The sequence below is a fragment of the Pseudomonas sp. AK-TSAG1-1 genome, assembly GCF_056821665.1.
Window position 1 is genome coordinate 4155870 of sequence record NZ_CM165965.1, and the last position, 99131, is coordinate 4255000.

The following is a 99131-nucleotide window of genomic DNA, read 5'->3' on the forward strand; positions in this document are numbered from 1 at the left end:
TGGACATGCAAGCCATGAGCACCGCGCCCAAACTCGATGACCCAGGCCTGGGGCTGCGCAACAACGGTCGCCGCGTGCTGACCTACGCCGACCTGCGCAGCACCTTCGAAGACCCGGATGGCCGCGACCCCGGCCGCACGGTCGAGCTGCACCTGACCGGGCACATGGAGAAGTTCGCCTGGTCGTTCAACGGCATCAAGTTCTCCGACGCCGAGCCGCTGCGCCTCACGTACGGCGAGCGCATTCGCCTGGTGCTGGTCAACGACACGATGATGACTCACCCCATCCACCTGCACGGCATGTGGAGCGATCTGGAAGACCAAAACGGCGACTTCCAGGTGCGCAAACACACCATCGACATGCCCCCCGGCACCCGCCGCAGTTACCGGGTGACGGCCGATGCGCTGGGCCGCTGGGCCTATCACTGCCATCTGCTGTATCACATGGAAACGGGCATGTTCCGCGAAGTGCGGGTGGAAGAATGAAGGGGCCGATCATGACTCCAATCGCAGCGCTCTGCGTGTTGCTCATCGGCACTGGCGCCATGGCGGCCAACGACATGCCGGGCATGGATCACAGCCAGATGTCCGGCATGGATCACTCGATGCAAAGCATGGACGACGGCATGATGCAGCCCGCCGCGCCGACTGAAAGCCGCACGCCGATCCCGGTGCTGACCGACGCCGACCGCGCCGCGGTGTTCACCGGCCCCGGCGGCCATCAGGTACACGACAGCGCAATCAACGGCTACTTCCTCGCCGACAAACTCGAATGGCAGGACGCCGCTGACGGCAGCGCGCTGGCCTGGGATTTGTCTGGCTGGATCGGCGGCGACATCGATCGCCTGTGGCTGCGTTCCGAAGGCGAACGCAGCAACGGCAAGACCGAGGACGCCGAGATCCAGGCCTTGTGGGGCCACGCCATTTCACCGTGGTGGGACGTGGTCAGCGGCGTGCGCCAGGACTTCAAACCCGGCGCGCCGCAAACCTGGGCCGCGTTCGGTTTGCAGGGCATGGCGCTGTACAACTTCGAGGCCGAGGCCACCGCGTTTCTCGGTGAGGGCGGGCAAAGCGCGCTGCGGCTGGAGGGCGACTACGACATTCTGTTGACCAACCGGTTGATCCTGCAGCCCACCGCCGAACTCAACGTCTACGGCAAAAACGACCCGCAAAGGGGTCTCGGCTCCGGTCTGTCGAACACCGAAGCCGGCCTGCGCCTGCGCTATGAAATCCGCCGCGAATTTGCGCCGTACATCGGCGTGACGTGGCACCGCACCTACGGCAACACCGCCGATTACGCTCGCGAAGAAGGCGAGGATCGCAGCGAAGCGCGCCTCGTGCTTGGCGTGCGGATGTGGTTCTGAATCCCATTAGAAAACAACCCAGAGGTCTTGCATGCGCACATCGAATATCACCCTTGTACTCGCCAGCGGATTGCTCTTGAGCACCCTCGCCCAGGCCCACCCGAAACTGCTGTCGTCGACCCCGGCCGAAGGCGCCGATGGCGCGGCGCCCGGCAAGATCGAACTGCACTTTTCCGAGAATCTGCTGGCCCGGTTTTCCGGCGCCAAACTGGTGATGACCGAGATGCCCGGAATGGCCCATTCGCCGATGCCGATGAAGGCCAGGGTCAGCGCCGGCAGCGACCCGAAAACCATGCTCGTCACCCCGCTTGACCCACTGCCCGCCGGCACCTACAAGGTCGAGTGGCGCGCGGTGTCGTCTGACACACACCCGATCACCGGCAACGTCACGTTCAAAGTGCAGTGAGCGATGATCGAGCTGAGCAACATCATCCTGCGTCTGGCGTTGTATGTGGATTTGCTGCTGTTGTTCGGAGTCGCTTCGTTTGCGCTGTACAGCAGTAATGCCGTCCTGCGGTTTGGCCGGATGTTGCGTGGGCTGGCGTTGCTCGGGGGGCTGCTGTCAGTGGGCGGATTGCTGCTGATGACTAGCGCCATGAGCGGCGAAATCGAACTCGCCGCGCTGTGGCCGCACCTGCAGATGATGCTGCTGGAAACGGATGTCGGGGCGGCGTGGGTGGTGCGCCTGGTGGCGCTGATCGTGGTGCTGATCCGGCCGGTTTTCTGGATCACGTCGATTGCCGGAGCGATCGCCCTCGCCTCCCTCGCGTGGAGCGGACACGGGGCGATGGATGAGGGGCTGCTGCGGGCCTGGCATTTCCTCAGCGACATCCTCCATCTGCTGGCGGCGGGTGCATGGTTGGGGGGCATGTTGGCGCTGGTGTTGCTGGCGCACGGGCGCGTGGACGAAATACGTATTCGCGTGCTGATTGATGCCGTGAAACGCTTCGAATGGGTCGGCGCGGCGATAGTGCTGACGCTCTCGATAACCGGCGTGGTGAATTACCTGTTCATCGTCGGCCCGAGGCTGGATGACTTGCTGCCCGGCACCTACGGAATATTGCTGGCGATCAAGGTTCTGCTGTTTGCCGGGATGCTGGTGCTGGCCGCGCTGAACCGCTTTCATCTAGGGCCTGCGCTGGAGCGGTCAGTACGCGATGGGCAGCACCTCGTCGCGGCGAATGCGCTCAGACGCAGCGTGCTGCTGGAGCTGGGCATGGCCCTGCTGATCGTCGCCCTGGTGGCGTGGCTCGGCACGTTGAGTCCGGACGCGGGATGACACACGCGAAGGCCTTTCACTACACTGGCTCACCGTCCTCTGCAGAAGCCCGATTTCGATGACAACTCTAAAAAGCACGATGATCCTTTGCGCCGCGCTGAGCTTGGCCGCGGGCGTGCAGGCCCAGGAAACGCCTTCGCACCTCGACAGCATCCCGCAACAAGGCCAACTGCGCGTCTGCACCACCGGCGACTACAAGCCCTACACCTTCAAGCGCACCGACGGCGACTTCGAAGGCATCGACATCGCCATGGCGCGCTCGCTGGCCGCCAGCCTCGGGGTCAAAGTCGAATGGGTGCAGACCACCTGGAAAACCCTGATGCCGGACATGCAGGCCGGCAAGTGCGACATCGGCATGGGCGGCATCTCGGTCACGCTGGAGCGGCAGAAAAAAGCCTACTTCAGCAACACCCTCGACAGCGATGGCAAGATCCCTTTGGTACGCTGCGCCGATCAGGCCAAATACCAGACCATTGAGCAGATCAACCAGCCCAACGTGCGCCTCGTTGAACCAGCCGGCGGCACCAACGAAGCCTTCGTCCACGCCTTTCTGCCCAAGGCACAACTGGCGCTGCACGACAACGTGACGATCTTCCAGCAACTGCTCGACAACAAGGCTGACGTGATGATTACCGACGCCTCCGAAGCGCTGTACCAGCAGAAACTCAAACCCGGTTTGTGCGCGGTGAATCCGCACCAGTACATGCAGTACGGCGAGAAGGCTTACCTGCTGCCGCGCGATGACATCAGCTGGAAACTGTATGTCGATCAGTGGCTGCACCTGAGCAAAGTCACCGGCACGTATCAGAAGGTCATTGGCGAGTGGTTGGCTGTGCCGCAGTAAGCGCTTTCAGCGCTGCACTGGCCTCGCTGTCCGGCGCGGCGGTCCGGACGATAGCGCCAGTTCTGAAGCCGACACCCGTTACTTCAGAAAGAAAATGATGGGGTTCTTCAAGCACTACCAGTAACGCGGCAGGCACAAAAAAGGCGTCCGAGATGGGCTAACGCCGATCAGTTAAGCGCAGATCCCCTGTGGGAGCGGGCTTGCTCGCGAAAGCGATGTGGCAGTCAAGATCAATGTTTGCGGGGCCGACGTCTTCGCGAGCAAGCCCGCTCCCACCATTGATCTTCGTTGCTTGAGCATTGAGTTCGCTTGACTGATCGGCATTCAGTCGTCATGCAACATCCCGGAGCTGTATTGGTTCAAGCTGCTACCAATACTGTTGCCACCAAACTTGAGGGTCGTTGCATTAGTGCGCCCCTCCGGCGATTGGCAATCCGAGGAAAAACAACTGGTGGTGGTCAGTCCACCGGAGCCCGAACAGGCACTCAATACCGAGACAGCTGCAGCGATCAACAGCACTTTGACGACATTGGTGCGCATGGTACGGCTCCCCTTGGGATGATCTTGTGCAAGCATCGTAGGCCTTCGCCGCGCGCGGCAAGATGAAACTTTGACGTTCGACAGCACGGGTTCAGGTTCGACGACCCGCCCCCGTCAAATCGGCTGCCACGCCTGCGCAGGAATCTGCGCCATCGCCTCAAACGCCGGTTGGGCGAACCAGAAACCCTGCATCAGATAAATCCCGCAATCGGCGAGAAAGTCCCGCTCCTCCGGGTGCTCGATGCCCTCGGCAATCACCTCGACGCCTAACTCGGCACACATACCCACCACGCCCCGCACAATCGCCTGACGCACGCGATCACGGTGGATATCGCGAATCAGCGCCATGTCCAGCTTGATCAGGTCCGGCTGAAAGTCCGCCAACAGGTTCAGCCCGGAGTAGCCGGCGCCAAAATCATCGATGGCGGTCTTGAAGCCAAACTCACGGTACTCGCGCAGGATGTTCATCAGGTGCTTGTTGCTTTCGACGTGCTCGCCCTCGACCGCCTCGAAGATCAGCCGATCGAGCGGGAACGCGTGCGCGCGCGCCGCCTCCAGCGTGCTGCGAATACACATGTCCGGACGATAAACGGCGTTCGGCAGGAAGTTGATCGAAAGAAACCCGGTGAGCCCCAACTGCGCCGCCGTGGAGATCGCCCGCACGCGGCACAGTTGATCGAAGCGATAGCGGTTCTGGTCATCGACCTGCTGCAAAACCGACAGCGCACCTTCGCCCTGCACGCCCCTGACCAGCGCCTCGTGGGCGAAGGTCGATTGATCACGCACATCGACAATCGGCTGGAAAGCAAAGGAGAACGCCATATCGGCCTCGCCTTTTTGCCGGCATCCTTGGCACCCCCCGCTGGGCTGGGGGAAAATGGGTGTATTAGTCATGACGCCCCCTGAGAGCGGGTTGCAACCATCCATGGCCCAGAAAAAATGACTGCACGGACCGGGTGGCGCCGCTTGGCGGCCCCCGCTTATACAGGCTGACCGGACAATTGCGGCCAAGTTCATTGCGAAGTGCCATCAGGTACGGAAATGCGCCGTCATACGTTGCAGGTCCTGTCCCAGCGACGCCAGCTCAATGGTCGCGGCGGCGCTTTCTTCGCTGGCGACGGCCGACTGATCCGCCACATCGCGCACACTGACGATGCTGCGATTGATCTCATCGGCCACCGCACTTTGCTGCTCGGCGGCGGCGGAAATCTGCAGGCTCATCTGCTGGATCGTGCCGATCGAATGGTTGATCTCGGTGATCGCCTGTTCGGCCTTCTGCGCCAGCACCACGGTGTCCAACGTGCGTTCGCGGCTGGAGGTCATCAGCGCCGAAGCCGCGTGCGTGCCCAGTTGCAGGGTGACGATCAGCGCTTCGATCTCCTTGGTCGAATCCTGTGTGCGCTGCGCCAGCGAGCGCACTTCATCGGCAACCACCGCAAAACCACGGCCCTGCTCACCTGCCCGCGCCGCTTCAATCGCCGCGTTCAGCGCCAGCAAATTGGTCTGCTCGGCGACAGCCTTGATCACGTCGATAACCTTGCCGATCTGCTCACTGTCCTGGGACAGCACGTTCATCGCCGCGCCCAAATCCTCGATCGCCACCGACAGTTCGCTGATCTGCACGGTCGCCTGCTTGACCACCGCACTACCGTGACGTGCTTGCTGATCGGCCAGTGTTGCGGCGGCGGATGCGTCGGTGGTGTTGCGCGCCACCTCCTGCACCGTCGAGGCCATTTCGTGCATCGCCGTGGCGACCTGATCCACCTCGACTTTCTGCTGGCGCACACCGGCGCTGGTCTGCTCGCTCATCGCCGAGAGCTTCTCGGCCGACGTCGAAATATGCGTCACGCCGTTACCGATCCCCTGCACCAGCGTATTCAGGCTTTGCGCCATGTCCTGCATCGCATTCTGCAGATCGCCCAACTCATCCTTGCGGCTGGATTTGGCTTGCACCGTCAGATCGCCCTTGGCAATCCGTCGCGCCAGTTCCACCGTCAGCGCCAGCGGCCCGGTGATCTGTCGCGAGATCAACACCGACGCCACCAAACCCACTACCAGTGCCAACATCGTCAACACCGCAATCTGAATAAACGCCCGATGTTGATCATCCCGCGCCAGACGCTGCTGAGTGTCCATCAGGCCGGTCATGATGCTGTCCATCGCCTGGCTTTGCTGATCCACTTGCTGACGCAGGCTGTCCTTCTGCTCGAACAGCGCGGCTACCTGCACCAGCACGTCGCGATAACGACGGATGCCAACCTGCGCCTCCTCCAACTTACTCGACAGGCCTGCCGGCAAACTGCGTTGCGCCTTGCTGATGTCACTGAGAAACGCATCGGTGGTGTCCAACAGCACCTTTTTGTTCGCCTCGTTTGGCACCGCGATGTAACGACGCAACATCAAACGAAACATCGTCATGCCGTTGCGCAAATCTGCCACCGTGCGCAAGTCCGCCACGCGCGCGACATCGGCCGACGCGAGCGCACTGGCCGTGGTGCTCTCGAACATCCGGGTGAACGTTTCGGCGTACTTGTCCGACATCGCCCCCAACGGTTTCAGCGCATCGGTGGTCGCCTTGTCAGCCTCGACCAAACGCTTGACCTGCTGATCGTAGGCCACCGTAGTGTCCTGCAAGCGCTTCAAAGCCTGTTGATTTTCCGCCCGAGTCAGGGTCTGCAACGCCTTGGCGATCAGCCCCTGCAACACCGTCAGCTGCGACTGATAAGACTCGGCAAACGCCGCATCCGCCGCCGCTTCGTACTGCTTCTCCGACAGCCGCATGTCCTGCGACGCGTCGTTGAGCGTGCCGATCAAACGCGTGGTATCCAGTCGATCCACCAGCACATTGCTGCTGCTATAGCCAATGAAGGCCACCGCCACCATCGCCACAATCAGAACGCCAAAACCGGCCCCCAACTTTCGGGACACCTTGATGTTGCCCAGGAAACTCGATGCTTCTGCCATGTTCAGCCTCTAACGCCCTGACGCCGTTCAACGCCAGGCAAAAAAATTCATCTCAGGCAACCGAGGTTGCCGCGCATATTCGGGGGGGCGTCATCCTGAGCAAGTGGCGGACAGCTCCAACTGTCCCGGCTGCAACAGGCTGATGCGAAAAGCCGCAACGACGGCGCAGGCATCAGCGGCCAAATCCAGATTTCACGCTGGATTTATCGTTTCAGCAAAGGTGTTGGAACAGATGCTATAAATTTTGGGAAAAGTTGTACAACTTTATATTTTTGTACAATCAGTGAACTTTTTCGCGTGCGTGATGACGCATTGCCATCATCTTTTGTGGCACATCGCTACTGGCGACGAAAGCCTTGAAAAACCGCCGTCTTGAGCGGTTGTTTCGAGAATCGACACAGCGCCCTCCGCAGCCACGACCTCGCCGCTCGCCACGGAGGGCAACGATCTACGCCTTGAGCTCGACGTTATCCAACGCCTGATTCACCGCCAACTCCCCCAACATCACCACCTGCGCAATGCCCAGCGGCGTCTTGCGGTGCGAGACATCCAGCAACGCGGCGAAATCGTTGAGCATGGTGGTGGCGGAACCCAGGGACTCGCTGGCGTTAGCGAGCAGGGATTCGGTGTCGTAGGCCGGGTTGGCGAGGAACATCGGTTTGGATTGATCACCGCTGGCCATGATCTGGCTGGCCGGGGTGAGGTAGTGATCGAGGGCGCGCTCGGCGGCTTCGTGGAGCTTGCGGGAATCGAGGGATTCGTAGGGGATGCGGGGTCGGTTTCGGGTGGGTTGGGCGTTACTTTAGAAAACTTGAAAGCTGAGATATAGAAAAAGCTAAAAATTCGAAAAAAGACTTATATCCACCACCGAAGAGACAAAATATTAATTCGCTAGCCAGCACTCACATATAGCTATATCTGGAAAGAAGCCCGAAAACAACACACAAAATAAATCGCAAAATCAACATATTACAGGGGTAGCTGATAGCGCTGAGTTTTGGGCGACGACGGGGTGTACTTATTTACCGACTAACACCCTTCCCTCTAAATAAATTCGCAATCTTTTTTACAAGGACCCAGTCGAACACGCAGGACGCCAATTCTTACGCTCCTTCAACCCGTAACATCCAATCATTAACATTACGGAAGAAACCCAACAACCGAGAAAACCAGTTGCTTAACTTACACAAAAACAACTTCAAACTTCCTCATCAAACACAAAACCATTCAACATCTCTATGCGATTAAAAATCGTATCTAGTGGCACCTTATTATTTACGCGAGTATACTGCTCAACCAATTCAACAACATTATCATAGTGCCTGCGAAGCGCATCAGGCGTAGTACTAACCTCACTCAACTTAGTAATCTTCACCAAATACTCTTTTGCCCATTTATTTTCAGAATTTAGACTACCCGCAATTATAGATGCTTCAACATGCTGCTTTAGAAATACAGCACCGGCATCATTACTATCAAGAACCTGATCTATAACACCAACCAAGCGCTCAACCTTTCCGCGCAAACTTGAGAACTCCTCATATATATCAGGGTGATTATCTTTCACAAAAATCAGGAAAACGACCAGTTCCGGATACAGGAAGTTTTTCTGGGAGACACTTAATAATACTATCTTAACCTTAGCAAAAAACTGCTCTAACGTTCTAAGAGGCATCCTCTGACTGGAAGCAATTATCCTCAGTGACTCGACTAAATCGCTCCCGTCTTTTGCGGTATCTGCGTAAGAATTAGCAGTAAAATATTTTTTGAATTCAAAAAGCTTGTATAAATGCTCCACAAAAGCTTCATACTTTACTGGCGGAAGATTAAACTCAACATCAATGAATCGTCTTAAATAGCCTACAGCATCAAATTCCGCCCCATACACTGCCCTAACGCTATGAGCCAGTTGCTTTTTATCTAACGCCAAAACAAACACCAAACCTTCAATATCAAGCAGGTGCTTGACCCGTTCAAGCAGCTCTATAGCGTAAGTAGGACGACACCTATCCAACTCATCGACAAATATATAAAGCTTTTCTATTTCCCCTTCATCACCATCCAAGACGCTTTTCACGCTGGCTTTAAACTCAGCAATTGCCTCTTTGTTCTTTGAGTACGCGTCGATAACATCCTTGGATAATGCCTCAGCAAGTTTCCCAGATTCATCCTCTATTATTTTATCCGCATCCAGAAGCCCTGCAGTTGCCACCTTAACAGCGACTGGAACTCCTCGCCGCAAGATATGCGCACCAGCTTTTTTAGCCTTTTCCCATGCTTTATTTTTCCGAGGACTTTCACCTAGGTATTCTTTCAAACCAATATTGATTTCACCCAAAAACGCCAACAATGGATCAGATGCAAAATCTGTTTCCCACGCACTAAAATAAATAGTTTTCCGACCCTGAGATTTCAAGTTCAAATATAACATACGAAGATATGTTGTTTTTCCGGCTCCCCATGGAGCATTCACAGAAAAAACCAAAGGAGAAACAATGTTTTCAAGTAGCCTAGTAAGCTCTTCAACGCTTTTTTTACGCTGGAGCTTGTCATTTAGGAAAATATCGTTACCTGTGACTTCAAGAGCAGTATTTTTTAACTTCACTGAAAAATCCTTTTAATAAACATCACTTTTATATGAAACAGTAGAGATGGAGTTATTTACCGCCCCCTAGCAAATAAATCCGCCATTTTTTTCATCCACGATGAATGATTGAATCATTTATCGCGCCAACGACTCTGGAAATCCAAGAAAGATCCGCATCTTGCAGAGCTTGCTGCTCTCCAGAAGACGTAGTAAGTACGATTGTATATATCGTCTTCTGCATAAAGAACCAAGCAAGACCAGCAAAAAACAAGACGACGGAAGCGGTATTGATACCTTTGTTATACCCTATAATCGCCCCGACGATCATCAGCAGTACGGGCCAAGTACGGTTAGGATTTATTTGAGAGGTTTTCACTGCCGTGACTCCGCTCATCGCGAACGTCTTTTGCCCCGGAAGAATGAATCGGCTGTTGGTAACCTTCACTTCACGTTCGTCAAAAAAGACTTTTTCTTGCTGAGCGTCCATTGCATCTCCCTGCACAGGCTTGGTTTTATTGGTTTAGAAAATAGAGATTTAGCCATCAAATCGCCACCCCATGCTAGTCGGTTGATTGAAAAAAGCACTCTCAAATGTCATGACTGTTGCGGAAGAGCATCTGCAAGCCCACCACTCTCATTCCTGATAAACTCCCCCACCTCCCAGCCCCACCCAATCCAGAACCGCCAATGTCCCCTATCTCCGCCACACCCGCCCCACTCTCCCGCCGCTTCTCCGTCGCCCCGATGATGGATTGGACCGACCGCCATTGCCGTTTCTTCCTACGCCTCCTGTCGAAGAACGCCCTGCTCTACACCGAAATGGTCACCACCGGCGCCCTCCTCAACGGCGATCACGAACGTTTCCTCCGTCACAACGAAGCCGAGCACCCGCTGGCGCTGCAACTGGGCGGTAGTGTTCCCCTAGATCTGGCCGCCTGCACGCGCATGGCTCAGGCGCATGGTTACGACGAGGTGAACCTCAATGTCGGCTGCCCGAGTGATCGGGTGCAGAACAATATGATCGGTGCGTGCCTGATGGGGCATCCGCAGTTGGTGGCGGATTGTGTGAAGGCGATGCGCGATGCGGTGTCGATTCCGGTGACGGTGAAACATCGGATCGGGATCAATGGGCGGGACAGTTACGCCGAGTTGTGTGATTTCGTCGGTACGGTGCGGGATGCCGGGTGTACCAGTTTTACTGTGCATGCGCGGATTGCGATTCTGGAGGGGTTGTCGCCGAAGGAGAATCGCGACATTCCGCCGTTGCGCTATGACGTGGCGGCGCAGTTGAAGGCGGATTTTCCGGAGCTGGAGATTGTGCTGAACGGCGGGATCAAGACGATGGAGGCCTGCCATGAGCATTTGCAGACTTTTGACGGTGTGATGCTCGGGCGTGAGGCTTATCACAATCCGTATTTGCTGGCGGAGGTGGATCAGCAGTTGTTCGGCAGCAGCGCGCCGGTGATCAGCCGTGCCGAAGCGCTGGCACAGTTGCGGCCTTATATTGCCGAGCATTTGCAGGCCGGTGGTGCGATGCATCACATCACCCGGCACGTGCTGGGGTTGGGTACCGGGTTCCCGGGGGCGCGTAAATTCCGTCAGTTGTTGTCGGTGGATATTCACAAGGCCACGGATCCGCTGGCGTTGCTGGATCAGGCTGGCGAGTTGCTGCAAGGGCGTTGAGCCCTCCCCTCCGTAAAACGCGCCAGGCGGGTTGATCCGCCTGGCGTGCGCATCACCCCGCCGCCGCTTCCGTCCAGTTCACCCAGCCAAACACCCACGTCGCCAGAATCAACAAGCCAAACGCGATCCGATACCAGGCGAACGCGGCGTAGCTGTGGTTAGCGATGAATTTGAGCAGGCCGCGCACGGCGATCATGGCGAAGATGAAGGCGATGACGAAACCGAGGGCGAATACCGGCAGATCGCTGGCCTGGAACAGGTCGCGGTATTTGTAGCCGGAGTACACCGCCGCGCCGACCATGGTCGGCATGGCGAGGAAGAACGAGAACTCTGTGGCGGCTTTCCGGGACAAGCCGAACAATAAACCGCCGATGATGGTCGAGCCGGAGCGCGAAGTGCCCGGAATCATCGCCAGGCATTGCACGAAGCCGATTTTCAACGCGTCTGACCAGCGCATGTCGTCGACATGTTCGACGCTCACCACGTGGCGGCGTTGTTCGGCCCACAACATGACGATGCCGCCCACCACCAGTGCAACTGCCACGGTGATCGGGTTAAACAGGTATTGATGGATTTTGTCAGCGAACAACACGCCAAGTACCACCGCCGGAAGAAAGGCGATCAGCAGATTGAGGGTGAAACGTTGCGCATTGCGTTGGGTCGGCAGGCCTTTGACGATGTCGAAGATCTTCGGTCGAAACTCCCAGACCACGGCCAGAATCGCCCCCAGCTGGATAATGATGTTGAACGCCATGGCGCGTTCGCCGCCGAAGTCCAGCAGGTCGGCGACGATGATCTGGTGGCCGGTACTGGAGATCGGCAAGAACTCGGTCAGGCCTTCTACCGCGCCCAAAATCAACACCTGGATAAAGGTCCAGAAATCCATTAATCCTCCGTCAGAGCGCTCTTGATGAGCGACCGGTCAACTGCATTCAGGAATTGAGTATCTGAAGTTAAACAATCGGTATAAGGACACCCATTGCCCGATCAGGCGACGGAGAATATGTCTTATCAAAAGACACACTCAAGCCATGTTAATAAACGTCCGCCTACGAACCTTTGTGAAAATATTCAGGCATTTAGTAGCAAAAAGTTCGACCAGCCAATAAAGTGTGATCAAGCTCACACTATCTCGTAAACGCGGACAGTGGCAATTGGACATGAACAAAGCCGTGGCCACAGATTCAAAATAGTGGCACAATTCCACATTGCCATCATGTAACGGCTAGTTCACAGCCCCGAGAAAATCAACTAAAAGCTTGAAATGCTTAATTATTGTTAGAAAACTCGGGAGCCACGTCTAAAAATCGCGTGAATGTTACCAATTGTCAGTCACAGATGAGAACCGGTGCTTTAACATCCCGATGTCAGCACCTAATTCGAGTCAATGCATGATGCTCTCAGGGAACTTGGCGACTAGAAGTCCGCGCCCGACAAACGACGAACCCGGTGTTCTCACTCTGGGCCGTACCCGTGGCGTGGCTGAACATTTTAGGACGCTGGTCGCACAGCACGTACGCACTGATATGGCACTTGAGGCCGGTTCGTACACTAGTTCATATAAGCACAATGAACTTTCTGGTTCGTATCGGGCCATCTTTCTCGTTATCGACAGTCCGCAAGCGCTGGAAGACAATCTTGCGCTGATCGAGAACCTGCGCACCGACAACTTGAAGCCGATAATCTGCGCGGTCATCACCGGTCGCGGCGCCTTCAACAAGATCAAGTACTTTCTGGCCGGTGCCGACTTCTGTATCAAGCTCAATACTCTTTCCGACGAGGGCGCAGAGTTGCTTGGTGAGTTCTTCAACAGCGAAGAATGGCAGCGGGATATCAATCTGACGCTCGACCCGACGCGTATCTGCCTGCTGGGCACCAGCCAGAAACTCGACATCTCGTTTGCCGAGATGAAGATCCTGGAAGCCTTTGCGCAGACCAGCAACCACATCCTCAGCCATGATGAAATCGCCAGCATCATGGGGCTCAATACCAATTTCTACGACCCGAGAGCGCTGGAAAAATCGATCAGCCGCTTGCGTGGAAAAATCAAGGACATGTATGGTACAAACGCGATTCAGAGTATCCGCGGCTATGGCTATCGCCTGATGCGGGGTCTGATATCGACTGCCTGACTCTCGGGCAGCCATCCTCTTTGCATACTTACGAAGGATCGTCATATGCAACCATACAGCTCTAGTTGTACTTCAAATCTACTAATAATCAAGCAATTGAATGAGCGCGGCTACACCGAACCATAACAATAAACTTAACAACATAGCAGCAGAACGAGTGGAACTTATCGAGGGCCATTTTGGGCCCAGACCCTGCCTGTCGATTACTTCCAAGGAAGTCATTGCTCGCCTGCCGATTTATCTTTTCGCCCATTTTGGTGCACATTTTAGGAGAGAGACATGGAAACGAGTACAACCCTCCCGAGAAAATATTTTGTCGTCGTGACTCACAGTACAACGTCGCAGCGTGAACTTGAGAGCATTCTGTCCAGCGAGCGTTTCAATTCGTTTGGCACGTCTCAGGCACAAATGTTTATTGAAGGTGCTACTTCGCCCTCTTCCGCCCCCCTGCTGATGGAGTTCTCTTACCCAAGCGGCACCCGGAAAAACGTCGCCCGCACAATTGAACACGATACTCAGCGCATACTGGCCACCCTCGAGTCGGAATGGCTGGCCGCGCAATCGGCAAATCCGTTTCACAAAGTCCCGGCGATGAACGCGGACGCCATCCACCGGACTTCAGCCAATGAAGACGGCGCACCGTGCAGCGAGACCTGGCACCTGGACAACGATCAAGGCGCACTGGTCAAGGAAGGCGTCGAGATCAGCCTTACCGGGCTTGAGACCGCGCTGGTCAGGAAGATGCTCAATCACGAAGAACGCGTGGTCAGTCGAGATGACCTGATCCTCAGCATCGGCCGCGAGCCGGAACAGTATCGTGGCCTTGAGATGTGCCTGAGTCGCCTGCAGGACAAGTTCAAAAGTGCCAGTAATGGTGAGCGCTTGTTTCGTGCCGTAAGAAACCGCGGTTATTGCCTCATCCAGGACATCGTGGCGTAAACACCGACGATATCAACGAACAAGACAAACAGAACAGTGCGATTACAAAAACAACAAGAGCACTCTGTTTGACTTCACCTCCCCTGGTAAAATAAAGCTCCCTGCCTCCACCCCTCCTACAGTAACAAACACAACATAATTTATTCACCCTCCGTTCTGCGACCTTTTCTAACAGCCTTGTATTTGATTATTAAAAAGTTGGCATTGTGCCATCTTGTTAGAACTCGTCAGACACCCTCTCCGGCAATAACTTAGTCTATTGATTGACGACAGTTCGGCCTATCGACGTTGTTGCCTCAGGACACTCGTCCAATAACAACAACAAGCCTACTAGCAACTCGGACTTCAACTGTCGAAACCTGAATGGACGTATTTCTGGGGATATCTCATGGAACTTTCTCTACGGATCAATCGAAATAACGGCCTCAAGGGACTTACCTTCTGGGGCCAATGGGCGCTGGCGCAGAGTTTCATTGTTGCACTGTTGTTCATGCTGGCTGAACAACACACAGGAACGGTCGAGTTCTATTACCGCATGTGCGCGACACTGGCGGTACTGGCTTCGGTGCCGGCGTATACGTTCAGCGGCGTGTATCGCAAGCAGGACAATTACCTGACCGGGCTCGGGCGTTTGTTCATGGGCTGGTCGATGACCATGGTGGCGCTGGCTTGTATCGCGTTCGTGTGCAAGGCCGACGAGGTGTTCTCCCGTGAAGTGACGCTGAGTTGGGCGGTGTACGGCTTCCTCGGTCAGGCGCTGTTGTACGCGCCGCTGCATGCATTTTCCAAGTACTACCAGCGTTCCCGCACCAGCGCGCAGAAGACCCTGATCGTCGGAACGGGTGAGTTGGCACTGGGCCTGGCGAAGAAGATCAGTCAGGTGGAAAACCTGCCGCTGGTCGGTTTGGTCAGCAATGGTGCGACGGCAAATCTGGATGCGGACGCACCACGTGTGGTCGGTGATCAGGAAGATCTGCTGCAACTGATCAAGGACCATGACATCCGCCGTTTGTACATCACCCTGCCACTGGCGGAAGCCGCGAAAATCGAAGCGATGTATGTCGATTTGCTGGGTGCCAACGTTGATGTGGTCTGGGTACCGGACTTGAACAGCCTGACCCTGCTCAACCACTCAGTGAAGGTGGTGGACGGTCTGCCGGCGATCTGCCTCAACGAGAGCCCGCTGACCAGCCGCCCTACCGCTGCCCTGAGCAAAAGTCTGGTGGAAAAAGGCGTGGCGTTGCTGGCGATCATCCTGTTGAGCCCGCTGCTGCTGCTGATTGCGCTGGCGGTGAAGATCAGCTCTCCCGGCCCGGTGTTCTTCAAGCAGGATCGCCACGGCTGGAACGGCAAGGTGATTCAGGTCTGGAAGTACCGCTCAATGCGCGTTCACGATGACCGCGAGGTGATCCAGGCCAGCCGCAATGACTCGCGCATCACTGCGGTCGGGCGCTTCATCCGCCGCACGTCGCTGGACGAACTGCCGCAGTTGTTCAACGTGCTGCAGGGACAGATGGCCCTTGTCGGTCCGCGTCCGCACGCGGTGGCGCACAACAACTACTACTCGGGGAAAATCCTCGCGTACATGGCCCGTCACCGAATCAAACCGGGTATCACCGGCCTGGCGCAAATCAGCGGCTGCCGTGGCGAGACCGACACCATCGACAAGATGCAGCGTCGCGTCGAGATGGACCTGCATTACATCAACAACTGGTCGTTGTGGCTGGATCTGAAGATTCTGGTGAAGACGCCGTTTACGTTGCTGTCGAAAGACATTTATTGATGGGCTGGTGCTAGGCCAGGCAATACCGCAAGGGGACGAAAGTCCCCTTTTTTGTGGGCGGGATTTAGAGGGAACGGGTATTGATGCTGGATGGACTGACGCCATCGCTAGCAGGCTAGCTCCCACAGGGGATCTCGGTATGGCTCGGGATTTGTGGCCTGCCGCAGAACTCATTGTGGGAGCTTGCCTGCAAGCGAATGCGGTGGGTCAGGTGGCATTGATGTTGAATGGGCCGACGCCTTCGCGAGCAAGCCCGCTCCCACCGGGGATTGGGCGTTGGATCGGGATGGGTGGCTGCCGCAGGTCCCTTTGTGGGAGCGGGCTTGCTCGCGAAAGCGGTGGGTCAGGTGGCATTGATGTCGAATGCGCTGACGCCTTCGCGAGCAAGCCCGCTCCCACAGGGGATTGGGCGTTGGATCGGGATGGGTGGCTGCCGCAGGTCCCTTTGTGGGAGCGGGCTTGCTCGCGAAAGCGGTGGGTCAGGCGACATTGATGTCGAATGCGCTGACGCCTTCGCGAGCAGGCTCACGCCTACAGGTTCCGGGGGTTACTCGGTAATCTTCGAGAAGTTGCGGTAGAACATGTCGCCCTCGCGGCTGTCGGTCATCGAGTGCAGCTGGAAGCTGCGATTGAGCCTTGCGCCGCCGTCACGGGTCAGTGGGGCCCAGACGAGGTTGGCGCGGCGCATGGTCGACATGCTCATCATTTCGTCGAACGGGATCGACAGATAGATACCCTTGTCGAAACTACCCTCTCCGTACTCCGCACTGCCGGCGGTGGTGATCGTGGCCCAGGCGCCGAAGCGCACGCCGTTGAAGAACTCGCGGGAAATGTCGAGCGTGCCGCCCCAGTCACCTGCCAGATAGCGACCGACGCTGACCGCAGCCAGCGTGTCGTACGGCAGGTCGGTGTAACCGGTGATGTGGCCGGTCCAGATCGAGTAGTCGCGCAGGCCGAAACCCTGGTCGAATTCACGCTGGCGTACATAGTTCAGATCGGCGCCTACCGACCAGCGCTCGCCGGTCGGACGAAACAGCACCTCACCGCCGACACCGGCAAACATCGACTCCAGATACCCGCCGTAGACCATGCCATACAGGTCTTTGTCCAACTGCTCGGCATGGCTGACCTGGAACAACGGCATGGTCACTTCCGAGGTGGTCAGGTACTGACGCAAATCGGTGCGCACCCGCGGCAGACCGCTCGGCGCATCGTAGCTGAACTTGTCAAAGTTGTTCGCCAGGTTGGCACTGAGCAGCCCGCTCCACCAGGTGTTGCGGTTGAAGCGGTACTCGGCATCCGCGTCGGCACTGAACTGATAGAGCAAGCCATCAGGGCCGCCGACGTTTTGCTTGAAGCCCAGGCCGACACCATAACTGAAATGCTGCGGCGCTTCGGTATAGAGGGTTTTCTCGTTGTGCGGCATCGCCGGATTGATCTCGGTGGTGCGGTGCAACGACTCCAGCGGCTCCTCGTTGTTGATCACTTCACGGAAGGTCTGGCGTGGCACGCTGGTCTCTTCCAGCGGCAAGTCGTAGCGCTTGTTGACCACGGTGAACCAGTTGATGTCGTCGTTCACACTGTTGTCGAGAATCCGGCTCGCGCGGCCAACTGCCTTGGACGAATGGAAGTAGCGCTGCTGCTCGCCGTACACGATCAACTCGGAATCGCGCTGGCTGATGCGCTCGACCTTGTACCCGGCATTTTGCTGCAGGCGTTGCGACACATCGGCCCAGTTGACCTGATCGAGCGGCGTGGTCGGCACCTTCGCCGGCAACGGTTCGGGCGCCGGGTCGTAGGTCTTGGCCGGCGCCTTGCGGCTGACGAAATTGGTGTGAAAAGTCACGCCGAACATCGCCGTGTTGCCACGCTCCCACGCCGCGCTGACGTCAACCGAATCGGTGACCTTGAACACTGCGCCGAGGTTGATCGGCGAGTCCTGCACGATCACGTTGTCCTTCGGTTCGTGCTTGTAGTCGTTGCCTTCGTATTCGAGTTTCAGGCTGAGCCGATCCCACGGCGTCTGATAGCTCACGCCGCCGAAGAACGAAGGCTTGCCGCGAAAGTACGAACCGGCGTTGACGTCGCCGGTGCCTTCCATCGCGGGCCGGGTCTTGAAGCGATCATCGAGGTAGCCCAGCGGGTTGTCGATGTCGCCGCGATTGCCCAGGTACCCCCAGGCAATGCCGGCACTGAAATCGAAATTGTCATAGCGCTTGTTGGCGACGAAATATTCACTGGCGAACAGGCCGGTACCGCCGATGTCCCGGAAGCCGATGGCGAAGTCGGGCGCCCAGTGGCTCTCCTCCCACAACCGGACTTTGACATCGACCGCCTTATCCTTATAGCTCTGGCTGCCGCTCATCGACTCCGGCCCGTACGGGCGGTTAGTGATGGCGGTGTAGCGGAACGAGCCTTCGAGCCAGTCCAGCGGCTGCAGCGACACGCTGTAGCGGCTGTAAGGCTCGGTGCGGTTGGCGTTGACACTCAGTTCGCCGGCCGGGGCCATGCGCGCCGTCGGCGTCTGCAACAGCCCCGTGCCACCGAAATCATTTTGAGTAATGCGCGGCTCGGCATGCACCAGACCGAACGGCAATAACAACACAGCTGCAACACGTAACTTCAACGAACCACCTCAGCCAGCTGCGTGGCAATCAATTCGGCCAACTGCTGATTCAGTTCAGGAACAGGCGGATCAAGATCATCGTTTTTCACCGGCACCAGAATCTTGCTGCCGGCCACTGGGAAGTGCCCACTCTCGCGATTCCAGTGCGCAATGCCCACGCGCCGGACCGCACCATTGGGCTGGATCAGCCACAGATAATCGGCCTCGGCATCGTCTAGCGGCGTGCAACTTTGCAGGTACTCGCGCGCCTCCAGCAGCGGCTGATAAGGCACGTGGCAAGTGTCGGCAACCGCGCCCAGCACTTGCACCTCATCGACCCGCTTCGGGTAGATCAGACGATCGCCGTCATCCAGGCGAATGTTGCGCGCGAAACCGACTTCCACCGCGACCGGATCGAGATCCGCGACCTGCCGGCCAGTGACCGCCATCTGCTGCACCTGCCCGGCCAGGCGCAACGCCAGTGCCGCCCGACCGGGGCGGTCGAACAGCGCAGCCATGCGTTGCAGCACATCCAGATCGAACAGCACCCCAGCCTTGAGCCGGGCCTGCTCGTCCAGCAACGACTGACGCAGCAACTCCCCCGCCAGCCAGTAACCTTCGGCATTCGGTTGCGCCACGCTGATCACGTCAAGCAAGCGCCCGCCTGGTGGCAATTCGACCGGTCCCGGATTGGCGACGTCGCCGCTGACGGTGACCGCTGCCTGACCGACGCCGCTGATCAACAACAGGCAAGCCGATAACATCCGCAAGCGCTTCACGGCAGATGCCTGCGATCAGGCGTCAATTGCACGATGCGCACGCGCAATTGCGAGGTCAGTTGCTGCTCGCTCTGCACAATGAAACCGTCCACCGGATCAACCCAATAATGGTTGGTCGCACGCAGGCCGATGGCCGGGACGTCGATTTGCTCGTCGACACGCAGCACGGTGTATTCCTTGTCGAGAATGTCCAGGGTTTGCGTGGACCGGCGCAAAAAGCGGCTGTTGACGATCAAGCCGACCTCCTGCCCCTTGTAAAGGTCGATCCAGCGCTGGGTGGTGAAGCCATCGGCAACGCGGTGCAGGCCTTGTTTGAACGGCGCGTCGTCGGACAGCCGCGTGCCGTCCAGATCACCCTCCACGCCAAGGCCGATGGTGCGCACGGCGAGGCCGTCACGCAGCAGCAATACCTGCTTGCCGGAGGCAACCCAGAACTGCAGGTCTTCACGCTCGCGCACCAGCGCCAGCACCCCGGAGCCGGACGGCGTAGTCAGTTTGATTTGCGGGTACTTGACCTCGGCCACCTGAGCCGCCGTCACATCCAGATCATCCGGGCCGAGCACCGCTGACTTCAGGTTGCGCACCGAGGCGGTCATCAGCGGGTTACAGCCACACAGCAACAAGGCCGCCATCAGGCAGACGCCAACTTTCAAGGTTTTCACAGTCGGGCCTATTTGGCGTTGTTGTTACTGAATTCGCTCCAGTTCTTCGCAGCGGAAGCGCCGGTGCCGACAATCGATGCCGATGGCACCAACTGGCTGATCAGGCGGTTCCAGCGCGTCACGTTGGCAGGCCCGACATACACCACGTCCTGGGGACGTACTTGAAAGTGCGAAGCGAGGGCCATAGCCGTTGGCGACTCGGCTTCCAGCTGATAGATCTTCGCCGGCTCGACATCGAGATTCTCCACCCCGCGAATGACGTACACCGCATTGCCGTTGGAGGTGGTCTGACTCAAGCCGCCGACCGAACCAAGTACGTCAGACAGGTTCATCGTTGCAGTCTTGAAGCTCAGCGCACGGGGCTGATTGACTTCGCCCATGACGTAGATGCGCTTGTTGTCGTTGTACGGCAGATACAGCTGATCACCCCCCTTGAGGTAGACGTTCTGCAACTCGGAATCGTGCTGATTGAGTGCGTCGAGATTGAGCGGATACACCCGACCATTGCGGGTCAGCAGCAGGCCCGACAAATCGGCATTGTTGGTATCGATGCCGGCGGAACCGAGGGCCTCGACCACGCTCAACGGGTTGGTGGAAATCGGCTGTGGACCGGCCTTGGCCACGGCGCCCGAGACCACCACTTTCTGACTGGCGAAACGCAGCACCGCAACATCCACTTGCGGCTCGGCGATGAACGCCGACAGTCGGGTTTCGATGTCCGCACGCAGTTGCTGGATGGTTTTGCCAGCCGCCTGCACTTCCTTGATGAACGGGTAGTACAGCGTGCCATCGGAGCGCACCAGACGCCCGTTGGCGTCGATCTGCTGTTGTGCCCCCGATGGCGCGGTCAGCTCCGGGTGATCCCACACCGTGATGTACAACACGTCGTTGCTGCCGATGCGGTATTCGGCAGGCGTTGCCAGCAGTTCCGCAGGCACCGATTCACGCTTTTGCGTGGCGCGCGTCATCGAGATCAGCTTGGGCGTGATCGGGATCAGTTCGACCCGACTGCTCTCGCTGGCGCCCTGGCGGGTGATGTCACTGGTGCTGAGGTATTGGCCAGGGGAAAACATGCAACCTTGCAAAGCGAAACTTGCCAACATCAAGAGAGAAAAACTACGAGTCATAATGGCACTACGCTATTCAAGGCAAATCTAAAAATAAAGTCACCCGACTTGCGTCGGGCGACCCTGTACTGCACTAACAAATGTTCCTGTTAGTTGTGCGTGCCGGTGGTGCCGGTAGTACCGGTGGTGCCAGTGGTACCGCCGTTGGCACTTCCGCCGCTGTTGGACGCTGCGACTGCACTGGCAACCATTGCCGTACTGGCAGCAGGCGCTGTAGAAGCCGCGACACTGCCAGATACATTGGTTACCGCAGTAAGCGGCGCTTCAGCGGCGGACGCCCAGTTGCTCAACATCGTCAACAGGGCAATCGCCATCACTTTCTTCATATCAACTCCTTTCTAACAGTCGGCCTGTTAAAAACCGGCCGGTGTTAGAGGTGGTAGAGTTCAAGTCCGCGAAAAGTGCGAACAAGATCCGTCGTTCTTTCACAGTCTTACCCAACTGATAAAAGTCGAACGGCAGGTTTATATCTACGGACTTGCAAAAGGCATTTCCAGCGTATTTTCCCGACGATATCTAACACCTGACCGAAACTAACATTCAGTATTAGAACGACATCATTCGAGATAACCGCGAGGATGGTTCGATTGCCAGCGCCAGGTATCGGTGACCATGTCCTGCAAATTGCGCGTGGCTTTCCAGCCGAGTTCCTTTGCCGCTTTCGAGGCATCGGCCCAACTCTCGGCGATGTCACCGCTGCGACGCGGCATCACCCGGTATGGCACCGGCTGCCCGCTGGCCTGCTCGAAGGCGCGCAGCACTTGCATCACGCTGTAGCCGTCGCCGGTACCGAGGTTCCAGGTGTGAATGCCCGGGCGACCGGCAATCGACTGCAACGCCTTCAGGTGGCCATCCGCAAGGTCGACGACGTGGATGTAGTCACGCACGCCGGTGCCGTCGATCGTCGGGTAATCGTCGCCGAAGATCGACAACTCCTGCAGGCTGCCGACTGCCACCTGGCTGATGTAAGGCAGCAGGTTGTTGGGGATGCCGTTGGGGTCTTCGCCCATGTGCCCGCTATCATGGGCGCCGATCGGGTTGAAGTAGCGCAGCAAGGCGATGCTCCAGCGCGGCTCGGCCTGACTCAGGTCGCGCAGCACGTTCTCGACGATCAGTTTGGACTGGCCATAAGGGTTGGTCGGAACGCCGGTGGGGAAATCCTCGCGGATCGGCATCTGCGCAGGCTCGCCATACACTGTGGCCGACGAGCTGAACACCAGGCGGAACACCCCTGCCGCGGCCATCGCCTGGCACAGCGTGACGCTGCCGCCGACGTTGTTCTCGTAGTACTCCAGCGGCTTGCGCACGCTCTCGCCCACGGCCTTCAGCCCGGCAAAATGCAGGACCGCTTCGATGTGGTGCTCGCGAAAAATCCGGTCCAGCAACGCCCGGTCGCAGACATCGCCGCGAATCATCAACGCACGTTTTCCGCAAATGCCTTCCACCGCGTGCAGTGCCGCGTCGCTGCTGTTGCAAAGATTATCCAGTACAACAACTTCATAACCTGCTTCCAGCAGCGCAAGTGTGGTGTGCGAGCCGATATAGCCGGCGCCACCCGTTACCAGAATCTTCATAGCGCGGTCCGTCATTGGATAAGTGACTAGTAGCCTGTCAAGTCCCTTTTATTCATTCTGTGGCGCACCACACAAAGAAGGACGACAACAGCCTCAAACAAAATTAGTTCAACCACTGGCAATAAATATTTTTGCAGGTCAAACTGTATTGCCGGGTACTTATTAGCACCCCAAGTACACTCGTCACTATCAACAGATACCGACTAAAAATAACTAATAACGCTGTTACCGACATCTCATAACATTGTCATGTTTTACCGCGCTTGCTAATTGCCACTCAGCACCTGACTCAGGTATTAAAGCAGTCTTTCAATATTCATTGAAACTTGCACACCTTCGTTAGTGCGCGCACCCGTTGACGGTGTTCCATGACTGTTCAGGATATTTTTATGATTCGTAAATGTTTGTTCCCCGCCGCCGGTTACGGCACGCGTTTCTTGCCAGCCACCAAAGCCATGCCCAAGGAAATGCTGCCGATCGTCAACAAGCCGTTGATCGAATACGCCGTCGAAGAAGCACGGGACGCTGGCCTGCAGCACATGGCAATCGTCACCGGTCGGGGCAAGCGTGCGCTGGAAGACCACTTCGACATCAGCTACGAACTCGAACACCAGATCCGCGGCACCGAGAAAGAAAAATTCCTCGCCGGCACCCGCGAGCTGATCGACACCTGCACCTTCTCCTACACCCGTCAGGTGGAAATGAAAGGCCTGGGCCACGCGATTCTCAGCGGCCGCCCGCTGATCGGCGATGAACCCTTCGCTGTGGTACTGGCCGATGACCTGTGCCTGAACCTGGAAGGTGACGGCGTACTCACGCAAATGATCCAGCTGTACAAGAAATTCCGCTGCTCGATCGTCGCCATCCAGGAAGTCCCGGCCGATCAGACTCACAAATACGGAGTGATCGCCGGCGAACTGATTTCCGAAGGTATTTACCGGGTCAACCACATGGTGGAAAAACCGGCGCCGCAGGACGCTCCGTCAAACCTGGCGATCATCGGCCGCTACATCCTGACCCCGGACATCTTCGACCTGATCGCCGACACCCAACCCGGCAAGGGTGGCGAGATCCAGATCACCGACGCGCTGATGAAACAGGCGCAGAACGGTTGCGTGCTGGCCTACAAGTTCAAGGGCCTGCGCTTCGACTGCGGCGACGCCGAGGGTTACTTGCAGGCGACCAATTTCTGCTACGACAACGTTTATCTCAAGGGCCGCTGAGACGGTTCCCCGCCCACTTCTCTTTCAGGAGACCAGCATGAACATCGCACAACATTCAGCGGACATTGAGCGGGAGGTGGGCAACCTCGGGGTGGTGAGCTGGTTGTCACGCCATCAGCCATTGCCCAGCGCCAACGAGTCGTGGCTGGGCAGCATTCTGCTGGTGGAGCGTATCGGCATGTTCCCCGCGTCCGGCGATATTCGTCGCACGCTGGCAGATCCCTATCCCCTGCTCGCCCATCTGAAGAAACGCTACGCCGGGCAGGCGCTGGAAATGGATGACCGTGATGGTCTGAAAGTGATCTTCAGCGACTGGCGATTCCGCGTGCGTCTGTGCTGCAACGAGCCGGCAATCATCATCAATGTCGAGACTCGTTGTGCCACGCAGCTGATGCCGCAGAAGCTCTCGGAGTTGCTGAGTCAAGTCGATGCCTTTCAGCAGGACTCCTGATCGACCTCACGCAGAGCGTAGGGAACGATCATCGTGGCGACACGTCGCAACGATCCTTGGTGCCGGTGATCCAGCCATAGAAATAATCGGCAATCACCTTCCCGCCCGTGGCCGGCTGCGGATGAATCTTGTCCGGGCCGATCATCGCGGCGGCATACCGTTTGACGTCAGGCCCAAAGGCGCATTGCAGATTGGCGAAACCCAGATGCTGCTCATGCGCCCACGGCTGCAAGACCTGTGCGTACGCTGACATCGGATAGGCGCTGGAACGCGTGGTGTCCTGGCGCAGGATCAGGTTGATGCTCGCCGCCGGTTGAATCTCGCGGATCATTGCCACCAGCCCCTGAACGTTCTGCAGATACTGTTCGGGTTTGACCCCAAAGCCCTGATCGTTGCCGCCGAGCATGATCAGGTAAATGTCGGCGGGGATCTTCGACACGGCGGCTTTCCACTGCACCTGCCATTGCGGATCCTGGTGATAGAAGTCCGCGGAAGCTGCGCCCGATGCAGCCAGTTTCGACACGCGTACGCCGTCGTGATCATTGCTCATCCACAGCCCAAACAAGGTCGGCGCGCCCTTCACCACTTCCAGTCTGAACGACCAGTCTGCCGCTGCCGCAAGACCGGCCAGCGGTACTTCCTGTACGCCTGAGCCATCAAGTTTCAGCGGCTGCCAGTCTTGCGACGGCGTCCAGCGATAGCGCAGCTCTGCGGACTCGCCAGTGCCCAGGTAGAGCAATTTCGCCTGAGTAACGGCGGTGTTGATCGCCGGTGTCGCACTGGCGTCAATCTCAAGCCAGGCACCGGGCTTGCCGGTCACCGTGCGGCTGTCGGGGCTGGCCTGACCGAGTCCGGACACCTGCCAGCCACCGCCGAAGTACTTCTCACTGCTGCGGGTGTATTTGAAATGTGTACCGCCCAGCGCCGCGCCATGGTTGAAGCCGACATAACCGGGACCGGCAAAACCGACCTCCCCGGCCACGCGCTGCACCAGTTTGTTCAGGTAGAAATCCTGCCCGGCGCTGTAGCTGTCGCCGATCACCGAGACCGACAGCACCTTCCCCGCCTTGCCTTCGCGCCACTGCGCAAAGCGCTCGCGGGCATCGCCTGCTTCGACTACCGACGCTGCAACGGGCTGAGCGTCATCCACTGCCAACATGCGTTATTTCCTTCAGTCTGGAATGGACCCTTCGCGAGCAAGCCCGCTCCCACAGGGGTTGCGTGAATTGCCGAAAACCCTGCTCGCGATGGCGTTGGTTCAGACGCTGTCACTCTGACTGACAGACCGCTATCGCGAGCAGGCTCACTCCTACAGGTGTTGCGGGCGTCTGCTTAATCTGTGTCCAACCTGAACCCTGTGGGAGCGGGCTTGCTCGCGAAGCTTTTCAGCTATTGGCTGGCACCACCGGAGCAATGCTCGCCGCCGGTTTCTTCTTCGCCGCACGCTCACCCAGGAACAGTACCGACGTGACATTGAAGCGACTGAAAATCATCGACAACAGCACCGGCCCCAACAGGCCAGACAGCAGTCCGCTGAGCACCAGAATACTTTCGTCTTTCACGCCCAGTCGCCCCATGACAAACCGCGAAGTCGCCGCAAACAGCACATGGAACAGGAAGATCGCGTAAGAATACCCACCCAGCCAGGTCAGCCACTTCGAGCGCATGTCACTGGACAGCAAAGCGATGCAGGACACACAGCCCACGGTCAACCCGATCAGACTGCGACGATCGACAATCAACTCGCGATCAATCGCCGCGACATACAGCAGCGTCAACGAGATCAGCACAAACCCCAGCGGCCCGATCACCTTGAACCGCTGCTTCAGCGCCTCGACATTTTCCTGCCCGATCATCCCCGCCACGAAAAACGGCAGCAGGTAAATCGCGCCATTGATGCCGAACGCATCGAGCTTGAACGGTGGCAACAGAAACACCGCCGCCGCAAATGCAAACAGCCCATACAAGCGCGTCATCGAGCGCAGCATCCAGCGCCATTCCAGCAGGCCGACGAACATGAAAATGATGAACACCGCCTGCAAGAACCAGAAGTGGTTGACCGGAACCCAGAACGACAACAACGCGTCGATTACCCCGACGTCCTTGTTCACGCCCGGCCCCACCGCCTGCAACACCGAGAACGGCACACCGACGCAAAACAGCGGCACGATCAGTCGTCGCACCTTGCCGTTGAAGAATGCGGAAAAGTCATTGCCGCGAATTTTGTAGATCGAATAGATGTAGCCGGAAATGAAGGTGAACAGCGGCATGCGCACGTACACCATGGAGTCGGCGATGACCCGGAACGGCGAGCCGATATCGATTTTCAGCCCCCCGCCCAACGGGCCGATGACGTGATAGAGCACCAGCAGCAGGCACGCCAGGCCGCGCAGGGTTTCGATCTCCAGGGACTTTTTCTTGCTCGACATACAGCACCCGCCTCAATTCAGAACTCTTGATTCAACCCGTACCGGTTTGTTCGCGCGCAACATCAGGCCCAGCCCGACAAACAGCACCGGCACCACCATGGAAAAGTGCCGGGCGAAGGAGCCGAAGTCCGGTTCGAACAAACCCTGAACCAGCAGAAACGCCAGCGGAATCGCGATCAGTTCCTTGGGTTTGGTCTCGATCGGCGCGCCTTTGTAATCGGTGGAGGTGATGACTTTGAACAGCAGCAGAGCAGTCATGATCATCAGCGCGACGAAGATCACCTGCCCCGGCCCCGACAGCAGAATCAGCTCCACCGGGAACGACAACCGGAAGAAGATGATCATCGAATCCAGCGCCTGCGAGACGAAATCACTGCCGGTGAGCCACGACACAATCAGCGATTTGGAGCCCTCCTCGCCTGCGGTGCGCAACTCGTTGTTGCTCGCGCGAATCGACGACACCGGAAACCCCAGCGCCAACTGGATAGCCATGGCCACCGCCAGATAAAACAGGAACAACATCAGGAAGAAGGTGAAACGCGACACGTACTTTTTCATTACGCAGACGCCAAACCACGACAGCGAAAACAGAATCCAGTAAGGCCGGATCAGCACACCGTAAATCACCGCCGAGAGGAAAAAACCGCTGCGGTATTTACGCGTTAACGAGCTGAACAAAATGCTCAACACCGCCACCGACACAATGATTTCCTTGGTCAGGTTTTCCAGAAAGAACGACCGCACCACGCCCCACAGGCACAGGGTGCCGAAGATCGCCAGCGGCATGCGCCGGAACACCACCACCGGGATCGCCGTAAGGAAAAAATTGCAGAACATCCCGTAGGCCCAGGCGTTGGTCAGGTTGATCCCGGTGGGCCGCAGCAGGAACGCCGAACATTCGTAGGAAGAGCGGTCCGGCGAGAACGGGTTCCAAAAGTTGCAGTTGTCGGCGCGCGCGTAGGACGACCACAACGTCATCGCATCCGGGCCCGGGTCACGCGGGATCAGCAGCGGCATCGCCACCGACAGAAACAATCCGGTGAACAGAATCAGGAACGACAGCGAGGAATCGAGTCTGCGTCCGCGAAACTCGATGCACGGCAGCTTCAACCCCATGCCAGCGCCCCTTTTGCACGGGTCGCACGGGTCAATAGCGCAATCACGCCGAGCTGCACGATGATCGCGAAGACATTGCCCCACGCCGCGCCATAAATCGAATAGTGCTTGATCAGCCCATAGCTGACCGGCACCGACACCAGCAGGCAGATTGCCGCGCTGGCGAATGACACCCGACTGTTTTTCGAGGCGATCAGACCGCCCCAGACGATGTCGCCGATGGCCCGCAGGGCGAAGGAAAAAATCAGCACGCCGAGGATCGCGTTATCCGGACGCGGCACGCTGGTGGCGACATAATCGAGCACCACGTTGAAGAACAGATAAATCAGCACCGCCACTGCCGCCGACACCACCAGCGAGCGCATTACCCATTTGTTGACGAACAATTGCCGGACCGTGAACGCCTGTTGATCGGCCTGAAATCGCTTGGCCAGCACCGGAATGCCGACCACCGCCACCACCGCGTAAGACAGCGCCTGCAAGGTGTTCGCCGCCGACCACGCGTACACGTATTTACCGAGGCTGGCGTAGGGTTCGAGGTCGGCGATCAGAAAGCGCTCGGCGTACTGACTCAAGGCGATCAACCCCGTACCGAAATAAAACGGCAACCCGGCTTTCCATACGGTCGCGGTCGTCAGCGCCGCGCTGACCCGGCCTTTGTGCACATTCACCACGATCAGGTAACCGGCGATGATCACCAGCACGTTCGCCGCCACCCATAGCCACAGCACACTGGCGATGCCGGACACCCGGTCGAGCATCATCCCGCCCACCGCCAGCAGCGCCCAGAGGCCGGTCTTGATGAAAAACAGCAGCGCGCCCGCCGTGGCTTTCTGCGCGGAAAACACGAACGAGTTGATTTCGAACGACAGGTGTTCAGTGAGCAGCACCAGCGTCACGCAGAGGATCAGCGCAGTGCTCGCCTCGACCTGCTGAAACAGCGAGTAGATCCCCACCGTCAGCAGCGACAGCAGCAGCCCTACCGCCAGGTACAGCAACAGGACTTTGTCGACCACCCGCCGCGAACTGCCGCCGACGCTGATCAACCGATTGATCTCGGAACTGAACCCGACGCTGTAAAACTTTGAGGCGATCAGCGAAGCCGCGACCACCACCCCATAAAAACCCAGCGCTTCGTAACCCAGGTAATGGGTGATGGCCAACACCAGCAGAAACTTCGCGCCTAACGCTCCACCGCGCAGCAGCAGGCGAAATATCATCGAACGATCCCTTTGATGATCTCGTCCATGGCCACGGTTTTTGCCTCGATTTCGCGGCAGGTGTCGGTCAGGCGCTTGCCGAAATTCGACAGTGCGTTGGGCGCGTAAACGGTGTCGATGATGGTGTCGACATTGATGTCGCCACCATTGATCACCCAATCCTCCACGCCCATGTCCTGATAGGCGCCGAAGCCCTTGCGCTCATAGCTGATGTGGTACGCCGGAACACCGGACAGCAGCGACTCGATGGCGCCGTGCAGGCGCACCGAGATCACCAGGTCGGGCTGATATTGGGCAATTGTGGCCTTCAGCGACAGCAGGTCTTCGGTGATACCCAACTCGCGATAGAACGCCCCGTCATCATTGCCGCGAACGGCGCTCTGTACTGCGCAGACCACTTTGCTTTTGTTCTTCAGGCGCTGCAGCAGCAGCTTCAGGTTGGCGACGTAGGCGACCTTCTTGTCCTTGCTCCACTCCGGCGGCTTGCGCAGGACCACGCAGACAGTGGCCGGCGATGCGGCGCAGCGGGTGAACTTGGGTTGCATAAGGATCTTGCTCGCCAGTGACTGCACCGCCAGGTCCGGCGCGCGGTAGACGTTTTCACAGGCATCGAACATCGCCGAGGAGCGGTTATCGCGCACGAACACCGCATCAGCACTTGCGTAGTGCTCGACGATCTTGCGGCTCTCGCCATGGAACGGGCCGATGCTTTGCGGCAGGTACACCGAGGGCACTTTGCTGAGGATCGCCGTTTCCAGTTGCTTGGCGTGGCCAAGCTTCAACTTGATGTGTTCGAAGGCGCTTTTGGAGCGCATGTAACCGCCACCCACACCGACGATCAGATCAGTCTTCTGCAACAGCTCCGCAAGGCCGGCATACGACTGATTGAGGAACACCGCCTGCTTGACTCGGCCCAGGCCCTTGGCCGCCATCACCGGCGCGTCAAAACGCGGGTGCGGCAAATAGTCGAAAGACTGCGGATCGGACGCCACGACATTGATCGCGGTGTCTTCGCCAAAGTTGCGCTGCACCAGCGCAATGGCCAGATCGACGAGCAGGCCGTCACCGGAGTTGGAGGCACTGTAGCCATGCAAAATCGTTACGTTCATAAGCTGAGTTCTACTTAATAAGTGGGAGCGCAATACACGTCGTAGGTCTGGCGGATCATCAGCGCGGCGCTGAAGCGTTCGCGCACGATGTTGCGGCCTTCGCTGCCGAGGTCGAGCAACCGCGGCTTCTGGATTCGCACCAGCACATCGGCCAGCGCCTGGTGGTCACCGGTGGGGAAGACATAACCGGACACCTCATGGGTGACCAGTTCGGGCAACGATGTGCAATTGCTGGCGATCACCGGCAACCCCATGGCCATGCCTTCGAGCGGCACCATGGCGAATCCTTCCCAGCGACTCGGGACGATCAGCGCGTCGGCCTGTTGATACAGCGCGTGCACCTCGGCCGGCGTGACCCACGGCAGGTACTCGACAGCGTCCATCTCGGGACACTCGACCGTGTCTTCGTTGACCGCACTGCCAACCACGGTCAGTTTCAGATCGCTGCGCTGCACCTTGGCGAAGGCCTTGAGCAACACATCGAAGCCTTTCTGGTAGTCGAGACGACCGACGAACAGCAGATGAATCGGCTCGGGGCTCTGAGCCCTCGGCGCCTCGTCACGCTGATGAATGCCGTTGTAGATCAGCTTCATGCGCTTGCGCTGAATGCCGAAACGCGCCGCCTTGTCCATTTCGTAGCGGCTGACGCAGATGATCACGTCGGTGACTCGCTGCAGGACCCGTTCGATCCACGCGTAGATCTTTTGCTTGGTCGGCGAGCTTTCCATCAGGAACGAAAACGCGTGCGGGCAGTAAACGATTTTCGGTTTGCGCCACGGCCGCAGAAGCACGCAGACCACCCGGCCGATCACCCCGGAAAAGGTGCTGTGCAAATGCACCACATCGGGTTTTTCCTTGATCATCACCCGGGTCAACTGCCAGGCAAAACGCAGCAGTGAACGCACATCGCGGCCGCTGCGTTCGAACGTGCGAATCTGTCGTTCGTCGATGCCGTGCAGCTCTTTTTTCTGGTCAAGCGGCACCAGATAGACCAGCTCGTAGTTCGACTCCTGATCCTCGGGGGAAGCCGAGATGGTACGAATAACGGTGGCGACCCCACCTTTTATCGTTTCAGCCACGTGCAGTATTTTTTTCACAACCCACCCACTTTCATGCCTGTTGGAACGCCCCTGAAACTCAGGATTTGTCCGACGCGTATTCGTAGTTGTAATAACCGTAGTTGCCGTTGCCGTAGTAGCTGGCCGCGCGCTTCTCGACGCCGTTGAACACCGCGCCCTTGAGCTCGATGCCGTTCTGGGCGAAGCGCCGAATGGTCATTTCAATTTCTTTGGCCGGGTTCACCGCAAAACGGGTGACAATCAGGCTGATCCCTGCTTCGCGCCCGACAATCGCTGCGTCGGTCACCGCCAGCAGCGGCGGCGTATCGATGATCACCACGTCGTAGCGCGCACTGAGTTCGGTCAGCAGGTCGCGGAAGTTGGCGTGCATCAACAGCTCCGAAGGATTGGGTGGAACCTGCCCACGGCTGATGAAGTGCAGGTTGTCGATTTCCACGGTGTTGATGGCCTGCTCGATGCTGCAACGCTTGACCAACAGGTCCGACAGGCCATTGGCGATCGGCACGTTCAGCGACTTGTGCAGGTGGCCCTTGCGCATGTCGGCGTCGATCAGCAACACGCGTTGACCGCTTTGCGCCATGACCGCTGCGAGGTTGGACGAGACGAACGTCTTGCCGACCTGCGGGCTGGGACCGGAGATCATGATCCGGTTGTTGGTCGAATCCAGCGCGGCAAAATGCAGGCAGGTGCGCAGGCTGCGAATCGACTCGATGGACAGGTCGGTCGGATTGCGCAGGGCCAGCAGATAGGCCGGCGTTTCAGCCGTGCTTTTGACCCGCACTTTTTTACTGTCCTCTTCGCGCTGCAATGCGCTGTAGGGAATCGAGGCGTACACCGGCAGCCCGAGCTGCTCAATGGCTTCCGGTCCTTCCAGGCCTTTGCTCAGGGATTTGCGCAGCAGCACCAGCGCTACGCCGACAAAAGCGCCGAGGAACGTTGCGATCAATACAATCAGGGCTTTTTTCGGCTTGACCGGGCTGGTCAGGTCGACATCTGCCGGGTCGATCAAACGCACGTTGCCCACCGCACCAGCGCGGACGATGTCCAGTTCCTGCGACTTGTTCAGCAACTGCGTGTAGATCTGCGAAGCCACTTCCACATCGCGGGTCAGGTTGAGCAGCTCCTGTTGCGTGGCTGGCAGATCCCCGACCTTGCCTTCCAGCGACTTCTGCTGCTGGGTCAACTCACCGATCTGCGACATCAGGGCGCGATACGCCGGATGCTGTTTGGTGAACTTGCGATCCATCTCGGCCTGCTGCATTTTCAGCTCGGAAATCCGCGTTTCGAGCGCAACGGACTGACCGAGCACCGACTGGGTTTCCAGGGAGATGTTCACGGTCTTGCCGTGGGTCTGGTAGGCGTTAAGCGCATCGCTGGCCTTGGCCAGATCGCGCTTGACCTGCGGCAACTGGCTTTGCAGGAACGCCAGGCTCTGCGCTGCTTCTGCCGAAGTGCGACGCACGTTTTGATCGACGTACAGCGCAGCGATCTTGTTGAGGATCTTCACCGCCTCGGGGGCATCGGCGCTGGCCAGTGCCAGACGGATAATCCCAGACTCTTTACCTTGCTCGGAAATATCCAGCGCATCCTGGTAAGCCTGAATGGTCACGATTCGCGGATTGCGCACCACTTCAAAACGCGTGCCCGGGTTGGCCGACAATTGCGCGACCTGCCCCTCTACGCCGTCCTGCGCGAAGGTTTCACCCGCGACGCCCTCGACCAGCACGTTGCCGTTGTCATCGAGCAACTGGAAGCGCTGCTGTTCGCCCGCCACCAGTGTCAGTTTCTTGCCCAACAGTTCTTTGGGCAGATTGAGCCGGGCGAACTCCAGACGCTCGCCACCCCAGGCGTAACTGTTAAAGCCAAAACGCGGCGGCGCCACGCTGAACTCGGTTTCGCCGCGATAGCGCCTGGCGAGAAAACCGCCGATGACCGGGAAGGTGTTGGGGGTGACGTCGATATCCAGGCGCAGGTCATCGACAGTTTTGCCGATCACCGCGCGAGACTTGATGATGCCGATTTCGGTCACCGACGGCGATTGGCCGCCGAGCATGCTGCTGAGGTCGGAAAACCCGAGCATGTCGTTCTTTTTCGGTTCGACCTGCACCAGCGCGTTCGCCAGGTACACCGGCGTCGCCAATACCGCATAGGCAACACCCGCGGCCATGAAGGCACCGGTGAATGCACCAATCAGCCATTTCTGGTCGATCAAACTGCCAAATATGCCGAGAAGATCAATACTGTCCTGATCGTTATCACGGTTGGCGATTACTGACGGTAACTGCATAAGTCTGTTCTTACCATTCACTGATCTGAAGAATATTCATCAATGTCCGAGGCGCTGCGCCCACGAGCTAACAGCATCTTCAATCAATGCATGGGCATGAATAAAAGCGGCCTTACCTTGACGATAGGGATCCTGTATTTCGCGTTCGCTCTGCCACTTGCCAAGAAGGAACACTTTGCCTCTGGCGTGCGAGGCAATCTTCAGTACCTGATTCATATGTTGTTTTTCCATGACCAGAATCAGGTCCGATTGATTGACGATATCGGCGGTCAATTGCCGGGCGGTGAAGCCCTCGGCGCTATGCCCGTGATCTTCCAGAACCTGGCGCGCCGAAGCTTCCATGCCTTCGCCAACCCGGGCCGCGAGGCCTGCGGAGGTCACCGAGATCGTTGAGGGGGTCAGCGCGTTACGCAGCAGAAGCTCTGCTGTCGGACTTCGGCAAATATTGCCAACGCACACGACAAGGATATTTCTGAACAAGGTTTACTTTCCTGTGTAATATCATTCTGCCAACATCTAGTGCGGATCTTAATGAACCCACTAGATCATCCTGCACTCAGAAATAGATTCGCCCTGTTAGTACCAGCGTATTAAGTACCACAGCGCCAAAAGTCGCCCAAACGGAATTACCGGACTAAAAATAACTGTGATTTTCAGGTCTTGGTTTCCTGACAAAAAATAACATTTGCGCACTTAGTGACACTGTTAGTTTCGAATGAGGTATCACGAGATACCTATTCGCCGTTGTCACTTCTCACCCGGAGAGCCGACATGAAGTCAGCACATCTCAAACGATTGAGCCTTTTGACCTTGCTGCTGCTCAGTACAGCCAGCCAAGTCAACGCCAGCGAGCTGTTCCCGGCATTGCCCACCCATAAAACCATTGGCGTGCAGGTCAAGGTCCAGAACTTCTCTGCCGCAGACGCCCAACTGATCAAGACCACCGGCTTCAGTTTCGTGCGCTTTGGCGTTTGGACCGACAGCCTGAGCACCCAGGCCTATCAACAGCAGGTCAGCGACGCCTTCGCCGTGGCACAAGCCGCTGGCCTGCCGGTATTGATGACCCTGCGCACGACTCAGCCATTAAATACCAGTGATCTGGCAGCCGCAGGCGTCGCGTACGCCAACGCGTTGGCCAGCCTGGCGACAACCTACGGCTCGCAACTGGTTGCCATTGAACTGTGGAATGAGCCGGATCTCGACGCCTACTGGCCGACCGGGAATTTCGACACGACCTTCGTGCCATTCATGAGCGCAGCGTGCAAGACACTGCAAGACAAGCCTCAGGCCACGCCGGTGATCGGCTTCGGTTTCGCCCGGCCGCCGACTGCCGGCTCGGCGTCCACGGTGGCCCTCAACCGAATCGTCAGCCAGTACCCTAAATGCCTCAACGCGATTTCCTATCATCCCTATGGCATGACGGGCACGCAGATCAGTAACGCCCAGGCGTTTATCCAGCAAAACTTCCATCTGCCGGGGGTGATCAGCGAATGGGGCATCTCGGCGCTCAGCTCCAACGGCGGGACAGAAGGTCAGGCCAGTAAAATCAGTGCGTTTGTCGCCGATATCAAAACCCGCAACATTGCGCTGACCTCCATCTATGAATGGAAAAACAGCGACACCGGCAGCAACGACCGCGAGAAGAATTTCGGCCTGCTGACCTCCGACGGTCAGCCGAAACCGGCGGAAACCGCCGTCAGAACCCAACTGACTCAGCAATAAGCTCCTCCATGTGCTCAAGGGGCGCTGACCGTCAGATGCGTTGAACCTGCGGCCGATTTTGGCATCGTATTCATCGATACCGCGCCCCACCTTTCAAACAGCCGTTCTCAGGTTGTTGCCACCGGGGAACCCGATACGCCTTGATGCCCTTGAGTGGCTGTCAGCGCTCGGGTAATGTCGTCAAACCCACAGGACAGAGCACACCCATGACTTCCAAGCTGGAACAACTCAAACAGATGACCACCGTGGTTGCCGACACCGGCGACTTCGAAGCGATTGCCCGGGTCAAGCCGGTCGACGCCACTACCAACCCTTCCCTGCTGCTCAAAGCAGCGGCCATTCCGGCTTACGCCGAACTGCTGAACGCTTGCGTCAGCGACTGCAAGGGCGATGTGGGCCTGGCCAGCGACCGCTTTGGCGTCGCCGTGGGCCAGGAAATCCTCAAAGTGATCCCGGGCCGTATTTCCACCGAAGTGGATGCGCGCCTGTCGTTCGACCAGGACGCCGTGCTCAAGCGTGCGCATCGCCTGATCGAGCTGTACGACAAGGCCGGCATCGGCCGTGACCGCGTGCTGATCAAGATCGCTTCGACCTGGGAAGGCATCCGCGCTGCCGAGATTCTCGAAAAAGAAGGCATCCAGACCAACCTGACCCTGCTGTTCTCCTTTGCCCAGGCCGCTGCCTGCGCCGACGCCGGGGTGTTCCTGATCTCGCCGTTCGTGGGCCGCATCTACGACTGGTACAAAAAGGCCAACGGCAACGACTACACCGGCGCCGATGATCCGGGCGTGCAGTCGGTCACCCGCATCTACAACTACTACAAGGCCAATGACTACAAGACCGTGGTCATGGGCGCCAGCTTCCGCAATCTGAACCAGATCGAGCAGTTGGCCGGTTGCGACCGCCTGACCATCAGCCCGGACCTGATCGACAAGCTGGCGGCAGACACCGGCAAACTGGAGCGCAAACTCGCCCCGGGCCATGCTGGCGAAGCCCGCCTGAGCCTGAACGAAGCGCAATTCCGCTGGCTGTCCAACGAAGACGCGATGGCCACCGAGAAACTGGCCGAGGGTATTCGTCAGTTTGCCCGTGACCAGGAGAAGCTTGAGGCGCTGCTGCAGGCCAAGCTGTGATCTGAGCCACTGGAATGCAAAAAGGGCGAACCTTCACGGGTTCGCCCTTTTTTTTCGCTCGCGCTGGAAGACGCATCGTCCGAACTCTCGCCTTCGCGAGCAAGCCCGCTCCCACAGAGGGAATGCATTTCAAATGTGGGAGCGGGCTTGCTCGCGAAGGGGCCGGCCCAGACAACATCACTTCACCAGATCAATGCCGCTCGAGCGCATTCACCAGGTCGTGGAAGGCTTCGCGATTGGAATCGTTCAGCCCCATGAGGATCTTGTGCGCTTCCAGCACCTTGATCCGCACCACTTCTTCGGACTGGTCCTGATCCGGCAAGTCGTCCAGGCACTCGGGGCACGGCACCGGGTGGTTGACGATGTTGAACACCTGCTCGAAGCCCATCGACTGCAGCAGACGCGTGATGTCTTCGTGGGTGGTGACGACGGTCGGCAGCAGGCCGACCTTTTGCCGCGACAGGATCGACAGCTTGGCCAACAGGCCCAGGGTGGTGCTGTCGATGCTGCGGGTTTCGGTCAAATCGATCACGATCGCGTTGAAATTCAACGCGGTGAAGATTTTCTCAATAGTCGCATCCAACGCCGAACACAGGGTCAGGCGAACTTCACCGACGAACTTCAGGACGAAGGTGCCGTCCTGCTCGGCGAACTGGATTCTACCGGTACTCATTGAAGGTTCCTGCTCAACACCAACAGGGCGATATCATCCGGCATCTCCCCTAGCGTGGCCAATCCAAACACTTGCCGCAGACCATCCAGGCTGCCGCCCGCCGACTTCACCCGTTGAGGCAAAGCAGCTTCTTTTTCTTTGAGCGTAGGTTCTGGCAATAGATCCAGAATGCCGTCGGACATCAGCGTCAGGCTGAAGGTCGCAGGCAGCTCAAGCACGTGATCTTCGTAGGTGGCCTCATTGAACAGGCCCACCGGCAAACCACGGCCTTCGAGGTAACGAACACTGTCAGGCGTGTACAACACAGGCAACGGCAGATGGCCGCCGATGCTATAGGTCAACAAACCGGTCTCCTCGTCGATGACTCCACCGACCATTGTGACGTGTTTGCCCAGCTTACAACTGATCAGCCCCCGGTTGATATGACCAAGAACTTCCGAAGGCTTGAATTCCGGCAACGTACCGTTGCGTTTGGACTCGAACAGCAGGCGCGTGGTCATGAACTTCAGCAGCACGGTGACGAACGCCGAAGAGGCGCCATGGCCTGACACGTCGGCCAGATAAAACGCGACCCGACGCTCGTCGACCCGGAAATAGTCGACAAAATCACCCGACAGGTACAGCGACGGGATGATCTGGTGGGCAAACTGGAACTCGTCGATGCGCCACGGACTTTCCGGCAGCATGTTCATCTGCACCTGGCGACCGGCGTTCTGGTCTTCCTGGAGCAGGTTCAGGCTGGCTTCGAGTTCGCGGTTGGCCTTCTCCAGCTTCTCGCGGTAGCGCTGGTTCTCCAGCAGCAGGCGCGCACGATCCAGCGCCCGACGCACAGAGTGCTCGAGCACGGCCAGGTCTTCGAGAGGCTTGATCAGGTAGTCCGCCGCACCCAGGCGCAGCGCCTCGACCGCGTCGTTCATCACGCCGGCACCCGAAACGACGATCATCGGCGTTTGCGGTGACCGCTCGGTGACCTGACGGATGAGTTCGAGACCGCCCATCTGCGGCATGCGCAGATCGCAGATGACCAAGTCGGGCTTGTCTTGCTCGAATACCTGAAGACCCTGTTGGCCGTTGCTGGCCTGCAGGACGCTGAAACCACTGTCTTCCAAATAGGCCGCGAGGCTCGCGCGCACTACTTCGTCATCATCGATTATCAGCAGCGTGGCACTGGTTTTTGGCATGTGGGCAAACGGCGCCAGAATTAGGTTGGCGTAGCAGGCGGGGCATTGGCCCGGCTCAGACTACTGGATTCGCTTTCTAGCCTCTCTGCTGCACCGCTTTCGAGCATTGGCCCGGAACGCGATTGCACCAGAGGTGCCCTTCTAAGGCGCAGACGGTACTCCCATCCGCGGGGCGTTTCAAGCATGCGCCGATGGTCGCTTGACGACTTTACTTGTCAAATCACCGAGAGTTATAAGAACAGCTCAAACCGTAACCCAATGGAAGGACAAAGCCATGAGTCAAACCGGTCGAGACTACAGCGAAAAGCGCGATTTCATCCGTATGCGGGTCGATGCCGATGTCGTGTTGATTCATGAAGGGGACGAGGTGTCGGGCGTGTGCATTGACCTCTCCAGCAGTGGCATGCAGGTTGAAGCGCCGCGCCAGTTCGCGGTTGGCGACCGCTTGAGCGTGCGCATCGATTCCGATCACGCAGCACTCAGCGGGCTGGAAGCGGAGACCGAGGTGGTCTGGGTCAAGGCCCAGGAAGGCGACAGCCAGAAGCTTGGCCTGACCATTCTGAAGATGAAATAAGCGCACACAAAAAAGGCGGCCCCAAGGGCCGCCCTCTCTTTATCGGTCGAGATTAAAAATCGTCTTCGACCTGACCATCCTTGACCTTGAACTCGCGGTTCTGCAGGTACGCATTGCGGATGAAGGTGTACTTGTCGCCGCTGATCAGCTTCTCGCTCGACAGCAGGCTGGCGCGGGTGTCGACGATGTTCAGGCCGAATGTCGAGTTACGCACCGGGATGTCGTTGATGTAGCGGTACGGGGCAGTGTAGCTGTCGACATACTTCGAAGGCGCATCACGCAGGGTGCTTGGACCGAGCAACGGCAGCATCACGTACGGACCGCTGCTGACGCCCCAATAGCCGAGGGTCTGGCCGAAATCTTCGTCGCTGCGATGCAGGCCCATCTTGGTGCCGACGTCGAAGAAGCCCAGCAGGCCGAAGGTGGTGTTGAAAATGATTCGTGCGGTATCGACGCCGGCCGCTGCAGGTTTGGCCTGCAGAATGTTGTTCGCCAGGTTGGTGACATCACCGACGTTGCGGAACATGTTGTGAATGCCGTCTTCGAGGAACTGCGGCGTCACGTATTCGTAGCCCTGCGCAATCGGCTTGAGTGCGTAGGTGTCGACGAAGTCGTTGAACTGGAAGATCGGGCGGTTGACGCTTTCCCAAGGGTCTTCTTCCGTTGCGGCGTTGGCGGCAAACGGAACCAGCAAGACGCTGGCACATACACATAGCTGAGCGAGAGGGTTGCTCCAGCGCATAGAAAAGCTCCTTGGATTTTTACTGGCGCGGGCACCGTCGGCCCAAGCATCAAGACCGCTAGTATAAGCGCAAAAGCTATTTTAGGCAGTCCACCCGTGAGCAGTAATGTAGGACGTTTCCTGAAGCCCCTTTCATACGCTTGTCATCCAACTGTCACCGACGCCCCCTAGCCTCATGACTATTTCAGGGACGTTTTCATGACACACGCTGAAGCCTTGCCTGTCGCCGCACCCGGCCTGACCGCCGTGCTGTTCGGACTCAGCGGATGTCTGGTGGATTTCGGTGCCCGTGCCCATCAACACGCCAGCGCGCTGCCCGAGCACGCCGACGCCACACCCGGCGCCCTCGACAGCCTGCTCAGTTTGCAGCGCCAGCAGATTCCCTGTGCGTGGATCGATGAGTTGCCCCCTGCCCTCGCGCAACCGCTGTCGGCCCTGCTGCCGGCGTGGATCAAACCGACGCAATATTCAGCAACAATCAATCCATGGCCGGCGCCGAACGCCTGTTGGCAAGCACTGATGGGGCTGAACGTGGGTCGTCTGGATGGCTGCGTGCTGGTCAGCGGCGAGCCGCGATTGCTGCAATCGGGCCTCAACGCCGGGTTGTGGACCATTGGCCTGGCGTCCTGCGGCTCGCTGTGCGGCCTGTCGCCGAGCGAGTGGCAAGCCCTGAGCCAGAAGGAACGCGAACAGCGCCGCGCCAAGGCGACCCTGCAGTTGTTTGGTCTGGGCGTGCATTCGGTGATCGATCATCTGGGCGAACTCGATACCTGTCTGGCCGACATCAGCCTGCGCCGCCTCAAAGGCGAAAAGCCCTGATCGGGATCATGCAGGCTGGAGCAGAGTGGATTAATCTAAAGGTCAGCCATAGACCTTTGGCGCGCGGCTGCGGTCAATGCCAGTGCCTCTTGATAAAAGGAACCACACCATGCCCGCCCAAGAACTGCAAAAACAACTCGACACCCTGCGCGAGCAATTGGAGCAGAATCCGCCGCTGTCCGAAGCCGAGCGTGAAGATCTGCATGCGCTGATGGCGCAGATCGAATCGGAAATCAAACTGGAGAGTGCCACGCAGGACGCCAGCATCGCCGACGGCGTAAACCTGGCGGTCGACCGCTTCGAACTCGAACACCCGGCCATCGCCGGCACCCTGCGCAACATCGTCAATGCGCTGGGCAGCATGGGGATCTGATCGCCCTGCGCTGAAATGCAAAAAGCCCTGCCATCACTGGCAGGGCTTTTTCATTTCTACGATTTGCAACACCGCCTCCTGTGGGAGCGAGTCTGCTCGCGAAGGCGTCGTGTCAGTCGACATCATCGTTGAATGACAGACCGCATTCGCGAGCAGTCTCACTCCCACATTGGAGCGTCCAGACTCGGGTATTTTATTGACGCACCAGACGGTGGTTCGGCAGCTGCACGGATTCAGTGCTGCGATACGGGTTGATGTCCAGGCCGCCACGCCGCACATACCGTGCAAATACCGTGAGCTTCTGCGGCTTCAGCAAGCGCTGCAGATCGAGGAAAATCCGCTCCACACATTGTTCATGGAAATCCGAATGCTGGCGGAAGCTGACGATGTACTCCAGCAGGCTGGCGTGATCCAGCGCCGCGCCGCGATATTCCACCACCACGCTGCCCCAGTCCGGCTGACTGGTCACCGGACAGTTGGATTTGAGCAGATGGCTGTGCACGCTCTCTTCGACAATCTTCGAATCATCGCAACGCAGCAGTTCCGGACGCGGATGCTCATAGTTGCTGACGCTGATGTCCAGGTCATCGATGCACACGCCCGGCAATGCCACGACGCCTTCGGCTTCGACATCCTTCAGGCTGCGCACCCGCACGCCCACTGGCTTGCCGGCCGCGGCAGACAGGTCCTTGACCAGCGTCGCTTCCAGGCTGGCGATGTCGGCAAACGGCGTCTGGTTCAGCGAGTTCAGGTACAGTTTGAACGACTTCGATTCGATGATGTTTGGCGAATCGGCCGGAATACTGAATTCACCAATCGCTACCACCGGTTTACCCGACGGCAGCAGCCACGACAGTTCGAAGCAGTTCCAGAAATCCACGCCTTGGTACGGCAGGGTTTCGGCGGTCAGGCCCAGTTCGGCCCACTTCGCGGTGCGCGGGATCGGGAACAACAGGGACGGCGTGTACGTGGCGATGTATTCGCTGGATTTGCCCAGCGGCGAATGTTCGGCTGCGGGATGCATGGCGGAAACCTGACTGAAGAATCAGCGGATTCTACCAGCCTTTGCTCACGCCTTTGAGTGCTTACTGACTGACAGTCAGTTTGCCAACCATGCCTGCCTGGTAATGCCCGGGAATATTGCAGGCAAACTCAAGGCTGGTGGCCTTGCTGAAGGTCCAGGTCAGTTCAGCGGTCTTGCCCGGCTCGACCAGCACGCTGTTCGGGTCGTCGTGCTTCATGCCGTGCCCCATGGCCGAGTGATCCATGCCCGTCATGTCGTGGGACATTTCTTTCATCGCGGTAGGCGTGAGCATGCCGCTTTGCTGCATCTGCAGCATTTCCTGCTGGTGTTGAGCATGCATCGCCGCATCACCGAGGTTGAATTCATGCAACAACTGGCCTTTATTCACCAACACAAAGCGAACGGTCTCACCGGCCTTGACTTGAATCGCCTTCGGGTCGAACGACATGTCGTTCAGCACCACCTCAATGCTACGGGTGGCCTTGGCCGCCGGTGCCGGTTGACCGAAGTCATAAGTGTGCGCGGACGCCGCCCAGACAGGTGAACTCAGCGCCAGCAAACAGGCGGCGACGGCCAGAGGGTTGCGCAAAAACATAGTCATACTCCAACAAGATAAGGTTCAGCCTGTGGGAAACTCTAGCCCGCCTGCGCTGGCAGCTACCTGACAGGCAGATTACAACTTTGTCAGGTTGGCGCCCGTCGCCCTCTCTCACGGTATAAAGCTTTCGTTTGCAAAACACCGAATCACCGCGAAAACCCGAGCCGCCCATGAAACTGCTGATCGTCGAAGACCAACCGAAAACCGGCCACTACCTGCGCCAGGGCCTGACCGAGGCCGGGTTCAACACAGAACTGGTGGCCGACGGCAACAGCGGCCAGCAATTGGCCCTGAGCGGTGATTATGCGCTGCTGATCCTCGACGTGATGCTGCCCGGACGCAGTGGCTGGCAAATCCTGCAAGCGGTGCGCAGCGCCGGTCTCGACACGCCGGTGCTGTTTCTGACCGCCAGGGATGCCGTGGAAGACCGGGTCCATGGCCTCGAACTTGGCGCCGACGACTACCTGGTCAAACCGTTCGCCTTCTCCGAACTGCTGGCCCGGGTGCGCAGCCTGTTGCGTCGGGGCAGCGTTACGCCACAGGAAACCAGCCTGCAACTGGCCGATCTGCGCCTGGACCTGATTCGCCGTCGCGTCGAACGCAGTGGCCAGCGCATCGACCTGACCGCCAAGGAGTTCGCCTTGCTGGAAATGCTCCTGCGCCGTCAGGGTGAAGTGCTGCCAAAATCACTGATTGCCTCGCAAGTCTGGGACATGAACTTCGACAGTGACACCAACGTGATCGAAGTGGCGATCCGCCGTTTACGCCTGAAGATCGACGATGATTTCCCCGACAAACTGATTCACACCGTACGCGGAATGGGCTACGTGCTTGAAGAGCGTCCTGCCTGATGCGTCACCTGTCCTTGAGTTCGCGTCTGGCCTTGCTGTTCGCCGCCTGCACCGCCGTGGTCTCGTTGTTTGCCGGGGTGCTGTTCAGCCGCGCCAGCGAAGCGCACTTCGTTGAGCTCGACCAGCAACTGCTGGACGGCAAGCTGATCGGCCTGCGCCGGGCCTTGCAGGATGTGCAACCCGGTCAACGCGAGGCACGGCTGGCGGATGAATTGAGCCGCCAGGCCGATCTGGCACTGCGCATTACTGGCAGTGACGGCCAGCGCTGGTACGACAGTTCGACGCAGATCCCCACGGCGCTGCCGAAACAGTCCGGCCTGGCGACCGTGAGTCAGGAAGGCACTGATTATCGGGTGCTCAACGCCCCGCTCTACCCGGACAAGACCGACTCGCCACAACTGACGCTATTGCTGGACATCACCCACCACCAGCATTTCCTGCAGCGCATGCAGCATCTGATCTGGCTGACCGTCGGACTGTCGGCGCTGGCCACCGCGCTACTCGGCGCCTGGGCTGCGCGCAGCGGTCTGCGTCCACTAAGACGCATGAGCGCCGTCGCCCGTGGGATTTCCGCACAATCGCTGAATGCCCGACTGCCGGAAGCGCGAATGCCGCCAGAGCTTGCGGAAATGGCCCACAGCTTCAACGCCATGCTCGGACGCCTCGACGACTCGTTTCAGCGACTGTCGGCATTCTCGGCCGACATCGCCCATGAACTGCGCACGCCGCTGTCGAACCTGCTGACTCACACCCAGGTCACCCTCACCCGCCCGCGCCCGCTCGAAGATTACCGCGAGGCGCTGCACAGCAACCTCGAAGAGTTGCAGTGGATGGCGCAACTGGTCAACGACATGCTGTACCTGGCCAAGGCAGACCACGGCTTGCTGATGCCCAAACGTGAAGCGCTGGAACTGGCGGATGAGAGCGATGTGCTGCTGGAGTTTTTCGCGCCATTGGCCGAGGACGCCGGCGTGACGCTCAGTCGCGAAGGTCACGCACGTATAGAGGGTGATCGCAGCATGCTGCGTCGGGCCTTGTCGAATCTGCTGGATAACGCGCTGCGCTTTACCCCGGCGGCGGGCAGCGTGCGGCTGTCCATCGTCGATCAACCGGATGCCGTGCAGGTGTTGGTCGAGAACAGTGGCGAAGGGATTTCAGCCGAACTGTTGCCGCGGTTGTTTGACCGGTTTTATCGGGCGGATCCGGCGCGGCAGGAAGGCAGCAGCGAGCATGCGGGGTTGGGCTTGGCGATTACGCAATCGATCGTCCGGGCCCATGGTGGGCGGATTCGTTGCGAATCAGAGGCGGGATGGACGCGGTTTGTGATCGAGTTGCCCAAGGGGGATTGAGGCCAGCAGTTCCGGCCTCTTCGCGAGCAAGCCCGCTCCCACAGTGGATTGAGTTGAATTGCAGATCCATTGTGGGAGCGGGCTTGCTCGCGAAAGCGGTGTATCCGCTTACGAATATCTCAGCGCGTGAGCCGGCTCGATCTTCGCCGCCCGCAACGCCGGGTACACCGTTGCCAGGAAGCTCAGAATAAAGCCCGCCGAGCAGATCAACAGCACATCCCCACCCTGCAACTCCGAAGGCAGGTTACTGACGAAATACACGTCGGAACTGAAGATGTGCTGCCCGGTGACGCGCTCGACCCAGCCGACCATCTCACTGACGTTCAGCGCCGCGATCACGCCGAGCACGCCGCCGATGATGGTGCCGACAATCCCGATCACCGTGCCCTGCACCATGAAGATCGCCATGATCTGCCGTGGCGTGGCACCGATGGTGCGCAGAATCGCGATGTCCGCGCCCTTGTCATTCACCACCATGATCAGCGTGGCGATGATGTTGAACGCCGCCACCGCGACGATCATCAGCAACAGCAAGCCGATCATGGTTTTTTCCATTTTCATCGCACTGAACAGGCTGCCCTGGGTGTGGGTCCAGTCGTCAGCCTTGAACTCGGCACCCAGGCCTGCGGCGATGTCCGAAGAAACCTTCGGCGCGGCGTACAAATCCCTGACCGCCAGACGCACGCTCTGCACCTGATTCGGCTCCCAGTGCTGCATGGTTGCCGCGTCGGCCACGTGGATCAGACCCATGGAGCCGTCCAGTTCGGCACCGACCTTGAACACACCAACCACGTTGAGGCGCTGCATGCGCGGGGTGATGCCACCCGGCGCGGTGCTGACTTCCGGCACGATCAGGGTGATCTTGTCGCCGACATTGAGGCGGAAGCGGCGCGCGGTGATTTCACCGATCACCACGCCGAATTCGCCCGGCTTCAAGTCATCGAGACGGCCCTGCACGATGTGCTGGGCGACGATCGATACCTTGCCTTCCTGGGCCGGGTCGACGCCACTGATCTGGATCGGCTGCATCAAGCCCTTGTAGGACAGCATGCCTTCCATTTCGGTGAACGGCACGGCGGCGGTCACTTCAGGATTCTTCAGCGCGGCGGCGGCTACCGGCTGCCAGTCATCAATCGGCTTTACGCCGACGATGGTCGCGTGCGGCACCATGCCAAGGATGCGCGAGCTCATTTCGCGCTGGAAGCCGTTCATCACCGACAGCACCACGATCATCGCCAGCACGCCGAGGGCGAGACCGATCATCGAGGTCATCGAGATGAACGAAACAAAGCGATTGCGGCGCTTGGCGCGGGTATAGCGCGTGCCGATAAAGATCGATAACGGTCTGAACATTCGCTGGGGCACCGTATAAAAATAAAAGACCCGATGCCTTCACAGGCAGCGGGTTTCGGTCGGTCAGATGGGCGTCAGGCAGCCTTCCTGCAATTGCAGGACGCGGTCCATTTGGCGGGCCAGGTTCATGTCGTGAGTCACCACCAGGAACGCAGTGCGCATCGAGGTGCTGAGTTCCAGCATCAGATCCTGAATGCCTTCGGCGGTGTGCGAGTCTAGGTTGCCGGTCGGCTCGTCGAGCATCACCAGGCCAGGATTGTTAACCAGTGCCCGGGCAATGGCCACACGTTGGCGCTCGCCACCGGACAGTTCCGCCGGTTTGTGTTCCAGGCGATGGCCCAGCCCTACTCGCTCGAGCAACGCCGTGGCACGCTGACGCGCTTCAGGGATCGCGGTCTTGCCGATCAACAGCGGCATGCAGACGTTTTCCAGTGCGGTGAACTCCGGCAGCAAGTGGTGGAACTGGTACACGAACCCGAGAGCACGGTTACGCAGCAGGCCACGCTTCTTCTCGCTCAGCGCCGACAGTTCTTCGCCGTCGAGCCAGACGCTGCCCTCGGTCGGCGTGTCGAGACCGCCCAGCAGGTTGAGCAAAGTACTTTTGCCCGAACCGGATTTGCCGACGATCGCGACACGCTCGCCCGGGTGCAACTCCAGTTGCAGACCGGCCAACACTTGCACCGACTCCGGGCCTTCCTCGTAGGATTTGCCCAGGTTGCGGCAGCTCAAGATTGCTTTATCACTCATGCCCGACTCACTCATAACGTAGCGCCTCCGCCGGCTGGGTGCGCGCAGCACGCCAGGCGGGATACAGGGTGGCGAGGAAACTCAGGACCAACGCGGCGGCGCAGACCATGACCACGTCCTGGCTCTGCACCTGCGACGGCAGGTAATCGATGAAGTACACGTCGGCGTTGAGGAACTTGTGGCCGATCAGCCCTTCCAGCGCCGAAATCGCGGCGCTGACGTTCAACGCGGCAAAAATCCCGACCACGGCGCCGATGGCCGTACCGACCACGCCAATCACCGTGCCCTGCACCATGAACGTGCGCATGATCGTCCCTGGCGTGGCGCCAAGGGTACGCAGAATGGCGATGTCGCCCTTCTTGTCATTCACCACCATCACCAGCGTGGAAATGATGTTGAACGCGGCCACCGCGACGATCAGCAGCAACAGCAGGCCGATCATGGCTTTTTCCATGCGGATCGCCTGATACAGGTTGCCGTGGGTGCGGGTCCAGTCGCGGGCGTAGTAATGGTCTTCGCCCAGCTGCTGGGCGATGGTCCAGGCCACGCGTGGCGCCTGGAACAAGTCATCGAACTTCATCCGGATGCCCTGCACCTGATCAGGCTTCCAGCGGTGCATCTTCGCCAGATCCTGCAGGTTGGTGACGCCCAGGTAGCCGTCCAGCTCACCGGCGCCGACATGGAAAATGCCGACCACGGTAAAGCGCTTCATGCGCGGGAACATCCCGGCCGGGGTCACGCTGACCTCCGGCGCGACGAAGGTGACCTTGTCACCGAGGCCCACGCCCAGCTTGGTCGCGGCCTTGTCGCCGATGACGATGCCGAAGCTGCCCGGCGTCAGGTCGTCGAGTTTGCCCTGCTTCATGAAGTTGTCGATGATCGACACGTTGCGCTCAAGCGCAGGGTCGATGGCGTTGAGCAACACCTTGGACACCTGGCCGTTGTTGGTCAGCAAACCCTGCATCTGGGTGAACGGCGCAACGGCCGTCACCTCCGGGTTGCGTTTGACCTTGGCGGCCAGGCTTTGCCAATCGTTGATCGGCTCGCCAGATTCAAGGGTCGCGTGGGGCACCATGCCCAGCACGCGGGTGCGCATCTCATGATCGAAGCCGTTCATCACCGATAGCACCACGATCATCACGATCACGCCAAGGGCGAGCCCGATCATCGAAGTCAGGGAAATGAATGACACAAAATGATTGCGACGCTTTGCACGGGTATAACGCGTGCCGATAAATACGAAGAGAGGTCTGAACATGTCGGGGCTTGTTCGGAGGGAAAAGGAACGTCCTTGTGGCGGGGGTCGATAACCAGCTTTACACTCAGACCACCGCCGCTACCATGGGTTCGCCATGTCGACATTAGATGAAGAAGATCGCCGCGAATACTACCGTATCGAGGACACGATCGCACTGGAAATTCGGCCCCTGTCCGCTCCCGAAGCCGCAGGCCAGGAAGTGTTGCAGGATGCTTCCCCGCTGTTCAACCTGCTCAGCGAACTGCACCTGAGCGAATTCGAGTCGCAGCACCTGTTGCGCCAGATCAGCGAGCGTGATCGGGCCATTGCCGCGTTCCTCAAATCCCAGAACAAGCGCATCGACCTGCTCAGCCAGGTGGTCGCCCTGACCGTGCTCGGCCACATAGGCGAGCCGCAACCGGTGATCATTTCCGAAGGCGGGATCGACTTTCAGCACCCCACAGCGCTCGCCACCGGCGCGCACCTGTCGGTCAAACTGGTGCTGATGCCCCAGGCGCTCGGCCTGCTGCTGCGCGCCCGTGTCACCCATTGCGACCGCAAGGGCGACGGCTACGACGTTGGCACCGAGTTCGAACACTTGACCGACGCCCAGCGCCAGTTGCTCGCCCGTTATATCTTGCAGAAGCAGGCCCAGGAACGACGCCTGGCTCGCGAACAGAACGAATCCGGCATTTAAATTAAGGAAGCACCGTGACCCTCATCTACGGCCACCGCGGCGCCAAGGGCGAAGCACCGGAAAATACCCTGAGCAGTTTTCAGGAATGTCTCAAACACGGCGTGCGCCGTTGCGAACTGGATCTGCACCTGTCCAAGGACGGCGAGTTGATGGTGATCCACGACCCGACCCTCAAGCGCACCACTGACCGTCGCGGCAAAGTCGTCGAGCACACCGCTGCCGAGCTGGTGACCTACGACGCGCGCAAGGGCGGCCCGGGCTGGATCAAGCCATGCCCGATTCCGACGCTGGAAGAATTGTTCGAGAAGTGCGATTTCGAGCACTGGCAACTGGAAGTCAAAAGTGCTTCGCGCACCCGCGCAGCGACCACCGTGCTGGCGATTCGCGAAATGGCTCAGCGTCATGGCCTGCTGGACAAGGTGACGATCACCTCGAGTTCACGGGAAGTGCTGAAAGCGGCGCTGGATCTGGTACCGGACGTATCACGGGGATTGGTAGCCGAATACGCCTGGCTCGACCCGCTGAAGGTCGCGGCCAGCTATGGCTGTGAGATTCTGGCTTTGAACTGGACGCTGTGTACGCCGGAACGCCTGCAGAAGGCGCAGCGTCAGGGGCTGCATGTGTCGGTATGGACCGTCAACGAGCCTGCGCTGATGCGCAGACTCGCCGACTTCGGCGTTGACAGCCTGATTACAGACTTTCCCGGTTTGGCCACTGCCACCCTCGAGAATTGCTGAAATCGGTCTCCCCGGCCGGCTCAGGCCACCGGCCGGAGCCCGTCAAAAAAGCCGGTTGAGGCCGTCGTACGCCGCTACCCGATAGGCTTCGGCCATGGTCGGGTAGTTGAACGTGGTGTTGACGAAGTACTTCAACGTGTTCAGTTCGCCCGGCTGGTTCATGATCGCCTGACCGATGTGCACGATCTCCGAGGCCTGATAACCAAAGCAGTGAACGCCCAGCACTTCCAGGGTTTCACGGTGGAACAGGATCTTCAGCATGCCTTGCGGCTCGCCGGCGATCTGTGCCCGCGCCATGCTCTTGAAGAACGCCTTGCCCACTTCGTACGGCACTTTGGCCTGGGTCAGTTCCTGCTCGTTCTTGCCGATCGAGCTGATCTCCGGAATGGTGTAGATGCCGGTCGGCACGTCATTCACAAAGCGCCAGCTACCGTTATCGACGATGCTGCCGGCTGCCGAACGACCCTGGTCGTGGGCGGCACTGGCCAGGCTCGGCCAGCCGATCACGTCGCCTGCACCGTAGATGTTCGGCACGCAGGTGCGGTAGGCCTCGTCGACTTCGATCTGACCACGGCTGTTGACCTTGACGCCGATGTTTTCCAGACCGAGCTGATCGGTATTACCGGTACGGCCGTTGCACCAGAGCAAGGCGTCGGCCTTGATCTTCTTGCCGGACTTGAGGTGCAGGATCACGCCGTTGTCCACGCCTTCGACACGGTCGTAGTCTTCGTTGTGGCGCACGGTGATGTTGTTGTTGCTGAAGTGGTAGCTCAGCGCCTGGGAGATTTCCGAGTCGAGGAAGCTCAGCAACTGACCGCGGTTGTCCACCAGCTCAACCAGTACACCCAGACCGCTGAAGATCGAGGCGTATTCACAGCCGATCACGCCGGCGCCGTAAACAATCAGTTTGCGCGGGGTGTGGCCGAGGCTGAGGATGGTGTCGCTATCGTAGATACGCGGGTGGTGGAAATCGATGTCCGCCGGGCGATACGGACGCGAACCGGTGGCGATGATGATGTGCTTGGCCACCAGTTTCTCGACCACGCCGTTGGCGCAGACCACTTCGATGGTTTGTTCGTCGGCGAAGCTGCCGGTGCCGAAGAACACGTCGACGCGGTTACGGGCGTAGTAGCCGGTACGCGAAGCGACTTGTTTGGAAATGACTTTCTCGGCGCTTTTCAACACGTCCGGGAAGGAGAACCAGCGCGGCTCGCCGATCGCCCGGAACATCGGGTTGGTGTTGAACTGCATGATCTGCCGGACCGAGTGACGCAGGGCCTTGGACGGGATGGTTCCCAGGTGGGTGCAGTTACCGCCGACCTGGCGACGGCTGTCGACCATCGCCACCTTGCGCCCTGCTTTGGCGGCGTTCATTGCCGCGCCTTCTCCCGCCGGGCCGGAACCCAACACCACCACGTCGTAGTTGTAGACAGCCATGCGTACTCCTCAGAACAGGCCGCGGTGCCAGCAGCACCGACGGCTAAATCACGCCGAATCGCGGCGCGAAGGAACAATTGGGGGCCAGTAAAGAACCCGGACACAGTCTATAGAAGCGTCAACGCCGCGCACATTAACCCTTGGTCGCGTCGTAGGCTACTTTTGCCTGCACTACAACGCCAGCTTTCGTACTGTTCTCAGTCAACTTTTGCGCCACTGAGGCGCTCGAAAGCCTGACTGGTGCGGATGACGAAACCTGTATCGGCACGAATCACGAAGAATGCACCAATGTCATGTTTTTCGGCATAGTCCCAGGCCCTTTCCGGCCCGAGAATCAGCAACAACGTCGATAGTCCATCGGCCATCAGCGCTGAAGGATGAATCACCGTGACCGACGCCAGGTTGTGTAGGACCGGCGCCCCACTATGCGCATCGAAAGTGTGGGAATAGCGCCGACCGCCCTGCAGGAAATAATTGCGGTAATCACCGGAAGTGGAAACGCCGTAGCCGTCGACATTGATAACGCGCTCGGCCACCTGCTGGTCATCGCGCGGTTCCTCCAGCGCGATGCGCCATGCCGAGCCGTCAGGCTTTTTGCCTCTGGCCTTCAACTCGCCAGTGGCTTCGGCCAGATAGTCGCGGATGCCCATGGACTCGAGGCGAGCGGCAATGGTGTCCACCGCGTAACCGGCAGCGATGCTGTTGAAGTCGACTTCGACCGGCGCATCCTTGCACAAGCGGTCAGCGTCGATATGCAAATGGCGGTAGCCGACCCGCTGCAGGGCTTCGGCCACGGCGGCGGCGCTGGGGACTTTTTCTTCCCGACCTTGCGGGCCGAACCCCCACAGATTCATCAGCGGTTCGACGGTCAGGTCGTAGGAGCCTTCGCTTTGCACTGACAGTTGTTCGCCAACCCGGACCAGTTCGAGCACGGAGGCCGGCATCGTCTGACAGCTGTTTGCCGGCAAAGCGTTGAAGCGCTCGATGTCGGAGTCACTGCGATAGGTCGACATCTGGAGGTCGACGTCGGTGAGGATTTTTTCCACTTCACGCTGAACCTGCGCGGGTTCTGGAAGGCCGGCGTGGCGCACATACTTGATCGAATAAGTGCTGCCCATGGTCGGGCCACCGATGCTTTCCAGCGAATCGCCATTGCCGCAGCCGGACAAAGCGCCCACCAGCAGCAACAGGCCAATCAGCCGCTCTTTAGACAAATCCCCTACTCCCCACAACGAACCCTCTGACACAGCACCAGGCTGAAGATTATGCGCGAAACCCTGTAGGAGTGAGCCTGCTCGCGATAGCGGTAGCCCAACAAAAGATCTATTGGCTGATACGACGCTATCGCGAGCAGGCTCACTCCTACAGATTTTTCATTCACTTGATAGCGTCATGCTGGCCTTCGTAATGGCTATATCGTTTAAGCAGTGACCTAACCAGTTGTTGCCTAACGATCTTTATACACATATGGTTACAAAACTGTTCACGGGTACTGCCTGAGTTTGCCGCGTGACGGCGAGGACGTGTCTAGATCAGGGATATCCAATAAGACAGCCAACAGAGAGTACGAACCAATGTCCTCCACCACGGGCAAAGGCAAAGCGATTTTTCGCGTTGTCAGCGGCAATTTTCTCGAGATGTTCGACTTCATGGTCTACGGCTTCTATGCCACGGCCATCGCCAAAACCTTCTTCCCGGCCGACAGCGCCTTCGCCTCCCTGATGCTCTCCCTGGCAACGTTCGGTGCCGGCTTCCTGATGCGTCCGCTGGGGGCAATTTTCCTCGGCGCCTACATTGACCGGCATGGTCGTCGCAAGGGCTTGATCATCACGCTGGCGCTGATGGCTGCCGGTACGGTGTTGATCGCCTGCGTCCCCGGTTATGCCACCCTTGGCGTTGCCGCCCCACTGATCGTGCTGTTCGGCCGCTTGCTGCAAGGCTTCTCGGCCGGCGTCGAGCTGGGCGGGGTCTCGGTGTACCTGGCGGAAATCGCCACGCCGGGCCGCAAGGGCTTCTTCGTCAGTTGGCAGTCCGCCAGCCAGCAGGCAGCAGTGGTGTTTGCCGGCCTGCTCGGTGTTGGCCTCAACCACTGGCTGAGCCCGGAGCAGATGGGTGACTGGGGCTGGCGCGTGCCGTTCCTGATCGGCTGCATGATCGTTCCGGTGATCTTCGTCATTCGTCGTTCGCTGGAGGAAACTCCGGAATTCCAGGCGCGCAAACATCGCCCTACCCTGCGGGAAATCGTTCGCTCGATCGGTCAGAACTTTGGCATCGTCATCGCCGGCATGGCGCTGGTGGTGATGACCACGGTGTCGTTCTACCTGATCACCGCCTACACCCCGACCTTCGGCAAGGCTGAACTGCATTTGTCAGATTTCGACGCGTTGCTGGTGACGGTGTGCATCGGTCTGTCGAACTTCTTCTGGCTGCCGGTGATGGGCTCGCTGTCGGACAAGATCGGTCGCAAACCCCTGCTGCTGGCAGCGACCATTCTGGCGATCCTGACCGCTTACCCTGCCCTGTCGTGGCTGGTGGCGAATCCGAGCTTCAGCCATCTGCTGATCGTCGAACTCTGGCTGTCGTTCCTGTACGGCTCGTACAACGGCGCGATGGTGGTGGCACTGACCGAAATCATGCCGGTGGACGTACGAACCACCGGGTTCTCGCTGGCCTATAGCCTGGCGACTGCGACCTTCGGTGGCTTCACGCCGGCGGCGTGTACTTACCTGATTCATGTGCTGGACAACAAGGCTGCGCCGGGGATCTGGCTCAGCGGTGCGGCGGTGCTGGGGTTGATTGCGACGCTGGTGCTGTTCCGGGGCAACAAGCATGAACTGCGCACCGCGCAAGCTTCGATAGCCGGCGGCGCCCGCTAGGACGCCTTCGGGAGCAAGCCCCCTTCCACAGGGTTTTGTGTCGCACAAGAAACCTGTGAATACCACGAAAACCTGTGGGAGGGGACTTGCTCCCGAAGAGGCCGGTACAGGCAATAAAGATTTACCAGCCACACAAACAAAAACGCCCCGACCTAAGTCGGGGCGTTTTCATTTGCAGCGAGTGCTTAGCGCGGGAACGCTGGCGGGTTTACACCGGCCATGTCTTCCATCACGCGAACGACCTGGCAGCTGTAGCCGAACTCGTTGTCGTACCAGACGTACAGAACAACGCGGTTGTCCTGAACGATGGTCGCTTCAGCATCGACCACACCGGCGTGACGCGAACCCACGAAGTCAGTGGAAACCACTTCCTGCGAGTTGACGAAGTCGATTTGCTTGTGCAGATCGGAGTGCAGCGCCATGTAGCGCAGGTACTCGTTCATCTCTTCACGGGTGGCGGCTTTCTCAAGGTTCAGGTTGAGAATGGCCATCGACACGTTTGGCGTCGGAACACGGATCGCGTTACCGGTCAGCTTGCCAGCCAGCTCAGGCAGGGCCTTGGCAGCAGCGGTGGCAGCACCGGTCTCGGTGATTACCATGTTCAGCGCGGCGCTACGACCACGACGATCACCCTTGTGGAAGTTGTCGATCAGGTTCTGGTCGTTGGTGTACGAGTGAACGGTTTCGACGTGACCGTTGATGATCCCGAACTTGTCATTCACAGCCTTGAGCACCGGCACGATGGCGTTGGTGGTGCAGGAAGCGGCGGACACGATCTTGTCGTCAGCGGTGATTTCGTTGTGGTTGATACCGTGAACGATGTTCTTCAGTTTGCCTTTGCCAGGCGCGGTCAGAACAACGCGGGAGACACCCGGGCATTGCAGGTGCTGGCCCAGACCATCGGCGTCACGCCATACACCGGTGTTGTCCACCAGCAGCGCGTCTTTGATGCCGTACTGGGTGTAATCCACCTCGGTCGGGTTCTTCGCGTAGATCACCTGAATCAGGTTACCGTTGGCGGTGATGGTGTTGTTTTCTTCGTCGATGACGATGGTGCCGTTGAACGGACCGTGTACCGAATCGCGACGCAGCAGGCTGGCGCGCTTGGTCAGGTCGTTGTCGGCGCCTTTGCGCACGACGATGGCACGCAGACGCAGACCGTCGCCACCACCGGTTTTCTCGATCAGGATGCGCGCCAGCAGACGGCCGATACGACCGAAGCCGTACAGGACAACGTCAGTGCCTTTACGGGCCGATGCGTTTTGCTGGCCAACCACGTCAGCCAGTTCTTCGCGAACGAACTGCTCGGCACTGCGGCCATTGCCTTCGCTGCGGAATTTGAACGCCAACTTGCCCAGGTCTACCGAAGCCGCGCCGAGCTTGAGCTCGCTCATGGCCTTGAGCAGTGGGAATGTTTCGTGGACGGAGAGTTCGCTGTCGTCGGAAGAACGGTGGCGAGCAAAGCGGTGGGCTTTGAGAATCGCGATGACAGACTGGTTGATCAGGCTGCGGCCATAGATCGAGCTCACCACGTTGTTATTGCGGTAGAGCTGACCGATAAGCGGAATCATCGCTTCTGCGAGAGCTTCACGGTCGATCCATTCACCAAGACACTGGTCGGGCTTCTGAGTCACGGTAACCTTCCACATGTAGGGGCAGAAAAAAGGGGCTACATTATGCCGCCGAGAACCTCGCGTAGCAATGCGCGCTTGTCGCGCAATCGGTAACAAAATTCCGTTCAAAAAAATTACGCCCCGCGCAAGCCCAGTAAAACCGGGGCTTTCAGCGCAGTCAATTTTTCGACGACTGTTAGACGATGTCTGTAACCCTCCGTAACACCAGTCGATTTCGGCACTACATAACCGCAAAAAAGTGCTCGTTTTTATGGTTACCACTACATTTCGCGCAAACAGCGAAGATAGACGCAGTCTGCAACTGACAGGCGGCACCGGACGCCGCTACAATTACCGACTTTGTCGCAAAGCCTGGAGCTCAACCTTCCGTGCCCGTTCTGCGTCTACCGCTTCTCCCTGCCGCGGCAGGTAAACAGCATTGGGGCAACCTGCCCGGTGCTGCCCTCAGCCTCGCGATTGCCGAGGCTGCCAGCGCTGCCAAGCGCTTCACCTTGCTACTGACCGCCGACAGCCAGAGTGCCGAACGGCTGGAACAGGAGCTGAGCTTCTTCGCCCCGGATTTGCCCGTCCTGCATTTTCCCGACTGGGAAACCCTGCCCTACGACCTGTTCTCGCCGCACCAGGACATCATTTCCCAGCGTATTGCCAGCCTGTATAGATTGCCGGAGCTGGCACACGGCGTACTGGTGGTGCCGATCACCACCGCGCTGCACCGTCTGGCGCCGACCAAATTCCTGCTCGGCAGCAGTCTGGTGCTGGATGTCGGGCAGAAGCTCGACGTCGAACAGATGCGCTCGCGGCTTGAAGCCAGTGGCTATCGCTACGTCGACACGGTCTATGAGCACGGCGAGTTCACCGTTCGCGGCGCACTGATCGACCTGTTCCCGATGGGCAGCAAGCTGCCGTATCGCATCGACCTGTTCGACGACGAAATCGAAACCCTGCGCACCTTCGATCCGGAAAACCAGCGTTCCATCGACAAGGTCGATTCGGTCAAGCTGCTGCCGGCCCGCGAATTCCCGCTGCAGAAAGATGCGGTCACCCGCTTCAAGGCGCGCTTTCGCGAGCGCTTCGACGTCGACTTCCGTCGCTGCCCGATCTTCCAGGACCTGAGCAGCGGCATTACCCCGGCCGGCATCGAGTACTACCTGCCGCTGTTCTTCGACGAAACCTCGACCCTCTTCGACTACCTGCCGCAGGACACCCAGGTCTTCTCGCTGCCGGGCATCGAACAAGCGGCGGAAAATTTCTGGAACGACGTGCGCAATCGTTATGAAGAACGCCGCGTCGATCCTTCGCGTCCTTTATTGCCACCCGCAGAATTGTTCCTGCCGGTGGAAGACTGCTTTGCCCGCCTCAAGAGCTGGCCACGCGTGGTCGCCAGCCAACAGGATGTGGAACCCGGCGCCGGCCGTGAGCGTTTCCCGGCGCAGGCTCTGCCAAATCTGGCAATCGAAGCCAAGGCCACGCAGCCGCTGGCGGCGCTTTCGGCATTCCTCGACGAATTCCCCGGGCGCGTGCTGTTCACTGCCGAATCGGCGGGCCGTCGCGAAGTCTTGCTGGAGCTGCTGGAACGCCTGAAGCTACGACCGAAAACCGTCGAGAGCTGGCCGGACTTCGTCAGCAGCAAAGATCGCCTGGCGATCACCATTGCGCCGCTCGACGAAGGCCTGATGCTCGACGACCCGGCGTTGGCGCTGGTGGCCGAGAGCCCGCTGTTCGGGCAGCGCGTGATGCAGCGTCGGCGTCGCGAGAAGCGTGCAGACGGCAACAACGACGCAGTGATCAAAAACCTCACCGAGCTGCGCGAAGGCGCGCCAGTGGTGCATATCGATCACGGTGTCGGACGTTATCTGGGCCTGACGATTCTGGAGATCGACAGCCAGGCCGCCGAGTTCCTCACCCTGGAATACGCCGAGAACGCCAAGCTGTACGTGCCGGTGGCCAACCTGCATTTGATCGCACGCTACACCGGCAGCGATGACGCGTTGGCGCCACTGCACCGCCTCGGCTCCGAAACCTGGCAGAAAGCCAAGCGCAAAGCGGCCGAGCAGGTTCGCGACGTCGCCGCCGAACTGCTCGACATCTACGCCCGTCGCGCCGCCCGCGAAGGCTACGCGTTCGCCGACCCGAAGGCCGATTACGCCACGTTCAGCGCCGGCTTCCCGTTCGAAGAAACCCCGGACCAGCAGTCGACCATCGAAGCGGTGCGCGAAGACATGCTCGCGCCAAAACCGATGGACCGCCTGGTCTGCGGCGACGTCGGTTTCGGCAAGACCGAAGTGGCGATGCGCGCAGCGTTCATCGCCGTGCACGGCGGTCGTCAGGTGGCAATTCTGGTGCCGACCACCCTGCTCGCCCAACAACACTACAACAGCTTCCGCGACCGCTTCGCCGACTGGCCGGTGACCGTGGAAGTGATGAGCCGCTTCAAATCGGCCAAGGAAGTCAACGCGGCAATCGCCGACTTGGCGGAAGGCAAGATCGACATCGTCATCGGCACGCACAAGTTGCTGTCCGACGACGTGAAGATCAAAAACCTTGGCCTTGTGATCATCGACGAAGAACACCGCTTCGGTGTCCGTCAGAAAGAACAACTCAAGGCCCTGCGCAGCGAAGTCGACATTCTTACGCTGACCGCCACGCCGATTCCGCGCACGCTGAACATGGCAGTGTCGGGCATGCGCGACCTGTCGATCATCGCCACGCCACCGGCGCGACGCCTGTCGGTACGCACCTTCGTCATGGAGCAGAACAAGAGCACGGTCAAAGAGGCCCTGCTACGTGAACTGCTGCGCGGTGGTCAGGTTTACTACTTGCACAACGACGTGAAGACCATTGAGAAGTGCGCGGCGGATCTCGCCGAACTGGTGCCGGAAGCACGGATCGGCATCGGCCACGGGCAGATGCGCGAGCGCGAACTCGAACAGGTGATGAGCGACTTCTACCACAAGCGCTTCAACGTGCTGATTGCCTCGACCATCATCGAGACCGGCATCGACGTGCCGAGCGCCAACACCATCATCATCGAGCGCGCCGACAAGTTCGGGCTGGCGCAACTGCACCAGTTGCGTGGTCGCGTCGGCCGCAGTCACCACCAGGCTTACGCCTACCTGCTGACCCCGCCGCGCCAGCAAATCACCTCGGACGCCGAAAAACGTCTTGAAGCGATTGCCAATACTCAGGACCTCGGCGCCGGTTTTGTACTGGCAACCAACGACCTGGAGATCCGCGGCGCTGGCGAACTGCTCGGCGACGGTCAGAGCGGGCAGATTCAGGCCGTGGGTTTCACGCTGTACATGGAAATGCTCGAGCGCGCGGTGAAATCGATACGCAAGGGCGAGCAACCGAACCTCGATCAACCGCTCGGCGGTGGCCCTGAGGTCAACCTGCGCGTGCCGGCGCTGATTCCGGAAGACTATCTGCCGGATGTGCATGCACGCCTGATTCTGTACAAGCGCATCGCTTCGGCCACCGACGAGGAAGGCCTGAAGGATCTGCAAGTCGAGATGATCGACCGTTTCGGCCTGCTGCCGGAGCCTACGAAGAACCTGGTGCGCATCACTGCGCTCAAGTTGCAGGCCGAGCAATTGGGTATCAAAAAGGTCGATGGCGGCCCGCAAGGCGGACGCATCGAGTTCGCCGCCCAAACGCCGGTCGACCCGATGACCTTGATCAAACTGATCCAGACTCAGCCAAAACGCTACAAATTCGAAGGCGCCACGATGTTCAAGTTCCAGGTGCCGATGGAGCGCCCGGAAGAGCGCTTTAATACTGTAGAGGCGCTGTTCGAGCGTCTCCTCCCGAAAACTGTTTGAAGGACGCCGCATGCGCCTGTTTCGCTCACTGACTTTGCTACTGACCTTCGTAGCACCGATGGCGTTTGCCGATGACCTGTATCAGGTCGAAATGATTCTGGTCCGGCAGAACGCTGTACCGGCGATCGTCAGCCGTGCCGCCCCGGAAGACTGGGCCGCCGGCGCTCAGCGACTGGACGCTGCCAGCCAGCGCACGCCTGCACTGGGTGAGGTTGCCAGCAAACTCACCGCCAGCGGCGACTACAGCGTACTGCTGCACAAGGCTTGGCAGCAGACCCTCGGCGAGGCGCCGACCAAGGTGGCGGTCAGCGACGGCAAGGAACAGTTCGGCCAATTCCCGATCGAGGGCACCCTGGAACTGAAACTGGGACGCTTCACCGATGTGAACGCCGACTTCTGGGTCAACCAGATCGACACCAACGGCATGGTCACCGCCAGCGAACGCCTGAAGCAGGACAGCCACACCAAAAACGGCCAACTCAACTATCTCGACAACGGCCACCTGGCCCTGCTGATCAAGATCACTTCCCTGACGGCGCCTGCGCCACGGGAAGCGCCTGAAGCCATTCCGGACTGATCGAAGTCCTTATGTCCCCGCCCCTGAGTAAACCGTTGGCACCCTCCTGGGTCAGCCGATTCAAGGAACAGAGCCTGGAGCGTGGCCGCCGCTACGCCCTGGAGAATCGAGTACGCATAGCCGAAGTGGGCGATGCCACCATCACCGCCAGCTGCGAAGGCTCTGGCGGCAATGTCTACCGTCAGACCATTCACCTGCGCGAGTCAGCCAAAGGCACCCTGCTGCTGGTTGACGCCGCTTGCACCTGCCCGGTGCGCAGCAACTGCAAACATTGCGCAGCGGTGCTGCTGCAAGTGCAGGAAACCCTCGAGTACCCTGCCGCCGCGAAAGACGCCGAACTGCTGGAAAAGCTCCAGGCCGTCCTCGAAAACCGCAGCCCCAAGGCGCCGCCGCAAGTGCTGGTGGACAATGTGCAACCGGTGCCGCGCCTGTGGCTGGCAAGCGTCGAATTCAGCGCGTTCGAGCCGCGCAACGGCAAGATGCAGCGGTACATCCAGCATCGGGCGGCGCTGTCGTTCAGCTATCTGGATGAATACGTCAGCGGACAGAAAAACAGCGACATCCTGATCCGCCAGGAAGCACAGACCCTGCGGATAAAACGCCACCCCGAAGTGGAACAGTCCTACCGCGAACAGTTACGCATCCTCGGCTTTCGTATCGCCACCCGCCAGAGCAAAGCCCTGCCGGAAAGCGCCGGCGAGCTGTACGAGATGGTCAACGACAGCGCCTGGCTGACGTTCACCCTCAACGAACTGCCGAAGCTGCGCACCCAAGGCTGGGAATTGCAGATCGATGAGGAATTCGGCTTCGATCTGACTGCTGTCGACGATTGGTACGCCACGGTCGAACAGACACCGGAACGCGACTGGTTCGATCTGGAACTGGGGATCATCGTCAATGGCGAACGCCTGAGCCTGCTGCCGATCCTGCTCAATCTGATGCGTTCGCACACGGAAATCCTCAACCCGGAACGTCTGGCGCGCCGCCGCGATGACGAGCTGATTCTGGTCAATATTCCGCAACGCAACAGTGAACATGGACCGCTGCAAGTGGCCCTGCCCCTTGGCCGACTGAAACCGGTACTGGCGACGCTGGGCGAGTTTTACTTGCAGGAGCCGGGCGAAACCACCCTGCGCCTGAGCAAGGCCGACGCCACACGGCTCAACTCGCTGGAAGGCATTCCACTGCTGTGGGAGGGTGGCGAACAGATCCGCAGCTTCGCCCAACGCCTGCGCGACATCCGTGATTACACAGCCAAGGCACCGAAGGGCTTGAATGCGACGCTGCGCCCTTATCAGCTCGAAGGGTTGAGCTGGATGCAGTCCTTGCGTCAGCTTGAGGTAGGCGGGATTCTTGCGGACGACATGGGTCTGGGTAAAACCCTGCAGACCCTGGCGCACATTCTCAGCGAGAAAAACGCCGGACGCCTGGATCGACCATGCATGGTGGTCATGCCCACCAGCCTGATCCCGAACTGGCTCGATGAGGCTGCACACTTCACGCCGCAACTGAAAGTGGTCGCGCTGTATGGCGCCAACCGGAAAAAGCATTTCGATAATCTGGCTGACTTCGACCTGATCCTGACCACCTACGCACTGCTGCCCAAGGACGTCGAGCGTCTGGCGCAACAGCCGCTGCACGTGCTGGTGCTGGATGAAGCGCAGTACATCAAGAATCCCAATAGCAAAGCAGCGCAGGCCGCCCGCGAACTCAACGCGCGCCAACGCCTGTGCCTGAGCGGTACACCGCTGGAAAACCACCTCGGTGAGTTGTGGTCGCTGTTCCACTTTCTGCTGCCCGGCTGGCTCGGCGATATAAAAAGCTTCAATGCCGACTACCGCGTGCCCATCGAAAAGCGCGCCAGCGAAGTCAGACTTCAGCACCTCAATGGTCGGATAAAACCGTTTCTGCTGCGCCGTACCAAGGAACAGGTGGCCACCGAGCTGCCGCCCAAGACCGAGATCATCCACTGGGTCGAACTCAACGAAGCCCAGCGTGATGTCTACGAGACCATGCGCCTGGCGATGGACAAGAAAGTCCGTGACGAAATCACCCGCAAGGGTGTCGCGCGCAGCCAGATCATCATTCTGGAAGCATTGCTCAAGCTGCGTCAGGTGTGCTGCGACTTGCGCCTGGTCAACGACGCCACCCTGCCCGCTCGTGGCAGCAGCTCAGGCAAGCTCGACAGCCTGATGGAAATGCTCGAGGAGCTGTTCGAGGAAGGTCGACGGATTTTGCTGTTTTCGCAGTTCACCTCGATGCTGACGCTGATCGAAGACGAACTGAAAAAGCGCAATGTCGCCTACGCACTGCTGACCGGGCAGACCCGTGATCGACGCACGCCAGTGAAGGAATTTCAGAGCGGCAAGCGTCAGATCTTTCTGATCAGCCTGAAGGCCGGCGGCGTCGGCTTGAACCTGACCGAAGCGGATACGGTGATTCATTACGATCCGTGGTGGAACCCGGCAACCGAGAATCAGGCGACTGATCGCGCGTATCGGATCGGCCAGGAAAAACCGGTGTTCGTCTACAAGATGATTGCCCGGGGCACAGTGGAAGAGAAGATTCAGCACCTGCAGAAGGAAAAATCCGACTTGGCAGCGGGCGTGCTGGATGGGCGCAAGGCCGGGGACTGGAAACTGCAGAGTGATGATATTGAAGCGCTGTTTGCGCCGCTGCCGGACAAGTTCGACAAGCGTTGAGCGCTGCAGTGTTGGTCAGAAAGCTTTCGCGAGCAGGCTCGCTCCCACAGGGGATTTGTGATTGCCACAGATCCAGTGTGGGAGCGAGCCTGCTCGCGAATGGGTCGACTCGGTCCGAAGCCAGACTCAGCCCTTGAGCACCCGCGCCAACGTCGACTTCACCTGGCCCATCCCGTCATGCAGCGCCTGCTCGATCTCGGCCATGGTGATCACCGCCGTGGTCTTGCCCGCTGCCGGGTTCACCACCAGCGACAGGCAGGCGTAATCAAGGTCCAGCTCACGGGCCAATGCCGCTTCCGGCATGCCGGTCATGCCAACGATGTCGCAGCCGTCGCGCTCCAGACGCACGATCTCCGCCACCGTTTCCAGGCGCGGGCCCTGGGTGCAGGCATACACGCCTTGATCGCTGTACTCGCAGCCTTCAGCAGCCAGCGCGGCGATCAATTGCTGACGCAACGGCTCGCTGTAGGGGAAGCTGAAGTCGATGTGAGTGACGTGTTCCAGATCATCGGCGAAAAACGTGTGCTCGCGACCGCTGGTGTAGTCGACGATCTGATGCGGCACGCAGAAGTGTCCAGTGCCCATGGCGGGATGAATCCCACCCACCGCGTTGACCGCGATGATCGCCTCGGCGCCGGCCTGCTTCAGGGCCCACAGGTTGGCGCGGTAGTTGACCTTGTGTGGCGGGAAGCGGTGCGGATGGCCGTGACGGGCGAGGAACAGCACTTCCTTGCCAGCGTACTCGCCGACCTGCACTTCAGCCGACGGCGCACCATAAGGCGTATCCACCGCCAACGACTGACGAATGCTCAAGCCTTCAAGCTGAGTCAGGCCGGTGCCACCGATGATTGCGTAAACCGTCATAACGAATGAGTCCTTAATCGATCAATTGAGCGTCTTTGAGCGCGCCGATGGCAGTGAGCCAACGCGGATCCTGACGATAGTCGGTGCTGGCAAACGCCTGTCCGCGCATCCGCGCAATGCGCGCGGACGGTTTGACCTTCATCCGTTGTGCAGCGCTCAGGGCCAGTTCGGCCGCAGCACGGTCGTTGCACACCAGGCCCATGTCGCAACCAGCGCTGAGCGCGGCCTCGATACGGCTGGCGGCGTCACCGACCACGTGGGCGCCGGCCATCGACAGGTCGTCGCTGAAGATCACACCGTCAAATTGCAACTCGCCGCGCAGGATGTCCTGCAACCAGCGGCGGGAGAAACCGGCAGGCTGCGAATCGACTTGCGGATAAATCACATGCGCCGGCATCACCGCCGCCAGTTGCTTGCTGAGCCTGGCGAACGGCACGAGGTCGTTGGCGCGGATTTCGTCGAGACTGCGCTCGTCGTTCGGGATGGCCACGTGGGAGTCGGCTTCAGCCCAGCCATGACCGGGGAAATGCTTTCCGGTGGCAGCCATGCCGGCGCTGTTCATGCCGCGGATAAACGCTCCGGCAAGCAATGCGGCGCGCTCGGGGTCACCCTCGAACGACCGGGTGCCGACCACGGCGCTGCGCTGGTAGTCCAGGTCCAGCACCGGGGCGAAACTCAGGTCGAGGCCGACCGCCAGCACCTCGGTGGCCATGATCCAGCCGCATTGCTCGGCGAGGTATTCGGCATTCGGATTGTCAGCAATGGCGCGCATCGCCGGCAAGCGCACAAAGCCCTGACGCAAGCGCTGCACACGACCACCCTCCTGGTCCACCGCCAGCAACAGGTCCGGGCGAATGGCGCGAATCGCGGCGCTCAACTCCCGCACCTGGCGCGGATGCTCGATATTACGGGCAAAAATGATCAGGCCGCCCACTTCGGGCTGGCGCAACAATTGGCGATCCTCGGCCGTCAGCCAAGTACCGGCGACGTCCACCATCAACGAGCCTTGCAGGCCAGCAGTCATAGAGATTCCTTGAAAACGAAAAACCCGTCCCGCACGACATCGCCACCGAGGGCAGTGCCCGGCAGGTTGGCGATGGTCATGGGAAACGGGTTCAGAACGAGAGTCGACATGGGCGGCTAGCTTAGCGGATGTAAACTGCCGCGCCCACCCGTGCGCGGTTAAACCTTGGCGGCCACCGGGGTCGATTTGCTGCGGGGGCGAAGTTGCGCTGTCGCCATCGCCGGGTCGGTGACACCGGTTTCGGCGCGCATGCCGGCAGCGAGGAACGGCACCATCAGGCGCATCACCTGCTCGATCGAGGTATTGACGCCGAAATCGGTCTCGGCAATCGCACGCAAGGCCTTGATCCCCGACATGCTGAACGCCGCCGCACCAAGCATGAAGTGCACGCGCCAGAACAGCTCGATAGGCGGAATCCGTGGGGCTGCCTCATTGACCAGCAGCATGTAGCGGCGGAACACCTTGCCGTACATGTCTTCCAGATAACGACGCAGGTGGCCCTGGCTCTGACTGAACGCCAGGCCCAGCAAGCGCATGAAGATCGACAGGTCATTACCGCTGCGTGGCTGCACCACCAGCGCCTGCTCAACGAGGATCTCCAGCAGCTCTTCAAGCGTCGGCTTGTTTTCAGGCTTGGCCTGACGCCGCTCCAGCTCTTTATCGAGGCTGATGCAGAACGGCCCGAGGAAGCGCGAGAACACTGCCTGGATCAGGGCTTTCTTGGAGCCGAAATGATAATTCACCGCAGCCAGGTTGACGCCGGCCTTGCTGGTGATCAAACGCAATGAGGTTTCCGCGAAACCTTTCTCCGCGAACAACTGTTCGGCAGCATCAAGAATGCGTTCAACGGTTTCCGACTGGGCCATGGCTACTCCGCCTGACAAACACTTGTTTGAAACATACGTTTCAACCTGTGCCTTGTCAAGCCTGCCAGTTCGTTTTGGGAATGGTCGGTCAGCTATTTAACCACACTCACCCGCGCCATTAATAAGCGTGGCCGCCGACCGTCCGGCGGCCTGCAAAAAAACGGGCATTGCCAAGACCGCTTCACTGTATATAATCCCAGTCACTGTATAAAAAGACAGAGCGATCAATATGCTAAAGCTGACGCCACGCCAAGCCGAGATTCTGGCCTTTATCAAACGTTGCCTTGAAGACAACGGCTACCCGCCAACCCGCGCGGAAATCGCTCAGGAGCTGGGCTTCAAATCGCCGAACGCGGCTGAAGAACACCTCAAGGCGCTCGCCCGCAAAGGCGCCATCGAGATGACCCCGGGCGCCTCGCGCGGCATTCGCATCCCGGGCTTCGAAGCCAAGGCTGACGACTCCACCCTGCCGATCATTGGCCGGGTCGCCGCCGGCGCACCGATCCTCGCCCAGCAGCACATCGAAGAATCCTGCAACATCAACCCGGCCTTCTTCCATCCCCGCGCCGACTATCTGCTGCGCGTGCACGGCATGAGCATGAAGGACATCGGCATTTTCGACGGTGACCTGCTGGCGGTACATACCACCCGCGAGGCACGTAATGGCCAGGTCGTGGTTGCACGTATCGGTGACGAAGTGACCGTCAAGCGCTTCAAGCGTGAAGGCAGCAAGGTCTGGCTGATTGCCGAAAACCCCGAGTTCGCCCCTATCGAAGTGGACCTGAAAGATCAGGAACTGGTGATCGAAGGCTTGAGTGTCGGCGTAATCCGCCGCTAAAGGAGGCTTTATGCAGTTCCCACACACACCTCAGCAAACACAACTGCCTCTATTCGAAGCGTTTCTGGCACAACCGATGGCGCCGACCCTGAAAGACGTGGTCGAGCGCCCCTGGATTGCCGAACCGGAAGTATTCAGTGAGCTGTCACTGCGCGGTGCAGCAGGGAACTGCCTGAACCTGCTCGCCCCGATCCTTCGCGAACTGAGCGAGGATCAGGATGCACGCTGGCTGACACTGATTGCCCCGCCTGCCAGCCTGACCCAGACCTGGCTGCGCGAGGCCGGCCTGAACCGCGAACGCATCCTGCTGTTGCAGCCACGGGGCGCGCAAAGCGCACAGCAACTGGCGTGTGAAGCACTGCGCCTGGGTCGCAGCCACACGGTCGTGACCTGGCTCAACCCGCTGAACACCGGCTCACGGCAACAACTGATCAGCGCTGCCCGCATAGGCGACGCGCAGAGCTTGAACATTCGATTGGGTTGATTCACTTGTAACTCGCGCTGTGTGAAGCGCATGGCTTCTCCAGGGACAGAGAAGCCGACTTGATACAGTACCGGCTAACGCCGAAAGGCAGGGGATCAGTGAAGAACCCGCGGCCCCTCTTCCTTATCAAATTCGCCTTCAACCATACGACCGGCCATCTGCACGCCGACGCTCAACATCGCCTTGGCGATTTCCACGTGCTGGCCTTGCAGGAACGCCTTGGCATCCTCGGAGAAATCCAGCGTCACCAGAGAACCCTCGTCCTCAGCCCTGCGCAGTTCGATTCGGCCGTCTGGTAACTCGACAATTTCTAGAAAGGACGTTGGCATATAGGTCTGTTCTCCACGAAAGGCAGGGATTATATAGACATCATTCGGGCTTCGCTCGGGATCTTGACCAGCAGCATGTTTCAGATTGCCACCGTGTCAATTGTCCTCAGCATTCGTTCAAGCCTTCGCGAAAACGAATGGCCAGCCCCTTGAGATTCTGCCGCCAGCTCTCCAGCTCTTCGCGACTCAACTCCTGCGGCGCCTCCTCTTCATCCAGATTAACGGCCTGAATCAATGGCTGTGTCACATCACCCTTTGGCTTGTGTGGCACCCGTGGTGGCTGGAACAGCGCCGAATGTGCCGCCAACAGTTTCGCCAGCCAGGTTTCAGGATTGCCGGCCAGCTCAACCATCTCCGCCAACTCAGGGATCGCAATCGATTCCAGAACCTCACGAGTCAGAAGCGTTTCTGCCCGCGGCGCATTAGCCTGAGGCAAACGGTAGAAACCGGCGATCTCATGACACAGCCCCAAAAGCGCTCCGTAAAGGTGGAACAACGCCGATTCACGCCCTGCCTGAATCAACGCCAACGAGTTCATCGCACGGCCTTCTTCGGCGCGAGCCAGGGCTTCCAGCGACAGGCCGGCAAAATAGATCTTCTGATTGGTGCGGGTATAGAGTTCGTGCGCCATGCCGGCAGTCTCCACAACGAAATAATTGCGTCACACAGGCCGGACAGTGTCATGGATCAGCCGATCCCACCGCAAGCACAAAACAAAAAGGCCGCATGAAAACCCGAGGGTCATCATGCGGCCTTGTGTGTATCGGACTAGCGCTTACTCAGCCTTGGCTTTCGTGCGCTTGTCTTCAACGGTCCACTTGCCACCGTCGTAGTAAGCTTTCCAGCCGGTAGGCTTGCCGTCGACCTCGGTCTGCACGTATTGCTCCTTGGTCTTGCGGCTGTAGCGGATAACGGCTGGCAGACCATCAGGATCCTTCTGCGGCGCTTCGCACAGGAAGTGATACTTCGGATCGATCTCGTCCTTGTGCGGCAGAATTTCGATCACCAGCGGAGCACGGGTCTCACGATTTTTCGGGAACTGGCTGGCTGCCAGGAACAGACCGGACGCACCGTCGCGCAGGATGTAGGTGTCGTTGACCTTTTCGCATTTCAGCTCAGGCATCTTCACCGGGTCCATCTTCGGCGGCGCCGCATCACCGCTCTTGAGCAGTTTGCGGGTGTTTTTGCACGTCGGGTTGGTGCACCCGAAGAACTTGCCGAAACGGCCAGTCTTGAGCTGCATCTCGCTGCCGCACTTGTCGCATTCCAGGCTCGGGCCTTCGTAGCCCTTGATGCGATAGCTGCCTTCTTCGATTTCGTAGCCAGCGCAATCCGGGTTGTTACCGCAGATGTGCAGCTTGCGCTTCTCGTCGAGCAGGTAAGCGTCCATCGCCGTGCTGCAGATAGGGCAGCGATGCTTGCCACGCAGTACCAACGATTCCGACTCGCCTTCGTCGTCTGCGGCAATCTCGTCGCCCGGCACCAGATTGACAGTGGCCTTGCAGCGCTCTTTCGGCGGCAGGCTGTAGCCCGAGCAACCGAGGAACACACCGGTCGATGCGGTACGGATCTGCATCGGGCGGCCGCACGTGGTGCAAGGGATATCGGTCATGACCGGCTGGTTGGCACGCATGCCGCTATCCGGGTTTTCGGCTACTTCGAGTTTCTTTTTGAAATCGCCGTAGAACTCGTCCAGCACGTTTTTCCAGTCGCGCTCGCCCTGGGCCACGTCATCGAGGTTCTCTTCCATGCCGGCAGTGAAGCCGTAGTCCATCAGGTTCGAGAAGCTCTCCGACAGACGCTCGGTGACGATGTCACCCATCTTTTCCGAATAAAAACGACGGTTGTGCAGGGTCACATAGCCGCGATCCTGAATGGTCGAAATGATCGCAGCGTAGGTCGAAGGACGACCGATACCGCGCTTTTCCATTTCCTTGACCAGGCTGGCTTCGGAGTAGCGTGCCGGCGGCTTGGTGAAGTGCTGGGACGGATCAAGCTTGATCAGCTTCATCACGTCGCCCTGCGCCATGTCCGGCAGAACGTCGTCATCGCCAGGCTTGGCGATCTGCGGCATCACGCGGGTGTAACCGTCGAACTTCAGAATACGGCCCTTGGCACGCAGCTCGAAGTCGCCAGCACCTACGCTGACAGTGGTCGACAGGTATTGCGCCGGCAGCATCTGGCAAGCGAGGAACTGGCGCCAGATCAGCTCGTAGAGGCGCTCGGCATCACGCTCCATGCCTGCAAGCTTGCTCGGTGTGGTGTTGGCGTCGGAAGGACGAATCGCTTCGTGAGCCTCCTGTGCGCCTTCTTTGCTGCTGTAGACGTTTGGCGTTTCCGGCAGGTACTTCTTGCCGAACTCGTCTTCGATGTAGGTACGCGCCATCGCCACGGCATCGGCCGAGAGGTTGGTCGAGTCGGTACGCATATAAGTGATGTAGCCGGCTTCGTACAGACGCTGGGCCATCATCATGGTTTTCTTCACGCCGAAGCCCAGGCGGTTACTCGCGGCCTGCTGCAGGGTGGACGTGATGAACGGCGCCGAAGGCTTGCTGCTTGTCGGCTTGTCTTCGCGCTTGACGATGCTGTAGCTGGAAGACTTGAGCTTCTCCAGCGCGGCCATGGCCTGAGCTTCGTTGAGCGGCTTGAAGGCTTCGCCTTTCTCGCGAGCTACTTCGAAACGCACGGTCGAGCCTTTGGCGGTGCCGAGGTCAGCGTGAACTTCCCAGTACTCTTCCGGGTTGAACGCACGGATTTCACGCTCACGCTCGACTACCAGCTTCACGGCAACCGATTGCACGCGGCCGGCGGACAGGCCACGGGCGATTTTCGACCACAGCAGTGGCGAAACCATGTAACCCACGACGCGGTCAAGGAAGCGACGCGCCTGCTGAGCGTTTACACGATCGATGTCCAGTTCGCCAGGCTCGGAGAAGGCTTCCTGAATCGCCTTCTTGGTGATTTCGTTGAACACCACGCGCTTGTAGCGGCTGTCGTCACCACCGATGGCTTCGCGCAGGTGCCAGGCAATGGCTTCCCCCTCGCGATCCAAGTCGGTTGCGAGATAGATGGTGTCAGCATCTTTGGCGAGCCGGCGCAGCTCTTCGATGACCTTCTCCTTGCCCGGGAGGATCTCGTACTTGGCTTTCCAGCCATGATCGGGATCGACACCCATGCGCGAGACCAGCTGCTTGCGCGCCTTCTCTTTAGGGGAGAGCACCGGACCTTCGCCCGCGGCAGCCTTGCCGCGCTTGGCGGCTGGCTCTTTGCTGGCGCTAGCCGAACCGCTGGTGGGCAGGTCTCGGATATGGCCGATACTCGACTTCACCACGTATTGGTTACCCAGATACTTGTTGATGGTCTTGGCCTTAGCCGGGGATTCCACAATGACCAGCGATTTGCCCATGGATCAGAAAATTCCTGAATTCTAGAAGTGAAAGGCGGTTGGCGCCTGACGCGGCACCGCTATATATAGTTGATACAAGGTGAGGTCAAGCACAGGGTTCTGTGCGCACTCGCCTTATGCCCTGGAAAAAAGGCTCGGTTCGGCTTGCACCAAAGCAAAGCGTGGCACCTGCTCGCCGTCAACCTCGACCGACTCGACAAACATGCTCAAAGGGCGCACCCAAAAGCCGTAATCCCCATACAGGGCTTGGTAAAAGACCACTTCTTCTTCGGTCTCGGAATGCCGCGCGACACTGAATACGCGGTACTGCGGACCTTTGTAATGTTGGTAGAGCCCAGGTTGTATCGGCATGTTTTGGCCCTCACTCAATTTTTTTCAAAATAAATACAAAAATAAATCCACAAAAACAAAAACCGGGGCACTTGGCCCCGGCTTCCATCGACGAGACGCTTAAACGCGTTCGAAGACGGTGGAGATGCCTTGGCCGAGACCAATGCACATAGTGGCCACCCCGAAGGTGCCGCTATTCTGCTTCATCACGTTCAGCAAGGTGCCGGAGATACGGGCACCGGAGCAACCGAACGGGTGACCCAGGGCGATCGCGCCGCCGTGCAGGTTAACCTTCTCGTTCATCTTGTCGAGTACTTTCAGATCTTTCAGCACCGGCAGGGCCTGTGCGGCGAAAGCTTCGTTGAGCTCGAAGAAGTCGATATCGTTGATGCCAAGGCCCGCACGCTTCAGGGCTTTTTGTGTAGCCGGCACTGGACCATAGCCCATGATCGCCGGATCCACACCCGCCACTGCCATCGAACGGATCACGGCCATCGGCTGGATCCCCAGGTCCTGCGCACGCTGCGCCGACATCACGATCATGCACGAAGCACCATCGGTGATTTGCGATGAAGTACCGGCTGTCACGGTGCCGCCCTTTGGATTGAAGGCAGGCTTGAGGGCCGCCAGACTTTCCAGGGTGGTTTCCGGACGAATGGTTTCGTCGTAGTCGAACAGCTTCAGGAAGCCGTTTTCGTCGTAGCCCTGCATCGGGATGATTTCGTCTTTGAACTTGCCTTCCACAGTCGCTTTGTGGGCGAGTTGGTGGGAGCGCACGCCAAAGGCATCCTGCTGCTCACGGGTGATGCCGTGCATCTTGCCCAGCATTTCTGCGGTCAGGCCCATCATGCCCGAAGCTTTCGCCGCGTACAGCGACATGTGCGGGTTCGGATCGACGCCGTGCATCATGCTGACGTGACCCATATGCTCGACGCCGCCAACCACGAACACGTCACCGTTACCGGTCATGATCGCTTGCGCAGCAGTGTGCAGCGCACTCATCGACGAGCCGCACAGGCGGCTGACAGTCTGGCCGGCCGAAGTGTGTGGGATCTGGGTCATCAGCGACGCCATGCGCGCGATGTTCCAGCCCTGCTCCAGGGTCTGGTTGACGCAGCCCCAGATCACGTCCTCGACTTCAGCAGGATCGACCTTGGTGTTGCGTTCCAGCAATTTGCTGATCAGGTGCGCCGACATGTCTTCGGCGCGGGTGTTGCGGTGCATGCCGCCCTTGGAGCGGCCCATCGGAGTACGACCGAAGTCGACAATCACGACGTCTCTAGGATTCAAGCTCATAAGTTCACTCTCACTCTAGTTGGGGGCGCTTAACCGAAGAAGCTCTGGCCGTTTTTGGCCATCTCACGCAGCTTCGCGGTCGGGTGGTACAGCGCGCCCAAATCAGCGTACTGGTCAGCCAGGGCAACGAACTCGGCAACACCGATCGAATCGATGTAGCGCAGCGCACCGCCACGGAATGGAGGGAAACCGATACCGTAGACCAGACCCATGTCGGCTTCGGCGGCGGTTTCAACGATGCCGTCTTCCAGGCAGCGCACGGTTTCCAGGCACAGCGGGATCATCATCCAGTTGATGATGTCTTCGTCAGTGACTTCGCGCTGCTCGTAAACGATCGGCTTGAGCACTTCCAGCACCGACGGATCGGCGACTTTCTTCTGCTTGCCTTTCTTGTCGGCCTCGTAGGCGTAAAAGCCCTTGCCGTTCTTCTGGCCCAGGCGCTTGGCTTCGTAAAGCACGTCGATGGCCGAACGACGGTCATCCTTCATACGATCCGGGAAGCCTTCAGCCATTACGTCACGACCATGGTGGCCGGTGTCGATGCCGACCACGTCCATCAGGTACGCCGGGCCCATCGGCCAGCCAAATTTCTCCATGACCTTATCGATACGGACGAAGTCCACACCGGCGCTGACCAGTTTGGCGAAACCGCCAAAGTACGGGAACAGCACACGGTTGACCAGGAAGCCCGGGCAGTCGTTGACGACGATCGGGTTCTTGCCCATTTTCTTGGCGTAGGCAACGGTGGTGGCAACAGCCAGCTCGCTGGACTTCTCGCCACGGATCACTTCCACCAGTGGCATCATGTGCACCGGGTTGAAGAAGTGCATGCCGACGAAGTTTTCCGGACGCTTGAGGGCCTTGGCCAGCAGGCTGATGGAAATGGTCGAGGTGTTGGACGCGAGGATTGTGTCCTCTTTGACCTGACCTTCGACTTCAGCCAGCACGGCTTGCTTGACCTTCGGGTTCTCGACCACAGCTTCGACAACCAGATCGACGTGACCGAAGTCGCCGTAGGACAGGGTCGGACGAATACCGTTGAGCACTTCAGCCATTTTCGCGGCGGTCATGCGGCCCTTGTCAACGCGGCCAACCAGCAGTTTGGCGGCTTCGGCCAGACCCTGCTCGATACCGTGCTCGTTGATGTCCTTCATCAGGATCGGCGTACCTTTGGAGGCCGACTGATAAGCGATACCGCCCCCCATGATGCCAGCGCCCAATACAGCGGCCTGTTTCACGTCTTTGGCGATTTCGTCGTAGGCCTTGGCCTTTTTCTTCAATTCCTGATCGTTCAGGAACAAACCGATCAAGCTCTGCGCGGCAGAGGTCTTGGCCAGTTTGACGAAACCGGCGGCTTCGACTTCCAGCGCTTTGTCACGACCGAAGTTCGCGGCTTTCTGGATGGTTTTGATCGCTTCAACCGGCGCCGGGTAGTTCGGGCCAGCCTGGCCTGCCACGAAACCTTTGGCGGTTTCGAAAGCCATCATTTGTTCAATGGCGTTCAGCTTGAGTTTTTCAAGTTTCGGCTGACGCTTGGCCTTGAAGTCGAACTCGCCGGAGATGGCGCGTTTGATCAGTTCAAGGGCAGCTTCCTGCAGCTTCTCTGGAGCAACCACGGCGTCGACGGCGCTGACTTTCAGGGCGTCTTCAGGGCGGTTTTCCTTGCCGGCGGCAATCCATTCGATGGCGTTGTCGACACCGATCAGACGTGGCAGACGCACAGTACCGCCGAAGCCTGGGTAGATGCCCAGTTTGACTTCCGGCAGACCGATCTTGGCCTTGGTCGACATGACGCGATAGTCAGCTGCCAGGCACATTTCCAGACCGCCACCCAGGGCGATGCCGTTGATCGCGGCCACGGTCGGAACGTTGAGGTCTTCGAAATCGCTGAAGATCTTGTTGGCTTCGAGATTGCCAGCAACCAGCTCGGCATCCGGCAGCTTGAAGTTGTCGACAAATTCGGTGATGTCGGCGCCGACGATGAATACGTCCTTGCCACTGCTGACGATCACGCCCTTGATCGAAGCATCTGCCTTGATGGTGTCTACGGCCTGACGCAGTTCGTTCAGGGTAAGACGGTTGAACTTGTTGACGGACTCACCCTTGAGGTCGAATTTCAATTCGACGATGCCACTTTCAAGAGCTTTAACCGTGATGGCTTTACCTTCGTAAATCATCAACTGATCTCCACGATATGGAAGCTGAACAGTACACGTCGGACGCAGGTAAATGGCTCGGCAGGACGCTTTTTCGTCGATGCTGACGCCAATCCACCCGGCACACCCGCCAACGCGATAGTCGGGATTCTGTAGGAGCAGTCTGTAAGACAAACGCTCAATTCATACGCCCGTTTGATTTGGGTACGTCACCTTCACGGAATTTCCAGCAATTGTCAATCGCCCAAAATACGGGTTGAAATGCGACTTTGCGGTCACTTCCGTCGCATACAGAGCTGCAACACGGCGCTGCATGCAAAGCCATTCATAGAATCAATAGTTAGAAAAGTCGCCCTAATTCACCGAGGGCCTTGTTTAACAGGCTACGCTGGCTGGACTACAGGGAGATTCGCTGACCGCTTACAATCGAGTCAGCGATAAAAACAGTTACCGGCCTGCCTGGCCACCCCGCCCGATGAATCATGTCGGGCTTTTTATTGCTCGTCTGCCGGACGCTCCCCACCCTTGCAGTGGGAAAAGTCCGTGAGTCATGCCAGCGCTTTCAGAGTCGCGTCGATATCCTGCAAGACCGTGGCCTCACCCTTCTCGCCCCAGTACAAGGCGATCATTTGCTTGTCGGCCTCGACCTTGAAGACATTGCCTGGCAATTTTTCGAAATGATTGAGCAGCGCCCGGTCTTCGCAGACTTCCTGCCATTGATTGACCCACACCCCCGGCGATTTCTGCCAATAGGTCCAGCACGCCGGCTGACTGCCACGCCGCGGCCGATGGTATTGCGCACACGGGCTCGGGGGCTCCTGAGACAGCCAGTGCGGCCACTCCTGAGGCGCCAGTTGCATGGCCAGCCCGATGCGCCGCGCCTCCATGCGCAGGGCCATACGGCCGCTCTGCACGCGCGATGGGCGCAACCATGCCAGTGGACTCAGAACCACCAGCAGGATTGACACCACCAACCAGACCGTCATATCTCTACTCCCGACTTATAGGTAAGCGCATTGTGTCACTTTGGAACCAATGCGCTTGAAACCAGCCATACTTAACAATATTGAACTGTCACGAGGAGCACCTCATGCCCTACTCACACATCCTGGTCGCCGTAGATCTGACCGAAGAGTGCGACCCAGTGATCCACCGCGCCCGAGAGCTGTCAGTGAGCAATGGCGCCAAGCTGTCGCTGGTGCATATCGTCGAACCGATGGCCATGGCGTTCGGCGGCGATGTGCCAATGGATCTGTCACAACTGCAACAGCAACAGTTCGATCAGGCCAAGGAACGCCTTGAGCGCCTGAAACTCAAATACACCGAGCTTGAAGGCGCCAACTGCCATCTGACCTACGGCCAGCCACGCCAGGAGATCCACCACTTCGCCAAGGAGCAACTCTGTGACCTGATCGTGGTCGGCAGCCATGGCCGTCACGGCTTGGCGCTGCTGCTGGGTTCGACCGCGAATGATGTGCTGCACGGAGCGCCGTGCGACGTACTCGCCGTACACCTGGTCAAACGCTGAAACACATGAACCGGTGGAAGCCGGATTGCTCGCGAAAGCGTCGGCGCACCTTCCATTGATCTCGGCCGACACAACGCCTTCGCGAGCAAGCCTGTTCCACATTTGATCTACCTTGGCCTGTAGATCGCATTGCATATGAAAAGCCCGGCGCTCATCACTGAGCGCCGGGCTTTTTTGTTAGCGGATCAATCAGGCATCCAGCTCGGCCCAACGCTCCACCAATGCATCAAGCTCAGCCTGCAACTGCTCAAGCGAAGCAATCACCTTGGCAGTCTCGGCCGCTGGGCGCTGGTAGAAGCCGGCTTCGGCCATTTCAGCCTCGACGGCAGCAATCTGCTGCTCCTTGGCGTCGATGTCACCCGGCAACGCTTCCAGCTCGCGCTGCAGCTTGTAGCTCAGCTTCTTCTTGGCGGCGGGGGCAGCAGCAGGTGCAGCAACTGGCGCAGGCTCAGCGGTGACCACCGCCGAATTCAGGTCAGCCTTGCCGGACTTGCTCTCGGTCACGCCCAGCAGGCGCGGCGAGCCGCCCTGACGGATCCAGTCCTGATAGCCACCGACGTATTCACGAACCTTGCCTTCACCTTCGAAGACCAGCGTGCTGGTGACCACGTTGTCGAGGAATGCCCGGTCGTGGCTGACCATCAGCACAGTGCCGTTGAAGGTCAGCAGCACTTCTTCGAGCAGTTCGAGGGTTTCCACGTCGAGGTCGTTGGTCGGTTCATCGAGCACCAGCAGGTTCGCCGGTTTGCTGAACAGTTTCGCCAACAGCAAGCGCGCACGCTCGCCGCCGGACAACGCCTTCACCGGCGTGCGGGCACGCTGCGGGCTGAACAGGAAGTCACCGAGGTAGCTCAGCACGTGGCGGCTCTGGCCGTCGATGTCGATGAAGTCACGACCTTCGGCGACGTTATCGATCACGGTTTTTTCCAGGTCCAGCTGATGGCGCAACTGGTCGAAGTAGGCCACGTCAATCCGGGTGCCCTCTTCCACTTTGCCGCTGGTCGGTTGCAGACCGTTGAGCATCAGTTTCAGCAGGGTGGTCTTGCCGGTACCGTTAGCGCCCAGCAGTCCGATACGGTCGCCGCGCTGCAGGACCATCGAGAAGTCCTTGATCAGGAACGGGCCGTCCGGGTGATGGAAGCTGACATTTTCCAACACCATCACTTGCTTGCCGGACTTGTCAGCAGTTTCCAGCTGAATGTTGGCCTTGCCGGTGCGTTCGCGACGCTCGCTGCGCTCAACACGCAGGGCTTTCAAGGCGCGCACGCGGCCTTCGTTACGGGTACGACGGGCCTTGATGCCCTGACGGATCCACACTTCTTCCTGAGCCAGACGCTTGTCGAACAGCGCGTTGGCGGTTTCTTCAGCGGCCAGAGCGGCTTCTTTGTGCACAAGGAAACTGGCGTAGTCGCCGTTCCAGTCGATCAGGCCGCCGCGATCCAGTTCGAGGATGCGCGTGGCAAGGTTTTGCAGGAAGGAACGGTCGTGCGTGATGAACAGCACGGCGCCCTGGAAATCCTTCAGCGCTTCTTCGAGCCAGGCAATCGCACCGATGTCCAGGTGGTTGGTCGGTTCGTCGAGCAGCAGCAGATCCGGTTCGGACACCAGCGCCTGTGCCAGCAGCACGCGACGACGCCAGCCGCCGGACAACTCGGCGAGGGTCTTGTCGGCAGGCAGTTGCAGGCGGCTCAGTGTGCTGTCGACCAGGGTCTGTAAACGCCAGCCGTCACGGGCTTCGAGGTCGTGCTGAACGTGCATCAGCTTGTCCAGATCGGCGTCGGTGACGATGTTCTGGCTCAGGTGATGGTATTCGGCGAGCAAGGCACCAACGCCATCGAGGCCCTCGGCAACCACGTCGAACACGGTCCGCTCGTCGGCCACCGGCAATTCTTGCGGCAATTCGCCGATTTTCAGACCGGGGGCACGCCACACCGAGCCGTCATCGGGCTTCTGGTCGCCCTTGACCAGTTTCATCATGCTGGACTTGCCAGTGCCGTTGCGGCCGATGATGCACACCCGCTCACCACGGGCGATCTGCCAGGACACCTTGTCCAACAACGGCATCGCGCCGAATGCAAGGGACACATCGCTGAATTTGAGCAGGGTCATGAGCTTCTCCAAAAACCGGGCGCGCATTCTACCTGAGTTAGGCCCTCAACAGGCCGGCAATTTGTCTGCCGAAGCACTCTGCACAACATTTGTTGCGAACTTGTGCTGCGAGACCCGCAAAGCTTTCGCCCGTTGCTGGCAAAAGGCTAAGCTACAGACAATTCAGTGCTGGCCACGGCCGGTGCTTGTCATGATTTCTCTGCCCGGATGTCTCATGCGCAGTCGCCTTTTCAGTGTCTTGTCCTGTTTGCTACTTACCGCCGCTGCCGCTCAATCCGCCCAGGCGGTGGACCTGTCCACCCAACGCCAGTATTACGATGAAGCCAAGCGCGCCCTGGCCAAGGGCGATACCGGCCCGTACTTCCGTTACAGCCAGGCCCTGGCCGATTATCCGCTGGAGCCTTACCTGGCTTACGACGAACTGACCGCGCGCCTGAAGTCCGCGAGCAATGCCGAGATCGAGAAGTTCCTCGCCGAGCACGGTGACCTGCCCCAGGCCAACTGGATGAAGCTGCGCTGGTTGCGCTGGCTCGCCGACCGTGGCGACTGGGCAACCTTCGTCAAGTATTACGACCCGAAACTCAATTTCACCGAACTGGACTGCCTCAACGCGCAATACCAGATCAGCAGCGGCCACAAGGCCGAGGGTTACGCCAACGCCGACAAACTGTGGCTGACCGGCAAATCACAACCGGCAGCCTGTGACGCGCTGTTCGGCATCTGGGCCGCCGACGGTCAGTTGACCGAACAGAAACGCTGGGAACGCACGAAACTCGCCGCCCAGGCGCGCAACTATCCACTCGCCAACAGCCTGGTCAACGGCCTGACCACCCTCGCCCCGCGCGGTCGCCTGCTGGTGGATGTGGCGCAGAAGCCAGAGTTGCTGAATCAGCCGTCGCGTTTCACCCCGGCAGATGAACCAATGTCCGACGTGGTCAGCCTCGGCCTGCGCCGTCTCGCCCGTCAGGATCCGGACAAGGCCATGGCCCTGCTCGACGGTTACGCCAGCAGCATGCACTTTTCCCGTGACGAGAAAGTCGCGATCGCCCGGGAAATCGGCCTGACCCTGGCCCGGCGTTTCGACAGCCGCGCGCTGGACGTGATGACCAAATACGACCCGGAACTGCGCGACAACACCGTTTCCGAATGGCGCCTGCGCCTGCTGTTGCGTCTGGCACGCTGGGACGATGCCTATCAGTTGACCCGTCGCCTGCCGCAGGATCTGGCGACCACCAACCGCTGGCGTTACTGGCAGGCCCGCAGCCTGGAACTGGCGCAGCCACAGAACCCGGAAGCGCAGACGCTGTACAAGAATCTGGCGAAGGAACGTGACTTCTACGGTTTCCTCGCCGCTGACCGCTCGCAACTGCCCTACTCGCTGGTCAACAAGCCGCTGGTACTCAGCCAGGCGACCATCAACAAGGTGCGCAACACCCCCGGCGTGCGTCGCGCCCTGGAATTCCATGCCCGTGGACAGATCGTCGACGGTCGCCGCGAGTGGTACCACGTCAGCCGTCATTTCAACCGTGACGAAATGGTTGCGCAGGCCAAACTGGCCTACGACCTGAAGTGGTACTTCCCGGCGATCCGCACCATCAGTCAGGCGCAATACTGGGACGATCTGGACATCCGCTTCCCGATGGCGCACCGCGACACCCTCGTGCGTGAAGCCAAGGTCCGTGGCCTGCATTCCAGCTGGGTATTCGCCATCACCCGTCAGGAAAGCGCCTTTATGGACGACGCCCGCTCCGGCGTCGGCGCCAGCGGCCTGATGCAACTGATGCCGGGCACCGCCAAGGAAACTGCGCGCAAATTCAGCATCCCGCTGGCCTCGCCGCAGCAAGTGCTCGATCCGGACAAAAACATCCAGCTCGGCGCCGCGTACCTGAGTCAGGTACACAGCCAGTTCAACGGCAACCGCGTACTTGCCTCCGCCGCCTACAACGCCGGTCCCGGCCGCGTGCGCCAGTGGCTGCGCGGTGCCGATCACCTGAGTTTCGACGTGTGGGTGGAAAGCATCCCGTTCGACGAAACCCGTCAGTACGTGCAGAACGTGCTGTCTTACTCGGTGATCTACGGGCAGAAACTCAACTCGCCGCAACCGCTGGTGGATTGGCATGAGCGGTATTTTGATGATCAGTGATTACATGGCTGACACCGAGTAACAAAAAATGCCCTTATCGCGAGATAAGGGCATTTTTTATAGGCGCTATCGGGTCGGTTACTTAGTCGATCACAGGTTCGGTGACCGAGTTCGTTGTAGCGCTGTGACCATCATTGAACTGCAACGCCGCCAGCCGCGCATACAGCGGGTTGCTCACGATCAGCTCCTGATGCGTACCGATTGCCACCAGTTTGCCCTGATCCATCACTGCGATCCGGTCGGCGTTTTTCACCGTGGCCAGACGATGCGCGATCACCAGCGTGGTGCGGTTTTGCATCAGGCTGGGCAAGGCTTCCTGGATCAAGTGTTCGCTCTGCGCATCGAGGGCGCTGGTGGCTTCGTCGAGCAACAGGATCGGCGCATCCACCAACAACGCACGGGCAATCGCCAGGCGCTGACGCTGGCCGCCCGAAAGGCCTAGGCCGCCATCGCCCAGATGCGTCTGGTAACCGTTGGGCATTTTCTCGATGAAGTCATGGGCGTGGGCGATCCGCGCGGCGTCCTTGACCTGCTCCAGCGTTGCGCCCGCATTACCGTAACGAATATTTTCTTCGACACTGCCGAAAAACAGCGCCGGCGATTGCGAGACCAAAGCAAAGTTGCGACGCAGATCCAGCGGGTCAAGGCTGGTCAGTGGCACGCCGTCGATCAGGATCTGCCCCTCAATCGGGTCGTAGAAACGCAACAACAGGTCGTACACCGTGGACTTGCCGGCACCGGATGGCCCCACCAGCGCCAGCGTCTCGCCGGCCTTGATAGTCAGATTCAAGCCGTTGACGGCGTAGCTTTCCGGACGCGACGGGTAGGAAAAGCGCACATCCTGCAATTGCAGTTCGCCCCTGATGCGCTCCGGCAAGGTCACCAGCCCGGTGGTCGGGGGCAGAATGATGTTCTGCGAACCCAGCAGTTCGGCGATGCGCTCGGCGGCACCCGCCGCACGTTGCAGCTCGCCGATCACCTCGCTCAAGGTGCCGATCGCACTGCCGACGATCAGGCTGTAAAAGACGAACGCAGCCAGTTCGCCACCGGTGATGCGGCCGGCAATCACGTCCATGCCGCCGACCCACAACATCACCGCGACCGCGCCCAGTACCAGCACGATCACCATGGTGATCATCCATGAGCGCTGAAAAATACGCTTGCGTGCCGTATCGAACGCATCCTCGACCGTCGCGGCGAAACGTCGCTCATCCTGCACCTGATGGTTGTAGGCCTGCACGGTCTTGATCTGACCGAGGGTTTCGGAAACATAGCTGCCGATATCGGCAACCCGGTCCTGACTCAACCGCGACAGATTGCGCACCCGCCGACCGAAAATCAGTATCGGGGCAACCACGAACGGCAACGCAATCACCACGATGCTGGTGAGTTTGGCGTTGGTCACGAACAGCAGCACGACGCCGCCGATGACCATCAGCAGGTTGCGCAGAAACATCGAGAGTGAAGAGCCGATCACCGATTGCAGCAACGTGGTGTCGGCGGTCAGCCGCGACTGAATCTCCGAACTGCGGTTGTTCTCGTAGAAACCGGGGTGCAAGTACACCAGATGGTTGAACACCTCGCGCCGGATATCGGCCACGCAGCGCTCACCGATCCAGGACACCCAGTAAAACCGCGCGAACGTGCCGATCGCCAGGCCAAGCACCATCAACATGAAGATGCCTATGCTCTGGTTCAACTGGTGCGGCGACTGGGTCATGAAACCCCGATCGACCAGCAGCTTGATCCCCTGCCCCATCGACAACGTGACAGCGGCGGTGACGATCAACGCCAGCAGCGCACCGATGACTTGCCAGCGGTAAGGGGCCAGAAATCGACTGGTCAGACGCAGAGCGCGACGGTGTCGTGAAGAAAGCTTCGGGGTCATTCAGGTACACATCCGTGTTGGTGAAAGGGCTAGCCTAAACCTTCTATGGGGCGGAACTCTGTAAATCACAATGAGTCAGGTTAAATATGCCCCCAAAGACTAGGCCATAGTTGCTATTGGTCTAATGTCCCGGTTGAGACGAGCGGTCATTTCTGTTGGAGTGGAGATGCCGCTTTTGACAGACCTCAGGGAGTTGTCACAGCCTGGTCACGTGGCGGTTTTAATCTACGCGTACAACCTGATGAGGAGACAGGCCATGTCCTTGCAACACAGCAGCGAAGACAAGATTCAAGTGATCCGCACCAAGCCCGGCCAACCTCTGGGTTGCTCCATTATTGACAAGGATGGGCGTGAAGTACCGATCACTGAAGACATGATCCAGGACGCATGCCGCGAACTGGAGAAGCGATTGGTCAAGCCTGCCGAACAAAAGTGATATAGCCACCGTCTTCCTGACCCGGCCCGTTTTGGCCGGGTTTTTTCTGTGTGCCGATCCGGTATTTTTGGTGCGACCTTCGCGAGCAGGCTCGCTCCCACAGGGGGGGATTTTCATTGAATGAGAGATCCCTGCTCGCGAAAAAGGCCGACTCGGTCCTAGACCGCCACCGCCCCCAGCGCCGCCACGATCTGCTGCAACTGCGGCGAGTCCCCTTCGATTCGCACCTGCAAGCCTTCAATCTCGCGTCGCACGGGATACTTCTTGCGCAACACATCGAACGCCGCACGCTGCTCACCGACATTACCTACAAGACTGCGGCGAAAATCCGCATCGTCGCGGCGCGGGTCGTACACTCCACGGCACAACATCGCCAGCGCCCAAGCCGGATCACTGCCTGCGTGCAGGGTCACTTGTGACAGCCACGGTGCAGGCAGTAACTCACTGAGCTGGATGCTCGCCGGCTGTCCGATAAATTCACAGTACGCCTGATAGATCTGCGCCGTGCCGCGCTGTTTGCCGTCCAGGCTGTAGCCGGCAATGTGCGGCGTCGCCAGCACGCAAAGCTCGGCCAACGCCACATCGACTTCGGGCTCTGCCTCCCAAACGTCGAGCACCGCTTGCAGGTCTTCGCGCTGCAGCAGCACCTCGCGCAGTGCAGCGTTATCCACCACCGGACCACGCGCGGCATTGATCAGCCAGGCACCGGGTTTAAGCTGTTGCAAACGCTGCTGATCGAACAGATGCCAGGTAGCCCCTGCTCCGTTGCGGGTCAGCGGGGTGTGCAGGCTGATCACGTCGCACTGCTCGATGATCTGTTCCAGACTGACGTAGTCGCCGCCCTCGGCCGCCTGACGCGGCGGATCGCAGACTTTCACGTTCCAGCCCAGTCCTTTGAGCACCTTGATCAACCGACCACCGACCTCACCGGCGCCGACCACGCCATAGGTGCGCTGCGTCAGATCGACGCCTTCGATTTCGGCGAGGGTCATCAGGCTGCCGAGCACGTAATCGACCACACCGCGGGCATTGCAGCCAGGAGCGCTGGACCAGGTGATCCCCGCTTCGGTGAAGTAATCGAGATCCAGATGATCGGTGCCGATGGTGCACGTCCCCACGAAACGTACCCGGCTGCCTTCGAGCAACGCCCGATTGACGTTGGTCACCGAGCGCACCAGCAACACATCGGCGTGTTCGACCGTCGCACGGTCGATGGAACGGCCCGGCACCCGGCGGATCTCGCCGAAACCGGCAAAAAAGGCATCGAGCAACGGGATATTTTCGTCGGCAACAATCAGCATGGCGGGCTCCTATAGCGGATCGGCAGTTTAGGTGCAGATGGGCGGTTGGGCCAGAGGCCTTGCGATTACAAATCCGCAACAGAGGATTTTTCCTGACTGTCACGTCAGCGGCGTAGAATGCGGCGCCTTGCGCATCAACACCTGTGGACGCTTTGCCTGTGAACTCTGTAACTGAACAACCTGTCGCCGTCTCTCTCACCCGCCCCGCGCGTATCCGCCTGGAGTTCAAGAACCTGCTCGCCCTGGCGCTGCCGATCATCATCGCGCAGCTGGCGACCACGGCCATGGGCTTCGTCGATGCGGTGATGGCCGGGCGCGTCGGGCCCAAGGATCTGGCGGCAGTCGCACTGGGTAACTCGATCTGGGTCCCGGTGTTTCTGCTGATGACCGGCACCCTGCTGGCCACCACACCGAAAGTCGCCCAGCGTTTCGGCGCCGGCACCCACAGCGAGATCGGCCCGATCGTTCGTCAGGCGTTGTGGCTGGCGCTGGTGGTCGGCCTGATCGCGACGGCGATGCTGGTGGCCGCCGAGCCGGTGCTGCACCTGATGAAGGTCGATCCCGAACTGATCGGCCCGTGCATGCAGTACCTGCACGGCATTGCCAGCGGACTGCCGGCGGTGGCGTTCTATCACGTGCTGCGCTGCACCAGTGACGGCATCGGCCGTACCCGCCCGGCGATGGTGCTGGGTCTGTGCGGTCTGGCCCTGAACATTCCGCTGAACTACATCTTCATTTATGGCCACTTCGGCGTGCCGGCCATGGGCGGCGTCGGCTGCGGCTGGGCCACGGCCATCGTGATGTGGGTCATGGCGCTGGGTCTGGCCGGTTGGGAGCGCTGGGCGCCAGCCTATCGTTCGAGTGAGATTTTCTGCCGCTTCGACTGGCCACAATGGGCGGTAATCAAGCGTTTGCTGGCGATCGGCTTGCCAATCGGCATCGCGGTGTTTGCCGAGTCGAGCATCTTTGCCGTGATCGCCCTGCTGATCGGCAGTCTCGGCGCCACGGTGGTCGCCGGGCATCAGATCGCACTGAACGTCAGTTCGCTGGTGTTCATGATTCCGTACTCGCTGGGCATGGCGGTGACCGTACGAGTCGGCCAGGCCCTGGGCCGTGAAGAACCACGCGAGGCGCGCTTCGCCGCCGGCGTCGGCATGGGCACCGCGTTGGCCTACGCCTGCCTGTCGGCAAGCATGATGCTATTGCTGCGCGAGCCGATTGCCGCGATCTACACCGCAGACCCGACGGTGATCCACATCGCGGCGATGCTGATTGTGTACTCGGCGCTGTTCCAGTTTTCCGATGCGATTCAGGTCACCGCCGCCGGCGCTCTGCGCGGTTATCAGGACACCCGGGTGACGATGATCCTGACCCTGTTCGCCTACTGGGGCATCGGTCTGCCGGTGGGTTACGCCCTCGGCCTGACCGACTGGCTCGGCGAACCGCGTGGCCCGAGTGGCTTGTGGCAAGGCCTGATCGTCGGCCTGAGCTGTGCGGCGCTGATGCTGTCGATCCGCCTGACCCGCAGTGCGCGCAAGCGTATTCGGATCAGTCGTTCGGTGGGCTGAGCCCCCTTAACGCAAGACAAAAAATGTGGGAGCGGGCTTGCTCGCGAATGCGGTGTATCAGTCGCCATTGATCGTGACTGACATACCGCTTTCGCGAGCAAGCCCGCTCCCACATCAGGTTTTGTGTTTGGCTCGGACTCAGGCGTGTTTCTTGCGGATCCAGTACATATAAGTACCGGCCTCTTCGTGCTGACCGACCAGTTCGTGGTCAAGAAACACGCAGAACTTGGGAATGTCGCGACGGGTCGAGGGATCGGTGGCAATCACCTTGAGCAGGCCGCCGGGCACCAGATCACGAATGTGCTGGTGCAGCATCATCACCGGCTCCGGGCAATTGAGGCCGGTGGCGTCGAGGGTGCCATCGACCGGGGTATCAATCATTTCACTCATGATTCACTCCTGAAACTGACCGGCATTGTCGCGCATTGCCGGGGGCATCGTCTAACCCCTGTGGGACCGGGCTTGCTCCCACAAGGCGTTACGGTGTGTCAGCGGGATTTGGCTTTCTTGATGTCATGCCGGCGCAGGTGGCAGGTCACTTCCTCGCGATCGTGATACAGCTGCTTGCAGCCAATATCGACCTTGATCCCACGGGCCTTGAAGCCATCGGCAATGCGCTCAAGCAAGCGTTTCACTTCGGCATAGCGCTGCTTCATCGGCAATTTGAGGTTGACCACCGCCTCTCGGCAATGGCCCTCGCCGATCCACTCTTCAAGCATCGCCGCGTTGCGCGCCGGCTTCTCGACGATGTCGCAGACCATCCAGTCCACCGGCTGCTTGGGCTTGAAGGTGAACCCGTCAGCCATCAAGTGCTGCACCAGGCCGGTGTCCATCAGGCTTTCAGCCATCGGGCCGTTGTCGATGGCGGTCACCAGCATGCCGCGGTTGACCAGTTGCCAGGTCCAGCCACCGGGCGCCGCGCCGAGGTCGACGCCGGTCATGTCACTGTGCAGACGCTCGTCCCACTGGTCACGCGGGATGAAGTGGTGCCAGGCCTCTTCCAGCTTCAACGTCGAACGGCTTGGCGCCTCGCGCGGAAACTTCAGGCGCGGAATGCCCATCGGCCACATCGCCGAATTACCGGCATCGGCCATGCCGAGGAACACTTCGCGACCACTTTTGAACGTCAGCAGCAGACGCGGCTTGCTGGCGTCCTCCACCAGTTTGCCGGCGGCGGTCAGTGCCTTGCGCAGCGGGCCTTCGAATTTCTTGCAGAAGTTCGACAGTTCCTTGCCGTCATTGGTATCGACGACTTCCAGCCACAGGCTGCCGAACACCGGGAAATCGGCCATGTGCGCAAGGATGACGCTGATGCGGTCGTTTTCCGGCAGATCGATGAAGATACCGCGCGCCCATTGCCGCGGGAAAATCAGTTCGGCGAAACGCTGGCCGCGCATCAGGCGTTCAGCGCCGTCTGCTTCAGTGCAGACGAACTCGGCGTAGGCCGTGGCCGCTTTGGCCTTGGCGTAACCGGCGACGTTCAACTGGGCGGCGAGGTCGGAAATCTCCGAACAGACTTCGCCTTCGAAGCCTGGCCGGCAATGCATGAATAGGGTGTTCATTCTTACTCCTGGGCAGAGGGCGGACATTCGGCCCCTGCACGATGCTCAAGCCTTGCATTGAAGCAAAGCCTGTCACGAAAACCGGCGCATGATAGCCGATGTCGGAACCTTGGACTTGCCCATAGAGTCCAGTTATTAGCCAGCTACTGAAAACAGGGCTACGTTGATAGCTCTGCCCGTCCCCTCAGTCCGTAGCCGTGCGGACTCAAAGGAGTGATCGTAATGCCGTCCCTCGATAGTCTGAAGACCCTTAAAACACTGCAAATCGACGACAAGACCTACCACTATTTCAGCCTGCCGGACGCAGCGAAAAGCCTTGGCAATATCGACAAGCTGCCAATGTCGCTGAAAGTCCTGCTGGAAAACCTGCTGCGCTGGGAAGATGAAAAAACTGTCACCGGCGCCGACCTCAAGGCGATCGCCGCCTGGCTCAAGGAGCGGCGCTCCGACCGGGAAATCCAGTACCGCCCGGCCCGCGTATTGATGCAAGACTTTACCGGCGTACCCGCCGTGGTCGACCTTGCCGCGATGCGCGCTGCCATGGCCAAGGCCGGCGGCGATCCGCAACGAATCAACCCGCTGTCGCCGGTGGATCTGGTGATCGACCACTCGGTGATGGTCGACAAATTCGCCACCGCCAGCGCTTTCGGACAGAACGTCGACATTGAGATGCAGCGTAACGGCGAACGTTATGCCTTCCTGCGCTGGGGCCAAAGCGCCTTCGACAACTTCAGCGTGGTGCCACCGGGCACCGGGATCTGCCACCAGGTCAACCTCGAATACCTCGGGCGCACCGTGTGGACCAAGGATGAGGACGGCCGCACCTACGCGTTCCCCGACACGCTGGTCGGCACCGACTCCCATACCACCATGATCAACGGCCTCGGCGTACTCGGCTGGGGCGTCGGCGGGATCGAGGCGGAAGCGGCGATGCTCGGCCAACCGGTGTCGATGCTGATTCCGGAAGTGATCGGCTTCAAACTCACCGGCAAGCTCAAGGACGGCATCACCGCCACCGACCTGGTGCTGACGGTCACGCAGATGCTGCGCAAGAAAGGCGTGGTCGGCAAATTCGTCGAGTTCTACGGTGACGGCCTCGCCGACCTGCCACTGGCGGATCGCGCAACCATCGCCAACATGGCCCCGGAATATGGCGCAACTTGCGGATTCTTCCCGGTCGATGACGTGACCCTGGAGTACCTGCGCCTGTCCGGCCGACCGCCGGAAGTGGTGAAACTCGTCGAGGCTTACACCAAGGCCCAGGGCCTGTGGCGCCTGCCCGGTCAGGAACCAGTGTTCACCGACAGCCTGGCGCTGGACATGAGCAGCGTCGAAGCCAGTCTGGCCGGGCCGAAACGCCCGCAGGATCGCGTCTCGCTGCCGAATGTGGCGCAGGCCTTCAGTGATTTCATGGACCTGCAATTCAAGCCCACCAGCAAGGAAGAAGGTCGCCTGGAAAGCGAAGGCGGTGGTGGTGTGGCTGTGGGCAACGCCGATCTGATCGGCGAAACCGAGTACGAATACGAAGGCCACACCTATCGCCTGAAAAACGGCGCGGTGGTGATCGCCGCGATCACCTCCTGCACCAACACCTCCAACCCGAGCGTGATGATGGCGGCCGGTCTGCTGGCGAAAAAAGCCGTGGAGAAAGGCCTGACGCGCAAACCGTGGGTCAAGAGTTCGCTGGCACCGGGTTCAAAAGTGGTGACCGACTACTACAAGGCTGCCGGGTTGACGCAGTACCTCGATCAACTCGGGTTTTCGCTGGTCGGTTACGGTTGTACAACGTGCATCGGCAACTCCGGCCCCTTGCCGGAACCGATCGAGAAAGCCATTCAAAAAGCCGACCTCACCGTCGCTTCGGTGCTGTCCGGCAACCGCAACTTCGAAGGCCGGGTGCATCCGTTGGTCAAGACCAACTGGCTGGCCTCGCCGCCGCTGGTGGTCGCTTACGCCCTGGCCGGCAGCGTGCGTACAGACATCAGCACTGAGCCGCTGGGCGAGGACAAACAAGGCAACCCGGTGTACCTGCGTGACATCTGGCCGAGCAGCAAGGAAATCGCCGAGGCGGTGAGTCAGGTCAACACCGCGATGTTCCACAAGGAATACGCCGAGGTGTTCGCCGGCGACGAGCAATGGCAGGCAATCCAGGTGCCACAAGCCGCCACCTATGTGTGGCAGGACGACTCGACCTACATTCAGCATCCCCCGTTCTTCGATGACATTGGCGGACCGTTGCCGGTGATCACTGACGTCAAAGGCGCGCGGGTGTTGGCACTGCTCGGTGATTCGGTGACCACCGACCACATCTCCCCTGCCGGTAACATCAAGGCTGACAGTCCGGCCGGGCGCTATCTGCGCGAAAAAGGCGTGGAACCGCGGGACTTCAACTCCTACGGTTCACGCCGTGGCAACCATGAAGTGATGATGCGCGGCACGTTCGCCAACATCCGTATCCGCAACGAAATGCTCGGCGGCGAAGAAGGTGGCAACACGATCTACATCCCCAGCGGCGAGAAGATGGCGATCTATGACGCTGCCATGCGTTATCAGGCCGATGGCACGCCGTTGGTGGTGATTGCCGGTCAGGAATACGGCACCGGCTCCAGCCGCGACTGGGCGGCCAAGGGCACCAACCTGCTGGGCGTCAAAGCGGTGATCGCCGAAAGTTTCGAGCGTATTCACCGCTCCAACCTAGTGGGCATGGGCGTGTTGCCGCTGCAGTTCAAGCTTGATCAGAACCGCAAGAGCCTGAACCTCACCGGCAAGGAAACCGTGGATATTCAGGGCCTGACCGGTGTCGAGCTGACGCCGCGGATGAACCTGACCCTGGTGATCACCCGTGAAGACGGGCGGCAGGAGAAACTTGAAGTACTGTGCCGCATCGACACGTTGAATGAGGTGGAGTACTTCAAGTCCGGCGGGATCCTGCATTACGTGTTGCGGCAGTTGATTGCCTCGTAACACGCACGCCTCAGGACTTGAATCCACTGTGGCGAGGGCGCTTGCTCCCCCGCCACAAGTTCACCTGCCACAAATATCCCTGCACTTTTCCATAGGCGAAAAAAAACCCGCCGAAGCGGGTTTTTCCCAAGACCAATATCGACTCCCTGTCGGCAGCGATCCTTGCTAATGGTCGATCATCCGTGATCCTGAAACACTCCCTGTGTCTCAGTTGATGGGTGTAGATTACGCCGTGGATCCAATCGGCAATAGTCGAAAAAGCTACCACCGCGTGTAAGACATTCGCTATAGAAGCCCTTCCGAAAACCCTTACGCCTGTCAGCCTTCAAGCAGCAAAGCCGCGATGTGCGCGACGCTCAGCTGCCCAGTGGCCTGTTCCTGCCGGTCATCCTCCAAAAACCAGGCGGCAGACAATCCGGCGAACGCCAGCACCCATTGCAGCAACCGTCGGCGATCCAGCTTGGCCACTTCGACAATCACCTCAACCTGTCGCCGGACACGCTCCGGGTCGGCAGCCGTCGGCAGATCCGGGTTGCAGATCAGGTTCGCGTAATCAAAACCGCGCTCACCGCGCACCCGCTTGGGATCGATCGCCAGCCAGCCGCGAGTACCGAAATCGAGGACATTGTCGTGGTGCATATCACCGTGCAGCACCACTATGTCTTGCGGGTCAGCGAGCAACGCTTCAGCCGCTTGCAGGCTCACGGCATAAGCGCCGCCATGTTCGGCGGCGGCCATTCGCAGTGAGGCGAACCACGGCGCCAGCTCCACCAGCGGCGGTGGCGGTGTCGGACGCGGTGCATGCAGGTGCGCCAGCGCCGTGCACATGATCCGTGTGGCGGTGTCGTCTTCACCATTGAGCGCCATGTGCATCAGCGAACGCCGGCCCATGGCCCGTTCCAGCAGCAAACCGTCCTCGTGATGAGCCAGCACCTGCGCGGCGCCATCACCGTCCCACCAGGTCATCAGCCGATTGCCGTACTTTTCGTCGGTATCCAGCGCGATCTTGAGCATGGCCGGTGCATCGGCAAAACGCACCGGTAACAGGCGGCTGCCCGGGGTGATGATCGGCTCACCGTCCGGCACCAGCGCCCAGCGTTGCAGCCACGGTTCGAACATGGCGTTATCAGTCACCGTCACGCTCGCGGGTCTTGGCGCTTTCGGCGAGAAACTGTTCAAGTCGACTCAGTTGTTCCTCCCAGCCACGGCTGTCCATGTAATACGCCTCTTTCTGCCGCACATCGGGAATATGCGCAAAACCGGATTCGGACACCTTGAGCAATGTGCCGCCCTCGTAATCCTGCAGCTCGAACTTGACCAGTGTCGTCGGCTCCTGGGAGTAATCGATTTTCGGATTGACCGCGTACGGGTGCCAGCGAAACGAGAACAACTGCTGCGGCTCGACCCGCTCGACCAGCACGTTCCACAGGACATGTTCATAACCCGGGTACGTGACCTGCCCTTGCGTCCATTCGCCGGCAATGAACCGCCTGCCCTCCAGCGCCACACCAAACCACTGGCCAAACGCCTCGGCATCGACCAATGCGCGCCAGACATAAGAACGCGGCGCCTTGAGCGTGATTTTGCGTTCGAAACTATTGGGTACTGGTTTCATAAGTCACCTCCTGTTCTGAACAGTAGGCTTGTATGACCACATGTCCAACCTGAAGTTGTATCAAAGGGCTGCGCCTGTTCAGTCCAAAGGAAACATTCGGCGGCATTTCTGATCGTTGAAAGAGTGAATGACTGACGCATCCCTCCCAGTGAACCTGCTACCTTTTCCAGCGAAACGGAAACAAACAAGGACGAAGCATGCAGCCCTCCCTATCAGAACGTTATCGCGGCGCCCTGCTCGGCCTGGCTTGCGGCGACGCCGTTGGCACCACGGTGGAGTTCAAACCGCGAGGCTCATTCCAGCCGCTGACAGACATGGTCGGCGGAGGCCCCTTTCACTTGAAGCCTGGGCAATGGACGGATGACACCTCGATGGCGCTGTGCCTCGCAGAGAGTCTGCTGACCAAAAACACATTCGATGCGGCGGATCAGATGGGACGCTATCTGAACTGGTGGCAATGGGGATATCTCAGCTCGACGGGGGATTGTTTCGATATTGGCATGACCGTCAGTCAGGCACTGTCGCAGTACCAGCAAACCGGTCAGCCCTTTGCTGGATCAACCGACCCGTTTACCGCCGGCAACGGCTCGCTGATGCGGTTGGCGCCAGTGGTGCTGTTTTTCTTTCCTGTCGTCCAGCAAATCCGCCAGTTCGCCAGCGACAGTTCGCGGACAACCCACGCGGCCCCTGAAGCCATCGAATGCTGTCAATTGTTTGCCGAACTGATCGCCAACGCGCTGCTCGGCGCCTCCAAAATCGAGTTGTACAGACTGCCGCTCTCAACCTTTACTCAACCTAAAGTTGCCGCAATTGCTCGAGGAGATTATCTGGCCAAATCAGTCACTGAAATCCGTGGCAGCGGCTACAGCGTTGAGTCATTGGAAGCCGCGCTGTGGTGTTTTCATCACACCGACAGTTTCGCAGCAGCGATTCTGCAAGCCGCCAACCTGGGCGATGATGCCGACACCACTGCCGCAATCGTCGGTCAATTGGCCGGGGCCTATTATGGCGTTCGGGCGATTCCCGCCCACTGGCTGGAAATGCTCCATGACGGCGAGGAGATTGCAGCCACCGCAGATCGCCTGCTCGAAGCCTCCCGGCTGCGCGTTCCTGAATAGAAGCACCACAGCCGCTAAACTGCTCTGCACTTTCATCCGACACAGTGAGATTACCCATGTCCCCACGCCTGCTCATGGCCTTGACACCCTTCCTGCTCACGCCTATCGCCCACGCCGCCGTCGACTGCGCCAATGCCAGCGATCAGACCACCATGAACCAGTGTGCCGGGCAGGAATTCAAGGCGGCGGACAAGGAGTTGAACGCGGTGTATCAGCAGATCACCGGTCGGTTGAAGGACAACGCCGACGCCAGAAAGCTGCTAGTGAGTGCACAGCGGGCGTGGATCGAATTTCGTGATGCCGAATGCAAGTTTTCGGCGTCCGGGGTAGACGGCGGGAGCGTTTATCCGTTGATTTACAGCAACTGCCTGACCGGGGTGACCAAGGTGCGGGTCGAGGCCCTGAAGCAGTATTTGAAGTGTGAGGAAGGTGACATGAGTTGCCCGGTGCCTGGGGCCTGATTTTGTAGTGGTTCAAAATTAATTATTGTTATTCGATAATTTATCATCGAGAATTCGCTACCCAATTGAAACAACCAGGAATTCTCATGAGTACTCACATCAACGGATTGGCGCTGCAGCGCATGCATTGGATCGGGCTGCTGGCAGCGATTCTTGTCTGGGTTCTGGGTGTGACGGAGGTCGGCGGCAACGCGACGATCTGGTTCTTCAAAAAGGATGAAATGCTCGCGGGCCTGCTCTATGCCTTTGCTGAAGGCTCACCGCAATTGCTTGACCCGTTTGTCGAGGGCGCGCTGCTTGATCCTGCGACCTGGCTGTCGTCGACGGTCACTGCGCTGATCGTTCTTCTGGACTTCCTGCCCGTTGCTCTGTCGGGCTACGCGTTATGGCTGACGGGGCTGTTTTTCCTGCGCTTGTCGCGCGGCGAAACCTGGACCGACCGCAACATCAGGGTCCTGTGGCGAGTGGGCATACTGTGCATCGTTTCTCCGGCAGCCTATCCGCTGGTAGAGACCTTGCAAGGTCTGGCGCTGTCGATAGATCTGCCGCCGGGGGATCGGATTTTTCAGTTCTCGATCGGCCTGTCTTCCGCTTCTGCCTACGAGATAATCAAAGGCGTATTGCTCTGCATATTTTCAATTATCATGCGTGACGCAAAAGTACTCAGCGATGAGCAAAGTCAATACATATAGAACAATATAATGACCATTATCGTCCGCCTTGACGTTGTCATGGCCACGCAAAAAATTCGCTCGAAAGAGTTAGCCGCCCTGCTGGGCATCACCGAGGCCAACCTGTCATTGCTGAAGAATGGCAAGGTCAAGGGCGTGAAAATGGCCACGCTCGACAAACTCTGCGCAGCGCTCAATTGCCAGCCAGGCGATCTGCTGGAATACCAGAAAGACTGAGCCTTGCCGGCCACGAGTTATTTGTCGCGCGCCTCATCCGTTTAACTTCTATTCAATCCTTAGTTGCAAGGCGTCTTTGTCATGTCCCGTTATTTGTTCTGCGTCCTGTTAATGCTCACCGCGTTGCTTGGCGGCTGCGCCACGCAAATAGACGTAGCACTCAATGCAATACCTGATCCGGACTATCAGTTCGACCGAAAGGCAACAGTACTTGTGACCTCGGCGAGCGCCGCCGATGAGAATGCACTCAATGCCCGCTACTATCTTCGTGATATGGTCAACGCACTGAAAGACCTGGGCTTCCTGGAGGTTTATACCGACGCCAGCCTGCCCAGGAACCACGCGCCGATCAAAATGACCATCACGCTCGACATTGGTAGCCGGCAGGTGTCTTACCGCTATACCGCGACCGACTATGGGCAAGTGCCAACCAGCACTTCGACCGTGTGCAAGAACACCAAGAAAAAAGATGACCGACTGACCTGCACCAGTACCCCCAATACCACTTATGGCCCGGTGGGCACCTCTGAGCGAATCGGTTACACCACCCTCAGCACCTTCATTGCCACCGCCCGCGATGAGGCGAGCAAACGCACGGTGTATCTGCTGCGGGCGTCGTCTTATAACGAGGACTGCCAGGCAGCCAAGGTCGAAGCCTTTCTGGTGGAGCAAGGTCTGCAGAACCTGAACTTCCACAACCGTGTGCAACGCAACTACAGCATCACAATGCCTGAGGGTTACAGCTGCAAATAGTCCGTTGCAGAATGAAAGCGCATCGATGCGCAAGCTGAGTCACCGATAACGAGTTTCACAGCACATGCTCAGCCCGCGTGAGCCTGTGCTGTGAAGCTTTTTGCGGCTACACGTGCGGATCACCGGGTGGCTTGGCCGGCGCCGCATATTGCGGCTTGAGGTGGCCATCCTGATCCAGTAGCCAGGCGTCCATGATCTGCCGCACCACAGGACCCGCCACCCGACCACCGGCCTCACCGTTTTCGATCATCACCGAAATGGCGATCGTCGGATGCTCTGCCGGCGCGAAGCCGACGAACAAGGCGTTGTCCCGGTGCCGTTCGAGGGTTTTCTCGCGGTTGTAGCGCTCGCCCTGCTTGATCGCCACCACTTGCGCGGTACCACTCTTGCCGGCAATGCGGTATTGCGCCCCGGCCGCAGCGGCGCGAGCAATACCCCGGGCATCGTGCATCACCATCTGCATGCCGTGGTTGACCTGATCCCAGTCACGCGGATTCTTCAGCAGGATGTTGGGCATTGGATGTTCGTCGACCGGTGCCACACCATCGACGGTCTTGGCCAGGTGTGGACGGTTCCATACACCCTTGTTGGCAATCAGCGCAGTCGCCTGGGCCAACTGTAGCGGCGTGACCTGCATGTAGCCCTGGCCGATGCCGAGAATGACCGTTTCACCTGGGAACCACGCCTGACGGCGCGTGGCGCGCTTCCAAGCCTGCGACGGCATCAAACCGGGCGACTCTTCGAACATGTCGAGCGAGACTTTTTCACCGAGACCGAACATGGCCATGTAGTCGTGCAACCGATCAATGCCGAGCTTGTGCGCGAGGTCGTAGAAGTAGGTGTCGTTGGAACGCATGATCGCCGCGTCCATGTCCACCCAGCCGTCGCCGCTATGGTTCCAGTTACGGTACTTGTGATCGAAGTCCGGGAGTTGGTAGTAGCCCGGATCGAAGACACGGGTCTGCGGGGTGACCACGCCGGCATCGAGGCCTGCAATCGCCACCTCAGGCTTGATGGTCGAACCCGGTGCGTACAAACCGCGCAGCACTCGGTTGAACAACGGTCGGTCGATGGAATCGCGCAGCGCCGAGTACTCCTTGGAGCTGATGCCGGTGACGAACAGATTCGGGTCGAAACTCGGGTTGCTGACCATCGCCAGCACTTCGCCGGTGGCCGGATCGAGCGCCACCACCGAACCACGGCGGTCGCCCAGTGCCGCTTCGGCAGCCTCCTGCAGTTTGACGTCGAGGCTCAGCACGATATTTTTGCCTGGAACCGGATCGGTGTGCTTGAGCACTCGCAGCACTCGGCCCTGAGCGTTGGTCTCGACCTCTTCATAGCCAACATGGCCGTGCAACTGCGCTTCGTAGAAGCGTTCGATGCCGGTTTTGCCGATAGATTGCGTACCGCGGTATTCGACCGAATCCAGAGTTTTGGACTCTTTCTCGTTGATCCGGCCGACGTAACCGATCGAATGCGCGAAGTGCGGCCCCAGCGGGTAATGCCGAACGAACTGCGGCTCGACATCCAGGCCAGGCAAGCGGAACTCGTTAACCGCTAACACAGCGATCTGTTCTTCCGTCAGCTCGTAGAACAGCGTCACCGGGGTGAATGGGTGACGGGACTGCTTCATGGCCTTATCGAAAACGCCACGATCTTCTGCCGGCAGATGCAGGAGATTGATGACCTCGTCCAGCTCCTGGTTGACGTCAGTGGCGCGTTCGCGGGTGATGATAAGGTTGTAACTGGGGCGGTTGTCGGCGAGCAGTACGCCGTTGCGATCATAGATCAGGCCGCGAGTCGGCGGGATCGGCAAGACGTGGACGCGGTTGTTTTCGGAGATGGTCGAGTGATAGTCGTATTCAACCACTTGCAGGATGTACAAGCGCACCACCAGCGCACAGCTGATAGCAAAGACGAACAGAGCGCAGGCGATCAACCGCTTGTTGACCAAGCGCTTCTCTTTTTCGTGATCCTTGATCGGGATGGGTTCTGGCATTTCTACAGCAACTCTTCGACAAAAAATGAGTGCCTGTCCGTGGGCATGACATCAGTCCGTTAAAAACGAGCTGCACCATACCAAAAACCGGGCGGTCACTTCAGAAGGTTTTTCCCCAGTGGCTGTCCCGGCGACGGCTGGAACGCCCGCACCTCAGTCGTAGCGCCTTGTGTGGCGAAGCAAATCACTTTCCTGCGGGCAAAACAAAACCCCAACTGCTTTCGCAATTGGGGTTTCGGAATTTAATCTTGACGATGACCTACTCTCACATGGGGAAACCCCACACTACCATCGGCGATGCATCGTTTCACTTCTGAGTTCGGGATGGGATCAGGTGGTTCCAACGCTCTATGGTCGTCAAGAAATTCGGTGTGCCGACTCGTCTTTCGACGCTTCAGCAAATTGGGTATGCGATAGTTTGTGTGTTTCTCTCGAACTTTCGGTTCGTTTCGTCTTCACACACCGCAATCTGGTGACCTTTCGCTTTTCAGCTCAAAGCCTGCAAATTGCTTGGGTGTTATATGGTCAAGCCTCACGGGCAATTAGTATTGGTTAGCTCAACGCCTCACAGCGCTTACACACCCAACCTATCAACGTCGTAGTCTTCGACGGCCCTTCAGGGAACTCAAGGTTCCAGTGAGATCTCATCTTGAGGCAAGTTTCCCGCTTAGATGCTTTCAGCGGTTATCTTTCCCGAACATAGCTACCCGGCAATGCCACTGGCGTGACAACCGGAACACCAGAGGTTCGTCCACTCCGGTCCTCTCGTACTAGGAGCAGCCCCTCTCAAATCTCAAACGTCCACGGCAGATAGGGACCGAACTGTCTCACGACGTTCTAAACCCAGCTCGCGTACCACTTTAAATGGCGAACAGCCATACCCTTGGGACCGGCTTCAGCCCCAGGATGTGATGAGCCGACATCGAGGTGCCAAACACCGCCGTCGATATGAACTCTTGGGCGGTATCAGCCTGTTATCCCCGGAGTACCTTTTATCCGTTGAGCGATGGCCCTTCCATACAGAACCACCGGATCACTAAGACCTACTTTCGTACCTGCTCGACGTGTCTGTCTCGCAGTCAAGCGCGCTTTTGCCTTTATACTCTACGACCGATTTCCGACCGGTCTGAGCGCACCTTCGTACTCCTCCGTTACTCTTTAGGAGGAGACCGCCCCAGTCAAACTACCCACCATACACTGTCCTCGATCCGGATAACGGACCTGAGTTAGAACCTCAAAGTTGCCAGGGTGGTATTTCAAGGATGGCTCCACACGAACTGGCGTCCACGCTTCAAAGCCTCCCACCTATCCTACACAAGCAAATTCAAAGTCCAGTGCAAAGCTATAGTAAAGGTTCACGGGGTCTTTCCGTCTAGCCGCGGATACACTGCATCTTCACAGCGATTTCAATTTCACTGAGTCTCGGGTGGAGACAGCGCCGCCATCGTTACGCCATTCGTGCAGGTCGGAACTTACCCGACAAGGAATTTCGCTACCTTAGGACCGTTATAGTTACGGCCGCCGTTTACCGGGGCTTCGATCAAGAGCTTCGCGTTAGCTAACCCCATCAATTAACCTTCCGGCACCGGGCAGGCGTCACACCCTATACGTCCACTTTCGTGTTTGCAGAGTGCTGTGTTTTTAATAAACAGTCGCAGCGGCCTGGTATCTTCGACCGGCATGAGCTTACGGAGCAAGTCCTTCACCCTCACCGGCGCACCTTCTCCCGAAGTTACGGTGCCATTTTGCCTAGTTCCTTCACCCGAGTTCTCTCAAGCGCCTTGGTATTCTCTACCCAACCACCTGTGTCGGTTTGGGGTACGGTTCCTGGTTACCTGAAGCTTAGAAGCTTTTCTTGGAAGCATGGCATCAACCACTTCGTCACCCAAAGGGTAACTCGTCATCAGCTCTCGGCCTTAAGATCCCGGATTTACCTAAGATCTCAGCCTACCACCTTAAACTTGGACAACCAACGCCAAGCTGGCCTAGCCTTCTCCGTCCCTCCATCGCAATAACCAGAAGTACAGGAATATTAACCTGTTTTCCATCGACTACGCTTTTCAGCCTCGCCTTAGGGACCGACTAACCCTGCGTCGATTAACGTTGCGCAGGAAACCTTGGTCTTTCGGCGTGGGTGTTTTTCACACCCATTGTCGTTACTCATGTCAGCATTCGCACTTCTGATACCTCCAGCAAGCTTCTCAACTCACCTTCACAGGCTTACAGAACGCTCCTCTACCGCATCACTTGCGTGATACCCGTAGCTTCGGTGTATGGTTTGAGCCCCGTTACATCTTCCGCGCAGGCCGACTCGACTAGTGAGCTATTACGCTTTCTTTAAAGGGTGGCTGCTTCTAAGCCAACCTCCTAGCTGTCTAAGCCTTCCCACATCGTTTCCCACTTAACCATAACTTTGGGACCTTAGCTGACGGTCTGGGTTGTTTCCCTTTTCACGACGGACGTTAGCACCCGCCGTGTGTCTCCCATGCTCGGCACTTGTAGGTATTCGGAGTTTGCATCGGTTTGGTAAGTCGGGATGACCCCCTAGCCGAAACA

85 protein-coding genes, 2 rRNA genes and 2 pseudogenes (2 of these 89 cut by a window edge) are annotated in these 99131 nt (G+C 59.0%); 36 read left to right on the plus strand and 53 right to left on the minus strand.

Annotated features, from left to right (window positions below; translation table 11 throughout):
- The 5 genes in view from AC1UK9_RS18680 to AC1UK9_RS18700 are tightly spaced (at most 58 nt apart) and all read left to right on the plus strand, a layout consistent with a single transcriptional unit that may run on beyond the window.
- Positions 1-485: the 3' end of a copper resistance system multicopper oxidase gene (locus AC1UK9_RS18680; protein ID WP_482578259.1), read on the plus strand. The gene continues 1222 nt to the left of window position 1, outside the view; only the last 485 of its 1707 coding nucleotides appear in the window; its start codon lies beyond the left edge, outside the window; it ends in the stop codon at positions 483-485.
- An 11-nt stretch (positions 486-496) separates the two neighbouring features.
- On the plus strand, positions 497-1363 hold the full coding sequence (locus AC1UK9_RS18685; protein WP_482578260.1) for a copper resistance protein B: 867 nt from the start codon (positions 497-499) through the stop codon (positions 1361-1363).
- A gap of 31 nt (positions 1364-1394) precedes the next feature.
- Positions 1395-1769 carry a copper homeostasis periplasmic binding protein CopC gene (gene copC, locus AC1UK9_RS18690; protein WP_482578261.1) on the plus strand — a complete coding sequence of 125 codons (375 nt, stop codon included), beginning with the start codon at positions 1395-1397 and terminating at the stop codon, positions 1767-1769.
- A gap of 3 nt (positions 1770-1772) precedes the next feature.
- Positions 1773-2642: a copper homeostasis membrane protein CopD gene (gene copD, locus AC1UK9_RS18695; RefSeq protein ID WP_482578262.1), complete on the plus strand. Its 870-nt coding sequence runs from the start codon at positions 1773-1775 to the stop codon at positions 2640-2642.
- A 58-nt stretch (positions 2643-2700) separates the two neighbouring features.
- Positions 2701-3486 carry a transporter substrate-binding domain-containing protein gene (locus AC1UK9_RS18700; RefSeq protein ID WP_482578263.1) on the plus strand — a complete coding sequence of 262 codons (786 nt, stop codon included), beginning with the start codon at positions 2701-2703 and terminating at the stop codon, positions 3484-3486.
- 324 nt (positions 3487-3810) lie between these two features.
- On the opposite strand, the gene AC1UK9_RS18705 is transcribed toward AC1UK9_RS18700, so the two are convergent.
- The 7 genes and pseudogenes from AC1UK9_RS18705 to AC1UK9_RS18735 form a co-directional block, all read right to left on the minus strand.
- Entirely contained in the window at positions 3811-4026 is a 216-nt protein-coding gene (locus tag AC1UK9_RS18705) for a hypothetical protein (RefSeq protein ID WP_081794889.1), read from the minus strand.
- Between the two features lie 114 nt (positions 4027-4140).
- Positions 4141-4920, minus strand: a complete 780-nt coding sequence (gene rimA, locus AC1UK9_RS18710; RefSeq protein ID WP_025111148.1) for a S6 modification regulatory phosphodiesterase RimA — start codon at positions 4918-4920, stop codon at positions 4141-4143.
- Between the two features lie 135 nt (positions 4921-5055).
- Positions 5056-5928, minus strand: a complete 873-nt coding sequence (locus AC1UK9_RS18715) for a methyl-accepting chemotaxis protein (RefSeq protein WP_482580500.1) — start codon at positions 5926-5928, stop codon at positions 5056-5058.
- A gap of 33 nt (positions 5929-5961) precedes the next feature.
- Positions 5962-6990, minus strand: a pseudogene (locus AC1UK9_RS18720) (methyl-accepting chemotaxis protein); the annotation flags it as partial.
- A 448-nt stretch (positions 6991-7438) separates the two neighbouring features.
- Positions 7439-7815: pseudogene (locus AC1UK9_RS18725) on the minus strand (DUF6124 family protein).
- A gap of 373 nt (positions 7816-8188) precedes the next feature.
- Positions 8189-9595, minus strand: coding sequence for a KAP family P-loop NTPase fold protein (locus tag AC1UK9_RS18730; RefSeq protein ID WP_482578264.1), 1407 nt, complete (start codon positions 9593-9595; stop codon positions 8189-8191).
- Positions 9596-9686: 91 nt separating this feature from the next.
- The gene (locus AC1UK9_RS18735; protein ID WP_482578265.1) at positions 9687-10064 is read right to left on the minus strand and encodes a DUF6232 family protein; all 378 of its coding nucleotides are present in this window, start codon (positions 10062-10064) and stop codon (positions 9687-9689) included.
- Between the two features lie 200 nt (positions 10065-10264).
- On the opposite strand from AC1UK9_RS18735, the gene dusA reads away from it, so the two are divergent.
- Positions 10265-11260, plus strand: coding sequence for a tRNA dihydrouridine(20/20a) synthase DusA (gene dusA, locus AC1UK9_RS18740; protein ID WP_482578266.1), 996 nt, complete (start codon positions 10265-10267; stop codon positions 11258-11260).
- 52 nt (positions 11261-11312) lie between these two features.
- Here dusA and AC1UK9_RS18745 read toward each other — a convergent pair whose 3' ends face one another.
- A complete protein-coding gene (locus tag AC1UK9_RS18745) occupies positions 11313-12146 on the minus strand; it encodes an undecaprenyl-diphosphate phosphatase (protein ID WP_482578267.1) in 834 nt (277 codons plus the stop codon).
- Positions 12147-12651: 505 nt separating this feature from the next.
- Here AC1UK9_RS18745 and AC1UK9_RS18750 point away from each other — a divergent pair.
- The 3 genes from AC1UK9_RS18750 (at position 12652) to AC1UK9_RS18760 (ending at position 16114) form a co-directional block, all read left to right on the plus strand.
- The gene (locus AC1UK9_RS18750) at positions 12652-13392 is read left to right on the plus strand and encodes a winged helix-turn-helix domain-containing protein (RefSeq protein WP_482578268.1); all 741 of its coding nucleotides are present in this window, start codon (positions 12652-12654) and stop codon (positions 13390-13392) included.
- Between the two features lie 279 nt (positions 13393-13671).
- Positions 13672-14331: a winged helix-turn-helix domain-containing protein gene (locus AC1UK9_RS18755; RefSeq protein ID WP_482578269.1), complete on the plus strand. Its 660-nt coding sequence runs from the start codon at positions 13672-13674 to the stop codon at positions 14329-14331.
- A gap of 388 nt (positions 14332-14719) precedes the next feature.
- The gene (locus AC1UK9_RS18760; protein WP_025111098.1) at positions 14720-16114 is read left to right on the plus strand and encodes an undecaprenyl-phosphate glucose phosphotransferase; all 1395 of its coding nucleotides are present in this window, start codon (positions 14720-14722) and stop codon (positions 16112-16114) included.
- A 547-nt stretch (positions 16115-16661) separates the two neighbouring features.
- On the opposite strand, the gene AC1UK9_RS18765 is transcribed toward AC1UK9_RS18760, so the two are convergent.
- The 6 genes from AC1UK9_RS18765 to galE all read right to left on the minus strand — a co-directional run bounded on the left by AC1UK9_RS18765 (position 16662) and on the right by galE (position 22861).
- On the minus strand, positions 16662-18740 hold the full coding sequence (locus AC1UK9_RS18765) for a YjbH domain-containing protein (RefSeq protein WP_482578270.1): 2079 nt from the start codon (positions 18738-18740) through the stop codon (positions 16662-16664).
- A complete protein-coding gene (locus tag AC1UK9_RS18770; protein WP_473013091.1) occupies positions 18737-19498 on the minus strand; it encodes a capsule biosynthesis GfcC family protein in 762 nt (253 codons plus the stop codon). Before AC1UK9_RS18770 ends, AC1UK9_RS18765 begins: the two co-directional genes overlap by 4 nt.
- Complete coding sequence (locus AC1UK9_RS18775; protein ID WP_025111095.1) at positions 19495-20160, minus strand: YjbF family lipoprotein; 666 nt, start codon at positions 20158-20160, stop codon at positions 19495-19497. Before AC1UK9_RS18775 ends, AC1UK9_RS18770 begins: the two co-directional genes overlap by 4 nt.
- 8 nt (positions 20161-20168) lie before the next feature.
- Entirely contained in the window at positions 20169-21287 is a 1119-nt protein-coding gene (locus AC1UK9_RS18780) for a polysaccharide biosynthesis/export family protein (protein WP_482578271.1), read from the minus strand.
- 89 nt (positions 21288-21376) lie between these two features.
- Positions 21377-21613 carry a hypothetical protein gene (locus AC1UK9_RS18785; RefSeq protein WP_003226528.1) on the minus strand — a complete coding sequence of 79 codons (237 nt, stop codon included), beginning with the start codon at positions 21611-21613 and terminating at the stop codon, positions 21377-21379.
- A gap of 231 nt (positions 21614-21844) precedes the next feature.
- Positions 21845-22861, minus strand: coding sequence for a UDP-glucose 4-epimerase GalE (gene galE / locus AC1UK9_RS18790; RefSeq protein WP_473013094.1), 1017 nt, complete (start codon positions 22859-22861; stop codon positions 21845-21847).
- A gap of 389 nt (positions 22862-23250) precedes the next feature.
- On the opposite strand from galE, the gene galU reads away from it, so the two are divergent.
- A complete protein-coding gene (gene galU, locus AC1UK9_RS18795) occupies positions 23251-24084 on the plus strand; it encodes a UTP--glucose-1-phosphate uridylyltransferase GalU (protein ID WP_025111092.1) in 834 nt (277 codons plus the stop codon).
- A gap of 37 nt (positions 24085-24121) precedes the next feature.
- Positions 24122-24535 (plus strand): mannose-1-phosphate guanylyltransferase, encoded by a 414-nt coding sequence (locus AC1UK9_RS18800; RefSeq protein ID WP_482578272.1) that lies wholly within the window; start codon positions 24122-24124, stop codon positions 24533-24535.
- Between the two features lie 28 nt (positions 24536-24563).
- On the opposite strand, the gene AC1UK9_RS18805 is transcribed toward AC1UK9_RS18800, so the two are convergent.
- The 8 genes from AC1UK9_RS18805 to AC1UK9_RS18840 form a co-directional block, all read right to left on the minus strand.
- Positions 24564-25694 (minus strand): GDSL-type esterase/lipase family protein, encoded by a 1131-nt coding sequence (locus AC1UK9_RS18805; protein WP_482578273.1) that lies wholly within the window; start codon positions 25692-25694, stop codon positions 24564-24566.
- 226 nt (positions 25695-25920) lie between these two features.
- Positions 25921-26964: an acyltransferase family protein gene (locus AC1UK9_RS18810; RefSeq protein WP_482578274.1), complete on the minus strand. Its 1044-nt coding sequence runs from the start codon at positions 26962-26964 to the stop codon at positions 25921-25923.
- Positions 26965-26976: 12 nt separating this feature from the next.
- On the minus strand, positions 26977-28080 hold the full coding sequence (locus AC1UK9_RS18815; protein WP_025111088.1) for a hypothetical protein: 1104 nt from the start codon (positions 28078-28080) through the stop codon (positions 26977-26979).
- Positions 28071-29300, minus strand: a complete 1230-nt coding sequence (locus tag AC1UK9_RS18820) for an MATE family efflux transporter (RefSeq protein ID WP_482578275.1) — start codon at positions 29298-29300, stop codon at positions 28071-28073. The genes AC1UK9_RS18815 and AC1UK9_RS18820 overlap by 10 nt, the downstream gene beginning before the upstream one ends.
- On the minus strand, positions 29297-30409 hold the full coding sequence (locus tag AC1UK9_RS18825; protein WP_482578276.1) for a polysaccharide pyruvyl transferase family protein: 1113 nt from the start codon (positions 30407-30409) through the stop codon (positions 29297-29299). The genes AC1UK9_RS18820 and AC1UK9_RS18825 overlap by 4 nt, the downstream gene beginning before the upstream one ends.
- A 14-nt stretch (positions 30410-30423) precedes the next feature.
- Positions 30424-31506, minus strand: a complete 1083-nt coding sequence (locus AC1UK9_RS18830; RefSeq protein ID WP_482578277.1) for a glycosyltransferase — start codon at positions 31504-31506, stop codon at positions 30424-30426.
- A gap of 40 nt (positions 31507-31546) precedes the next feature.
- Positions 31547-33775: a polysaccharide biosynthesis tyrosine autokinase gene (locus AC1UK9_RS18835; RefSeq protein WP_482578278.1), complete on the minus strand. Its 2229-nt coding sequence runs from the start codon at positions 33773-33775 to the stop codon at positions 31547-31549.
- A 39-nt stretch (positions 33776-33814) separates the two neighbouring features.
- Positions 33815-34255, minus strand: coding sequence for a low molecular weight protein-tyrosine-phosphatase (locus AC1UK9_RS18840; protein ID WP_081794885.1), 441 nt, complete (start codon positions 34253-34255; stop codon positions 33815-33817).
- 291 nt (positions 34256-34546) lie between these two features.
- On the opposite strand from AC1UK9_RS18840, the gene AC1UK9_RS18845 reads away from it, so the two are divergent.
- A complete protein-coding gene (locus AC1UK9_RS18845) occupies positions 34547-35497 on the plus strand; it encodes a glycosyl hydrolase family 5 (protein WP_482578279.1) in 951 nt (316 codons plus the stop codon).
- 206 nt (positions 35498-35703) lie between these two features.
- Positions 35704-36630 (plus strand): transaldolase, encoded by a 927-nt coding sequence (gene tal, locus AC1UK9_RS18850; RefSeq protein ID WP_025111081.1) that lies wholly within the window; start codon positions 35704-35706, stop codon positions 36628-36630.
- 190 nt (positions 36631-36820) lie between these two features.
- Here tal and rssC read toward each other — a convergent pair whose 3' ends face one another.
- Both rssC and rssB read right to left on the minus strand, forming a co-directional pair.
- Positions 36821-37303 (minus strand): anti-sigma factor antagonist RssC, encoded by a 483-nt coding sequence (rssC, locus tag AC1UK9_RS18855; protein WP_003226553.1) that lies wholly within the window; start codon positions 37301-37303, stop codon positions 36821-36823.
- Positions 37300-38484 carry a two-component system response regulator RssB gene (rssB, locus tag AC1UK9_RS18860; RefSeq protein WP_025111080.1) on the minus strand — a complete coding sequence of 395 codons (1185 nt, stop codon included), beginning with the start codon at positions 38482-38484 and terminating at the stop codon, positions 37300-37302. The genes rssC and rssB overlap by 4 nt, the downstream gene beginning before the upstream one ends.
- Before the next feature lie 274 nt (positions 38485-38758).
- Here rssB and AC1UK9_RS18865 point away from each other — a divergent pair, with 274 nt between their 5' ends.
- Entirely contained in the window at positions 38759-39058 is a 300-nt protein-coding gene (locus tag AC1UK9_RS18865; protein ID WP_025111079.1) for a PilZ domain-containing protein, read from the plus strand.
- A 52-nt stretch (positions 39059-39110) separates the two neighbouring features.
- Here the strand turns inward: AC1UK9_RS18865 and AC1UK9_RS18870 are convergent, their stop codons facing one another.
- Complete coding sequence (locus AC1UK9_RS18870; RefSeq protein ID WP_025111078.1) at positions 39111-39800, minus strand: MlaA family lipoprotein; 690 nt, start codon at positions 39798-39800, stop codon at positions 39111-39113.
- 198 nt (positions 39801-39998) lie between these two features.
- Here AC1UK9_RS18870 and pcrP point away from each other — a divergent pair, with 198 nt between their 5' ends.
- Both pcrP and AC1UK9_RS18880 read left to right on the plus strand, forming a co-directional pair.
- On the plus strand, positions 39999-40619 hold the full coding sequence (gene pcrP, locus AC1UK9_RS18875; protein WP_025111077.1) for an HAD superfamily inactivated hydrolase PcrP: 621 nt from the start codon (positions 39999-40001) through the stop codon (positions 40617-40619).
- Positions 40620-40728: 109 nt separating this feature from the next.
- Complete coding sequence (locus AC1UK9_RS18880; protein WP_083368391.1) at positions 40729-40992, plus strand: DUF4404 family protein; 264 nt, start codon at positions 40729-40731, stop codon at positions 40990-40992.
- 193 nt (positions 40993-41185) lie between these two features.
- Here the strand turns inward: AC1UK9_RS18880 and queF are convergent, their stop codons facing one another.
- Complete coding sequence (gene queF / locus AC1UK9_RS18885) at positions 41186-42016, minus strand: NADPH-dependent 7-cyano-7-deazaguanine reductase QueF (protein WP_473013101.1); 831 nt, start codon at positions 42014-42016, stop codon at positions 41186-41188.
- Positions 42017-42077: 61 nt separating this feature from the next.
- Complete coding sequence (copI, locus tag AC1UK9_RS18890) at positions 42078-42611, minus strand: copper-resistant cuproprotein CopI (RefSeq protein ID WP_482578280.1); 534 nt, start codon at positions 42609-42611, stop codon at positions 42078-42080.
- 173 nt (positions 42612-42784) lie between these two features.
- Between copI and AC1UK9_RS18895 the strand changes: the two genes are divergently transcribed.
- On the plus strand, positions 42785-43465 hold the full coding sequence (locus AC1UK9_RS18895; RefSeq protein WP_473013103.1) for a heavy metal response regulator transcription factor: 681 nt from the start codon (positions 42785-42787) through the stop codon (positions 43463-43465).
- Positions 43465-44814 carry a heavy metal sensor histidine kinase gene (locus AC1UK9_RS18900; RefSeq protein ID WP_482578281.1) on the plus strand — a complete coding sequence of 450 codons (1350 nt, stop codon included), beginning with the start codon at positions 43465-43467 and terminating at the stop codon, positions 44812-44814. Before AC1UK9_RS18895 ends, AC1UK9_RS18900 begins: the two co-directional genes overlap by 1 nt.
- A gap of 108 nt (positions 44815-44922) precedes the next feature.
- Here AC1UK9_RS18900 and AC1UK9_RS18905 read toward each other — a convergent pair whose 3' ends face one another.
- The 3 genes from AC1UK9_RS18905 to AC1UK9_RS18915 form a co-directional block, all read right to left on the minus strand.
- A complete protein-coding gene (locus tag AC1UK9_RS18905; RefSeq protein ID WP_482578282.1) occupies positions 44923-46167 on the minus strand; it encodes a lipoprotein-releasing ABC transporter permease subunit in 1245 nt (414 codons plus the stop codon).
- A gap of 63 nt (positions 46168-46230) precedes the next feature.
- Entirely contained in the window at positions 46231-46914 is a 684-nt protein-coding gene (gene lolD, locus AC1UK9_RS18910; RefSeq protein WP_473013106.1) for a lipoprotein-releasing ABC transporter ATP-binding protein LolD, read from the minus strand.
- Positions 46915-46921: 7 nt separating this feature from the next.
- On the minus strand, positions 46922-48172 hold the full coding sequence (locus AC1UK9_RS18915) for a lipoprotein-releasing ABC transporter permease subunit (protein WP_025111069.1): 1251 nt from the start codon (positions 48170-48172) through the stop codon (positions 46922-46924).
- Between the two features lie 94 nt (positions 48173-48266).
- Between AC1UK9_RS18915 and AC1UK9_RS18920 the strand changes: the two genes are divergently transcribed.
- Together AC1UK9_RS18920 and AC1UK9_RS18925 are read left to right on the plus strand one after the other, a co-directional pair.
- The gene (locus AC1UK9_RS18920; protein ID WP_003226578.1) at positions 48267-48848 is read left to right on the plus strand and encodes a PilZ domain-containing protein; all 582 of its coding nucleotides are present in this window, start codon (positions 48267-48269) and stop codon (positions 48846-48848) included.
- Between the two features lie 14 nt (positions 48849-48862).
- Positions 48863-49585, plus strand: a complete 723-nt coding sequence (locus AC1UK9_RS18925) for a glycerophosphodiester phosphodiesterase (RefSeq protein ID WP_025111067.1) — start codon at positions 48863-48865, stop codon at positions 49583-49585.
- A 42-nt stretch (positions 49586-49627) separates the two neighbouring features.
- On the opposite strand, the gene sthA is transcribed toward AC1UK9_RS18925, so the two are convergent.
- Complete coding sequence (gene sthA / locus AC1UK9_RS18930) at positions 49628-51022, minus strand: Si-specific NAD(P)(+) transhydrogenase (RefSeq protein WP_007984277.1); 1395 nt, start codon at positions 51020-51022, stop codon at positions 49628-49630.
- Between the two features lie 197 nt (positions 51023-51219).
- Entirely contained in the window at positions 51220-52236 is a 1017-nt protein-coding gene (locus AC1UK9_RS18935) for an FAD:protein FMN transferase (protein ID WP_482578283.1), read from the minus strand.
- A 360-nt stretch (positions 52237-52596) separates the two neighbouring features.
- Between AC1UK9_RS18935 and tcuC the strand changes: the two genes are divergently transcribed.
- Entirely contained in the window at positions 52597-53898 is a 1302-nt protein-coding gene (gene tcuC, locus AC1UK9_RS18940) for a tricarballylate/proton symporter TcuC (RefSeq protein ID WP_482578284.1), read from the plus strand.
- Between the two features lie 185 nt (positions 53899-54083).
- Here tcuC and AC1UK9_RS18945 read toward each other — a convergent pair whose 3' ends face one another.
- Positions 54084-55547, minus strand: coding sequence for a glyceraldehyde-3-phosphate dehydrogenase (locus AC1UK9_RS18945; RefSeq protein ID WP_025111064.1), 1464 nt, complete (start codon positions 55545-55547; stop codon positions 54084-54086).
- 353 nt (positions 55548-55900) lie between these two features.
- On the opposite strand from AC1UK9_RS18945, the gene mfd reads away from it, so the two are divergent.
- From mfd to AC1UK9_RS18960, 3 genes are read left to right on the plus strand one after another with little or no spacing between them, the layout of a single operon-like run.
- Positions 55901-59350 carry a transcription-repair coupling factor gene (gene mfd / locus AC1UK9_RS18950; protein ID WP_025111063.1) on the plus strand — a complete coding sequence of 1150 codons (3450 nt, stop codon included), beginning with the start codon at positions 55901-55903 and terminating at the stop codon, positions 59348-59350.
- Positions 59351-59360: 10 nt separating this feature from the next.
- A complete protein-coding gene (locus tag AC1UK9_RS18955) occupies positions 59361-59927 on the plus strand; it encodes a CsiV family protein (RefSeq protein ID WP_025111062.1) in 567 nt (188 codons plus the stop codon).
- Positions 59928-59938: 11 nt separating this feature from the next.
- Positions 59939-62629, plus strand: coding sequence for an SNF2-related protein (locus AC1UK9_RS18960; RefSeq protein WP_482578285.1), 2691 nt, complete (start codon positions 59939-59941; stop codon positions 62627-62629).
- 126 nt (positions 62630-62755) lie between these two features.
- Here the strand turns inward: AC1UK9_RS18960 and AC1UK9_RS18965 are convergent, their stop codons facing one another.
- The 3 genes from AC1UK9_RS18965 to AC1UK9_RS18975 all read right to left on the minus strand — a co-directional run bounded on the left by AC1UK9_RS18965 (position 62756) and on the right by AC1UK9_RS18975 (position 65383).
- Positions 62756-63493, minus strand: coding sequence for an S-methyl-5'-thioinosine phosphorylase (locus AC1UK9_RS18965; RefSeq protein WP_473013111.1), 738 nt, complete (start codon positions 63491-63493; stop codon positions 62756-62758).
- Between the two features lie 13 nt (positions 63494-63506).
- On the minus strand, positions 63507-64517 hold the full coding sequence (gene nagZ, locus AC1UK9_RS18970) for a beta-N-acetylhexosaminidase (protein WP_025111059.1): 1011 nt from the start codon (positions 64515-64517) through the stop codon (positions 63507-63509).
- A gap of 158 nt (positions 64518-64675) precedes the next feature.
- The gene (locus tag AC1UK9_RS18975) at positions 64676-65383 is read right to left on the minus strand and encodes a TetR/AcrR family transcriptional regulator (RefSeq protein ID WP_007961819.1); all 708 of its coding nucleotides are present in this window, start codon (positions 65381-65383) and stop codon (positions 64676-64678) included.
- A gap of 229 nt (positions 65384-65612) precedes the next feature.
- Between AC1UK9_RS18975 and lexA the strand changes: the two genes are divergently transcribed.
- On the plus strand, positions 65613-66221 hold the full coding sequence (gene lexA / locus AC1UK9_RS18980) for a transcriptional repressor LexA (protein WP_003226590.1): 609 nt from the start codon (positions 65613-65615) through the stop codon (positions 66219-66221).
- Between the two features lie 10 nt (positions 66222-66231).
- Positions 66232-66705, plus strand: coding sequence for an SOS-induced cell division inhibitor SulA (sulA, locus tag AC1UK9_RS18985; protein WP_025111058.1), 474 nt, complete (start codon positions 66232-66234; stop codon positions 66703-66705).
- Positions 66706-66800: 95 nt separating this feature from the next.
- On the opposite strand, the gene AC1UK9_RS18990 is transcribed toward sulA, so the two are convergent.
- The 7 genes from AC1UK9_RS18990 to AC1UK9_RS19020 all read right to left on the minus strand — a co-directional run bounded on the left by AC1UK9_RS18990 (position 66801) and on the right by AC1UK9_RS19020 (position 75208).
- On the minus strand, positions 66801-67034 hold the full coding sequence (locus AC1UK9_RS18990; protein WP_003226592.1) for a hypothetical protein: 234 nt from the start codon (positions 67032-67034) through the stop codon (positions 66801-66803).
- Between the two features lie 106 nt (positions 67035-67140).
- Positions 67141-67665: a DUF6586 family protein gene (locus AC1UK9_RS18995; protein WP_025111057.1), complete on the minus strand. Its 525-nt coding sequence runs from the start codon at positions 67663-67665 to the stop codon at positions 67141-67143.
- Between the two features lie 144 nt (positions 67666-67809).
- Positions 67810-70440 (minus strand): type I DNA topoisomerase, encoded by a 2631-nt coding sequence (gene topA, locus AC1UK9_RS19000; RefSeq protein ID WP_473013114.1) that lies wholly within the window; start codon positions 70438-70440, stop codon positions 67810-67812.
- Positions 70441-70554: 114 nt separating this feature from the next.
- Positions 70555-70791 carry a DUF1653 domain-containing protein gene (locus tag AC1UK9_RS19005; protein ID WP_025111055.1) on the minus strand — a complete coding sequence of 79 codons (237 nt, stop codon included), beginning with the start codon at positions 70789-70791 and terminating at the stop codon, positions 70555-70557.
- 99 nt (positions 70792-70890) lie between these two features.
- On the minus strand, positions 70891-72066 hold the full coding sequence (fadA, locus tag AC1UK9_RS19010; protein ID WP_025111054.1) for an acetyl-CoA C-acyltransferase FadA: 1176 nt from the start codon (positions 72064-72066) through the stop codon (positions 70891-70893).
- A 29-nt stretch (positions 72067-72095) separates the two neighbouring features.
- Positions 72096-74243 (minus strand): fatty acid oxidation complex subunit alpha FadB, encoded by a 2148-nt coding sequence (gene fadB / locus AC1UK9_RS19015; RefSeq protein ID WP_473013115.1) that lies wholly within the window; start codon positions 74241-74243, stop codon positions 72096-72098.
- A gap of 527 nt (positions 74244-74770) precedes the next feature.
- Entirely contained in the window at positions 74771-75208 is a 438-nt protein-coding gene (locus AC1UK9_RS19020) for a hypothetical protein (RefSeq protein WP_025111052.1), read from the minus strand.
- A gap of 104 nt (positions 75209-75312) precedes the next feature.
- Here AC1UK9_RS19020 and AC1UK9_RS19025 point away from each other — a divergent pair, with 104 nt between their 5' ends.
- Positions 75313-75750: a universal stress protein gene (locus AC1UK9_RS19025; RefSeq protein WP_025111051.1), complete on the plus strand. Its 438-nt coding sequence runs from the start codon at positions 75313-75315 to the stop codon at positions 75748-75750.
- Between the two features lie 189 nt (positions 75751-75939).
- Here AC1UK9_RS19025 and AC1UK9_RS19030 read toward each other — a convergent pair whose 3' ends face one another.
- Positions 75940-77859, minus strand: coding sequence for an ATP-binding cassette domain-containing protein (locus AC1UK9_RS19030; RefSeq protein ID WP_025111050.1), 1920 nt, complete (start codon positions 77857-77859; stop codon positions 75940-75942).
- Between the two features lie 214 nt (positions 77860-78073).
- On the opposite strand from AC1UK9_RS19030, the gene AC1UK9_RS19035 reads away from it, so the two are divergent.
- The gene (locus AC1UK9_RS19035; RefSeq protein ID WP_025111049.1) at positions 78074-80002 is read left to right on the plus strand and encodes a transglycosylase SLT domain-containing protein; all 1929 of its coding nucleotides are present in this window, start codon (positions 78074-78076) and stop codon (positions 80000-80002) included.
- A gap of 82 nt (positions 80003-80084) precedes the next feature.
- Here AC1UK9_RS19035 and AC1UK9_RS19040 read toward each other — a convergent pair whose 3' ends face one another.
- Positions 80085-81890, minus strand: a complete 1806-nt coding sequence (locus AC1UK9_RS19040) for an ABC transporter transmembrane domain-containing protein (RefSeq protein ID WP_482578286.1) — start codon at positions 81888-81890, stop codon at positions 80085-80087.
- 256 nt (positions 81891-82146) lie between these two features.
- Between AC1UK9_RS19040 and AC1UK9_RS19045 the strand changes: the two genes are divergently transcribed.
- Entirely contained in the window at positions 82147-82326 is a 180-nt protein-coding gene (locus AC1UK9_RS19045; protein WP_025111047.1) for a PA1571 family protein, read from the plus strand.
- Positions 82327-82484: 158 nt separating this feature from the next.
- Here AC1UK9_RS19045 and pdxB read toward each other — a convergent pair whose 3' ends face one another.
- Positions 82485-83627 (minus strand): 4-phosphoerythronate dehydrogenase PdxB, encoded by a 1143-nt coding sequence (gene pdxB / locus AC1UK9_RS19050; protein ID WP_482578287.1) that lies wholly within the window; start codon positions 83625-83627, stop codon positions 82485-82487.
- 158 nt (positions 83628-83785) lie between these two features.
- Here pdxB and AC1UK9_RS19055 point away from each other — a divergent pair, with 158 nt between their 5' ends.
- A complete protein-coding gene (locus tag AC1UK9_RS19055) occupies positions 83786-85195 on the plus strand; it encodes an MATE family efflux transporter (protein ID WP_482578288.1) in 1410 nt (469 codons plus the stop codon).
- 138 nt (positions 85196-85333) lie between these two features.
- Here the strand turns inward: AC1UK9_RS19055 and tusA are convergent, their stop codons facing one another.
- Positions 85334-85585: a sulfurtransferase TusA gene (gene tusA, locus AC1UK9_RS19060; RefSeq protein WP_482578289.1), complete on the minus strand. Its 252-nt coding sequence runs from the start codon at positions 85583-85585 to the stop codon at positions 85334-85336.
- Positions 85586-85683: 98 nt separating this feature from the next.
- Positions 85684-86757, minus strand: a complete 1074-nt coding sequence (gene rlmM / locus AC1UK9_RS19065; RefSeq protein WP_025111043.1) for a 23S rRNA (cytidine(2498)-2'-O)-methyltransferase RlmM — start codon at positions 86755-86757, stop codon at positions 85684-85686.
- Between the two features lie 222 nt (positions 86758-86979).
- On the opposite strand from rlmM, the gene acnA reads away from it, so the two are divergent.
- Positions 86980-89721, plus strand: a complete 2742-nt coding sequence (gene acnA / locus AC1UK9_RS19070; RefSeq protein WP_482578290.1) for an aconitate hydratase AcnA — start codon at positions 86980-86982, stop codon at positions 89719-89721.
- Positions 89722-90039: 318 nt separating this feature from the next.
- On the opposite strand, the gene AC1UK9_RS19075 is transcribed toward acnA, so the two are convergent.
- The gene (locus AC1UK9_RS19075) at positions 90040-90840 is read right to left on the minus strand and encodes an aminoglycoside phosphotransferase family protein (RefSeq protein ID WP_482580501.1); all 801 of its coding nucleotides are present in this window, start codon (positions 90838-90840) and stop codon (positions 90040-90042) included.
- A gap of 7 nt (positions 90841-90847) precedes the next feature.
- Complete coding sequence (locus AC1UK9_RS19080) at positions 90848-91336, minus strand: SRPBCC family protein (protein WP_025111040.1); 489 nt, start codon at positions 91334-91336, stop codon at positions 90848-90850.
- Positions 91337-91533: 197 nt separating this feature from the next.
- On the opposite strand from AC1UK9_RS19080, the gene AC1UK9_RS19085 reads away from it, so the two are divergent.
- From AC1UK9_RS19085 to AC1UK9_RS19105, 5 genes are all read left to right on the plus strand, one after another.
- Positions 91534-92454, plus strand: coding sequence for an ADP-ribosylglycohydrolase family protein (locus AC1UK9_RS19085; RefSeq protein ID WP_482578291.1), 921 nt, complete (start codon positions 91534-91536; stop codon positions 92452-92454).
- A gap of 56 nt (positions 92455-92510) precedes the next feature.
- Positions 92511-92915: a lysozyme inhibitor LprI family protein gene (locus AC1UK9_RS19090; RefSeq protein WP_482578292.1), complete on the plus strand. Its 405-nt coding sequence runs from the start codon at positions 92511-92513 to the stop codon at positions 92913-92915.
- Positions 92916-93001: 86 nt separating this feature from the next.
- Positions 93002-93607, plus strand: coding sequence for a DUF2975 domain-containing protein (locus AC1UK9_RS19095; protein ID WP_049828010.1), 606 nt, complete (start codon positions 93002-93004; stop codon positions 93605-93607).
- 9 nt (positions 93608-93616) lie between these two features.
- Entirely contained in the window at positions 93617-93823 is a 207-nt protein-coding gene (locus AC1UK9_RS19100; protein WP_025111037.1) for a helix-turn-helix domain-containing protein, read from the plus strand.
- 81 nt (positions 93824-93904) lie between these two features.
- Positions 93905-94576: a hypothetical protein gene (locus AC1UK9_RS19105; protein ID WP_482578293.1), complete on the plus strand. Its 672-nt coding sequence runs from the start codon at positions 93905-93907 to the stop codon at positions 94574-94576.
- Between the two features lie 106 nt (positions 94577-94682).
- Here the strand turns inward: AC1UK9_RS19105 and mrdA are convergent, their stop codons facing one another.
- The 3 genes from mrdA to AC1UK9_RS19120 form a co-directional block, all read right to left on the minus strand.
- Complete coding sequence (gene mrdA / locus AC1UK9_RS19110) at positions 94683-96575, minus strand: penicillin-binding protein 2 (RefSeq protein WP_482578294.1); 1893 nt, start codon at positions 96573-96575, stop codon at positions 94683-94685.
- Positions 96576-96821: 246 nt separating this feature from the next.
- Positions 96822-96937: ribosomal RNA gene (gene rrf, locus AC1UK9_RS19115) — 5S ribosomal RNA — on the minus strand.
- Positions 96938-97096: 159 nt separating this feature from the next.
- Positions 97097-99131 (minus strand): 23S ribosomal RNA (locus AC1UK9_RS19120) (it continues 857 nt past the right edge of the window).

Coding starts and splice junctions, on each gene's coding strand:
- AC1UK9_RS18685 (WP_482578260.1), top strand. CDS start 497: ATGACTCCAATCGCAGCGCTCTGCGTGTTGCTCATCGGCACTGGCGCC.
- copC (WP_482578261.1), top strand. CDS start 1,395: ATGCGCACATCGAATATCACCCTTGTACTCGCCAGCGGATTGCTCTTG.
- copD (WP_482578262.1), top strand. CDS start 1,773: ATGATCGAGCTGAGCAACATCATCCTGCGTCTGGCGTTGTATGTGGAT.
- AC1UK9_RS18700 (WP_482578263.1), top strand. CDS start 2,701: ATGACAACTCTAAAAAGCACGATGATCCTTTGCGCCGCGCTGAGCTTG.
- AC1UK9_RS18705 (WP_081794889.1), bottom strand. CDS start 4,026: ATGCGCACCAATGTCGTCAAAGTGCTGTTGATCGCTGCAGCTGTCTCG.
- rimA (WP_025111148.1), bottom strand. CDS start 4,920: ATGACTAATACACCCATTTTCCCCCAGCCCAGCGGGGGGTGCCAAGGA.
- AC1UK9_RS18715 (WP_482580500.1), bottom strand. CDS start 5,928: ATGCAGGACATGGCGCAAAGCCTGAATACGCTGGTGCAGGGGATCGGT.
- AC1UK9_RS18735 (WP_482578265.1), bottom strand. CDS start 10,064: ATGGACGCTCAGCAAGAAAAAGTCTTTTTTGACGAACGTGAAGTGAAG.
- dusA (WP_482578266.1), top strand. CDS start 10,265: ATGTCCCCTATCTCCGCCACACCCGCCCCACTCTCCCGCCGCTTCTCC.
- AC1UK9_RS18745 (WP_482578267.1), bottom strand. CDS start 12,146: ATGGATTTCTGGACCTTTATCCAGGTGTTGATTTTGGGCGCGGTAGAA.
- AC1UK9_RS18750 (WP_482578268.1), top strand. CDS start 12,652: ATGATGCTCTCAGGGAACTTGGCGACTAGAAGTCCGCGCCCGACAAAC.
- AC1UK9_RS18755 (WP_482578269.1), top strand. CDS start 13,672: ATGGAAACGAGTACAACCCTCCCGAGAAAATATTTTGTCGTCGTGACT.
- AC1UK9_RS18760 (WP_025111098.1), top strand. CDS start 14,720: ATGGAACTTTCTCTACGGATCAATCGAAATAACGGCCTCAAGGGACTT.
- AC1UK9_RS18780 (WP_482578271.1), bottom strand. CDS start 21,287: ATGACTCGTAGTTTTTCTCTCTTGATGTTGGCAAGTTTCGCTTTGCAA.
- AC1UK9_RS18785 (WP_003226528.1), bottom strand. CDS start 21,613: ATGAAGAAAGTGATGGCGATTGCCCTGTTGACGATGTTGAGCAACTGG.
- galE (WP_473013094.1), bottom strand. CDS start 22,861: ATGAAGATTCTGGTAACGGGTGGCGCCGGCTATATCGGCTCGCACACC.
- galU (WP_025111092.1), top strand. CDS start 23,251: ATGATTCGTAAATGTTTGTTCCCCGCCGCCGGTTACGGCACGCGTTTC.
- AC1UK9_RS18800 (WP_482578272.1), top strand. CDS start 24,122: ATGAACATCGCACAACATTCAGCGGACATTGAGCGGGAGGTGGGCAAC.
- AC1UK9_RS18805 (WP_482578273.1), bottom strand. CDS start 25,694: ATGTTGGCAGTGGATGACGCTCAGCCCGTTGCAGCGTCGGTAGTCGAA.
- AC1UK9_RS18810 (WP_482578274.1), bottom strand. CDS start 26,964: ATGTCGAGCAAGAAAAAGTCCCTGGAGATCGAAACCCTGCGCGGCCTG.
- AC1UK9_RS18815 (WP_025111088.1), bottom strand. CDS start 28,080: ATGGGGTTGAAGCTGCCGTGCATCGAGTTTCGCGGACGCAGACTCGAT.
- AC1UK9_RS18820 (WP_482578275.1), bottom strand. CDS start 29,300: ATGATATTTCGCCTGCTGCTGCGCGGTGGAGCGTTAGGCGCGAAGTTT.
- AC1UK9_RS18825 (WP_482578276.1), bottom strand. CDS start 30,409: ATGAACGTAACGATTTTGCATGGCTACAGTGCCTCCAACTCCGGTGAC.
- AC1UK9_RS18835 (WP_482578278.1), bottom strand. CDS start 33,775: ATGCAGTTACCGTCAGTAATCGCCAACCGTGATAACGATCAGGACAGT.
- AC1UK9_RS18845 (WP_482578279.1), top strand. CDS start 34,547: ATGAAGTCAGCACATCTCAAACGATTGAGCCTTTTGACCTTGCTGCTG.
- tal (WP_025111081.1), top strand. CDS start 35,704: ATGACTTCCAAGCTGGAACAACTCAAACAGATGACCACCGTGGTTGCC.
- rssC (WP_003226553.1), bottom strand. CDS start 37,303: ATGAGTACCGGTAGAATCCAGTTCGCCGAGCAGGACGGCACCTTCGTC.
- rssB (WP_025111080.1), bottom strand. CDS start 38,484: ATGCCAAAAACCAGTGCCACGCTGCTGATAATCGATGATGACGAAGTA.
- AC1UK9_RS18865 (WP_025111079.1), top strand. CDS start 38,759: ATGAGTCAAACCGGTCGAGACTACAGCGAAAAGCGCGATTTCATCCGT.
- AC1UK9_RS18870 (WP_025111078.1), bottom strand. CDS start 39,800: ATGCGCTGGAGCAACCCTCTCGCTCAGCTATGTGTATGTGCCAGCGTC.
- pcrP (WP_025111077.1), top strand. CDS start 39,999: ATGACACACGCTGAAGCCTTGCCTGTCGCCGCACCCGGCCTGACCGCC.
- AC1UK9_RS18880 (WP_083368391.1), top strand. CDS start 40,729: ATGCCCGCCCAAGAACTGCAAAAACAACTCGACACCCTGCGCGAGCAA.
- queF (WP_473013101.1), bottom strand. CDS start 42,016: ATGCATCCCGCAGCCGAACATTCGCCGCTGGGCAAATCCAGCGAATAC.
- copI (WP_482578280.1), bottom strand. CDS start 42,611: ATGTTTTTGCGCAACCCTCTGGCCGTCGCCGCCTGTTTGCTGGCGCTG.
- AC1UK9_RS18895 (WP_473013103.1), top strand. CDS start 42,785: ATGAAACTGCTGATCGTCGAAGACCAACCGAAAACCGGCCACTACCTG.
- AC1UK9_RS18900 (WP_482578281.1), top strand. CDS start 43,465: ATGCGTCACCTGTCCTTGAGTTCGCGTCTGGCCTTGCTGTTCGCCGCC.
- AC1UK9_RS18905 (WP_482578282.1), bottom strand. CDS start 46,167: ATGTTCAGACCGTTATCGATCTTTATCGGCACGCGCTATACCCGCGCC.
- lolD (WP_473013106.1), bottom strand. CDS start 46,914: ATGAGTGATAAAGCAATCTTGAGCTGCCGCAACCTGGGCAAATCCTAC.
- AC1UK9_RS18915 (WP_025111069.1), bottom strand. CDS start 48,172: ATGTTCAGACCTCTCTTCGTATTTATCGGCACGCGTTATACCCGTGCA.
- AC1UK9_RS18920 (WP_003226578.1), top strand. CDS start 48,267: ATGTCGACATTAGATGAAGAAGATCGCCGCGAATACTACCGTATCGAG.
- sthA (WP_007984277.1), bottom strand. CDS start 51,022: ATGGCTGTCTACAACTACGACGTGGTGGTGTTGGGTTCCGGCCCGGCG.
- tcuC (WP_482578284.1), top strand. CDS start 52,597: ATGTCCTCCACCACGGGCAAAGGCAAAGCGATTTTTCGCGTTGTCAGC.
- AC1UK9_RS18945 (WP_025111064.1), bottom strand. CDS start 55,547: ATGTGGAAGGTTACCGTGACTCAGAAGCCCGACCAGTGTCTTGGTGAA.
- AC1UK9_RS18955 (WP_025111062.1), top strand. CDS start 59,361: ATGCGCCTGTTTCGCTCACTGACTTTGCTACTGACCTTCGTAGCACCG.
- AC1UK9_RS18960 (WP_482578285.1), top strand. CDS start 59,939: ATGTCCCCGCCCCTGAGTAAACCGTTGGCACCCTCCTGGGTCAGCCGA.
- AC1UK9_RS18965 (WP_473013111.1), bottom strand. CDS start 63,493: ATGACGGTTTACGCAATCATCGGTGGCACCGGCCTGACTCAGCTTGAA.
- nagZ (WP_025111059.1), bottom strand. CDS start 64,517: ATGACTGCTGGCCTGCAAGGCTCGTTGATGGTGGACGTCGCCGGTACT.
- AC1UK9_RS18975 (WP_007961819.1), bottom strand. CDS start 65,383: ATGGCCCAGTCGGAAACCGTTGAACGCATTCTTGATGCTGCCGAACAG.
- lexA (WP_003226590.1), top strand. CDS start 65,613: ATGCTAAAGCTGACGCCACGCCAAGCCGAGATTCTGGCCTTTATCAAA.
- sulA (WP_025111058.1), top strand. CDS start 66,232: ATGCAGTTCCCACACACACCTCAGCAAACACAACTGCCTCTATTCGAA.
- AC1UK9_RS18990 (WP_003226592.1), bottom strand. CDS start 67,034: ATGCCAACGTCCTTTCTAGAAATTGTCGAGTTACCAGACGGCCGAATC.
- AC1UK9_RS18995 (WP_025111057.1), bottom strand. CDS start 67,665: ATGGCGCACGAACTCTATACCCGCACCAATCAGAAGATCTATTTTGCC.
- topA (WP_473013114.1), bottom strand. CDS start 70,440: ATGGGCAAATCGCTGGTCATTGTGGAATCCCCGGCTAAGGCCAAGACC.
- AC1UK9_RS19005 (WP_025111055.1), bottom strand. CDS start 70,791: ATGCCGATACAACCTGGGCTCTACCAACATTACAAAGGTCCGCAGTAC.
- fadA (WP_025111054.1), bottom strand. CDS start 72,066: ATGAGCTTGAATCCTAGAGACGTCGTGATTGTCGACTTCGGTCGTACT.
- fadB (WP_473013115.1), bottom strand. CDS start 74,243: ATGATTTACGAAGGTAAAGCCATCACGGTTAAAGCTCTTGAAAGTGGC.
- AC1UK9_RS19020 (WP_025111052.1), bottom strand. CDS start 75,208: ATGACGGTCTGGTTGGTGGTGTCAATCCTGCTGGTGGTTCTGAGTCCA.
- AC1UK9_RS19025 (WP_025111051.1), top strand. CDS start 75,313: ATGCCCTACTCACACATCCTGGTCGCCGTAGATCTGACCGAAGAGTGC.
- AC1UK9_RS19030 (WP_025111050.1), bottom strand. CDS start 77,859: ATGACCCTGCTCAAATTCAGCGATGTGTCCCTTGCATTCGGCGCGATG.
- AC1UK9_RS19035 (WP_025111049.1), top strand. CDS start 78,074: ATGCGCAGTCGCCTTTTCAGTGTCTTGTCCTGTTTGCTACTTACCGCC.
- AC1UK9_RS19040 (WP_482578286.1), bottom strand. CDS start 81,890: ATGACCCCGAAGCTTTCTTCACGACACCGTCGCGCTCTGCGTCTGACC.
- AC1UK9_RS19045 (WP_025111047.1), top strand. CDS start 82,147: ATGTCCTTGCAACACAGCAGCGAAGACAAGATTCAAGTGATCCGCACC.
- pdxB (WP_482578287.1), bottom strand. CDS start 83,627: ATGCTGATTGTTGCCGACGAAAATATCCCGTTGCTCGATGCCTTTTTT.
- tusA (WP_482578289.1), bottom strand. CDS start 85,585: ATGAGTGAAATGATTGATACCCCGGTCGATGGCACCCTCGACGCCACC.
- rlmM (WP_025111043.1), bottom strand. CDS start 86,757: ATGAACACCCTATTCATGCATTGCCGGCCAGGCTTCGAAGGCGAAGTC.
- acnA (WP_482578290.1), top strand. CDS start 86,980: ATGCCGTCCCTCGATAGTCTGAAGACCCTTAAAACACTGCAAATCGAC.
- AC1UK9_RS19075 (WP_482580501.1), bottom strand. CDS start 90,840: ATGTTCGAACCGTGGCTGCAACGCTGGGCGCTGGTGCCGGACGGTGAG.
- AC1UK9_RS19080 (WP_025111040.1), bottom strand. CDS start 91,336: ATGAAACCAGTACCCAATAGTTTCGAACGCAAAATCACGCTCAAGGCG.
- AC1UK9_RS19085 (WP_482578291.1), top strand. CDS start 91,534: ATGCAGCCCTCCCTATCAGAACGTTATCGCGGCGCCCTGCTCGGCCTG.
- AC1UK9_RS19090 (WP_482578292.1), top strand. CDS start 92,511: ATGTCCCCACGCCTGCTCATGGCCTTGACACCCTTCCTGCTCACGCCT.
- AC1UK9_RS19095 (WP_049828010.1), top strand. CDS start 93,002: ATGAGTACTCACATCAACGGATTGGCGCTGCAGCGCATGCATTGGATC.
- AC1UK9_RS19100 (WP_025111037.1), top strand. CDS start 93,617: ATGACCATTATCGTCCGCCTTGACGTTGTCATGGCCACGCAAAAAATT.
- AC1UK9_RS19105 (WP_482578293.1), top strand. CDS start 93,905: ATGTCCCGTTATTTGTTCTGCGTCCTGTTAATGCTCACCGCGTTGCTT.
- mrdA (WP_482578294.1), bottom strand. CDS start 96,575: ATGCCAGAACCCATCCCGATCAAGGATCACGAAAAAGAGAAGCGCTTG.